Origin of the sequence: Vagococcus lutrae (genome assembly GCF_003987555.1) — a bacterium.
Lineage (GTDB): Bacteria > Bacillota > Bacilli > Lactobacillales > Vagococcaceae > Vagococcus_A > Vagococcus_A lutrae.
Genome location: NZ_NGJW01000004.1, coordinates 1 through 115,343, shown reverse-complemented (window position 1 = coordinate 115,343; position 115,343 = coordinate 1). Strand labels below are relative to the sequence as shown.

The 115,343-nt window shown below is 38.5% G+C and carries 115 protein-coding genes, 1 tRNA gene and 1 other annotated feature (1 of these 117 running past the window's edge); of the genes, 93 read left to right on the top strand and 23 right to left on the bottom strand.

What is annotated here, in order from left to right:
• The 3 genes from CBF33_RS04275 to CBF33_RS04265 form a co-directional block, all read right to left on the bottom strand.
• A protein-coding gene (locus tag CBF33_RS04275) for an SdpI family protein (RefSeq protein ID WP_126761918.1) crosses the window boundary here: on the bottom strand, positions 1–18 show its beginning. It extends 600 nt beyond the left edge of the window; only the first 18 of its 618 coding nucleotides appear in the window; it begins with the start codon at positions 16–18; its stop codon lies off the left edge, out of view.
• Between the two features lie 11 nt (positions 19–29).
• Positions 30–290, bottom strand: coding sequence for an autorepressor SdpR family transcription factor (locus CBF33_RS04270; RefSeq protein WP_023605462.1), 261 nt, complete (start codon positions 288–290; stop codon positions 30–32).
• Between the two features lie 90 nt (positions 291–380).
• The gene (locus tag CBF33_RS04265; RefSeq protein WP_023605461.1) at positions 381–833 is read right to left on the bottom strand and encodes a hypothetical protein; all 453 of its coding nucleotides are present in this window, start codon (positions 831–833) and stop codon (positions 381–383) included.
• A gap of 416 nt (positions 834–1,249) precedes the next feature.
• Between CBF33_RS04265 and apf the strand changes: the two genes are divergently transcribed.
• The 8 genes from apf to CBF33_RS04225 all read left to right on the top strand — a co-directional run bounded on the left by apf (position 1,250) and on the right by CBF33_RS04225 (position 9,624).
• A complete protein-coding gene (gene apf, locus CBF33_RS04260) occupies positions 1,250–1,837 on the top strand; it encodes an aggregation-promoting factor (RefSeq protein WP_023605460.1) in 588 nt (195 codons plus the stop codon).
• A gap of 112 nt (positions 1,838–1,949) precedes the next feature.
• Positions 1,950–3,110: an exonuclease SbcCD subunit D gene (locus tag CBF33_RS04255; protein ID WP_126761916.1), complete on the top strand. Its 1,161-nt coding sequence runs from the start codon at positions 1,950–1,952 to the stop codon at positions 3,108–3,110.
• Complete coding sequence (locus tag CBF33_RS04250; protein ID WP_126761914.1) at positions 3,107–6,289, top strand: AAA family ATPase; 3,183 nt, start codon at positions 3,107–3,109, stop codon at positions 6,287–6,289. The genes CBF33_RS04255 and CBF33_RS04250 overlap by 4 nt, the downstream gene beginning before the upstream one ends.
• Before the next feature lie 14 nt (positions 6,290–6,303).
• On the top strand, positions 6,304–6,714 hold the full coding sequence (locus CBF33_RS04245; RefSeq protein WP_126761912.1) for a hypothetical protein: 411 nt from the start codon (positions 6,304–6,306) through the stop codon (positions 6,712–6,714).
• A gap of 90 nt (positions 6,715–6,804) precedes the next feature.
• The gene (locus tag CBF33_RS04240; RefSeq protein WP_371871934.1) at positions 6,805–7,227 is read left to right on the top strand and encodes a MarR family winged helix-turn-helix transcriptional regulator; all 423 of its coding nucleotides are present in this window, start codon (positions 6,805–6,807) and stop codon (positions 7,225–7,227) included.
• Between the two features lie 52 nt (positions 7,228–7,279).
• On the top strand, positions 7,280–8,245 hold the full coding sequence (locus CBF33_RS04235) for a ring-cleaving dioxygenase (RefSeq protein WP_425330196.1): 966 nt from the start codon (positions 7,280–7,282) through the stop codon (positions 8,243–8,245).
• 129 nt (positions 8,246–8,374) lie between these two features.
• Positions 8,375–8,971, top strand: a complete 597-nt coding sequence (locus tag CBF33_RS04230) for a nitroreductase family protein (RefSeq protein WP_126761908.1) — start codon at positions 8,375–8,377, stop codon at positions 8,969–8,971.
• A gap of 98 nt (positions 8,972–9,069) precedes the next feature.
• A complete protein-coding gene (locus CBF33_RS04225) occupies positions 9,070–9,624 on the top strand; it encodes an NADPH-dependent FMN reductase (protein WP_222317383.1) in 555 nt (184 codons plus the stop codon).
• A gap of 53 nt (positions 9,625–9,677) precedes the next feature.
• On the opposite strand, the gene CBF33_RS04220 is transcribed toward CBF33_RS04225, so the two are convergent.
• Positions 9,678–10,235 carry a VanZ family protein gene (locus tag CBF33_RS04220; RefSeq protein WP_126761904.1) on the bottom strand — a complete coding sequence of 186 codons (558 nt, stop codon included), beginning with the start codon at positions 10,233–10,235 and terminating at the stop codon, positions 9,678–9,680.
• A gap of 137 nt (positions 10,236–10,372) precedes the next feature.
• On the opposite strand from CBF33_RS04220, the gene CBF33_RS04215 reads away from it, so the two are divergent.
• Positions 10,373–11,785 carry a cryptochrome/photolyase family protein gene (locus CBF33_RS04215; RefSeq protein ID WP_126761902.1) on the top strand — a complete coding sequence of 471 codons (1,413 nt, stop codon included), beginning with the start codon at positions 10,373–10,375 and terminating at the stop codon, positions 11,783–11,785.
• 37 nt (positions 11,786–11,822) lie between these two features.
• Here the strand turns inward: CBF33_RS04215 and CBF33_RS04210 are convergent, their stop codons facing one another.
• Positions 11,823–12,446: a PepSY domain-containing protein gene (locus tag CBF33_RS04210; protein WP_126761900.1), complete on the bottom strand. Its 624-nt coding sequence runs from the start codon at positions 12,444–12,446 to the stop codon at positions 11,823–11,825.
• An 88-nt stretch (positions 12,447–12,534) separates the two neighbouring features.
• Between CBF33_RS04210 and CBF33_RS04205 the strand changes: the two genes are divergently transcribed.
• The 10 genes from CBF33_RS04205 (at position 12,535) to CBF33_RS04160 (ending at position 18,889) form a co-directional block, all read left to right on the top strand.
• Positions 12,535–13,500, top strand: a complete 966-nt coding sequence (locus tag CBF33_RS04205) for an alpha/beta hydrolase (protein ID WP_126761898.1) — start codon at positions 12,535–12,537, stop codon at positions 13,498–13,500.
• A gap of 44 nt (positions 13,501–13,544) precedes the next feature.
• Positions 13,545–14,132 carry a ribosome biogenesis GTP-binding protein YihA/YsxC gene (gene yihA / locus CBF33_RS04200; protein WP_126761896.1) on the top strand — a complete coding sequence of 196 codons (588 nt, stop codon included), beginning with the start codon at positions 13,545–13,547 and terminating at the stop codon, positions 14,130–14,132.
• Positions 14,133–14,150: 18 nt separating this feature from the next.
• Positions 14,151–14,447 carry a nucleoside triphosphate pyrophosphohydrolase family protein gene (locus CBF33_RS04195; RefSeq protein WP_126761894.1) on the top strand — a complete coding sequence of 99 codons (297 nt, stop codon included), beginning with the start codon at positions 14,151–14,153 and terminating at the stop codon, positions 14,445–14,447.
• 119 nt (positions 14,448–14,566) lie between these two features.
• Positions 14,567–15,094, top strand: a complete 528-nt coding sequence (locus CBF33_RS04190; RefSeq protein ID WP_126761892.1) for a YqeG family HAD IIIA-type phosphatase — start codon at positions 14,567–14,569, stop codon at positions 15,092–15,094.
• Positions 15,091–16,200, top strand: coding sequence for a ribosome biogenesis GTPase YqeH (yqeH, locus tag CBF33_RS04185; RefSeq protein ID WP_023605445.1), 1,110 nt, complete (start codon positions 15,091–15,093; stop codon positions 16,198–16,200). The genes CBF33_RS04190 and yqeH overlap by 4 nt, the downstream gene beginning before the upstream one ends.
• A gap of 14 nt (positions 16,201–16,214) precedes the next feature.
• The gene (yhbY, locus tag CBF33_RS04180) at positions 16,215–16,529 is read left to right on the top strand and encodes a ribosome assembly RNA-binding protein YhbY (protein WP_126761890.1); all 315 of its coding nucleotides are present in this window, start codon (positions 16,215–16,217) and stop codon (positions 16,527–16,529) included.
• Between the two features lie 42 nt (positions 16,530–16,571).
• Positions 16,572–17,225, top strand: coding sequence for a nicotinate-nucleotide adenylyltransferase (locus CBF33_RS04175; protein WP_244919689.1), 654 nt, complete (start codon positions 16,572–16,574; stop codon positions 17,223–17,225).
• A complete protein-coding gene (yqeK, locus tag CBF33_RS04170) occupies positions 17,188–17,784 on the top strand; it encodes a bis(5'-nucleosyl)-tetraphosphatase (symmetrical) YqeK (protein WP_023605442.1) in 597 nt (198 codons plus the stop codon). The genes CBF33_RS04175 and yqeK overlap by 38 nt, the downstream gene beginning before the upstream one ends.
• Before the next feature lie 15 nt (positions 17,785–17,799).
• Entirely contained in the window at positions 17,800–18,153 is a 354-nt protein-coding gene (gene rsfS, locus CBF33_RS04165; RefSeq protein WP_126761886.1) for a ribosome silencing factor, read from the top strand.
• Position 18,154: 1 nt separating this feature from the next.
• Positions 18,155–18,889 (top strand): class I SAM-dependent DNA methyltransferase, encoded by a 735-nt coding sequence (locus CBF33_RS04160; protein WP_126761884.1) that lies wholly within the window; start codon positions 18,155–18,157, stop codon positions 18,887–18,889.
• Between the two features lie 40 nt (positions 18,890–18,929).
• Here the strand turns inward: CBF33_RS04160 and CBF33_RS04155 are convergent, their stop codons facing one another.
• Positions 18,930–19,133 carry a hypothetical protein gene (locus CBF33_RS04155; protein WP_023605439.1) on the bottom strand — a complete coding sequence of 68 codons (204 nt, stop codon included), beginning with the start codon at positions 19,131–19,133 and terminating at the stop codon, positions 18,930–18,932.
• 276 nt (positions 19,134–19,409) lie between these two features.
• Between CBF33_RS04155 and guaC the strand changes: the two genes are divergently transcribed.
• On the top strand, positions 19,410–20,387 hold the full coding sequence (guaC, locus tag CBF33_RS04150; RefSeq protein WP_126761882.1) for a GMP reductase: 978 nt from the start codon (positions 19,410–19,412) through the stop codon (positions 20,385–20,387).
• A gap of 37 nt (positions 20,388–20,424) precedes the next feature.
• Here guaC and CBF33_RS04145 read toward each other — a convergent pair whose 3' ends face one another.
• Positions 20,425–20,979, bottom strand: coding sequence for an ECF transporter S component (locus CBF33_RS04145; protein WP_126761879.1), 555 nt, complete (start codon positions 20,977–20,979; stop codon positions 20,425–20,427).
• Positions 20,972–21,817 carry a bifunctional hydroxymethylpyrimidine kinase/phosphomethylpyrimidine kinase gene (gene thiD / locus CBF33_RS04140; protein WP_211329524.1) on the bottom strand — a complete coding sequence of 282 codons (846 nt, stop codon included), beginning with the start codon at positions 21,815–21,817 and terminating at the stop codon, positions 20,972–20,974. Before thiD ends, CBF33_RS04145 begins: the two co-directional genes overlap by 8 nt.
• Positions 21,818–21,947: 130 nt before the next feature.
• Between thiD and CBF33_RS04135 the strand changes: the two genes are divergently transcribed.
• From CBF33_RS04135 to CBF33_RS04075, 13 genes are all read left to right on the top strand, one after another.
• A complete protein-coding gene (locus tag CBF33_RS04135; RefSeq protein ID WP_170167746.1) occupies positions 21,948–23,387 on the top strand; it encodes an aminotransferase-like domain-containing protein in 1,440 nt (479 codons plus the stop codon).
• 157 nt (positions 23,388–23,544) lie between these two features.
• Positions 23,545–23,985, top strand: coding sequence for a fatty acid biosynthesis transcriptional regulator FabT (gene fabT, locus CBF33_RS04130; protein WP_023605434.1), 441 nt, complete (start codon positions 23,545–23,547; stop codon positions 23,983–23,985).
• An 18-nt stretch (positions 23,986–24,003) separates the two neighbouring features.
• Positions 24,004–24,978, top strand: coding sequence for a beta-ketoacyl-ACP synthase III (locus CBF33_RS04125; protein ID WP_126761873.1), 975 nt, complete (start codon positions 24,004–24,006; stop codon positions 24,976–24,978).
• Between the two features lie 50 nt (positions 24,979–25,028).
• Positions 25,029–25,262 carry an acyl carrier protein gene (locus CBF33_RS04120; RefSeq protein ID WP_023605432.1) on the top strand — a complete coding sequence of 78 codons (234 nt, stop codon included), beginning with the start codon at positions 25,029–25,031 and terminating at the stop codon, positions 25,260–25,262.
• Positions 25,263–25,346: 84 nt separating this feature from the next.
• Complete coding sequence (gene fabK / locus CBF33_RS04115) at positions 25,347–26,309, top strand: enoyl-[acyl-carrier-protein] reductase FabK (protein WP_126761871.1); 963 nt, start codon at positions 25,347–25,349, stop codon at positions 26,307–26,309.
• 14 nt (positions 26,310–26,323) lie between these two features.
• Positions 26,324–27,265 (top strand): ACP S-malonyltransferase, encoded by a 942-nt coding sequence (gene fabD / locus CBF33_RS04110; protein ID WP_126761868.1) that lies wholly within the window; start codon positions 26,324–26,326, stop codon positions 27,263–27,265.
• A gap of 1 nt (position 27,266) precedes the next feature.
• Positions 27,267–27,998, top strand: a complete 732-nt coding sequence (gene fabG / locus CBF33_RS04105) for a 3-oxoacyl-[acyl-carrier-protein] reductase (RefSeq protein WP_126761865.1) — start codon at positions 27,267–27,269, stop codon at positions 27,996–27,998.
• A gap of 11 nt (positions 27,999–28,009) precedes the next feature.
• Positions 28,010–29,248, top strand: coding sequence for a beta-ketoacyl-ACP synthase II (fabF, locus tag CBF33_RS04100; RefSeq protein WP_126761863.1), 1,239 nt, complete (start codon positions 28,010–28,012; stop codon positions 29,246–29,248).
• 1 nt (position 29,249) lies between these two features.
• The gene (gene accB / locus CBF33_RS04095; protein ID WP_244919684.1) at positions 29,250–29,720 is read left to right on the top strand and encodes an acetyl-CoA carboxylase biotin carboxyl carrier protein; all 471 of its coding nucleotides are present in this window, start codon (positions 29,250–29,252) and stop codon (positions 29,718–29,720) included.
• 11 nt (positions 29,721–29,731) lie between these two features.
• Positions 29,732–30,163 (top strand): 3-hydroxyacyl-ACP dehydratase FabZ, encoded by a 432-nt coding sequence (gene fabZ, locus CBF33_RS04090; protein WP_023605426.1) that lies wholly within the window; start codon positions 29,732–29,734, stop codon positions 30,161–30,163.
• A 1-nt stretch (position 30,164) separates the two neighbouring features.
• Positions 30,165–31,535 (top strand): acetyl-CoA carboxylase biotin carboxylase subunit, encoded by a 1,371-nt coding sequence (locus CBF33_RS04085; RefSeq protein ID WP_126761858.1) that lies wholly within the window; start codon positions 30,165–30,167, stop codon positions 31,533–31,535.
• Positions 31,536–31,549: 14 nt separating this feature from the next.
• Positions 31,550–32,425, top strand: coding sequence for an acetyl-CoA carboxylase, carboxyltransferase subunit beta (accD, locus tag CBF33_RS04080; protein ID WP_023605424.1), 876 nt, complete (start codon positions 31,550–31,552; stop codon positions 32,423–32,425).
• Positions 32,415–33,209 (top strand): acetyl-CoA carboxylase carboxyltransferase subunit alpha, encoded by a 795-nt coding sequence (locus CBF33_RS04075; RefSeq protein WP_126761856.1) that lies wholly within the window; start codon positions 32,415–32,417, stop codon positions 33,207–33,209. The genes accD and CBF33_RS04075 overlap by 11 nt, the downstream gene beginning before the upstream one ends.
• A gap of 65 nt (positions 33,210–33,274) precedes the next feature.
• Here the strand turns inward: CBF33_RS04075 and CBF33_RS04070 are convergent, their stop codons facing one another.
• A complete protein-coding gene (locus CBF33_RS04070; RefSeq protein WP_126761854.1) occupies positions 33,275–34,180 on the bottom strand; it encodes a LysR family transcriptional regulator in 906 nt (301 codons plus the stop codon).
• 264 nt (positions 34,181–34,444) lie between these two features.
• Here CBF33_RS04070 and CBF33_RS04065 point away from each other — a divergent pair, with 264 nt between their 5' ends.
• Genes CBF33_RS04065 through buk form a run of 6 tightly spaced genes read left to right on the top strand, consistent with a single transcriptional unit; the run spans position 34,445 to position 40,884 of the window.
• Positions 34,445–35,452: a PTS sugar transporter subunit IIC gene (locus CBF33_RS04065; RefSeq protein ID WP_126762042.1), complete on the top strand. Its 1,008-nt coding sequence runs from the start codon at positions 34,445–34,447 to the stop codon at positions 35,450–35,452.
• Positions 35,453–35,473: 21 nt separating this feature from the next.
• Complete coding sequence (gene pdhA / locus CBF33_RS04060; RefSeq protein WP_211329523.1) at positions 35,474–36,580, top strand: pyruvate dehydrogenase (acetyl-transferring) E1 component subunit alpha; 1,107 nt, start codon at positions 35,474–35,476, stop codon at positions 36,578–36,580.
• A gap of 1 nt (position 36,581) precedes the next feature.
• Complete coding sequence (locus CBF33_RS04055; protein WP_023605419.1) at positions 36,582–37,559, top strand: alpha-ketoacid dehydrogenase subunit beta; 978 nt, start codon at positions 36,582–36,584, stop codon at positions 37,557–37,559.
• A gap of 24 nt (positions 37,560–37,583) precedes the next feature.
• A complete protein-coding gene (locus tag CBF33_RS04050) occupies positions 37,584–38,867 on the top strand; it encodes a dihydrolipoamide acetyltransferase family protein (protein WP_126761850.1) in 1,284 nt (427 codons plus the stop codon).
• A 19-nt stretch (positions 38,868–38,886) separates the two neighbouring features.
• Positions 38,887–39,789, top strand: coding sequence for a phosphate acyltransferase (locus tag CBF33_RS04045; protein ID WP_126761848.1), 903 nt, complete (start codon positions 38,887–38,889; stop codon positions 39,787–39,789).
• Positions 39,790–39,804: 15 nt separating this feature from the next.
• Positions 39,805–40,884 (top strand): butyrate kinase, encoded by a 1,080-nt coding sequence (gene buk / locus CBF33_RS04040; RefSeq protein ID WP_126761845.1) that lies wholly within the window; start codon positions 39,805–39,807, stop codon positions 40,882–40,884.
• An 87-nt stretch (positions 40,885–40,971) separates the two neighbouring features.
• Here buk and CBF33_RS04035 read toward each other — a convergent pair whose 3' ends face one another.
• Together CBF33_RS04035 and CBF33_RS04030 are read right to left on the bottom strand one after the other, a co-directional pair.
• Entirely contained in the window at positions 40,972–41,697 is a 726-nt protein-coding gene (locus CBF33_RS04035) for an amino acid ABC transporter ATP-binding protein (RefSeq protein ID WP_126761843.1), read from the bottom strand.
• The gene (locus CBF33_RS04030; protein WP_126761841.1) at positions 41,690–43,150 is read right to left on the bottom strand and encodes an ABC transporter substrate-binding protein/permease; all 1,461 of its coding nucleotides are present in this window, start codon (positions 43,148–43,150) and stop codon (positions 41,690–41,692) included. The genes CBF33_RS04035 and CBF33_RS04030 overlap by 8 nt, the downstream gene beginning before the upstream one ends.
• Before the next feature lie 192 nt (positions 43,151–43,342).
• On the opposite strand from CBF33_RS04030, the gene CBF33_RS04025 reads away from it, so the two are divergent.
• Together CBF33_RS04025 and CBF33_RS04020 are read left to right on the top strand one after the other, a co-directional pair.
• Positions 43,343–44,101: a threonine/serine exporter family protein gene (locus CBF33_RS04025; RefSeq protein ID WP_126761839.1), complete on the top strand. Its 759-nt coding sequence runs from the start codon at positions 43,343–43,345 to the stop codon at positions 44,099–44,101.
• Between the two features lie 10 nt (positions 44,102–44,111).
• The gene (locus CBF33_RS04020) at positions 44,112–44,561 is read left to right on the top strand and encodes a threonine/serine exporter family protein (protein ID WP_126761836.1); all 450 of its coding nucleotides are present in this window, start codon (positions 44,112–44,114) and stop codon (positions 44,559–44,561) included.
• Positions 44,562–44,697: 136 nt separating this feature from the next.
• Here the strand turns inward: CBF33_RS04020 and CBF33_RS04015 are convergent, their stop codons facing one another.
• Positions 44,698–44,883: a hypothetical protein gene (locus CBF33_RS04015; RefSeq protein ID WP_126761834.1), complete on the bottom strand. Its 186-nt coding sequence runs from the start codon at positions 44,881–44,883 to the stop codon at positions 44,698–44,700.
• Between the two features lie 78 nt (positions 44,884–44,961).
• Between CBF33_RS04015 and CBF33_RS04010 the strand changes: the two genes are divergently transcribed.
• A complete protein-coding gene (locus tag CBF33_RS04010; protein ID WP_126761831.1) occupies positions 44,962–46,386 on the top strand; it encodes a PDDEXK family nuclease in 1,425 nt (474 codons plus the stop codon).
• Here CBF33_RS04010 and CBF33_RS04005 read toward each other — a convergent pair whose 3' ends face one another.
• Together CBF33_RS04005 and CBF33_RS04000 are read right to left on the bottom strand one after the other, a co-directional pair.
• Positions 46,387–47,517 carry an NAD(P)/FAD-dependent oxidoreductase gene (locus tag CBF33_RS04005; RefSeq protein ID WP_126761829.1) on the bottom strand — a complete coding sequence of 377 codons (1,131 nt, stop codon included), beginning with the start codon at positions 47,515–47,517 and terminating at the stop codon, positions 46,387–46,389.
• A gap of 5 nt (positions 47,518–47,522) precedes the next feature.
• Positions 47,523–48,416: a cation diffusion facilitator family transporter gene (locus tag CBF33_RS04000; protein WP_126761826.1), complete on the bottom strand. Its 894-nt coding sequence runs from the start codon at positions 48,414–48,416 to the stop codon at positions 47,523–47,525.
• Between the two features lie 267 nt (positions 48,417–48,683).
• On the opposite strand from CBF33_RS04000, the gene glnA reads away from it, so the two are divergent.
• Entirely contained in the window at positions 48,684–50,024 is a 1,341-nt protein-coding gene (gene glnA / locus CBF33_RS03995; protein ID WP_126761824.1) for a type I glutamate--ammonia ligase, read from the top strand.
• A gap of 94 nt (positions 50,025–50,118) precedes the next feature.
• Here glnA and recQ read toward each other — a convergent pair whose 3' ends face one another.
• On the bottom strand, positions 50,119–51,936 hold the full coding sequence (recQ, locus tag CBF33_RS03990) for a DNA helicase RecQ (RefSeq protein ID WP_126761821.1): 1,818 nt from the start codon (positions 51,934–51,936) through the stop codon (positions 50,119–50,121).
• A 136-nt stretch (positions 51,937–52,072) separates the two neighbouring features.
• Between recQ and CBF33_RS03985 the strand changes: the two genes are divergently transcribed.
• Positions 52,073–53,959 (top strand): heavy metal translocating P-type ATPase, encoded by a 1,887-nt coding sequence (locus CBF33_RS03985; RefSeq protein WP_244919683.1) that lies wholly within the window; start codon positions 52,073–52,075, stop codon positions 53,957–53,959.
• A 37-nt stretch (positions 53,960–53,996) separates the two neighbouring features.
• Here CBF33_RS03985 and CBF33_RS03980 read toward each other — a convergent pair whose 3' ends face one another.
• The gene (locus tag CBF33_RS03980; RefSeq protein ID WP_126761817.1) at positions 53,997–54,755 is read right to left on the bottom strand and encodes an alpha/beta fold hydrolase; all 759 of its coding nucleotides are present in this window, start codon (positions 54,753–54,755) and stop codon (positions 53,997–53,999) included.
• Between the two features lie 730 nt (positions 54,756–55,485).
• On the opposite strand from CBF33_RS03980, the gene CBF33_RS03975 reads away from it, so the two are divergent.
• The 46 genes from CBF33_RS03975 (at position 55,486) to CBF33_RS03750 (ending at position 106,222) form a co-directional block, all read left to right on the top strand.
• Positions 55,486–56,538 (top strand): methionine ABC transporter ATP-binding protein, encoded by a 1,053-nt coding sequence (locus tag CBF33_RS03975; RefSeq protein ID WP_126761815.1) that lies wholly within the window; start codon positions 55,486–55,488, stop codon positions 56,536–56,538.
• Positions 56,538–57,221, top strand: a complete 684-nt coding sequence (locus CBF33_RS03970) for a methionine ABC transporter permease (protein WP_126761812.1) — start codon at positions 56,538–56,540, stop codon at positions 57,219–57,221. Before CBF33_RS03975 ends, CBF33_RS03970 begins: the two co-directional genes overlap by 1 nt.
• Before the next feature lie 11 nt (positions 57,222–57,232).
• The gene (locus tag CBF33_RS03965) at positions 57,233–58,036 is read left to right on the top strand and encodes a MetQ/NlpA family ABC transporter substrate-binding protein (RefSeq protein WP_126761810.1); all 804 of its coding nucleotides are present in this window, start codon (positions 57,233–57,235) and stop codon (positions 58,034–58,036) included.
• A 1-nt stretch (position 58,037) separates the two neighbouring features.
• Positions 58,038–59,246 (top strand): amidohydrolase, encoded by a 1,209-nt coding sequence (locus CBF33_RS03960; protein WP_126762041.1) that lies wholly within the window; start codon positions 58,038–58,040, stop codon positions 59,244–59,246.
• Positions 59,247–59,362: 116 nt separating this feature from the next.
• Positions 59,363–60,325, top strand: coding sequence for an AEC family transporter (locus CBF33_RS03955; protein WP_126761808.1), 963 nt, complete (start codon positions 59,363–59,365; stop codon positions 60,323–60,325).
• Between the two features lie 64 nt (positions 60,326–60,389).
• Positions 60,390–61,748 (top strand): DEAD/DEAH box helicase, encoded by a 1,359-nt coding sequence (locus CBF33_RS03950; RefSeq protein ID WP_023605398.1) that lies wholly within the window; start codon positions 60,390–60,392, stop codon positions 61,746–61,748.
• Between the two features lie 62 nt (positions 61,749–61,810).
• A complete protein-coding gene (locus tag CBF33_RS03945) occupies positions 61,811–63,505 on the top strand; it encodes a LytS/YhcK type 5TM receptor domain-containing protein (RefSeq protein WP_126761806.1) in 1,695 nt (564 codons plus the stop codon).
• On the top strand, positions 63,505–64,245 hold the full coding sequence (locus CBF33_RS03940; RefSeq protein ID WP_126761804.1) for a LytTR family transcriptional regulator DNA-binding domain-containing protein: 741 nt from the start codon (positions 63,505–63,507) through the stop codon (positions 64,243–64,245). The genes CBF33_RS03945 and CBF33_RS03940 overlap by 1 nt, the downstream gene beginning before the upstream one ends.
• 206 nt (positions 64,246–64,451) lie before the next feature.
• Positions 64,452–65,927, top strand: a complete 1,476-nt coding sequence (locus CBF33_RS03935) for a carbon starvation CstA family protein (protein WP_126761802.1) — start codon at positions 64,452–64,454, stop codon at positions 65,925–65,927.
• A gap of 617 nt (positions 65,928–66,544) precedes the next feature.
• Positions 66,545–66,871, top strand: a complete 327-nt coding sequence (locus tag CBF33_RS03930) for a hypothetical protein (RefSeq protein ID WP_126761800.1) — start codon at positions 66,545–66,547, stop codon at positions 66,869–66,871.
• The gene (locus tag CBF33_RS03925; protein ID WP_126761798.1) at positions 66,858–68,804 is read left to right on the top strand and encodes a V-type ATP synthase subunit I; all 1,947 of its coding nucleotides are present in this window, start codon (positions 66,858–66,860) and stop codon (positions 68,802–68,804) included. Before CBF33_RS03930 ends, CBF33_RS03925 begins: the two co-directional genes overlap by 14 nt.
• A 23-nt stretch (positions 68,805–68,827) precedes the next feature.
• Positions 68,828–69,292: a V-type ATP synthase subunit K gene (locus CBF33_RS03920; protein ID WP_023605392.1), complete on the top strand. Its 465-nt coding sequence runs from the start codon at positions 68,828–68,830 to the stop codon at positions 69,290–69,292.
• 29 nt (positions 69,293–69,321) lie between these two features.
• Positions 69,322–69,909 carry a V-type ATP synthase subunit E gene (locus tag CBF33_RS03915; RefSeq protein WP_023605391.1) on the top strand — a complete coding sequence of 196 codons (588 nt, stop codon included), beginning with the start codon at positions 69,322–69,324 and terminating at the stop codon, positions 69,907–69,909.
• An 11-nt stretch (positions 69,910–69,920) separates the two neighbouring features.
• Positions 69,921–70,907, top strand: coding sequence for a V-type ATPase subunit (locus CBF33_RS03910; RefSeq protein WP_126761796.1), 987 nt, complete (start codon positions 69,921–69,923; stop codon positions 70,905–70,907).
• Complete coding sequence (locus CBF33_RS03905) at positions 70,897–71,214, top strand: V-type ATP synthase subunit F (RefSeq protein ID WP_023605389.1); 318 nt, start codon at positions 70,897–70,899, stop codon at positions 71,212–71,214. The genes CBF33_RS03910 and CBF33_RS03905 overlap by 11 nt, the downstream gene beginning before the upstream one ends.
• Before the next feature lie 30 nt (positions 71,215–71,244).
• Positions 71,245–73,029, top strand: a complete 1,785-nt coding sequence (locus CBF33_RS03900) for a V-type ATP synthase subunit A (protein ID WP_023605388.1) — start codon at positions 71,245–71,247, stop codon at positions 73,027–73,029.
• Complete coding sequence (locus CBF33_RS03895; RefSeq protein ID WP_126761793.1) at positions 73,022–74,392, top strand: V-type ATP synthase subunit B; 1,371 nt, start codon at positions 73,022–73,024, stop codon at positions 74,390–74,392. The genes CBF33_RS03900 and CBF33_RS03895 overlap by 8 nt, the downstream gene beginning before the upstream one ends.
• Before the next feature lies 1 nt (position 74,393).
• Entirely contained in the window at positions 74,394–75,032 is a 639-nt protein-coding gene (locus CBF33_RS03890) for a V-type ATP synthase subunit D (protein WP_023605386.1), read from the top strand.
• Between the two features lie 207 nt (positions 75,033–75,239).
• Positions 75,240–76,742, top strand: a complete 1,503-nt coding sequence (gene yjeM, locus CBF33_RS03885; protein ID WP_126761791.1) for a glutamate/gamma-aminobutyrate family transporter YjeM — start codon at positions 75,240–75,242, stop codon at positions 76,740–76,742.
• Between the two features lie 327 nt (positions 76,743–77,069).
• The gene (gene glmS / locus CBF33_RS03880; protein ID WP_126762040.1) at positions 77,070–78,893 is read left to right on the top strand and encodes a glutamine--fructose-6-phosphate transaminase (isomerizing); all 1,824 of its coding nucleotides are present in this window, start codon (positions 77,070–77,072) and stop codon (positions 78,891–78,893) included.
• Positions 78,894–78,985: 92 nt separating this feature from the next.
• Complete coding sequence (locus CBF33_RS03875; protein ID WP_126761789.1) at positions 78,986–79,393, top strand: GNAT family N-acetyltransferase; 408 nt, start codon at positions 78,986–78,988, stop codon at positions 79,391–79,393.
• A 91-nt stretch (positions 79,394–79,484) separates the two neighbouring features.
• Positions 79,485–80,201, top strand: coding sequence for a glucosamine-6-phosphate deaminase (locus CBF33_RS03870; protein ID WP_126761787.1), 717 nt, complete (start codon positions 79,485–79,487; stop codon positions 80,199–80,201).
• A 130-nt stretch (positions 80,202–80,331) separates the two neighbouring features.
• Positions 80,332–81,498 (top strand): galactokinase, encoded by a 1,167-nt coding sequence (locus CBF33_RS03865; protein WP_126761785.1) that lies wholly within the window; start codon positions 80,332–80,334, stop codon positions 81,496–81,498.
• Between the two features lie 16 nt (positions 81,499–81,514).
• Positions 81,515–82,504: a UDP-glucose 4-epimerase GalE gene (gene galE / locus CBF33_RS03860; protein ID WP_126761783.1), complete on the top strand. Its 990-nt coding sequence runs from the start codon at positions 81,515–81,517 to the stop codon at positions 82,502–82,504.
• 2 nt (positions 82,505–82,506) lie between these two features.
• On the top strand, positions 82,507–83,991 hold the full coding sequence (galT, locus tag CBF33_RS03855; RefSeq protein ID WP_126761780.1) for a UDP-glucose--hexose-1-phosphate uridylyltransferase: 1,485 nt from the start codon (positions 82,507–82,509) through the stop codon (positions 83,989–83,991).
• A gap of 14 nt (positions 83,992–84,005) precedes the next feature.
• Positions 84,006–85,004, top strand: a complete 999-nt coding sequence (locus CBF33_RS03850; RefSeq protein WP_126761778.1) for a LacI family DNA-binding transcriptional regulator — start codon at positions 84,006–84,008, stop codon at positions 85,002–85,004.
• Between the two features lie 152 nt (positions 85,005–85,156).
• A complete protein-coding gene (gene tsaB, locus CBF33_RS03845) occupies positions 85,157–85,885 on the top strand; it encodes a tRNA (adenosine(37)-N6)-threonylcarbamoyltransferase complex dimerization subunit type 1 TsaB (RefSeq protein WP_244919682.1) in 729 nt (242 codons plus the stop codon).
• Positions 85,869–86,411, top strand: coding sequence for a ribosomal protein S18-alanine N-acetyltransferase (rimI, locus tag CBF33_RS03840; protein ID WP_244919687.1), 543 nt, complete (start codon positions 85,869–85,871; stop codon positions 86,409–86,411). Before tsaB ends, rimI (CBF33_RS03840) begins: the two co-directional genes overlap by 17 nt.
• Positions 86,411–86,884: a ribosomal protein S18-alanine N-acetyltransferase gene (gene rimI, locus CBF33_RS03835; RefSeq protein ID WP_170167744.1), complete on the top strand. Its 474-nt coding sequence runs from the start codon at positions 86,411–86,413 to the stop codon at positions 86,882–86,884. Before rimI (CBF33_RS03840) ends, rimI (CBF33_RS03835) begins: the two co-directional genes overlap by 1 nt.
• Complete coding sequence (gene tsaD, locus CBF33_RS03830; protein WP_244919681.1) at positions 86,881–87,921, top strand: tRNA (adenosine(37)-N6)-threonylcarbamoyltransferase complex transferase subunit TsaD; 1,041 nt, start codon at positions 86,881–86,883, stop codon at positions 87,919–87,921. Before rimI (CBF33_RS03835) ends, tsaD begins: the two co-directional genes overlap by 4 nt.
• 267 nt (positions 87,922–88,188) lie before the next feature.
• Complete coding sequence (rpoB, locus tag CBF33_RS03825) at positions 88,189–91,734, top strand: DNA-directed RNA polymerase subunit beta (RefSeq protein ID WP_168413984.1); 3,546 nt, start codon at positions 88,189–88,191, stop codon at positions 91,732–91,734.
• Between the two features lie 52 nt (positions 91,735–91,786).
• Complete coding sequence (gene rpoC, locus CBF33_RS03820; protein ID WP_126761770.1) at positions 91,787–95,440, top strand: DNA-directed RNA polymerase subunit beta'; 3,654 nt, start codon at positions 91,787–91,789, stop codon at positions 95,438–95,440.
• 114 nt (positions 95,441–95,554) lie between these two features.
• Positions 95,555–95,627: transfer RNA gene (locus CBF33_RS03815), tRNA-Thr, on the top strand.
• A gap of 109 nt (positions 95,628–95,736) precedes the next feature.
• Positions 95,737–96,423 carry a 2,3-diphosphoglycerate-dependent phosphoglycerate mutase gene (gene gpmA, locus CBF33_RS03810; RefSeq protein ID WP_126761768.1) on the top strand — a complete coding sequence of 229 codons (687 nt, stop codon included), beginning with the start codon at positions 95,737–95,739 and terminating at the stop codon, positions 96,421–96,423.
• Between the two features lie 155 nt (positions 96,424–96,578).
• Positions 96,579–97,268 (top strand): response regulator transcription factor, encoded by a 690-nt coding sequence (locus CBF33_RS03805; protein WP_126761766.1) that lies wholly within the window; start codon positions 96,579–96,581, stop codon positions 97,266–97,268.
• Position 97,269: 1 nt separating this feature from the next.
• A complete protein-coding gene (locus CBF33_RS03800) occupies positions 97,270–98,283 on the top strand; it encodes a sensor histidine kinase (protein ID WP_126761764.1) in 1,014 nt (337 codons plus the stop codon).
• A gap of 27 nt (positions 98,284–98,310) precedes the next feature.
• Positions 98,311–98,560 (top strand) — a binding site (T-box leader).
• A gap of 48 nt (positions 98,561–98,608) precedes the next feature.
• A complete protein-coding gene (locus tag CBF33_RS03795) occupies positions 98,609–99,253 on the top strand; it encodes an amino acid ABC transporter permease (protein WP_126761762.1) in 645 nt (214 codons plus the stop codon).
• A gap of 10 nt (positions 99,254–99,263) precedes the next feature.
• On the top strand, positions 99,264–99,875 hold the full coding sequence (locus CBF33_RS03790) for an amino acid ABC transporter ATP-binding protein (RefSeq protein WP_202584905.1): 612 nt from the start codon (positions 99,264–99,266) through the stop codon (positions 99,873–99,875).
• 18 nt (positions 99,876–99,893) lie between these two features.
• Positions 99,894–100,715 (top strand): amino acid ABC transporter substrate-binding protein, encoded by an 822-nt coding sequence (locus tag CBF33_RS03785; RefSeq protein ID WP_126761760.1) that lies wholly within the window; start codon positions 99,894–99,896, stop codon positions 100,713–100,715.
• 120 nt (positions 100,716–100,835) lie between these two features.
• Entirely contained in the window at positions 100,836–101,942 is a 1,107-nt protein-coding gene (gene mltG, locus CBF33_RS03780) for an endolytic transglycosylase MltG (RefSeq protein WP_244919680.1), read from the top strand.
• Positions 101,943–102,094: 152 nt separating this feature from the next.
• On the top strand, positions 102,095–102,568 hold the full coding sequence (gene greA / locus CBF33_RS03775; protein ID WP_126761755.1) for a transcription elongation factor GreA: 474 nt from the start codon (positions 102,095–102,097) through the stop codon (positions 102,566–102,568).
• Between the two features lie 138 nt (positions 102,569–102,706).
• Positions 102,707–103,450 carry a cell wall-active antibiotics response protein LiaF gene (gene liaF, locus CBF33_RS03770; RefSeq protein ID WP_126761753.1) on the top strand — a complete coding sequence of 248 codons (744 nt, stop codon included), beginning with the start codon at positions 102,707–102,709 and terminating at the stop codon, positions 103,448–103,450.
• Complete coding sequence (locus CBF33_RS03765; RefSeq protein WP_126761751.1) at positions 103,447–104,511, top strand: sensor histidine kinase; 1,065 nt, start codon at positions 103,447–103,449, stop codon at positions 104,509–104,511. Before liaF ends, CBF33_RS03765 begins: the two co-directional genes overlap by 4 nt.
• Before the next feature lie 4 nt (positions 104,512–104,515).
• Positions 104,516–105,148: a response regulator transcription factor gene (locus CBF33_RS03760; protein WP_126761749.1), complete on the top strand. Its 633-nt coding sequence runs from the start codon at positions 104,516–104,518 to the stop codon at positions 105,146–105,148.
• A 37-nt stretch (positions 105,149–105,185) separates the two neighbouring features.
• Positions 105,186–105,848 (top strand): potassium channel family protein, encoded by a 663-nt coding sequence (locus tag CBF33_RS03755; RefSeq protein ID WP_126761747.1) that lies wholly within the window; start codon positions 105,186–105,188, stop codon positions 105,846–105,848.
• Positions 105,849–105,928: 80 nt separating this feature from the next.
• Positions 105,929–106,222, top strand: coding sequence for a HesB/YadR/YfhF family protein (locus CBF33_RS03750; RefSeq protein ID WP_126761746.1), 294 nt, complete (start codon positions 105,929–105,931; stop codon positions 106,220–106,222).
• A 34-nt stretch (positions 106,223–106,256) separates the two neighbouring features.
• On the opposite strand, the gene CBF33_RS03745 is transcribed toward CBF33_RS03750, so the two are convergent.
• Positions 106,257–107,210, bottom strand: a complete 954-nt coding sequence (locus CBF33_RS03745; RefSeq protein WP_126761745.1) for an NAD(P)-dependent oxidoreductase — start codon at positions 107,208–107,210, stop codon at positions 106,257–106,259.
• 19 nt (positions 107,211–107,229) lie between these two features.
• Positions 107,230–108,042 carry a DUF1189 domain-containing protein gene (locus tag CBF33_RS03740; RefSeq protein WP_126761743.1) on the bottom strand — a complete coding sequence of 271 codons (813 nt, stop codon included), beginning with the start codon at positions 108,040–108,042 and terminating at the stop codon, positions 107,230–107,232.
• A 167-nt stretch (positions 108,043–108,209) separates the two neighbouring features.
• Here CBF33_RS03740 and CBF33_RS03735 point away from each other — a divergent pair, with 167 nt between their 5' ends.
• Both CBF33_RS03735 and CBF33_RS03730 read left to right on the top strand, forming a co-directional pair.
• Positions 108,210–108,818, top strand: coding sequence for a superoxide dismutase (locus CBF33_RS03735; RefSeq protein ID WP_023606406.1), 609 nt, complete (start codon positions 108,210–108,212; stop codon positions 108,816–108,818).
• Positions 108,819–108,943: 125 nt separating this feature from the next.
• The gene (locus CBF33_RS03730) at positions 108,944–109,816 is read left to right on the top strand and encodes a diaminopimelate epimerase (protein ID WP_126761741.1); all 873 of its coding nucleotides are present in this window, start codon (positions 108,944–108,946) and stop codon (positions 109,814–109,816) included.
• Positions 109,817–109,854: 38 nt separating this feature from the next.
• Here CBF33_RS03730 and CBF33_RS03725 read toward each other — a convergent pair whose 3' ends face one another.
• From CBF33_RS03725 to CBF33_RS03705, 5 genes are read right to left on the bottom strand one after another with little or no spacing between them, the layout of a single operon-like run.
• Positions 109,855–110,628 (bottom strand): class I SAM-dependent methyltransferase, encoded by a 774-nt coding sequence (locus tag CBF33_RS03725; protein WP_126761739.1) that lies wholly within the window; start codon positions 110,626–110,628, stop codon positions 109,855–109,857.
• Positions 110,625–111,539 (bottom strand): Gfo/Idh/MocA family protein, encoded by a 915-nt coding sequence (locus CBF33_RS03720; RefSeq protein WP_126761737.1) that lies wholly within the window; start codon positions 111,537–111,539, stop codon positions 110,625–110,627. The genes CBF33_RS03725 and CBF33_RS03720 overlap by 4 nt, the downstream gene beginning before the upstream one ends.
• Before the next feature lie 20 nt (positions 111,540–111,559).
• Positions 111,560–113,014, bottom strand: coding sequence for an ABC transporter ATP-binding protein (locus CBF33_RS03715; protein WP_126761735.1), 1,455 nt, complete (start codon positions 113,012–113,014; stop codon positions 111,560–111,562).
• Positions 112,999–113,694: an energy-coupling factor transporter transmembrane component T gene (locus tag CBF33_RS03710; protein ID WP_170167743.1), complete on the bottom strand. Its 696-nt coding sequence runs from the start codon at positions 113,692–113,694 to the stop codon at positions 112,999–113,001. Before CBF33_RS03710 ends, CBF33_RS03715 begins: the two co-directional genes overlap by 16 nt.
• Before the next feature lie 20 nt (positions 113,695–113,714).
• Complete coding sequence (locus CBF33_RS03705) at positions 113,715–114,302, bottom strand: MptD family putative ECF transporter S component (RefSeq protein ID WP_126761731.1); 588 nt, start codon at positions 114,300–114,302, stop codon at positions 113,715–113,717.
• 242 nt (positions 114,303–114,544) lie between these two features.
• Between CBF33_RS03705 and CBF33_RS03700 the strand changes: the two genes are divergently transcribed.
• On the top strand, positions 114,545–115,198 hold the full coding sequence (locus CBF33_RS03700) for a deoxynucleoside kinase (protein ID WP_202585376.1): 654 nt from the start codon (positions 114,545–114,547) through the stop codon (positions 115,196–115,198).
• The last annotated feature ends 145 nt before the right edge of the window (positions 115,199–115,343 follow it).

Below are 115,343 nucleotides of genomic sequence, written 5' to 3'. Positions count from 1 at the left end.
TTTTATTAATTTTTCCATGTGACACACTCCTACATGAATGATTGAAACCAAATCATAGCTTCTTGAATGACGCTAAGATTTAATTCATAGATAATATAATTCTTGTCTTTTCGTTCGCGTATCATTTTAGCTTCTTTAAGTTGCTTCAAATGATGGCTGATAGTGGCTGGCGACTGAGAGAAATGACTGCTAATATCTCCTGCTGTCATTGGCCCTTTTTTTAGCAATACAATAATGTCATATCGAATGGGGTGTCCGATAGCCTTGAATAGCTCGAGAGATGACGACATAGTAAACCTCCTATTTTGATTTTTTTCTAAATAGAGCATACCATCTAATTTGAATTTTATCAAATTAGATGGTTTTTTTATTATAAAAAGTTATTCCGGTTTCTTGTGTTCCCACAAATGAGATTTAAACACAAAAGAAAAAATAGCAAAGAATGAAATCATACTTGTGATAGTTGTAAATGACGCTGCATTTAATGAGCCAGCTAATAGGAGGGTAGGGAATAGTGCTACGATTAATTTTTCGAAAAAGAGAATCATCCGTTCCGTCTCGCTTTTTGGTATTGAAGTAAAGCGAGCGATTAAGTTCATGATAATCACGAAAATGATAAATAAGCCAAATAATAAGACCATTAAGAAAAGGCCAACGGATGCTAATTCACGAAAGTCAATTTGCAAAATTTCTAATAAGACGGATTCATTAGAAATTCTGAAAATAAAGACATCAATGACTTTTTTTAAGATAAATAAAAAAAGGGCAATTAAAACAAGGGTAAAGAGCATATGGACGAGCGAGCGTTTTATCCGACGGCTATTGAGCTTCATTTTTATTATCCCCCCTTTCTTTACTTTTAGTATACGATATCTCGTGTAAAATAGCTTATTTATAGATAAAGACCCTTTTAAAAGACGAAACAATTGAAACAATTTTGTTACAATAGGCTTGAAATAATGAAGAAAAGATAAAAAAAATATTTTTAAATAAAAAAATGAAAAAGAATGAGTGTTCGCATATCAAGGTTAATTAAATTGTGATGGGCGAGATAGTTCCTAATAATAAAGGGTTTTTACTGTTTGTTTGCCTATATTAAATAATCAACTGTGACGATTCGTAACAGAGTATAGCAAGTTGTTACGGTTTTTCAATTGTTTTGTAACATAGATATGTTTTAATAGTATCCGTAGCAAAAATAAACCATCTACTCGAAACACATGTAGATGACAAAGGAGAAATTTTCAACATGAAGTTAACAAAGTCGATTTTAGGATTAGGTCTTATGAGTGCAGCACTTTTCACAGCAGGTATGAAAGCAGACGCAGCAGAAGTAAAACATACTGTTCAATCAGGTGATACATTGTCAGCAATTTCACTACGCTATTTTGGTGACGCATCTCAATACAAAGTGATTGCAGATAAAAATGAAATCAAAGATGCAAACTTAATTATGCCTGGTCAAGTATTAGTTTTAGACACAGATAAACAAGTTGTTTACACAGAGCCTACTGAGGCAGAAGTTGCAGCAGCTGAAGAAGTTGTAGAAGTAGCGCCAGTTCAAGAAGTGGCACCTGTTCAAGAAGCAGCTCCTGCACAATCAAGCTATGTAGCAAACAGCTCATCTGCTAAAGAGTGGATTGCAATGAAAGAATCTACGAATAACTACAATGCGACAAATGGTCGTTATATTGGTAAATATCAATTAGATGCTTCTTATTTAAATGGTGACTACTCACCAGAAAACCAAGAACGTGTTGCGGATCAATACGTAGCAGGTCGTTATGGTTCTTGGGAAAATGCTCAAGCATTTTGGTTAGCAAACGGCTGGTACTAAGTCGAATAAATGAAATGAAAACCGTCTTTCTTAGGAAAGGCGGTTTTTTGTCGTCTAATAGAGGAAATATGCTAAACTTACAAGTAGAGAGTATATGGTAAAGGAGAACGTTATGAAACTTTTGCATACGGCCGATTGGCATATTGGTAAGCAATTAAATGGCTTTGATTTATTAGAAGAACAGTGGCATGCTTTTACACAGATGAGAGAGATTGCGAAAATGGAAAAGGTTGACGGGATTATTATTGCGGGGGATTTATTTGACCGCGCGATACCGTCAGTCAGTGCGGTTAAAGCGCTCAATGAGATGTTTTACCTACTAAATATGGAGGATGGCTTTCCGATTTATGCGGTAAGCGGTAATCATGATAGCGCTCAGCGGTTGCAATTTGGTGGCGAGTGGTTTGAGCGACAACACTTGCACTTGGCGACCACAATAGCGGACGCTTTGAAGCCGATTGAAACGGACACAACCCAAGTGTTTTTACTCCCATTTTTTGATCCGATAGATGCTCGAATTTATTTTGAAAAAGAACCGGATGAGATTAGAACGATAAACGATGCCATGCCGTTAGTGATAAACGAGATGACGACACAGTTTCATCCAGAAAAGCATCAACTGTTAGTGACCCATTTTCATGTGCAAGGAGAAGCCAATGAAGCTTACGAATTAACAAGCGAAACGACGTCGACGGTTGGCGGATTGAGCGCGGTTGCTGCGAGTCATTTTCAAGCGTTTGATTATGTGGCGCTAGGACATTTGCATTTATATCAAGCAAGTCCTAATCATAAAATGCGTTACAGTGGGTCGCCAGTTAAATTTAATACAAAGGAAGCGAAGAATCAAAAAGGAGTCTATATTGTTGAATTAGACGGGGAACTTACGACACGTTTTATACCGATTCAGCCGAAAAAAGATTTAATTGTATTAAAAGGCACGTATGAAGAACTATGCTCGTCTGAATTTTACACGCAGCAACCAGCTAAAGGAAGTGCCTTTTTTAGTATTAAATTAACCAATCGTCCATTAGACCAAAATCCACGTCAGCGATTGAGTGAGATTTATGGGGATATCGTAGAATTGCATTATTTATTAGAAAAAACAAGTGGCGATATGGAAATTCAACATATGAGAAAGCGCACGTCGTTGAATGAGGAAGAAATGATTGCTGCCTTTTATGAAGAGATGACGGGTCAACCGCTGAGTGACAGGCAGCAAGAGTGGACGGAAGAAATGTTGATTTCGCTTAGAAAGGAAGGAGGGCAATCATGAAACCATTACGTTTAACGATGAATTATTTTGGGCCACATCGTCAGGCTGATATTGATTTTACAGAGTTTGTGTCGGAGGATTCCGCCTTGTTTTTAATTAGCGGTGATACGGGGTCAGGCAAGACGACGATTTTTGATGCGATGACGTATGCTTTATTTGGTGAAGGAACGAGTAGTCGCGAACCTAAAGAAATGCGTAGTGATTTTGCAACTGGTGCCGATGAGACGAGTGTGCGTTTTATTTTTGAACATCATGACCGTTACTATCAGGTCGTTCGTTACCCAGAGCAATGGCTAGATGCTAAAAATGAAAAACGACTGGTAAAAAAACCAACTCGCCAAACGTTTGTCGAACTGACAGATTTTGATGGCGAAGAAACAGGGACGGCATTTACGAAGAAAAATGAAGTCGATGCACGAGTGAGCGAATTATTAGGATTGACGGCTGACCAATTTCGTCAGATTATTTTATTACCGCAGAATGATTTTCGTCAGTTCCTCTCAGCAAAAAGTGATGAAAAAGGAACGATTTTAAGGCAATTGTTTGGTACGGAAATCTATGACCGTTTTACAGAAAATATGAAAGAAAAACGGGCAACGATAGCTAAAAAGATGAATCATTTAAAAACACAGTGGCAGACACTCTTCGAGCAGATTGAATGGGATGAAGAGGAACAAGCTCTGATTGATATGTTTCGGACGGATGATGAACGATTATTTAGTGTAAAAGAAAAACTGGCAACCATGTTAAAACATAATGAACAGTTGGAGCAACAGTATCATAAGGTGAAAGAACAGCAAGATAAACAACGACAAGTCGTGGAAGAAGCGAAGACGCTTTTACAAAAATTTACTGAGTTAAACAATGATGAAGCACGTTTAGAAGCCTTACTTGCTGAAAAAGCATCAAAAGCACAGCAAAGACAAGAAATCGAGCACTTAACGTATTTGGAGCAATATCGCCCGCTCTATCTCGAGCGAACACAAGTGACACGTGATTTAGCAGAGCATCAAAAGATTAAGGAAACGCTAAGCGAAGAGTTAGCGTCACTTGAAAAGGATAGGGAAGATCTTGAAGTTAACTGGCAGGAACTTGAGAAATGTCAAGAAGAGCGTAGACAGTGGGAGGAAGAGAAACATTCAATCGTGTTACAAAAGTTACCACTGGCTGAGGAACACTTTGAAAAGAAACGTGAACAAAAACTATTAGAGAAAAAAATAAACGAAATAACTCAAGTCATAGAGAAATACGATGTAAACCAAAGACGTTTAAAAGAAGAAAAAGAAGTCATTCAAACACAATTAGCTGAGTTAATCCATTTCGAACAGCACGTAGTCATCCTAGAATCATTGGAGTGGCAACTGGATACATTAAAAAAGAGCGAGCAGCATTGGTATGACTTGACACAACAACAAAAAGCACAGAAACACGACTATGACACATTGATATTACAACAAACAGATTTAATGGAACAATTAGAGGTAGCACGTGAGACGTATGACAGACAGAAAAGTCGACGTCAAGACTTGATGATTCGCCAACTACGACTGGAATTACAAGATGGTGAAGCTTGCTTAGTTTGTGGTAGTAAGGAACATCCTTATCGTGAACATGAGGCAGAAGAGATGTCTGAAGAGGCGTTAAAAGAAGCATTTAAAGAATTAGAAGAGGCAGAAAAAGTATGTCAGTTGTTAGAAAAACGATTATCCTCTTTAGCTGCTAAATGTGAACTTGCTGAAAAAGATGTCGCGCGACTTATAGAAGAGGTGTCAACTAGCGAACAAGCTTATCACACCGCCTATGATGCGCTCGTTTCAAAAGGAAGCGCTGTGTTTGAAGCAGAGTGGTCTGATAAAATACGCAGTACAGAGTATCTAGCGACTGTGTTATCTGATATAGCTAAGAAATTGAGTGAACAAAAAACACAGTATCAGGAGTTAACGGAAAAAGTATCGTCACTAGATGAAGAGTATGATGATTTATTAGTGAAGAAACAAGAGGCTGAAGCTGTTAAACAAAACGCCTTAGCTGATATGAGTGCTATTCAAACACGTTTGAAAAGTATCGCAGACTCAGAACCTACCTTAGAGTCGTCTGATGTCTTAAAAGAAAAAGTAGCACAATTAACTGAGAAGATTGAGAGCTTTGACCAAACACAATTAAAACTAAAAGAGCAAAAAGAGGCACAGCAAACACGTACGGTTAAAGTTGAAAGTCGCTTAGCTGAAGAAAAGAAATATGTTCGCCAATTATCTGAACAAGCCGAGCACCTTGAAGTAAAACTAAATGATGCGTTTAAAGGACAGATGAAGACGAAGGATTGGGATGAGTTTATCGAACAATTAGCTTTATTCTCTTCGGAAGTCCTTACGAATTTAGTTGCAGAAGTGGCACGTTTTGATACGCTGTTAACGACGACAAAAGAAAAGGTAGCAGTGTTGAAAAAAGAGATTGGGGACCAATCACGTCCAGATTTAACTCTTTTAGAAGCAACACTCTCAGATTTAGAAGAAGAAACGATTAAAGCAGACCGATACTGGCAAGCAAGTGTTAAAGACTCTCTTCAACTCACACAAATCAAAGAGCAGCTAGAAGCGTTGCAAGAAAAGCTAGGCAATGATGAAGCGATGGCTCGTGAACTTGAGGAATTGGTTCAAGTATTAACTGGTAAGAGCGAGCATCGCTTAACTTTAGAACGGTTTGTCTTGCAATCGTATTTAATAGAAGTATTAGAGTATGCCAATGCTCATTATTTTTCTGAATTGACGAATGGACGGTATCAATTTGTATTAAATCAGGATGTAGGCAGTTACGCGACTCAAACTGGATTAGAAATAGATGTCTTTGACTTTGATACGAATGAACGTCGTTCTACTGAAACGCTATCCGGAGGAGAAAGTTTTATTGCCGCTCTGTCTATTGCGCTATCACTGGCTGAGGTCGTACAAGCTCATTCTGGTGGCGTGCAAATTGAAGCGTTGTTTGTTGATGAAGGATTTGGTTCTTTAGACCAGGAAACGCTTGAAAAATCAATGATGGCATTGGAAAAAATTGGAGAAAGTGGTCGGATGGTAGGTGTTATTTCGCACGTGACGGAGATGAAAGCTAGAATTTCGCCACAATTAGTGATACAAAAACTTGGCAATGGCCGTAGTCGAATTGAAAAGAAATTACTTTAACGAGGAGCTGTCACATGAGTGAAGAATGGGTCAATATTGGTGGTTGGATGATAGGGTCCAATGAAGCAGCAGAGTATGAGCGTGATCGGGAAGCTTTAGCTAGTCTATTAATCGAACGCTTGTCAGAAAAATGTACAGACGTTTATCGAGGTGGACAAGGCTCAGAAGATGGAGATTATATATCAGCACAGCATCCCAAAGGGTTTAGCGTCTTTGTGCATCTTGATCCTAGTGAGGTTGAGCGGTACCGTTCTTTTGAAGACAAGGAAGCGTATCTGGAGGATTTGCTCTTTGTCAGCGAACAAGAACATCGTTATTATCAACAACCTGGCAAAATAGAAATGTCTTTAGAAGAAGGGGTTGCTGATTGGCAAGCTTTTCTTAAAATGGCTTATGAAGAAGCGGGAAAGAAGCCTCCTTTATAAAAGGGAGGCTTCTTTTGAGCTTCATGCTAGACATCTTACAAAAGGTAAGATATAATTAGTTCGAAATCGAGATAAATGGAGGTGTTCCAATTGAAAAAACATGAGTTACCTTTAAACTTATTGATTGGTACAATGCGAACGAGTCGGTATTTAGAACAACAAGTTAAACAAGACGTAAAACAATATGGGTTAAATATGACGGAGTTCGCCGTCCTCGAGTTCTTATATCATAAAGGACGTCAACCTATTCAACAGATTTCAGAGAAGATATTAATCGCGAGCAGTAGTACAACCTATGTTATTGATCAATTAGGGAAAAAAGGGCTAGTCAATCGCACACTCTGTCAAAAAGACAAGCGCGTGACGTATGCCGAGTTAACGGAAAAAGGGACGACACTTATGGCAACTGTTTTTCCTAAACATGCCGAAAAGATTATGGAACTTTTCTCCGTGTTAACGGAATCTGAACAAGAGACACTATTAGAAGCGTTAAAAAAAATAAGTCGTTATTAGATTTATTTTTTTGGAAAAATACTTCGAAATCGAGATAAAAGGGGCGAGAATTATGAAAGACATGGAAGATATGACGTTATTAGGATTGCACCATGTGACAGCTATGACTCATGATGTACATCAAAACTATCGTTTTTTTACTGAGGTGCTAGGAATGAGATTGGTTAAAAAAACAGTTAATCAAGATGATATTCATACGTACCATACATTTTATGCAGATGATGTGGGGACTCCAGGGACGGATGTGACGTTTTTTGACTTTCCGCAAAGTGTAGCAGGACGAGCGGGAACCGATAGTTTATATCGGACAAGTTTTCGTGTTCCTAGTGATGCGTCGCTTCTTTATTGGCAAGAGCGTCTGGCTTCTTTCGGTGTTAAAACATCGGAGATAGAAACACGTTTTGGTTCGAAGGTGCTTTTATTTGAGGAGGAAGATGGACAGCGTTATCAGCTGATTTCTGACGAAGATAACAAAGGCGTTGCTGGAGGTATCCCGTGGCAAGCAGGACCTGTTCCTAAAGAACATGCCATTTACGGGTTAGGTCCGATTGAAATTCATCTGCGACATAAACAAGTGTTTCAAGAGTGGTTAGAAAAGCTTTTTGGTTTTCGTGTGATTGCTAAAGAAAATGAACGAACGTTATTAGAGATCGGTGAAGGTGGACATGGTGGTCAAATACATTTGGTTGAAAATCAGACGGACACGACGAGCCGTCAGGGTGATGGAGAGATTCATCACGTCGCCTTGCGTGTGAAAAATCGTGAAGCGCTCAATCAGTGGCAACAACGATTAGAAGCAAGTGGTTTACGTCACTCAGGCTATGTAAATCGCTTTTATTTTGAATCGTTATATGTGCGTGTCGGTCCAATCCTGATCGAACTAGCAACAGATGAGCCAGGATTTATGGGAGATGAGCCTTATGAAACATTAGGTGAGTCGCTATCATTACCACCATTTTTAGAAGCCAAGCGCGACTATATCGAATCGGTTATTAAACCGTTCGATACTCAACGCTAAACTGTGCTAGGAGTGAGAGTCTTTTAGCACATTAATCATAAAGGAGAGATGACCGCAAAATTACCAAAATAGGATTTAATACATAAAGAATAAACTAAAAAACAAACGATTAAAAGGGAGCTAATATATATGTCAACATTTATCGAAACATTAAAAAACCGTCGTTCTATCTATCAAATCGGGAAAAACGTGACGTTAACTAACGAGGAAATTGAAACACTAATTAAAGAAGCTGTAAAAGAAAGTCCTTCTGCCTTTAACTCACAATCTTCTCGTGCAGTTATTTTGTTTGGCGAATCAAGTCAAAAAGTATGGGATATCGTTTTAGGTGAATTAGAGCCATTAACACCGCCAGATGCCTTTGAAGCAACTAAAGAAAAAATTGCCTCATTTGCAGCCGGTCATGGTACGATTTTGTTTTATGAAGATCAAGCGGTTGTTCAACATTTACAAGAGCAATTTGCTTTATATAAAGATAATTTCCCAATCTGGTCTGAACAGTCAACAGGAATTGCTCAACATTCAGTATGGGTAGCCTTATCAGAAGCCGGAATGGGAGCAACGATTCAACATTACAATCCCCTAATAGATGAAAAAGTAGCAGAGTTGTTTGAAATTACTGAAACATGGAAACTTACTGGTCAAATGCCATTTGGTTCAAAAGAAGCGGAAGCAGCGCCGAAAGAATATATGGCTGATACAGATCGTTTTAAAACTTTTGCTTAATCAGTCAAAGTTTTAGCATTTTTGATTGAAAAGCGTTATACTATAATCACTTACTAAAGGTAAGGTGTAAAGAACAGATAGCAGAAAGGAGTGCATCATTGATGAAGAAAATTGGTGTAATCGTAGGAAGTTTAAGAAAAGAGTCGTTTAATCGAAAGGTTGCCAAGAATGTACTAGGCATGTTTCCTGAAGGTTATGAGGCAGAGATAATTGAAATCGGAGAGTTAGTTCACTACAATGAAGATTTAGACCAAGAAGGAATGGTTCCGCAAGCTTGGCAAGATTTTAGAGAAAAAATCGCGCCATTAAGTGCTGTTGTTTTTGTTACACCGGAATATAATCGTGGTTTACCTTCCGTGATAAAAAATGCGTTAGATGTTGGGTCACGTCCTTATGGAGCAAGTGTCTGGGACGGTAAGCCTGCGTTAGTTATCAGTGCTTCGACAGGTGGCCCTGGCGGATTTGGAGCCAATCATCAATTGAGACAATCCTTAGTGTTCTTAAATATGACACCTTTACAACAACCAGAAGCTTATTTAGGTAACGTGCAAGATTTTCTTGATGAAGAAGGGTTAATCGTTAATCAAGGAACGTATGACTATATTCAGTCGATTGTTGATGCCTTTGTCAGCTTGATTGAAAAATTAAGTTAATAATGAGTAAAAAAAACGCCTTTTTCCGAATACGGAGAGGCGTTTTTTAATTTTTAAGAAAAGAAAAAACTTATAGTAAACGCTAAAAAAGCGCATATAAAAGGTTCTAAGATGTGACTTTTTGGTAAAGGGGAGGTCACTGTTTTTTTTCGTTGATAATAGCTAAAAAGTAAAATACCTAGACAGCCACCTAACGTATTAATGACGAGGTCAGTTATATCGGTCACACGGTAAAGCGTAAAAAGTTGTCCGATTTCAATGACGAGTGAAATAAGAAAAACTAGTAACATCTGTCCGAACTTAGAAAAAGAATAATGCCAAAGTATCGCAATGAGAAATCCTATTGGGAGAAACATTAATAAGTTAGTAAGTTCACCAAAATGAAGACCATCAGCGAATAGCTGTAAATTGATATTAGGATGCCAAACGGAGAGATTCAGTCGTTGAATACGATAAACTTCTTTTAAACTGGGGAATCCGACGATAGATTGGCAAATGAAAACCAAATAATTATTAAAAAGTAGCAAAAAAACTAATCCTTTTTTATCGGCTTCCGTATATCGAATAAAAAAATAAAAAGTAGTTATAATAGAAATAACAGCATAACTCATAATAATTCCCCCTGTAAATGAACTACTCTAAGCATAACAAAGATTGTCTATAACGTCATCCGACTTTAGTTGGAAATAAATGGTTCGTCAATTTAGTGAGCATGTTATGATAGAGAGGTTAAGGAGATGATATTAAGATGAAACAGGTTGTTTGGTTGAGGGAAGAATTTCGATTAATGGATAATCAAGCCATATTAGAAGCATTTAAGCATAAAGCAGAAGATGAGAAAATTTTGTTGTTTTTCAATTTAAATCCTGCTCAGTTTTTAGAAGGAACTTATAATCATGATTATTTTTTTCAAGCGTTATTAAAGTTTATTGAATACTTAAAAACAGAAGGAATTCGGATGCATCTGATTGTTGGAACACCGCTAGAAGCGTGGCAGCAACTTATAGTAACTTATCCGACGATTGAAACTGTCTTTTTAAATGAAGCGACTGCAGGAAACGGAGTCAAAAGAGATTTAGAAGTCACAGCAATGTTAGAAAAACTTGGAATTAAGGTGAAAGCATGTCAAGACCGACATTTATGCGGTCCTCATGCTGTGTTAAAAAAAGACGGCACCCCTTATCGTGTTTTTACGCCGTATTATCGACAGTGGCAAGCACAGGTTAAGCGTCCTTATGCGCAAAATCATTCCGTTAAAGGAGAAAAGCACTGGGAAGATAATCAAACGTTAAGCGAAAAAGGTGACAAGCTTTTAAAACGATTAGTGGATGAGAAAAAATATGATATGTCGCATTTAGTCGGCTATGAGCGCGCAGCTGATTTATTAGAACGTTTTGTTCACAAAGTGATGCCTCAGTATCAAGAAACGCGTGATATACCAGCGCTATTTGGTACGAGCGGCCTATCTCCCTATATCAAAACAGGCGAGATTTCCATCCGTCAGATTTGGCAAGTAGCGAACGATGCACCTGACTCGCTCGGGAAAGAGACGTTTCTGAAAGAACTCGCATGGCGAGATTTTTATCATATGATTGACACTTGGTTTCCAAAACAACGACAGGTAGAATTAAAAGAAGAGTATCAAACGCTTGCATGGCGTCACGACGAAAAAGCGTTCAAACAATGGCAAGAAGGTATGACAGGTTATCCAATTATAGATGCTGGCATGCGACAACTAGCAACCACGGGTTGGATGCATAATCGTTTGAGAATGTTGACTGCTTCTTTTTTAACAAAAGATTTATTAATAAACTGGCGATGGGGAGCCCGCCATTTTGAATCGTATTTACTTGATTATGACCCGGCAAGCAATACAGGTGGCTGGCAATGGGCAGCCTCTACTGGGACGGATGCGGTTCCTTATTTTAGAATTTTCAATCCGACGACACAGAGTGAACGTTATGATGCTAAAGGCACGTACATTCGTCGCTATGTTCCTGAGTTACGTCACGTACCTGATGCTTATATTCATGAACCGGCTAAAATGTCACGAGCTGAACAGCAACGTTACCAATGTATCATTGGAGAAGATTACCCCGCTCCCATGGTTGATCATAAAGAAGCAAGGGAAAGAGCGCTAGATTTTTTCAAACAGAGCTAGAAAAAGCAGTCACTTTCATAGTAACTGCTTTTTTTACTTAATCATCATCTTCTACTTTTAAAATAGATAAATCCTGTGCATTTATTTTTACTTCTTTTTCCTTATGTGCTTGTTTTAAGTTGACTTTCCAATAAGTCACACCAAGTTCTTGTTTTAATTCCCACTCGACAGGGGTATAATCTACCGCTTCTTTTTTAGCTGTTTCGGTCACATCGTTTAATGAAGCTAAGTTTGTTAAGTCTATTGCTTTATTTTTCAGTTTGACGCCATTTCGTTCGTCACGATCAAGTGATTCATTTTTTTGTTTCTTAATTTCTTTTGTGGTCGCGTCGACTTTTAACTCATATTCTTCTTGTTCATCTACGCCTTCCAGTTTGTAAATATACTGATTTCGTTCTGGCTCAAGCTCAATGGACGTCAAATGAGTATCGGGATAGGTTTCTTGATAGAGTGCGATGACGTCATCAAGTGACACAGTTATTTCTTGTCCCAAATCGAGGTTTTCACTTGTCGTTTCTCGTGAAGTTTCAGTCTCGGATATCTTCGTTTGGTTCGTTACACTTGTTTCAGTACTAGTAGGCGCTTGTTTGGTTTGACAACCTGAAAGGACAGCCACTAGAGTCACAACTAAGCCGCTCGTTAAAATTCGTTTTATTTTCATAAAAAAACCTCCTTATTTATATTATAATAGAATAGATTAAAAAGAAAAAGTAATGTGCAATCAAAATTAATCGATAAGGCGTGATAAGATGTATAAAAAAATAATCATTTTGATGATAGTAGGGGGAGTGATGTGGGCTTTTTTCTCTCCACGTCCCATATCTTGGGTAATCAAACAACTATTTAAAGGAGGAGTTGCTACATCAAGTCCAAATGAAGCACAAGTTTTTGCTAAAGTTCAAACGATTAACAATCAGTCTTATGGAAAAGGTCAGGCAAAACAATACTATGATGTTGTTATGCCTATTAAAACGAGTCAGTCCATGCCTTGTATTGTATGGGTGCATGGTGGTGCTTATGTCGGTGGAGATAAAGAGGATGTGACAGCTTATGCTAAACACCTTGCCTCTTTTGGTTACATGGTTATCTCAATGAATTATAGCTTAGCGCCAAAAGCCCAATACCCGACGCCACTTTTTGAACTGGATGACTTACTGACTGAACTAAAAGAAAATCGACGTGATTTACCTATAGATTTTAACCAGCTCATTTTAGCGGGGGATTCAGCAGGGGCTCAGATTGTCAGCGAATATATGCGATATGTTATCTCTGATAATCTTTTCGGACAAACGCCGAGTATTACGACACAACAAATAAAGAATTTGTTGTTATTTTGTGGACCATATGACATAGAACCGTTCGTAACGACTTCAACAGGCGTATTTCGGTGGCTCGTTCAGCGTCTAATGGCGGCTTATTTTGCTCCTGCTCGCTCTGTTAACGAGACTGTCTATCAGGATGTTTCGCTTTTACAACAGGACGTGTCTGAGTTTCCACCTTGTTTTGTCACAGATGGCAATGACCAGTCTTTTGAAGACCAGGCGAAAAGGTTAGTCACTCGTTTAGAACAAGTGAAAGTCCCTGTGACAGGTGTTTTTTATCCACGTACGACGGCAATTTTACCCCATGAGTATCAATTTATGTTAGATAAGCCAGAAGCACGTCAAACTTTGGAGGAATTGCAGGCTTTTTTAAACGACCATACATTGCGATAAGATTTGTGGTAAAATAAGAAAGAATTCGTAGAGGAGTGAATAAGATGCAAGTCCACCAAGCAGAAATAGTAATCAGTGCGGTTCGTCCAGAACAATATCCAGCCACTCAAATCCCTGAAATAGCACTAGCAGGTCGCTCAAATGTTGGTAAATCTTCATTTATTAATACTTTAATTAATCGCAAAAATTTAGCACGCACGTCAAGTAAACCTGGTAAAACGCAAACGTTAAATTTTTATTTGATAGAACAGGCTTTTCATTTTGTAGATGTACCAGGGTATGGTTATGCCAAAGTTTCAAAGACTGAAAAAGCTAAATGGGGTCAAATGATTGAAACTTATTTAACAGAGCGCGAACAACTACAAGCTGTTATCAGTGTCGTTGACGCGCGTCATGAACCGTCAAAAGATGACATTCAAATGTATCAGTTTTTAAAGTATTACGATATTCCAACTATTGTCGTTGCGACAAAGATTGATAAAATTCCAAGAGGGAAATGGAATAAGCACGAAAGTATGATCAAAAAAGCTTTAGATTTTCAATCAGAGGATGACTTTATTTTATTTTCTGCGGAAACGAAACATGGAAAAGAAGCAGCTTGGGCTGCGATAGAACCGTTTATTATGGAATAATAGAAAAGGATGAATCAAATGAATTTTAATGAATATCAAAAATTAGCCAATCGCTCACTAAATGGAGATGAGCAAGTTTTAACGAATTGCGCTCTAGGTTTAGCCAAGGAAACGGGTGAAATGCTTGAATTAATTCAGGATTATACATTTAAAAATCGTCCAATGCCGTCTGATAAAGTAGCCAAAGAATTGGGCGACGTTTTATGGTATCTGTCGCAAATTGCTGAGTGGTCAGGTATTAGCTTAGAATCTGTCGCTGAAAGTAATATCGAGCACTTAAAAAAGAGATACCCAGATTGTTTTAAAGAAGATTAAAAACAGCGACCAATAAAGAATTTGGTCGGAAAAGATGAAATGTGTCAACTTTTTTGATATAATGTTATAAATGGAGGGGTACTATTTAAGTACTCCTGTTTTTTATGAAAGGAGCCTTTATGATCGATTCGTATAAACCGACATGGCTTTTGGAAGCAATTTATCATGTCACACCTGAACAGTTAAAAAAACATCACATTAAAGGGATTTTAACCGATTTAGATAATACTTTAATCGCATGGGACAATCCACATGGTACTGAGGAACTTTTAAATTGGTTACTAGCCATGCAAGATGCGGGTATCCCAGTGGTGGTGGTTTCAAATAACAATGAACAACGTGTGGCAAAAGCACTTGAAAAATTTGATTTAGATTTTGTAGCGCGCGCTTTAAAACCTTTTTCAAAAGGAATAAAAGAAGGTGCAAAAAAATTAAATTTACATCCGAGCGAATTAGTGATGGTTGGCGACCAACTCATGACAGATATTAAAGCAGCCAATGCAGCCGGCATGCGTTCAATACTAGTTAAACCAGTTGTGCCAACAGATTCTTGGAAGACAAAATTTAATCGCTGGGTTGAGAAAAAAGTAATGCGTAAATTAAAAGAAAAATATCCAGATATGAAGTGGAGACGTGAGCTAACATGAACGAAGAATTAAGATGTATTGGTTGTGGTGTTGTCATTCAAACAACTGATAAAGAAGCGATTGGCTATACCCCTCCTTCAGCTTTAGAAAAAGGATTAGAGTCAGGCGAGCTATATTGTCAACGTTGTTTTAGATTGCGTCATTATAACGATATTCAAGACGTTTCCTTAACGGATGATGATTTTCTAAGACTATTAAATACGATTGGCACGGAAGACGCGTTAATCGTCAACGTTATTGATATTGTTGACTTTAATGGTAGCTTAATTCCTGGTTTACATCGTTTTGTTGGTAATAATCCCGTCTTATTAGTTGGTAATAAAGTAGATATTTTACCAAAATCTTTAAAACGAGGAAAGCTGACTCAGTGGATGCGCGAGCGTGCACATGAAGCAGGATTACGACCGGAAGAGGTAGTACTCGTCAGTGCAAAAAAACAAGCAGATATGTTAGATTTACTTGAAATCATTGAAAAGCATCGTCGCGGTAAAGATGTCTATGTAGTAGGAGTCACGAATGTAGGGAAATCGACGTTAATCAATGGTATCATTAAAGCAACGGCTAACGTACAAGATGTTATCACGACCTCACAATTTCCAGGGACGACACTCGATAAGATTGAAATTCCGTTGGAAGACGGTCACTTTTTAATCGACACACCGGGAATTATTCATCATCATCAAATGGCGCATTATTTAGCTAAAGATGAATTAAAGATTATCAGTCCTAAAAAAGAAATGAAACCGAAAACTTATCAATTAAATGCCGGACAGACGTTGTTCTTGGGGGCTTTGGCTCGAGTGGATTATGTGAAAGGAGAACGCAATGCGTTTACGGCTTATGTGTCGAATGAACTGGATATTCATCGCACGAAGTTAGAAAAAGCGGATGAATTTTATTCAAAACATGCTGGGACGTTACTTCAGCCGCCGCATGCTTCTCACTTAGCAGATTTTCCAGAACTAGTCGCTCACGAGATTAAAGCCACACCGCAAACTGACTTAGTTATTTCTGGTTTAGGTTGGCTGTCAGTGAAAGAAGCAGGTATTATTGTTGTACATGCACCTAAAGGGGTAGAAGTGATACGACGCAAAAGCTTGATATAAAAGGAGACCATAATATGGCATTAAGAGGAAAGCAAAAACGTTTTTTAAGAAGTGAAGCCCATCATTTAACACCAATTTTTCAAATTGGTAAAGGTGGTTTAAATGAAGCGATGACGATTCAAATCGCCGAAGCTCTAGAAAAAAGAGAGTTGATAAAGGTTTCTTTACTGCAAAATACAGATGAAGAAGCGTCAGATGTCGCAGTTAGATTAGCCGAAGCTATTGATTGCGAAGTGGTACAAATTATCGGACGGGTGATTGTATTATACAAAGCATCGTCACGTGAAAAGTATCAGCAACTATCTCCGCTTGTAAAAAAGATGGGTTAAAGGAGTCAGGTAGGAATGAAACGAATGTCTAAGAGTGTCACGATGGAAACGAGTAAGATTGAAACACAGTTAGAACCGACCGCACCCGTTCACCGTCGACAAGTTGGCATTTTAGGTGGAAGTTTTAATCCCGTCCATGTAGCACATTTGACGATTGCTGATCAAGTTCGACACCAATTAGGTTTGGATGAAGTCAGATTGATGCCGAGCTATCTTTCACCGCATGTCGATGAGAAGAAAACGATTGACAGTTCATGGCGTTTAAAAATGCTAGAATTGGCGATAGTTGATAATCCTGAGTTAACGATTGAGCGATGTGAAATCGAACGACAAGGAAAAAGTTATACGATTGATACTATGAGAGAGTTAACGAGTCGTCATCCAGAGATAGATTTTTATTTTATCATTGGAGGGGACATGGTTGATTATCTATCCACTTGGCAAGAAATCGATGAGTTATTGACACTGGTTAAATTTGTCGGTGTTAAAAGACCAGGATATCCAGAAGAATCAGCTTATCCGATTATTTGGGTGGATGTGCCTCAGATGTCAATTAGTTCATCAGAGATTCGTCGTAAAGTTGCTCAAGGTTGCACCATTCGTTATTTAGTGCCAGAATTAGTAAGAGAGTATATCATGAAAGAAGGTTTATACTTAGATGACAACGCATTACCAAGAGGGCGTCGTCCCTTATAGCCGAGAAGAGTTACTAGAACAAGTTGCGAGTCAAATGAGTGAAAAGCGTTTCAATCATGTCAAACGTGTTGAAAAAATGGCAATAAAGTTAGCTGAAATATATGGTGAATCTATTGAAAAAGCCAGTATTGCAGCATTGACACATGATTATGGAAAAGAACGTTCCGATGAAGAATATCGTCGCAAAATCATGACGGAAGGACACGACGCGTCACTTTTAGCTTATGGAAATGAAATATGGCATGGGTTACTAGGTGCTGATTTTGTCCGAGATGAGCTAGGAATTAATGACGATGATATTTTAGAAGCCATACGCACGCATACTACCGGTGCGGCGGATATGTCACTTTTGGGCAAAATTATTTATGTTGCCGATTATGTAGAAGAAGGACGAACATTTCCCGGTGTAGAAGATTGTCGGACGTTAGCATTTAAAGATTTAGATCAGGCAGTAGCGTATGAGACGAAGCATACCTTATTATATTTAATAGAAAATGAAAAAATGATCTACCCGAAGACTCTTGAAACGTATAATCGTTGGGTCGTTCAATCATTATAAGAGGAGGAGATTATCATAGATAGTCAGAATTTATTAGAATTAGTCGTTAAAGCAGCTGATGACAAGCGTGCCGAAGATATTGTAGCATTAGACGTTCAAAACGTGTCCTTGTTAGCTGATTACTTTGTTATTTGTCATGGTAATAGTGAAAAACAAGTAGCCGCAATTATTGACGGTATATCAGAAAAAGTCCACGAAGCAGGAGCAGAGGTCGGGCGTATTGAAGGAAAAGATGGTGGTAAATGGGTGCTTGCCGATTTAGGCGATGTGATTGTACACGTCTTTCACCATGAAGAACGCTCATTTTATAATTTAGAAAAATTATGGTCAGACGCGCCTCTAGTGAATTTAAACGAGTGGGTATCTTAATATGTCCTATGAAACATTTGCGTTTGTCTATGATGAAGTCATGGATGCGAGCCTCTATCAAGACTGGCTCGCTTTTTCACGCCGTCACCTACCAGCTGAAACTAAGCGAATTTTAGAATTAGCTTGCGGTACGGGCGCCTTGGCGTGTGAATTTGCACGTGAAGGATATGATGTTACCGCGCTTGATTTATCAGAAGAGATGTTAATGATGGCAAGTGAGCGTGCCGAAGAAGAGGATGTCCATATTCAGTTAGTAAAAGGAGATATGCGTGATTTATCAGAAGTAGGCACGTATGAAGCTATTACTTGTTTTTCTGATTCGCTATGTTATATGCCTGACCGCCAAGCCGTTCAACAAGTTTTTGATACAGTTTACAATGCGCTTGAACCTAATGGTTGTTTTATTTTCGATGTTCATTCAACCTTTCAAGTAGCGAGTGTTTTTCCAGAATATAGCTACCATTATCAAACAGAAGAGTTTGCTTTTTTATGGGATAGTTATCCAGGAGAAACGGAGTTTTCGATTGAACACTTTCTTACTTTTTTTGTGAAAAAAGAAGGAACTGAAGTATTTGAACGTTATGATGAACTTCATCAAGAACGTACTTATGCTTTGGAGAACTATCACATGATGTTAGAAAATGCGAATTTTTCTAAAATTAAAATTATGGCGGACTTCTCTGACGAAGCACCTCATGAGATGAGTCGTCGCTGGTTTTTTGTATGTCAAAAATAAAAAAACTATTCCAATCTTTTTGGAATAGTTTTTTTTGCATTTAACTTGGATTTACTGAGTAAAAAGGTACCACAAGGCGTCCGTTTAGATCGTCAACTTTTTTTGCATCCGTATCTTCAAATTCATGAACATCCACTAATACGGAAAGATCATAAATTTTTTCTACTGTTCCTTTAAATGATTTTTTTAGTAAAGGACTTTCGCACGTGTATGTTTGTCCCACTTCGATTTTATCCGCTTCCATACCATCACCTTCGCTTCAACGTAGTAATAAGGAACAAAAATTCTGTTCACTTTTTTAGATAATACCATGTTACTATAGCTTTGTAAAACAATATAAAAAACGACTGAGAAACGTTGTCCGAAAAAAGAAAGTATAAATAACGAAAAAATAAAAAAACGAATCATTTCGCTTGATATTCTCTGATAAATAGTGTAAATTAGTCAAGGATGATAACGAACAACCGGTTTTAATCACGAATGTTCGTTTTTTCCTACTACTATTAAAGGAGGTATCAAGATGAAGATTTTCGATTATGAAGATATTCAATTGATTCCAAACAAATGTATTGTAAACAGCCGCTCCGAGTGTGATACTAGTGTGACATTAGGTAAGCACACATTTAAAATGCCAGTCGTGCCAGCAAATATGCAAACAATCGTCGATGAAACGATTGCAGAATGGTTAGCGGAGAATGGTTACTTCTATATTATGCACCGTTTTGAAGAAGAAAAACGCGTTCCATTTATAAAAAGAATGCATGAAAAAGGATTAATTTCATCTATCAGCGTTGGTGTAAAAGCAGATGAGTATGCGTTTGTCGAATCACTACGCGAGCAAGATTTAAAGCCTGACTTTGTAACGATTGATATCGCACATGGACATGCTAACTCTGTGATTAATATGATTCAACACTTAAAGAAACATTTACCAGAAACGTTTGTCATCGCAGGTAACGTGGGAACACCCGAAGCTGTTCGTGAATTAGAAAATGCAGGGGCAGATGCGACAAAAGTTGGGATTGGGCCAGGAAAAGTATGTATTACCAAACTAAAAACAGGTTTTGGAACAGGTGGTTGGCAATTAGCTGCGGTACGTCGTTGTAGTAAAGCAGCACGCAAACCGATTATCGCTGACGGAGGTATCCGTACGCACGGAGATATTGCGAAATCTATCCGTTTCGGTGCGAGCATGGTGATGATTGGATCATTATTTGCTGGACATGAAGAGTCACCGGGAGAAACAAAAGAAGAAGATGGCGTGATTTACAAAGAGTACTTTGGCAGTGCGTCTGAGTTCCAAAAAGGTGAAAAGAAAAATGTTGAAGGTAAGAAAATCTGGGTAACACATAAAGGTTCACTAGCAGATACGCTAGTTGAAATGCAACAAGATTTACAATCTTCTATCTCTTATGCAGGTGGCAATGATTTAGAAGCCATTCGTAAAGTTGATTACGTGATTGTTAAAAACTCTATTTTTAATGGTGACACAATTTAATCAAAAAAGCAGAACGTTTAAACGTTCTGCTTTTTTTCTATTTGTATAACATTTTCTTCGTCAAGTGTGAGACAGGACGATAGAGAAGCGTCACGATGATAATGGCAGCTAATGCATTGATGACGGTAATATAAAGCGTGCTGAAGCTAGCGACAGCAGCGATAGAAGCAGAACTTCCCAGAGCTAATTGGATGACAAAATTCTTTAAGAACGTCATCATAATTTTAGCCAATGCTGCAATAAACATTACTAACGGGATAAACCATGCCTTTTGTTCATATCGCTTTAGGCGTAAAAAAGCATAACTTAATACTGCTCCGACAACAAAGCTTTCCAGTATAAAATAAGGGGCTTCGACGGCAAAGCCATTTAAGACATCAAAAATAGCAAACCCGATACCGCCTGCTAGTGACCCTTTAAAAAAGCCAAGAGTTAAAACAGCTAATGAAAGTATTGGGAGGCCAAAATGGAAAAAAGGATTACCGACAAGAGCGGGCAATGGGACACGGATACTTGTTCCCACAACGGTTAGCGCTGCAAACAGTCCCATTAAGACCACTTCAGATGTTTTCCAACGATTCGTATTATTCATGGGGCATCTCCTGTTCATTTAATCGTTCATTTAAGCGTGTGTCTGTTTGAAAATAAGCGCCGTGCCAAACATAGCCAGTGAAGTCATTTAAATATAAGCCATGGTCAATCGCTTCTCGCACATAGTTTTTTGCTAAACCGACTGCTTTGTTTAATGGAATATCGCGAGCTAAAGAAGCCGTGATAGCTGCAGCAAAAGAACAACCAGCTCCATGATTAGTATCAGTCGCAAGTTTTGCTTGTTCATAAAAATGATAGGCAGTCCCGTCATAAAATAAATCAGTCGCTATTTCACCCGGGAAACGAGCGCCTCCTTTGATAACAACCGATTTGGCGCCTAATTGATGAATCTTTTGTGCAGCTTTTTTCATATCTGTTTTCGTTTCGATATGAGAAATACCAGACAAAATTTGTGCTTCTACTAAATTAGGTGTTATCACATCTGCCAAAGGAATCAACGCGTCAATCATCGCAGATACCAGTTCAGGCTGAAGAACGTCATTATTGCCCTTAACTGCCATAACAGGGTCTAAAACGACTTTCGTTTGCCTGTTAGTTGTTAAATAAGATTCGATGAGAGTAACCACGTCGCTACTTCCTAACAACCCTATTTTGACTGCGGCTAAAGCACCGCCAGAAAAGGCCGTGGCTAATTGTTTTTCTACTACTTCAAGTGGAATCGGATGAATACTTGGAATAGGTGCTGCTGGGTCGACCGTTAAAATACTTGTCAGACTACTTAATCCAAAAGTTCCAAACTCTTGAAAGGTTTTTAAATCAGCTTGAATACCAGCACCTCCGCCGGCGTCCGATCCTGCAATCGTTAAAACTTTCTTTATCAAAATAAACGCCTCCTAGTTGATGATGTTAATAAGTTTATCACGTTGTAATTTAATGAGTACTACCAATTCACAAAAATTGGACCCATCCACTTTTTGAATTATGATATACTACCTAAGAGGTGATTCTATGTTAGAACTTGATAAAAGCAGTAACGTACCATTATATCGTCAAGTCATGCATCAAATGATAGAAAAGATAAATCAAGGAACATATGCTCCAGCCACACGGTTGCCTTCTGAGCGTCAACTGGCACGCGAGCTTGGTGTCAATCGGAGTACGGTTGTGCGAGCTTATGATGAATTGTACGCCCTAGCTTTTGTCGAAAGACGAGAAGGTAGTGGGACGTATGTTCGACTGCCCGAAAACTTAAAAAATTTATATGCACAAAGGCAACCTGACCAACTCTTGTCAACGATAAATCAGCAAAATAGCGACTATACAACATACGATGATATTAAGCTCTATCTACAGTCCCACGATGAAGTGATTGATACGTTTACCGGTGAGTTGCCTTCAACGTTAGTCCCTAATTTGACGCTCCCGCCTTTTCACTGGCAAGATTTTTTACAGCAGCCAGTTGAGTCATTTGGTTCGGAAAGTTTACGAGAAGGCATTTCTTCTTTAATGAAAAAAGCCTATGGTTATCGACCAGATGTTAAGGAGTTACTTTTAACGGCAGGTGGTCAGCAAAGTCTGTATCTTCTGTTACAGACATTATTAAAACCAGGCGATGTTGTTGCGATTGAATCACCATCATTTTTTAGAGGGCTGTCGATTTTAAAGGCAATGTCATTAAAAGTTATTGAAATACCAGTCGACGATGAAGGAATGGTCGTAGAAAAACTAGCAGAAGAGTGGCAGCATCATTCGATTCGTTTAGTGATTACTAATCCTAATTTTCAAAATCCTACGGGAACAACATTGACTAAAAAAAGACGTCTTACTTTACTCAAACTGTGTCAAAAATATCGTGTTCCTTTGATTGAAGATGATGTTTTTGGCTTGTTATCATTTGATACCGCTCAGCAAGTGCCAGTCTTAAAGCAAATGGCGCCTGAAATGGTCATCTATCTAGGCTCACTGTCTAAGATACTGGGACAGCGCGTGCAACTAGGTTGGATAGATGCTCCGGTCGGACTTCTAGAGCAAGTCGTCAGGCTGAGAGACTCTGCCGAAAGTCAGTTGAGTATTTTTCCGCAGGTACTTGCAAGTCACGCCTTAAATCAACCCAGTTTTTATAATCAACTATTAATGACGAAACAGCAATTACAGAAACAATGCGCTCTTTTAGAAGAAGCCTTTGAAGAAATAGGTGAAGATTGGAAGGTTTTTTGGCCAAGAGGGGGTTACTACGTATGGTTGACATATCAAGGTCGCGTTTTAACTAAAGAAGACTGGGATGTTTTATTGTCATTTGGTGTTGCTGTATTGCCTAGCTATTTGATTGAGACATCTACCCAAAGTTGTCGCATGAACTTTGCGCGTATTCAAGTAGAGGAATTACCTACACTGATTAAAGCATTTCGGGACACAACACGATTGTGGCGAAAAGAAAAAACACGTTAGTAGACGTGTTTTTTTGTTATGTAAATGTTGATATGATCACGTTTTAACGCTTCATCTAAAATAAATGTATAAAAAAACTTGCAAAATAAAAACAAACCCTATATACTTTGACTATCAAATGATTTGATTATCAAAGTAAATGAAGTGAGGTTAATCCATGGATGCCAATTTAGAAAAAGTCAATAAATATTTAGTGACCGTTTTTAATGATATTTTGACCATTGAGGAATCAGAATTACAGAAAAGTCAATTTGATGACCTTTCGATTAAAGAAATGCATACAATCGAAGCGATTGGTTTACACAACGAACGAACATCGAGTGAAGTCGCCAAACGCTTGTCTATCACAGTAGGCACGTTGACTGTTGCGATTAATAATTTAGAAAAAAAAGGCTATGTTGAACGGGTGCGTAGTGAAAAAGACCGACGTATCGTGCGTTTAAAATTAACAAATCGTGGTCGTCTATTTTACCGTGTGCACCAACATTTTCATAAAAAAATGGTCGAAGCAGCCTTGAAAGATATGGATGAAAGCGAGCAACAAGCACTGATTAAAGGCTTAGCAAACTTACATCAGTTTTTAAAAGGTCATTATTAAAAGAAAGCAGGGAAGAACATGTATGCGAAAATTACGCAAACAGCACAGTCATTACCTGCCCATTACTTGAGTAATGACGATTTATCGAAAATAATGCCGACAAATGATGAGTGGATTACCACTCGGACGGGGATAAAACAACGTCGTGTTGTGACTGAGCAATCGACAACTGATTTATGTGTAGACGTGGCGTTAAAGCTTATTCGGAAACGTTCTTTTGCTGCGGAGACACTTGATTTTATCATCGTGGCAACGATGACCCCTGATTTTCAAACTCCGTCTGTTGCATCATGTGTGCAAGGGGCAATTGGAGCGACGAACGCGTTGGCGTTCGATTTAAATGCTGCGTGTAGCGGTTTTGTCTACGCATTAAGTATGGCAGAGAAATTAATTCGGACTGGTTCTAAGTGTGGGTTAGTCATTGGTGGTGAAACAATGTCTAAATTAGTCGATTGGCAAGATCGTCGAACTGCCGTCTTATTTGGAGACGGTGCAGCCGGAGTTTTAATTGAAAATACTGCCACCGAGCCACTTTTTATCAAAGAAATACTAGCGTCTGATGGGACGAAAAGTACAGCTTTGCAAGCGCCAAGTCTGGCAAATAACAGTCCATTTTTCAAGGGAGTAAATTCTACTCGTCCTTTTATCGAAATGAATGGTCGGGCAATTTTTGATTTTGCTACTCGCAATGTATCAAAAACAATGCTGGAACTGCTTGAGGTGACACAGACGGATGTAGAAGCAATTAATTGGGTAATTGCTCATCAAGCAAATGCACGTTTATTAAGTGCTATGGCGAAGAAAACTGGTATTCGCCAAGAAAAGTTTTTGAGTAATATAGCCAACGTCGGTAACACATCAAGTGCTTCGATACCGCTAGTATTAGATGACTATGTATCGAACGGGACGATTCCCTTGGATGGCACTCACTTAACACTATTAACTGGTTTTGGCGGCGGTTTGACGTGGGGAAGTATGCTCGTCCGACTCTAAGACAAAACAAGCTAATATAAAAAATAAAATACTATTTGGAGGAACAACACATGGCAACTTTTAATAAAATTCAAGAAATTATCGTAGATCAATTAGGAAAAGAAGAAGAGGAAGTATTATTAACAACAAACTTTAGAGAAGAACTTGAAGCAGACAGCCTAGATTTATTCCAAATTATCAATGATATTGAAGACGAATTTGACATCAAAATCGAAACAGACGAAGGCTTAAACACCGTTGAGGATTTAGTTAAATTTGTAGATAACGAATTAGCTAAGAAATAACACCAACCGTTAAGTAGTTTAGAAGGGACTGCCTTCTAAGCTATTTTTTATATGAAAATTATGAAGAAAAGAGAAGGTGACATCATGAAAGCATCACCCATTTGTCAAATGTTAGATATTGACTACCCGATATTTCAAGGCGCTATGGCTTGGGTAGCTGAAGCAACTTTAGCGAGTGCCGTTTCCAATGCTGGCGGTTTAGGAATTATCGCATCCGGTCATGCCCCACGAGAAGTGGTTAAGGAACAAATCGACCGCGCAAAATCTTTAACGGATAAACCATTCGGAGTGAACATCATGTTGATGTCACCGCATGTGGAAGCGATTGTTGATTTAGTTTGCGAAGAAAAAATTAAAGTGATTACTACCGGAGCCGGCTCTCCTGGTAAATATATGAAAAAGTTTAAAGAAGCCGGAATTATCGTTATACCGGTTGTTGCATCTGTAGGCTTAGCACGTCGCATGGAGAGTGAAGGAGCCGATGCAGTCGTAGTAGAAGGAATGGAAGGCGGCGGACATATTGGTAAAAGTACGACGATGGCGCTCGTCCCACAAGTAGTCGATGCTGTATCGATTCCCGTGATTGCAGCGGGTGGAATTGGAGACGGTCGTGGTATGGCAGCCGCCTTGATACTCGGAGCAGATGCTGTTCAGTTAGGGACGCGCTTTTTAGTTTCTAAAGAATCGACAATTCATCCGAATTTTAAACATGCAGTTATTAAAGCCAATGATTTAAGTACGGCAGTCACAGGATTGACGACCGGTCATCCGGTTCGCGGTCTGCGTAATAAATTAACCCGCGAGTACGAGAAACTCGAGCGGATTGAAGCGGGTAAAGCAGAACCAAACTGGGATTTGCTAGAAGATTTAGGAAAAGGTGCGTTAAAGCGTGCTGTTGTCGATGGCGATACAAAAACTGGTTCGATGATGTCTGGACAAATAGCTGGGTTAGTTAAGTCAGAAGGGGATCCTTGCGAAAAAATAGTCCATGATTTAATGGAAGACTGTGTATCAGTCATGAGACAACGTTATGAGCGTTGGACGTAAAAGGAGTGAGTCAAGTGAAATATGCGTTTCTATTTAGTGGACAAGGGGCACAATATCCTGGCATGGGTCAGGAGTTATATGCTTCAAAACCTTTATACCGCGCAACGGTCGACGAAGCGTCAAACATTTTAGGTTATGACATGTCTGAAATCATGTTTTCAGATGATGGTCGTTTAAACCAAACCGCTTATACGCAGCCAGCTATGTTAACGATGAGTTGGGGGTTAACACGGTTAATGCAAGAAGAAGGATTTAATAATCCAACAGCAGTAGCAGGTCTTAGCTTAGGTGAATATACAGCGTTATTAGCTAGTGAGACTCTTTCATTTTCGGAAGTTTTACCTTTAATTGAAAAACGTGGTCAGTTCATGTCAGAAGCGGTACCTGATGGAAAGGGTGCAATGGCAGCGGTTATGAACATAGCAGTGTCTAAGATTGAAGAAGTTTGTCAGCATTTACAGAAAGACAGGCAAGAGGTCTTCATTGCTAATTATAATATGCCGTTACAAACAGTGATTACTGGTGAATATCATGCTGTTGTTAAAGCGAAAGAGCTTTTAGAAAAAGAGCCACGTAGTAAAGTCGTGATGCTTAATGTGAGTGGTCCATTTCATTCCCCTCTCATGCAACCTGCTGCTCAAAAACTAGAAAGAACACTTGCAACGCTCGTCTTTGCACCGATGACGTGTCCAATTTATAGCAATGTGACGGGGCGACCAATGACTGAAAGCGAGTTGAAAGCATTATTAGTTAAGCAAGTCATGTCCCCCGTACATTGGCAACAAACGATTGAAAACATGATAGCAGATGATATTAATGTCTTCATCGAGCTAGGTCCTGGAAAAATATTGACAAAGTTTGTAAAAAAAATTAATCGTCACGTTCAAGTAATGCATGTAGAAGATGAGCAGACATTAGAAGAAACATGTCTGAAGCTACGAGATTTAGGAGGATAAGATGAAAGAGAAAGTCGTAATTGTAACGGGTAGTACAAGAGGAATAGGCTATGAAATAGGCTTGAGCTTCTTAAAGCAAGGAGCATTTGTTGTTTTTAATGGTCGTAAACCTCTAAATGATGAATGGTATGCAACGTTAGCACCGTATCACACGCAGATGATGTACGTGGAAGGTGCTGTTCAAGAAGCTGAAGATGCGAAACGAATAGTTGAAGAAACAATTGCGACATACGGTCGTGTCGATATTTTAATTAATAATGCGGGAATCACACGCGATGGCTTACTTATGCGCATGGATTCGACAGATTTTACCGAAGTAATTAACGTCAATTTAGTCGGAACCTTTCAAATGACTCAAGCCGTTACTAAAACGATGTTAAAACAACGGTCGGGTGCGATTATAAATATTGCGAGTGTAGTTGGTTTAATCGGGAATGCTGGGCAAACGAATTATGCAGCGAGTAAAGCAGGAGTAGTCGGTTTTACTAAGTCGGTGGCACGAGAATTAGCAAGTCGTGGTATTACCTGTAATGCGATTGCCCCAGGCTTTATTGAATCAGATATGACAGCGGTTTTATCAGAAAAAGTTAAGGAACAAGCATTGAAACAAATTCCACTTGGATGTTTTGGACAAGCTGAAGACGTCGCACGAGCTGCTTTGTTTATAGCTAAACAGTCGTATATGACAGGGCAAGTCTTGAACGTTGACGGTGGAATGGTCATGAATGGATAGGAGGAATGGATATGAAACGAGTTGTCATTACCGGACAAGGTGCGATTAGTCCTTTAGGAAATACCGCCGACGCTTTATGGGAGGGCTTAAAAACAGGAAAAAATGGTATCGATGTTATCACAAAATTTGATGCTAGTGAAACAGGAATTCATGTTGCAGCCGAAGTTAAAGATTTTGATCCGACCGACTATATGGAGAAAAAAGCAACAAAACGCATGGATAATTTTTCCATTTATGGTGTGGCGGCAGCAAAACAAGCACTTGCAAGTAGCGGCATAGATATGACAGCTATTAACCCTTATCGAATGGGAGTGATGGTGAGTTCTGGAATTGGTGGTATGACAACCATTCAAGAACAAGTCATTAAAATGCACGACAGAGGACCTAAGCGTGTTGCTCCCTTCTTTGTTCCGATGGCTATTGGCAACATGGCGGCCGGTAATATTGCTATCGCAATCGGCGCAAAAGGAATATGTAGCTCAGTTGTCACAGCATGTGCGTCGGCAACGAATGCTATAGGGGATGCTTTTCGTCATATTAAACACGGTTATGCCGATATAATGTTGGCGGGGGGAGCAGAGGCGACGATTTGTGAAATTGGTATTTCTGGTTTCGCTGCGCTAACGGCTTTGACGCCTGCAGAAAATCCTGAGCAAGCCTCCATTCCGTTTGACAAAAAAAGAAGTGGCTTTGTTATGGGAGAAGGTAGTGGCGTGTTAGTGTTGGAAGAACTTGAACATGCTCAAAAAAGAGGCGCAACGATTTTAGCTGAAGTAGTCGGATATGGTGCAACTTGTGACGCCTATCATATGACGAGTCCTAATCCAGACGGTTCAGGAGCAGGAGAATGTATGATACAAGCCATGACAGAAGCCGGTATAACACCTGAGCAAGTTGATTATATCAATGCGCATGGAACCAGTACGCCTACTAATGATGGGGCTGAAACAACGGCAATTAAATATGCAATGAAAGAAGCAGCACATACCGTGGCAATTTCAAGTACGAAAAGTATGACGGGACATTTATTAGGTGCCGCAGGAGCTATTGAAGCGATGGCGTGTATTGGTGCTTTAAATGATAGTATCATTCCTCCCACAATCGGCTTAACTGAACCAGATGAGCTTTGTGATTTGAATTATACGGCGCAAAAGCCTGTGTCACGTGCTGTTCAATACGCTTTAAGTAATTCTCTCGGCTTTGGTGGACATAATGCCGTCCTTTGTTTTAAAAAATGGGGAGGTGCATAATTTGGAATTTTCAGATTTAAAAGAGTTGTTAACTTTTTTCCAAGAGTCTGACATTCGCGTGTTGGAATTAAAAAATACAGAGTTAAGTTTGTATTTAAATAAGGATAAGGACACACGAGGATTATCATCTCATGATAATCAAACGGTCGCTCCTGTAATACAAAGCCAAGAGAAACCTATTTCTACCAATGAAATATCACCTTCATCAGCAGAAGTCGAACCAGCCGCCGAAGTGAAAGGGCATATGATTACTTCACCACTAGTAGGATTGGCTTATTTACAAGCTTCTCCAGATGCGCCACCATTTAAAAAAGTGGGCGATGCGGTAGCAGAAGGTGAAGTAGTTTGTATTATTGAAGCGATGAAAATAATGAATGAAATTACAAGCGACCGTTCAGGAACGGTGAAAGCAATCCATGTAGACAATGAAGAAGTCGTGGAATTTGGACAACCGTTAATAGAAATCATTTAGGAGGAAATAAGATGAAATTAAATGCACAAGAAATTATGGAGATTATTCCCAATCGTTATCCGATTATGATGGTCGACCGTGTTTTAGAATTGGAGCCCGGGAAACGTGTAGTGGCTATTAAAAATGTGACGTATAATGAGCCGTTTTTCCCAGGACATTTTCCGGGGGAACCCGTTATGCCTGGTGTTTTAATACTAGAAGCTCTGGCTCAAACTGGCTCGATTCCCTTATTAAAAAGTCCAGAATTTGAAGGGATGACAGGTTATTTAGGTGGGATTGATAAAGTGAAATTCCGCCAAAAAGTTGTACCGGGTGATGTGTTACGTATGGAAATGGACATTATTAAGCGTAAAGGAAATATCGGAGTAGGGAAGGCAGCCGCTTACGTGGAAGATAAAAAAGTGTGTTCGGCTCTTATGACCTTTATCATTGGAGCAGAGTAACATGTTTACGAAAGTTTTAGTTGCCAATCGTGGAGAAATTGCGGTTAGAATTATTCGCGCTTGTCGTGAGTTAGGAATACAAACGGTTGCCGTATATTCTGAAGCCGATCGTTATGCCATGCATACTGAGATGGCGGATGAAGCGATTTGTATCGGACCGGCACGAGCAAGTGACTCCTATTTAAATATGGAGCAGATTTTAAGTGCGGCTATTTTAACAGGCGCTCAAGCTATTCATCCAGGCTTTGGTTTTTTAGCTGAGAATAGTTTGTTTGCGGAAATGTGTCGCGATTGTCAAATTAAGTTTATTGGTCCATCTGCCGATTTAATTGACGCAATGGGAAATAAGATTAATGCAAGAGCTTTAATGATTGCTGCTGACGTGCCCGTTATTCCTGGTAGTCAAGGAGTAGTTGCCACAGTCGAAGAGGCCGAAAAAATTGCAAGAGAAATCGGTTTTCCTATTATGTTAAAAGCGGCTGCAGGTGGCGGCGGTAAAGGAATTCGTAAAGTCATGGCGCCATCAGAACTTTCAAGTCAATTTCACAATGCACAATCTGAAGCTCGTGCTGCATTTGGTAATGATGCGATGTATATCGAAAAAATCATCTATCCCGCGCGGCATATCGAAGTTCAAATTTTAGGTGATCAGTATGGTCATGTGATTCATCTTGGAGAACGAGATTGTTCATTACAACGAAATAATCAAAAAGTCTTAGAAGAAGCGCCGTCATATTCCTTGTCAGATGCGTTGCGTTCTGAAATGGGCGAAGCTGCTTTAAAAGCAGCGCGTTCAATTGACTATGAGGGAGCGGGGACGATTGAGTTCTTAGTCGACGAACAGGATGATTTTTACTTTATGGAGATGAATACCCGTATTCAAGTGGAGCATCCTGTGACAGAAATGATAACAGGTGTCGATATTGTGAAAGAACAATTGCGAATAGCAGCTGGCGAGGCTTTAACTTTAAAGCAAGAAGAAGTCGTTTTTGCAGGTCATGCGATTGAATGTCGTATCAATGCAGAAAGTCCCGCGCGTGATTTTGCTCCTTCGCCTGGGACGATTAATCATTTAATCTTACCTGCAGGGGGGTTAGGATTACGAGTCGATAGCGCCATGTATAATGGTTATCAAATTCCACCTTTTTATGATTCGATGATAGCGAAAATTATTGTTCATGGTCATACACGTGAAGAAGCTATTCAAAAAATGCAACGCGCACTTTTAGAGCTTGTCACAGACGGTGTGGAAACCAATCAGGAATTTCAGCTTGATTTACTCGCTGATGAAGGTGTTCTGACAGGAGATTATTCTACTGCCTATTTACAAGAAGAATTTTTACCAAAGTGGTTAGGAACGAGTGGTAACTAGAGAGGAGTGACGTTGTGGGACTTTTTAAAAAACGTGCTTATATACCTTTGCGTCCGCAGCGCGATAGACAGACGCCCCAAAAACCGAAAGTACCAGACAACACATGGGTGAAGTGTCCGAGTTGTCAAAAAACGCTGTATCATCAAACGATTGGCGAATTAAAAGTATGTCCGCACTGTCAATATGGTTTTCGTTTAACAACACAGGAGAGAATGTCCCTTATTTTAGACGCGAATAGTTTTCACGAGTGGGAAATCCCAGACTGTGAAGAAAATCCCCTTGCTTTTCCAGGTTACGAAGATAAATTAACACAAGCTCGCAGTAGAACAGGTTTAAGTGAAGCGGTCATGATAGGATGTGGACGAATTCAAGACCATGATGTTGCTTTTGGTGTTATGGATAGTCATTTTATGATGGGAAGTATGGGGACTGAAGTGGGGGAGCGGTTAACAGTGCTATTTGAACGCGCACGTACAGAACGTTTACCAGTCGTGCTTTTTACTGCATCTGGAGGAGCGAGAATGCAAGAGGGGATATTATCGCTCATGCAGATGGCTAAGATATCTGCCGCAGTAAAACGTCACTCAAAAGCAGGCTTATTGTATATTCCTGTTTTAACTGATCCGACAACAGGTGGTGTGACGGCGAGTTTTGCGATGCAAGGGGATATCATTCTCGCTGAACCCGGTATTACGATAGGGTTTGCCGGTAGACGTGTGATTGAACAAACGATTCGTCAAACATTACCCGAAACATTTCAGACGTCCGAATTTTTATTGGAAAAGGGATTTTTAGATAAAATAGTTAAACGTAACGAGTTAGTTAAAGTATTAGCCTATCTATTAAAAGTGCATCAAGTGAAGGATGTGAAAAACTTCCATGAAAGCTAAAACAGCTAGTGAAATTGTAGCGTTAGCCCGTCATCCTCAACGTGTTACGCCATTAGATTATATTCATCGACTATTTGATGAGTTTATTGAATTGCATGGTGATCGCCACTATGCTGACGATAAAGCGATTGTAGGTGGAATCGCGACATTAAACGGGCTTGCATGTACGGTAGTGGCGATTCAAAAAGGACGTGACTTAGCAGAAAATGTAGCGCGTCACTTTGGTTCCCCACATCCAGAAGGGTATCGTAAAGCCTTGCGACTGATGAAACAAGCAGAAAAGTTTGGCCGTCCTATTATTACGTTTATAAATACTCCTGGTGCTTTTTGTGGTATCGAAGCAGAAGAACGTGGTGAAGGAGAGGCTATCGCGCGTAATCTCTATGAGATGAGTGATTTAGCTGTACCTATCATCGCGATTTTTACTGGCGAAGGCGGTAGCGGTGGTGCGATAGCTTTAGGAGTCGCCGACCATATCATGATGTTAGAACATAGTATTTACTCGATATTATCGCCAGAAGGATTTGCGTCTATTTTATGGAAAGATGCTAAACGGGCAGAAGAGGCGGCTGAATTAATGAAGCTCACAGCCTATGACTTAAAAGAGCTAGGTGTGATTGATGAGATTGTGTTAGAAACACAGGGAGCAAGTGGACTTCCTTTAGAACAAGCGTTAATCGAGCGCGACTTAAAACAGAAAATCATCGCTCAATTGACAAACTTACAAGCCATAGAAATAAACGAATTATTAGAAAGACGTTATGATAGATTTCGTCAATTTTAAAAACACTCGAACATTAATTAACAGTTCCCCTTAGTCTTAAGGGAACTGTTAACATGAGTCGAGTGTTATTTTTTTATTTTATGACTGGTTACAAATTCTAAAAACTGGGCGGCAATAGGTGAAAGTGTGCGATTTTTTTCATGAATCACAACGATATCGAACTTCTTAACCTTATTATCTAGTTTAACCCAAGTTAAGTTTTCATTGCGATACTCGTCTTGCAATTGAATCGGCATAAGGGCAACGGTTTGATCTGCTTGACTATTGAGTATCGTTTGTAAGACGACTTCATGGTTGTTACTGATGAAACGAACATTAGGACGAAAACCAGATTCTTCAGCTAAGTCTTGCAGCACATGATAGAGAACAAAGTCTTTCGACATGGAAACAAAGGCTTGTTCTTTGAGTTCGCTAAATTTCAATGATTTTTTCTTAGCTAAAGAGTGGTCGCTACGCATGACCACATAGGCGTCATAATGGAATGAATGGAACATGTTTTTTTCAACACTTAAATTAGGAAAATTAATCGGGTATGACACAATACCAATTTCAAGGTCTCCTTCTGAGACCTTTTTTTGTGTTTTAATTGAGCCTTCTTCGACAATATGTAAGGAAATATGCGGGTATTCAGTCATAAATTGCTCGATAAGAGGCATGAAAAAGGGTGAAATAACAGCATTAGAACCAATGACTAACTCTTCATCTTCTCGATAAGCTTGATTTAACAGAGTGGCTTCGAGTTGATCAAAGTCTTGAACAATCGAAGAGCCTTTTTCATATAATAATTCGCCTGCCGAAGTAGGAAGTACTTTATTTCCAACTTGATATAACAGTTTGGTGCCCAAGTCATTTTGAAGTTTCGTCATATTCCATGATAACGTCGGTTGCGTGACAAACAGGTTTTTAGCGGCAAGGGAATAACTCTGTGAATTAATGATTTCAATAAAGTATTTTACTTGTCTAATATCCATAGTAAGTCCTTTCCAGATAAGGGTTTTGTTGTCTTTATAGAGTGTATCTATAGGGGTATAAAAAGAATTGAGTTCACAAATTTTTTGTACATGCTACACTAGAGATAACAAAAGGAAACGTTTTCTTATAACACCTTCAAGTTTGATTTTACTTGAAGCCGCTAGTTTTAGCAATCATAAAATAGGTTTTAAAGTTACAAAAAAATAAAGAATATCAAAGGAGGAAAAGATGTGAATATTGGAGTAAAACCTAAGGATTTTGCGATGAACGTACTGAATGGGGTTGCCATCGGGGTTGTCGTATCCTTAATACCAGGTGCTTTACTGAGTGAACTTTCAAAAGCAATTGGTTGGCAGTTTGGATTAACCGCAACGGGGATCGCCCAAACGTTAATGCCGATTGTTGTGGGGGTGGCAGTAGCACTTAATTTTAAATTCACACCTATTCAAATCGGAGCTTTAGGAATGGCAAGTGTCGTTGGATCGGGTGTTGCAACATTAAATCCTGAAGGTGGATTTATTTTCCAAGGGACAGGAGATGTTATTAACACGGGTTTAACAGCTGCAATCGGAGCACTTATTATCTTATTAATTGGTGAAAAGATGAAAGCCTTTACGATTTTAGTTATTCCAACGATTTTAGTTATTGTAGGAGGTGGTATCGGACAACTACTACTACCATTCGTTAAACAAATTACGATGATGTTAGGTAACTTCGTTAATATGTTAACCGAATTACAACCTGTGCCAATGGCAATCGCTTTAGCTGTTATCTTCTCAATGATGATTGTTTCGCCGATTGCGACAGTTGGAATTGCTACAGCTATTTCATTAGGCGGTGTCGGTTCAGCAGCTGCTAATATTGGAATCTGTGCAGCAGGTTTTGGTTTATGTGTAGCTGGTTGGAAAGCAAACAGTGTGCCAACATCACTTGCTCACTTTATTGGTTCACCAAAAATGCAAATGGCAAACGTTATTAAAAAGCCAAAAATCATTTTACCAGTTATTTGTAACGCAGCAATCTCAGGTGCTTTTGCAGCATTTATGGGATTAGAAGGCACACCATTTAGTGCTGGATTTGGATTCAGTGGTTTAATTGGTCCAATTAATGCGATGACATTAGCACCAGGTGGTTGGACAGTAGGGAATATGATTAAAGTCACACTAGCATTCTTAGTTATCCCTCTAACATTAGGTTTTGTGTTCAACTACTTATTTAGTAAAGTCTGGTCTATTACAAAACCAGAAGATTACCAATTAGATTTCAACTAATAAAAAAACATTTTTGAAAGGATGAACAAAATGGCAAAAACAATTAATTTTGATCAGATCGTTAAAGAGAATACTGAAAACGTAAAATTCGTTCAGATTCTTAATGAAAAAGGAGAGCTAGTCAACAACGGCTTGAAATCTTCACTTAAAGATGAAGAGATGGTGGCATTGATGAAAGACCTAGTTTGGGGACGTACAGTCAACAAACGTTTAGTATTAGCAGGTCGTCAAGGTCGTATCGGGAACCTACCTCCATCAGAAGGTATGGAAGCATCTCAATTAGCAACATTGTTTGCAATTGATAAACAAGACTTCTTACTACCAACTTACCGTGACGTTATTCCTTTGGTTAAACATGGTATGCCTTTATCAAACGCAGTTCTTTGGTACCGTGGACACGTAGCAGGTAACCATTTCCCAGAAGATTTACAAGGTTTACCAGCACAAACAATCATTGGTTCTCAAATGTTACAAGCTGCAGGTATTGGAATGGCTTATAACTTAGATGGCGAGAAAAAAGTAGCGATGACATACATCGGAGACGGTGGTACATCTCAAGGTGACTTCTACGAAGGTATTAACTTTGCTGGGGCATTTGATTCACCAGTTGTCTTCATTGTACAAAATAACCAATACGGTATTTCAGTTCCTCGTGATAAACAAACAAAAGCTAAAACACTTGCTCAAAAAGCAGTTGCAGCTGGAATTCCAGGAATCCAAGTAGACGGAATGGATGCACTTGCTCTATATGAAGCAACGAAAATGGCAAAAGACTACGCATTAGCTGGAAACGGCCCTGTGTTAATCGAAACATTAACTTACCGTTACGGACCACATACATTATCAGATGATCCAACACGTTACCGTCCAGAAGGCGAAGTTGAAGAATGGCAAGCAAAAGATTGCTTAATCCGTATGCGTAAATATTTAGGCGACAAAGGTTTATGGAATGAAGAAATGGAACAAGAAGTTATCGATGCGACAACTCAAGAAGTTAACGAAGCATTAGATACTGCTGATAAAGCACCTAAGATGAAAGTTTCTGAAATGTTAGAAAGTGTCTACGAAGTACCGACACCACGTATTGCAAAAGAAATTGCGTTCTATAAAGAGAAGGAGGCTAACTAACATGGCACAAAAAAATATGGTTCAAGCGGTAAATGAAGCTTTAGATCAAATTATGGAATCAGATGAAAAAACACTTTTATTCGGTGAAGACGTTGGGATTAACGGAGGGGTTTTCCGTGCCACTGACGGCTTACACGCAAAATATGGCGACAAACGTATCTTTGATACACCATTAGCAGAATCAGGTATTTTAGGAATTTCTTTAGGATTAGCAATCGGTGGCTACCGTCCAATCCCAGAATTACAATTCTCTGGTTTTACAATGGAAGCGATTGACGGATTAGCAGGACAAATGGCGCGTCACCGTTACCGTATGGGCGGAAAAGCATCAGCACCTATCACAATTCGTTCAACATTTGGTGGTGGCGTTGGAACACCAGAATTACACTCAGATAACTTAGAAGGTTTATTTGCTCAAACACCTGGATTACGTATTGTTATTCCAAGCGGCCCATATGATGCAAAAGGCTTGTTAATTTCATCAGTGAAAAATAATGACCCAGTCTTCTTCTTAGAACACTTGAAATTATACCGTTCTATTAAAGAAGAGGTTCCTGAGGAAATGTATGAAATTCCTTTAGATAAAGCGAATGTGGTTCGCGAAGGAACAGACGTTACAATCGTAACTTATGGTTCAATGGTTCATGAATCAACAAAAGCAGCAAAAGAGTTAGAAAAAGAAGGTATTTCAGTTGAAGTTATCGACTTACGTACAGTAGCACCATTTGACATTGATACTATTTTAGAATCTGTTAAGAAAACTGGCTATGCAGTTGTGGTTCAAGAAGCACAACGTTTAACAGGATTGGCAAACCACATTATGGCAGAAATTGCTGAAAATGCGATGTACGATTTAGAAGCACCTATCGGCCGTGTTGCAGCGCCAGACAGTCACTTCCCATTCGGTTCAGCTGAGTCAGTTTGGTTACCAAATGCGAAAGATATTGAAGCTGAAGTTAAACGCGTTATCAACGGATAAGATTACTGGAAAGGAAGAGATATTATGGCATATAAATTTAAATTACCAGACGTAGGTGAAGGTCTGGTTGAAGCAGAAATTTTAAGTTGGTTAGTAAAAGAAGGACAAGAAGTTAAAGTAGATGATCCTTTAGTAGAAATTCAAAACGATAAGTCAACTATGGAAATTACAACACCTGTATCAGGAACAGTTGAAAAAATCTTAGTTCCTGAAGGGATGGCACAAGTTGATGAAATCATCTTAACAATTTTAACAGAAGATGATTCAGCTCCTTCAGAAGAAGGCGGTGCTTCAACTGAAGCAGCACCTAAAGCAACAGAAGAAAAAGTAGCAGAAGAACCGGCAGCAGCACCAGCAGCTAAAAAAGGCCTAGTGCGTGCAGTTCCTTCAGTTAGAAAATATGCACGTGAAAAAGGTGTGGATATCAACGAAGTAACACCAGCAGACGGTAATCGTCTAACGCGTACAGATATCGATAACTTCTTAAGTGGTGGCGGAGCAGCAGAAGTTGCACCAGCAGCTTCTACAACACCGGAAGTAGCTTCAATACCGGCTGCTTCAACACCAAAACCAGCTCCAGTTCCACAACCTCAAGGTGAAGACTGGCGCGAACCAATGACACCTGTGCGTAAAGCAATCGCAAACGGTATGGTTCAAAGTCGTACACAAATTCCACACGTTACTGTTTTTGACAAAGTGGACGCAACAAAACTTATCGCACATCGTAACGAATATAAAGGTGTAGCGAAAGAAGAAGGTATCGGCTTAACATTCTTACCATATGTTGTAAAAGCAATGGTAGCAATGTTGAAAGCACATCCTTCAATGAATGCGTACGTTGACATGGAAAAATCAGAAATTGTCCACCGTGGCAATATCAATATCGGAATTGCAACAAACACTGATCATGGTTTATACGTGCCAGTTATTAAAAATGCAGATAAGAAGAGCATTTTTGAAATCGCCCAAGAAATTTCAGACTTAGGTGAAAAAGCATTAGCTGGTAAGTTAACACGTGACGACATGACAGGTAGTTCTGTGACCATCACAAACATTGGTGGTGTTCCAGATACAGAAGGTATTTGGTCAACGCCAATCATTAACTACCCTGAGTCATGTATTATGGGAATCGCACGTATCGGTGATGAAGTCGTACCAAACGAAGACCGTGAAATCGTTGTGAAACCTATCTTACGCACATCATTTGCTTTTGACCACCGTCTAGTTGATGGTGTTGAAGCACAGAAAGCATTTAACGTCTTTAAGAATGCTTTACGTGACCCAGCATTGATGTTACTAAGAGCTTAATAAAAAGGAGTGCTTACACGTGGCAATCAAATCATTTGATGATTTAAAGTCACGATTGAAAGCGGATAGTCATGAACAGCGTACAGTAGCCGTTGCTAACGCAGCTGATGAGCATACGTTACAAGCGGTACTGTCGTTGTATCATGAAGACTATATCCGTCCCTTACTTGTAGGGGATAAAGACGCGATTAGTCAGTTGTTAGCTGACTTAAATGAAGATGTTTCATTGTTTGATATTTACCATGAAACGACCCCAGAAAGCATTGCAGCTAAAGCAGTTTCTTTAGTTAAAGAAGGTGCTGCGCAAGTCTTGCTAAAAGGTGGTATTCAAACGCGTGATTTATTGAAAGCAGTCGTGAATAAAGAAACGGGTATTCGTAAACCAGGTGTTTTATCACACGTGGCGATTAACGAAGTCCCAACGTATCATAAATTATTATTAGTTTCTGATGGCGGAATGGTATTAACACCTGACGTTAAGATGAAACAAGCGATTCTTGACAATGCCCTATCTGTCTATCGTGGTCTTGGTTATGACCAAATAAACGTAGGGATTTTAGACGCAAGTGAGAACGTTAATCCGAAATTACAAGCGTCACAAGATGCAGTGGAACTTAAGGAGTTAGCAGGAACAGCTGGTTATGAAGATGTCAAAATCGAAGGACCGATTTCACTTGACCTTTCAATTAGCAAAGAAATTGCTGAGGCTAAAGGCTATGATAGTGAAATTGCCGGCGATATGGACGTTTTACTAGTTCCTGATATTGTCACAGGTAATGTATTAGGAAAGTCATTGACAACCTTAGCAGGCGGTAAAATGGCTGGTTTAATTATTGGCGCAGAGGCACCGATTGTCTTAACCTCTCGTGGCTCTTCAATGGAAGAAAAATTAAACTCATTACTTTTAGCAATTTCATTATAGAGAGGAATTATTAGCATGGAACAATATCGTATTGTGGTAATCAACCCAGGATCAACATCAACAAAAGTATCTTATTATGAAAATGATAAGGAAGTAGTTAATGAAAATCTATTTCATCCTACTGAATCTTTAGAAAAATATGCCCGAGTGAGTGATCAGTATGATTACCGTTTGGCTATTATTTTAGACTTTTTAAAAGCACATGACATAGATGTGACAAAATTAGATGCAGTGGTCGGACGTGGTGGTATGTTACCTCCCGTTGATGCAGGAGCTTACTTTGTAAATGATGAAATGATCGAGTGGCTGACAAACCGCGCTGATATTGATCATGCGTCTAATTTGGGAGCAGTACTGGCGAATGGTATTCGTAATCAAGCTAAAGCAGATTGCATTGCGATGATTTATGACCCGATTACTGTCGACCAATTTTGGGATTTATCCCGCGTATCCGGACTGAAAGGCGTTAAACGTCGTAGTATTGGACACATGTTAAACATGCGTTCTGTGGCGTTACAAACGGCTGAACAAATGAACAAACCATATGAAGATTTAAACTTGATTGTTGTACATCTTGGAAGTGGCTCTTCTATCAGTGCACATTATCAAGGACGTATGGTGGATTTAATTTTAGATGATGAAGGACCTTTCTCAGTTGAGAGAAGTGGTGGTTTATCACTCAAAGAATTAATTCCAATGTGTTATGAAATGTCTGAAGAAGATATTACAGTATTAACACGTAAAAAAGGCGGTATGATTTCTTACTTAAATACCAATAGCGGGATTGAAGTAGAAGAACGTATCCAAAATGGAGACGAAGAAGCAGCTTATATTCTGGAAGCAATGGCCTACCAAGTAGCGAAAGGAATAGGGTCTGCGGCTACGGTTCTAAGTGGTAAAGTAGATGGAATTGTGATAACTGGAGGATTGGCTTACTCGGAGCGATTAACTGACTGGGTTAAAGAACGTGTTTCATTCATCGGCAATGTCATTGTTTCCCCAGGTGAAAATGAAATGTACGCTTTAGCAATGGGAGCAAATCGTATCTTAACAGGAGATGAAGTCGGTCACACATTTTCTCTACCTGAAGCATAACAACAACGTGATTTGGCTGTCGCGTTGATTGTCAAGAAATAGAAAGAGTGAGGAAACCTATTCAGGTTGGTTTCCTCACTCTTTTTTTTAAGATAAAACTTTACTTAGAAAGCTCTGTGTACGGCTATTCTGCGGTGTTTCAAAAATAGCTTGTGGGGTTCCTTGTTCTTGGATAACACCTTCATCCATAAAGATGACTCGGTCAGCTACTTCTTTAGCGAAGCCCATTTCGTGGGTAACAATCGCCATCGTCATTCCTGATTTAGCTAAGCTTTTCATCACGTTTAGAACTTCTCCAACCATCTCTGGATCCAAGGCAGATGTTGGTTCATCAAATAGCATGACTTCTGGTTCCATAGCTAAAGCTCGTGCAATTGCCACCCGTTGTTTTTGTCCACCAGAAAGACTATTGGGATAGCTGTCTGCTTTATCAGCCAATCCAACAAGCGTCAATAATTCTAGGGCTTGTTGTTTAGCCACTTCTGGTTCAACCTGTTTGACTTCTATCGGACTTAACGTGATGTTTTCCATGACAGTCTTATGTGGGAATAGATTAAAGTTTTGAAAAACCATTCCGATTTTTTGTCGTACTTGGTTGATATCTGTTTGTTTATCCGTTAAATCTTGATTTTTAAATAAAATTTGACCTTTTGTTGGGGTTTCTAACAGATTTAAACAACGTAGAAAGGTACTTTTACCGCTACCAGACGGCCCTATGATAACGACAACTTCTCCAGACTCTATCGTGGCATCTATTCCTTTTAGCACCTCATTATCCCCAAAATACTTATGCAGATTTTTAATATTAATCACTAGTACTCATTCTCCTTTCAGCTACACCTATTACGCGAGAAAGTGTAAATGTTAAAATAAAGTAAACGATTGACACTAAGACAATCGGTAAAAATGGTTTAAAACTTGCGCCTTGAACGACACCGGCTTGGAACATTAATTCTGAAACACCGATGACTGAAACGACGGAAGATTCCTTAATGACGGTTACAAATTCATTCCCAAGTGCCGGTAAAATATTTTTAATTGCTTGTGGCAAAATGATCTTTTTCATGCTTTGTTGCTGAGTCATTCCTAATGAACGTGCAGCTTCTAACTGTCCTTTATCAACTGCTTGAATACCCGCACGGATGATTTCAGCGACATAAGCACCACTATTTAAGAATAACGCAATACAGCCGGCTGTTAAAGCGTTTAGCTCAAGATTTAAAGCGGCGCTACCAAAGTATACTAGAAAGATTTGAACTAAAAGTGGCGTACCACGAACATATTCAATATAAATGGCAGCAATCCAGCGAAAAACTTTTGTTTCGGATAATTTCATTAAGGCCAACAATGTACCAAGTAAGGCTCCAAAAAGAACTCCAACAAAAGCTAAGAAAATGGTATAGCCAGCACCTTTTACGTAATTCATACCATATTTTTCAAGGAAGCTACTGTCATCATGGAACATATACTGAGCTGCTTCTTGTTTGTAGGTTTCCATTAAGTTTTGGTCGTTGATTTCTTTGACAGTTTCATTGACTTTAGCTAGTAAGGCAGGAGCATCTTTGGAAACAGCAATTGCCATATCTGATTCTCCGTCTGCAAAGGTAATATCAGATACCATAAGCTGTGGGTTTTGAAGCGCGTACGCTTCAGCAACGGGTCCTTCAATAACAGCGCCGTCTACTTTGTTGTTTTGTAAGTTTAAGACGACATCGGTTACTTTTTGCAGAGAAACAACCGTTGAACCAACGAGTTCATTTTGAGCTAATGCTTCTTGTGTTGTTTGCTTCTGAGCTGCCACTTTTTTGCCATTAAAATCGGTTACGTTTTTAAATTTCTCTGCATCTGCTTTTCGTATCAAGACTTTTTGTTGAATACGAATATAGGGGTCAGTAAAATTTACTTCTTTTTGTCTTTCAGGTGTAGGGGACATACCAGAGATGATGAGGTCGACTTTACCTGTTTTCATTGAACCAAGTAACGCGTCAAACCCTAGTTCTTCCACGACGAGCTCTACTCCTAAGTCTTTGGCTATTTTTTCTCCCATTGAAACATCGGCTCCGACGACTTTATCTTTTCCGTCGACAGTCGCGTGAAACTCGTAAGGAGGGTAGTCAGCGGACAAGCCAATTGTCAATTTACCCTTTTTTTGAATATTTTCTAAAACAGCGTCGGTTTCTGCCGCTTTAGTTTGCGTAAAAAATGGTGTCATAAATGAGATGCCTACTAGAATGGCAACGACTTTTTTTAGTGTTTTATTTTTCATATAATAGCGCTCCTTCTTTGATGATAAATTGTATTATACACACAAGAGAATAATTATGCAAGTTTATTTTTATAAATGAATAAAAATACAATTTGAATGGAAAGATTCATGCCGATTCTAATTATTTTATGAGAAAGTTTGAAACTATTGATAAAAAAACATACAATAGGGAAAGTGAAGGAGGGCGTTCGGATGGATTTACATGAAAAAGGGTTGTTACTGGAAACATGTGTGTTAGCCGGGAAAATTATGATTGAAAATGGTGCAGAAATGGCCCGTGTTGAAGATACTATGAACCGTCTAGCAGGGGCGCACCATCATGAAAGAGGGATTAGTTTTGTTACATCTGGCATCGTCCTTATGGGGCTTGAGAGTACAAAATCTGTTCAGATGATGGATGTTACGAAACGAACCACTAATTTAGAAAAAGTAGCGAAAGTAAATGAATATTCTCGTTATTTTGTAGAAGATAGAATAACGCTTATACAGTTAAATAAAATGTTACAAATATTGGATTACAAAAAAAATGACCGTCCGATGTCTTTAAAAGTGTTAAGTGCTGGGATTTTAAGTGCGTGTTTAATGATGATTGTTGGACAAGGGTCTTGGTGGGATTTTGTCCCAACTTTTTTGGTTGGGGCGATAAGTTACACGGTTTATTTAATCAGTCAAAAGTATTTGAAAACGAAGTATCTGGATGAATTCGTAGCGTCGTTTATGATTGGTTTACTTGCTTTGACATTTGAAAAATGGGGCTTTGGTCTGTCCGCAGATAATATGATTATTGGTAGTATTATGCCACTCGTGCCAGGAATTGCGATAACTAACGCGATTCGCGATATTCAGCAAGATGATATTTTATCAGGCATGTCGCGTGCTGTGGAATCATTGATGATTGCTGTTTTAATCGGGGCGGGCATTGCGGCTGCGTTTTCCTTTTTAAAAATGTAGAGGTGAGAAGATGATAGTAGAATTATTTAAACAAGCTCTTTTAAGTTTTATTAGTACAGTAGGCTTTGCTTATATTTTGCTCGTACCTAAAAGCAAGCTACTTTATAGTGGGTTAAGTGGCATGGCGGGATGGTCTGTTTATTGGATAGCGGTCACATTAGGCTTTAGTACGGTAACGGGTAGTTTCTTCGGCGCCTTAATGTTGGCAGCCTTGAGTTATCGTTTTGCCGTTAAGTTAAAAACACCTGCGACGCTTTATAACATTCCTGGTATCGTTGCACTTGTACCTGGAGCAGTCTCATATCAAATGACGTATGCCTTTATTCGTGGAGAGTATGATCAAGCTATCTTTTATGGGATTAAAGTCTCCGCTTTGGCGGGTGCCATAGCAGCAGGTCTAATCGGTTTTGATTTAATCAGAAAAATAATACTAAGAATAAAAGCAACCTATAAGAAGTAAATTCTTAAGGTTGCTTTTTTACATCGAATTGAGTTATGAGTGTGGAGGAATGTTCGAGCTCACTAAATTTGTTTCTCAAGTGAATCAAAGGTGACTCTATCTATAAATCAACATAGAAAAGTATGTTTAATACAACTTAATTCGTTTTTTCATTTTTTTCTTTTTTACTTATCTGTTCTTGCTCTAATGTGATAAATCGTTCGGCTTCTTTCTCAGCAATGTCAGTGCGACGTTTAATTTCATCTTCATCAAGTCCGACATCGTCAATGTATTGAGAAAGTAATTTGTCAAGTTCATCAGTCTTTGTGTATTTTATTCCCATCGTTATCCTTCTTTCTAATTATGTTTGATTATACTATATCATTTTGATAAGGTATAATGAAAGTAGGAGGCTATCAAAATGAAAACGACGCAACCCCTTTTTTTAATCCAACTACAACATCGATTATCTTCTGAAAAAGCAGCATTGACGGAACAACTCGCTCAATGGCTCGTTTTAGGAAAAATCATAGATTCTAATGGCCGCCTCGAAAAAGTCGAGGGGGAGCGTATGGAACAAGTAGATTTAGAAACATTTAAAGATGAGTTAAACCAAACAAACTGGCAAGAGGCTTTGCCGGTGACATATTTTTACCATGCGGAAAAAGTCGAAGCGAGCTTGACATGTGTGGACAATCGTTTTACCCAACGATTTTTATTAAAGAAAGTAGACTTTTATAAAGATGCTTTTTTAATTGAAGATTATCTTCAAAAGCAGTTAGCTAATAATGGGATTCAAGCTTTTATTCGTCCCTATGAAGAATATTTGTCGTCCAATATTGCGGATTTATCATTACGAGACTCTTTTGATTTGAGTCATCAATCATTAAGGCTGATGAGAAATGACGAGCAAGAAAAAATCGTGGACTGTAGTTTACTACCTGGCTATGACGTTGTAACACCCCAGCGTCTCTATACGTCATGTTGGAAAATGTGGTATACCACTGAATACTTTCAAGACATTCCAAAACAAGCTTTTCTAGATGTCCAAGCTGTTCATAATGTAACGGCTTGTGACGATGGCACGTTAATAATCACGCTCTACAAAGATCCATTGAGTTGGTCACATCCTTATAACATCAAAAGCCAACAGCTATTTCGTTTCCAACTTGGATTTGATCAATTTATGAATAATAACGGAGTAGGTTTGCTACGCGATCCGTACACTGAATTTATGCAATTTAAAAATCAGCGTCAGATGTTACAATATCAAAATAGATATTTGCAGCCCTGTCCCAAAAAGGATGCTAAACATTTCACCTTACGAATTTTTGATTCGGCGCGTGGTTTTTATCAAGAGGCGCGTCATTTTGGTCAATTAAATGTCTATGCTTTTTTCCCTTTTTTAGAAGCAAAACAAGAACGAGCGGTAGCGTATCATCAAATTGTACCTGACTTTACTTTAGACGAAGCACTGTCGGTTTATAACTATTACATCCAATACTATTTAGAAGTTTATGATATTCTTGAAACAAAACCGACGCAAGAATTAGTGTTGATTTTTTATATTCCTGAAGCTAATCAGCTCACTTTGCCGATTGAAGCTTTGCAGCGACAGTTAGCTAAAAAAGACTTACGCTGGGTGCGTGAATTAGCGCCATATGAATATACTGTCATAAGCCATCAGAAGCAGCTGAAAGTTCATTTTCGACCGAGCCATCAATTTGAAACCGATCAATTATTATGGACCTTGCCGACTGAAAAAACCTCTAAAGAACCAGAAATAAAGAAAAATTGGCTGGAACGACTATCGGAAGCTTTAAATAATAACAAAAAAAGAAGCTGATTAATCAGCTTCTTTTTTGATATAAGGAACAGGTGAGTAATGGCTCGGGTCGATATTCGTTGGAATATTTAAGAGCATTTGAGCTAATGTTTTTCCAATAACAGGACCTGTCGTCAAACCAGATGAACCGAGGCCGCTTGCGACAAAAAGATTTTCTTGTCCAGGCACGCATCCAAAGAAAGGAAGAAAGTCAGACGTATAAGCACGTGTGCCAATACGAACTGTTTTAATCGGTGTTCCTTTAAGTTGAGGAACGAGTCGTATGAGATTATCAATAAGTGGTTGGGTTGTCTCGGTATCGACGGTTAAATCAAATCCGCCTTCATTCTCATGAGTAGCGCCAATAAGAATTTCACCATGACGCAATGGAATAATATCGCCTTCTCCCTGAGGCATGATAACCGGCCAGTCTTTAGAAGGAAAGTCTGTATCTAAAACAAGCAATTGCCCTTTTTGAGGACGTACGTCGACCTCATATCCTAAAGGTGTTAATAAATGGGGCAACCACGCGCCAGTAGCCAATACGACTTGTTCAAATGTTTCCTTGCGGTTTTCAAGGTGAACAGTCCACTGTTTCTTATCACTGTACGATAAGTTTAAAACAGCTGTGTCTTCAAATGTTACCGTCTGTTTCGTTAGTTCTCGTCGTATTGCCGTCATTAAACGTTGTCCGTCCAGTCTAGCGCCACCTGAGATAAAAAGAGCCGATTGAGACGTTTCGATTAAAGGTATTTTTTCTTTGATTTCTTCCGGTGTGAGCCGAGCTATATCGCCGATTTCTGGCGCTTCTTTTCTTCTTTCTAGCGCAAGATGATAGAGTTTATCTAACAATGCTTCATTTTTTTTAAAGAGTAGCGTACCAACTTGTTGATAAATCGTTTTGTCGTCGCTAAGGTTCATTTCTGCTAGCCATTCTGGGTAGAGCCTAGCGCCTTCTTTAGCCAAGGCATACCAGTCTTTATTACGCCGTTGGGATAGCCAAGGGGAAATAATACCCGCTGACGCTTTAGTCGCTTGCCCTTTTCTATCATCAAAAATAGTAATCTCTATTGGTTCAGGCGATAACGATTGTAAGAAGTGAGCACAACTCATTCCTACAATCCCTCCCCCTATAATAGCAACCTGCTTCATATGATTTATACGTCCTTTCGTGTGTGTGACGTAAATGGTTCGACATGAACATCCGTATCAAACACATTAAATTTTTCATAGAGTAACGTTTCGATTGCTTCAGTAATATCATGACTTTCCGCCACTGTCAAATTAGGGTCCATATAGACGACAATATCAATGAAAATATTCGCACCGTATGTTCGTCCTCGAATATCTTTAATCGATTTCACGCCAGGTATCATTAAAACATTGGCAGCGTATTGCTGTAACTTGGTTTCGGAAAAACCGTCTGATAAAGAAAACGCACTTTCGCTAAAAATATCCCAAGCTGTTTTTAAAATGATGATACCAATAATCACTGCCGTCGCACGGTCTAACCATACCAAGTGAAAGGAGGAGGCAAAAATCGCAATCGCTGTTCCTAAACTGGTTAAAGCATCTGATAAATTATCTTTAGCGGCAGCATCAAGTGCATGACTGCTAACTTTTTTTGCCAGGCGATGATTATAACTATACACACCAAACATAATAATTGCCGAAGCGATGCCCGTGTAAGCTGCGATTGGATTTGGGGCAGGAAGTTTGTCATTAAATAAATTTTTAATCGCTGAAACGAGAACTTCTATCCCAATAAAAAACATTAAAAAAGAAGTAATTAAACTAGCGACTGTTTCCACTTTCCAATGGCCATAGCGATGATCATCATCCGCTGGTTGACGAGCTAAGCGTAAGCCAATAAAAACGGCCATCGAAGCGATGACGTCGGATAAGTTATTAAAACCGTCTGCTTGAAGCGCAGCGGAATGGTAGAGTTTTGCCATGATTATTTTAGCAGCTGCTAGTAAGATGTAGCTGACAATACTAATAAGCGCGCCTCTTTCAGCGAGCTTGAGTTGTTCATATCGTTTTTGTTGCACCAAAAAACTTCCTTTCTACACTGTTTATTAGGTACTGAATGAAATTATAACAGACAGCTAGAGACGTGACTAGTGTTAAGGGAGACCAAAAAAGAGACTTAGGAACATGAAAAATAAATGCAAGGGTTTTCATATGATTGACAACCTTTTTTTACAATGGTATTCTTTTAATAATCATACAACTATGATGTCGTGACCGTTTATATTATAAATGGTATAGGTGTTATTTTTTAAAAGTATGAAATAAAAAGCAAAGAGGGAGTCTGTGTGAAAGATAGAAAAACGCAAATCGCTACCATAAAAAAACAAGTCGAAGAAGAAAATGTACATTTTTTAAGACTGATGTTTACAGATGTTTTGGGAACTATTAAGAACGTTGAGGTTCCAATTAGTCAATTGGATAAGGTGCTAGATAATAAGATGATGTTTGACGGTTCTTCTATTGAAGGGTTTGTTAGAATAGAAGAAAGTGATATGTATTTATATCCTGACCTAGACACTTGGTTGATTTTTCCTTGGGAAGCAACAGGCGGTAAAGTCGCTCGTTTGATTTGTGACATCTACACACATACTGGCGAACCGTTTACCGGTGACCCTCGTGGCAATTTAAAACGTGTTGTGAAAGATATGCAAGATTTAGGATTTACGTCATTTAATTTAGGGCCAGAACCAGAGTTTTTCCTTTTTAAACTAGATGAATTTGGACGTCCTACACTTGATTTAAATGATAGCGGTGGTTATTTCGATTTATCTCCTACTGATTTAGGGGAAAACTGTCGTCGTGATATTGTATTAGAGTTAGAAAATTTAGGGTTTGAAGTAGAAGCTTCTCATCACGAATGTGCACCTGGTCAACATGAAGTGGATTTTAAATATGAAGAAGTAGTCAAAGCGTGTGACAATATTCAAACTTTTAAGCTTGTTGTACGAACCATTGCACGTAAACATGGTTTACATGCGACATTCATGCCAAAACCTCTACACGGGATTGCGGGATCAGGGATGCATTGCAATATGTCCTTATTTAAAGGGGATGAAAATGCTTTTTACGACGAGAAGGGCGAGCGTGAGTTAAGTGAAACAGCTTATCAGTTTATGGCAGGTTTAATCGAACATGCTCGTGGTTATACAGCAGTATGCAATCCGATTGTCAATTCGTATAAACGTTTAGTGCCAGGTTTTGAAGCACCCGTCTATGTCGCATGGAGTGGACGTAACCGTTCGCCGTTAATCCGTGTACCTGAGTCACGAGGTCTTTCAACACGTGTAGAATTACGTTCGGTCGACCCTGCTGCCAATCCTTATTTAACTATGGCAGTATTGCTAGCGTCAGGATTAGATGGAGTCCGTCGAGGATTGACGCCACCAGCTGAAGTGAATCAAAACATTTATGATATGACTGAGGAAGAGCGCGAAGCAGCACAAATTTCAGACCTTCCGTCTACGCTTCATAATGCGGTCAAAGCTCTTCGGAAAGATAGTGTCGTCCAAGAAGCTCTGGGTGAACATATATACGGAAACTTTGTCGAAGCTAAACAACAAGAATGGTCGGCATATCGTCAACATGTTTCGGAATGGGAACGTGATATGTATATTGAACGCTATTAATCGTCATAAAAATAGCAAGCTAGTAGCTGTATTTTAATAACCAAAAAAGAAGCGAAAAAACATGGTATCTGTTTCATGTTTTTTGCTTCTTTTTTTATGAATCTAAATAAGTTTGAATTGTTTCTAAAAACTGAGAGCCATATTTGGCTAATTTTACTTCACCAATACCCGTTATTTTAAGTAAGTCTGCGTCTGTTTCAGGAAGAGACTGACACATTTCTTTTAATGTGACATCATTAAAAATCACATACGCAGGAACTCTTTGTTCATCAGCTAATTCTCTTCTTAACATTTGTAATCGGGCGTAAAGTGCTGGATTTGGTACGTCTTGTTCTGAAGCATGTTCTTTTTTGATAACTGGTTTTGTTTCTTTAAAGGCAATCATTTGGATAGGCTCCTTTCCAAACAGGCCTTCTGAAGCACGCTCACCAAGTGTCAGAACAGGGTAGTCATCATTTGATTGGGCTAAATATCCTTCCGCCAACATAAAATCAATTAAATGACGAAGTTGTTTTTCAGACGTATCACTCATAATACCGTAAGTAGATAAATGATCTAAACGTAATTGTTTAAGTCGCTGCTTGGTACTTCCTCTCAAAACATCTACTACCATGGTAATCCCATAATTTTCGCGCAGACGCTTGACGCAAGAAAGAACCTTTTTTATCGAAGTACTGACATCGATTTTTTCCGATTGATTTAAACAGTTAGAGCAATTTCCACAATAATAAGGCGCTTTTTCACCAAAATAATGCAACATATATTGCCTTAAACAGTTTTGCGTGAAACAATAATAAGACATTTTCTTCAATCGTTTTTGTTCTAGATTTTTAAACCATTCGGCTTCTTCTGTTGGTAACAGACTATTCTCCGCTTGTTTTTGGATTAAAAATTGATTAGTCACGACATCTTTCCCACTGTAAAGTAGGAGACAGTCGGCAGCTTCGCCATCTCGTCCAGCTCGACCGGCTTCTTGATAATAGTTTTCCATATTTTTAGGCATATTGTAATGAACGACAAAGCGTACGTCAGCTTTATCAATTCCCATGCCAAAAGCATTCGTCGCTACCATGATTTGGGCGACATCTCTAACAAATGCTTCTTGATTTCGATTGCGCTCTTCATGTGAAAGACCGGCATGATAATAAGTAGCCTCATAGTCATGTTCAATCAGTAAATCTTTTATTTCTTCTACTAATTGTCGCGTTTGACAGTAGATGATACCTGACTGTTGAGAATGTTCAGCAATAAATTGGAGTAAACTCTCCTTTTTATGCTTGCCTTTTTTTACAGCAAAAGACAGATTAGGTCGGTCAAAGCCAGTGGTCACTTGGAATGGATTTTCTAACGCTAAAATTTTAATAATATCTTCTTTTACCAAAGGCGTAGCAGTGGCTGTGAAAGCACTCATAACTGGACGCTTGGGCAGTGTGGTCACAAATTCCATAATATCAAGGTAATGAGGGCGAAAGTCTTGACCCCATTGAGAAACGCAATGCGCTTCGTCAATACTTACCATGTCAATTTGAACGGTTGAACTAAACGCTAAAAAACGTTCAGTTAAAAGTTGTTCAGGGGCAACATATAGTAGTTTTATTTGGCGTTCCTGACAGGCACGTAAGACAGCATATTGTTCTTGATAGGTCTGTGAGCTATTTAGATAACCAGCAGGTAATCCATTTTGTTGTAGAGCCATGACTTGATCTTTCATCAATGAGATGAGTGGCGAAATGACTAATGTCAGATTGGGCATGATGAGTGCGGGAATCTGATAGCAAATTGACTTTCCAGCACCAGTCGGCATAATGCTCATCACATCTTGCTTCGCTAAAATAGCGTCAATAATAGCTAATTGTCCTTCCCTAAATGTATCGTATCCATAGTAATGCCGTAAAATATCATGTGGTGACATAACTTAAAGACTCCTCTCTAAACATTCCCTTATTATAGCATATTTGATTAAAGCGTTTATACTTGCGAAAAAATGAACAATATTCTATAATATAATATATGAATGGTTATTCATTTGAATGAAAGAAGGGATTTATATGACAGAAAAACACCACCATGACCACGATCATGGAAAACTACCAGTGATATTGTATATCGTGGGCCTTATTGTGTTTATTGTAGCGTTGTTTTTACCAGAAAAAAGTTTGCAACAAAATGTGACCTTTGTTATCGCCATGTTGTTGACGGGTTATCATGTGATTGAAGAGGGGATTTTAGATACGATTCATTCAACGGTTGACGCAAAAAAATTCACCCCAAACATTCATATTTTAATGACAATTGCCGCAGTTGGCGCTTCATTTATTGGAGATTTTTTAGAGGGGTCTCTTTTAATTTTAATTTTTGCTACAGCGCATTTTCTTGAAGATTATGCAGAAGGAAAGAGTAAACGTGAAATTACGAACTTGATGAAGATGAATCCCACAGAAGCTCGGCTTATCCAACCAGATGGTAGCACGAAAATCGTCAGTGTTAAGGAGCTTAAAGTTGGGGACCAATTACATGTTTTAAATGGTGACCAAGTACCAACGGATGGGGTCATTATCTCTGGTGCAACGAGTATTGATGAATCCGCAATTAATGGTGAAAGTATTCCTCAAGAAAAACAAGTAGGCGATACTGTATTTGGGAGTACGATTAATGGAAATCATACGTTTACTATGGAAGTAACCAAAAATGCGGATGAAACGTTATTTGCCAAAATTTTACAGTTAGTTAATGAATCGCAAGCCAGTATGCCTAAAGCAGCGACGAAGATACAAAAAATAGAACCTATCTATGTTAAAGCAGTCTTAGCGATAGTCCCCATTTTTATCTTAATCGGGCCATTTGTATTCGGCTGGTCTTGGTATGAGAGTTTTTACCGCGGCATGGTGTTTCTAACTGTTGCCTCTCCGTGTGCTTTAGCGGCAAGTGCTGTCCCAGCTACATTATCTGCTATTTCTAACTTAGCGAAAAGAGGCGTTCTTTTTAAAGGTGGCGCTTATCTTGCTAATATCGCTCAACTGAAAGCTGTTGCCTTTGATAAAACGGGCACGTTGACTAAGGGTGAACCGTCAGTTACAGATTATTATTTTATTGATAATCAAGACCAAGTACATATTGATGTGATTGTCGCTATGGAAAAACAAGCGAATCATCCGTTAGCTGAAGCAATTACGCGTTACTTTGAAATAGAAGAAACGATTGAGTTAGAGATGGAAAATGAAATCGGCCGTGGATTGGTCGCGCATCACGAAGGCGATGAATACCGTATTGGCAAACCGAGTTTGTTTGAGAAGGTACCCGCTCAAATTAAAGAACATGAGATTCAATATGCGAATGAAGGAAAGACAGTCGTGTATTATGCGGTTAATCAAGAAGTTAAAGGGCTAATTGCCATGATGGATTTACCGAATGAAGAAGCAAAAGAAGTTATCTCTTACTTAAATAGTGAGGGAATACATACGGTGATGATTACGGGAGATGCTACTTTGACTGGTGAAGCTGTCGCACGACAAATTGGTATGGACGAAGTGGTCGGCAATGTACTGCCTGAAAATAAATCAGAAATTATCAAACAAAAACAAGCAGAGTACGGTTCGGTTGCGATGTTGGGTGATGGTGTAAACGATGCACCGGCTTTAGTACAAGCAAATATCGGTATTGCCATGGGGGATGGAACTGACGTTGCCATGGAAGTGGCAGATGCTGTATTGATGAAAAATGACCTGTCTAATTTAAGCTATGCGCATCGCGTATCTAAAAAACTAGATAAAATCATTTGGCAAAATATTTATTTCTCATTAGCCGTGATTATTTTATTAGTCATCTTAAATATATTAGGGAAAATGAACTTGTCAATTGGTGTAATTGCACATGAAGGAAGTACTTTAGTCGTGATATTTAATGGTTTGAGAATGTTATTACCGCCTAAAAAATAAAAATGACTCGTCTACATTATGATGTAGACGAGTTTTTTTATAAATGTTCCACAAAGAATGTAGTAATCTCATCCATAAGAGGAATGGTCACTAAGTGTCCTTCATTTTTCCCTGTTAAAAAGACCGTTTGTTCACCGTAAGACTTTGTTTTAATGGTTTCATAAAAATCAAAAGCTTGTTCATAAGGAATACGGTCATCATCCGTTCCATGCCAGATTAAAAGCGGTCGATTCGCCAGTTTTTCAGGCTGTAAACTCAAATCGTAATGTGGAATCCATGAAAGCAGGTGGTCCATTTCCGGTGGATAGCCGTATGGTACGCGTGCGTTGATGTGATCTTTCATATAACGATAATAGCGATAAGGTTGTGGCGTCCCCATGATACTAGTGCCGACTTTTATAGAAGCATGTTGACTCATTAAAGCGGCCGTGGTAATTCCTCCCATAGAGTAGCCTCCTACACCAATTCGCTCATCTAAAATCAATTCGCGTTCTTCATAATAACGAACTAGCACATGATACTCAGCTAAGTTATATTGGATACTTGACCAAAAAGTAAAGGTCGGGATGGATGAAATCTCTGTTACACGTCGCTCACCATGGTGCATGGCGTCTGGTAAAACAACGCGGAAGCCTTCACGAGCTAAACGGCGTGCTTGAGTTAATACTAATTCTTTATTATTGCGCCAACCGTGATAGTAAAGAATTAGAGGTAAGGGCTCATTTAAAAGAGTTTCGGCAACGACCTCTAAAATGGGAATTTCAGCAATATGACGTTCTTTTATACTTAGTTTCATTAGAAAACTCCTTTGTTTTCAATCATTTGTTAATCTTAGTATAAGAGTGTTTTAATAAAAACTCAAAAATAATGTTTGATTTACTCTTGACATTTTTAAAAGAACTCAGTATAGTTAATTTTAATCAATATAGACTCAAGTGAAGAGAAAAGTAAATGGTCGCTTAAAGCCAAGAGAGATTCTGGTAGGTGTGAAGAATCGTGCGAGTGATGATTGAAAATGGTCTCGGATGAGTTGAAAGGTGAGCGCGGATGCGTAAGCCATTCACGGATAGGACACACGATATCGTGTCGCAGTTTACCTAATAGGTGTACTGGTCGAGGTTTATTTTGAGAAAAATAAACAAATCAAGGTGGTAACACGAATCTACATTCGTCCTTGCAACTTCTATTTGAAGTGCGAGGACGAATTTTTTTATTTTTAATAATAAGATACAAGGAAGAGATAAGTAAAAGATGTCGCAGCGTAACAGAGAGTCTGGTAAGGTGAGAGCAGACACGATAGGCGGTCTTTGAAAATGGTCTTGGAGTATCACATACCGAGTGACAGACGTCGTAAGGCTATGTTGGGTGCACCCATTATCGTGCTAGAGTATAACTTTTTTAAGCGTACTCGAAGAGTATTTATCAGTGATGATAAGTAAAATAAAGGTGGTAACACGCAAGCGCGTCCTTTCTAAACAGTTAGTCTGTTTAGAGGGGCGCTTTTTTTATTATAAGGAGGAAATGAAATGATTGAATTAAAAAATATCGATGTCACTTTTGAATCCAATAAAAAAACGATTCACGCGGTTCAAAATGTGTCGCTTGCTATTAATAAAGGAGAGGTATACGGCATTGTAGGATATAGTGGGGCTGGTAAAAGCACATTGGTAAGAGTGATGAATCTATTGCAACGCCCAACGTCGGGGGAAGTGTGGGTCAATCAACAAGCCTTAACAGAACTTTCTGATAAAGGGTTGAGACAGGCTCGTAAGAAAATTGGTATGATTTTCCAGCATTTTAATTTATTACCATCGCGAACGGTCTTAGAAAATGTTTTGTATCCTTTAAAAAATAGTTCTCTTTCGCGTAGTGAAAAGATAAAAAAGGCTCAAGAGTTACTGGCATTGGTTGGGTTACAAGATCATTTGACGCAATATCCGAGCCAGCTTTCTGGCGGACAGAAGCAACGGGTGGCAATCGCACGTGCCTTGGCTAATGAACCTGATGTGCTGTTATGTGATGAGGCGACGAGTGCTTTAGACCCGAAAACAACGCAAGATATATTAGCTTTGCTGAAAAAATTAAATGAAGAACTAGAGTTAACAATCGTTTTAATCACCCACGAAATGCAAGTAGTAAAAGATATTTGTGATCGCGTAGCTGTCATGCAAGATGGACGTGTGATTGAACAAGGGCCTATCTTACAAATCTTTACCCAACCTCAAGAAGCACTAACGGTTGATTTTGTCCAAACGGCGAATCACTTTGCAAAGCAGATTGAAACCATTGATGAACATCCAAGCATGGTAAACGTCCAATCTCCTGACCAGCTTGTTCATTTGTCTTATGTTGGCAGTCAAACCAATCAGCCTTTAATTGCGAGTCTTTATGAAAGGTTTCATGTTAAAGCGAATATTTTATACGGCGATATCGATGTGATTCAAAAAACACTGGTCGGGAATTTATTAGTCGTCTTAACAGGAGAACCGGATGCGATTGAAAAGAGTAAGACGTATTTAACTGAAGAGGGTGTATTTGTGACACGTATTGACTATCAAACAAAGGGAGGTAAAAAATAATGGAAGCAAAATTAGCAGCGTGGTTACCGAATGTGGTGACTTTAAAAAACGAGTTTATTCAAAGCACACTTGAAACACTTTACATGGTAGGCGTGACGGCTTTGATTGCCGGAATATTAGGTATTATTTTAGGGGTCTTACTTTTAGTCACGGCACCTCAAGGGATTTTAGCAAAGCCGGCTGTTTATCATCTCTTAGATAAGGGAGTGAATATTTGTCGGTCAATTCCGTTTGTTATTATGATAGCGATTATTGCCCCTGTTACAAAGTGGATTGTTGGGACGCGAATTGGGACGACAGCTTCAATTGTTCCTTTAGTCATTGGTACTGTTCCTTTTTTCTCACGTCAAATTCAAAATGCTCTTTTGGAAGTAGATGACGGTTTAGTTGAAGCAGCGGAATCAATGGGAATGAGTCCAGTTGAGATTATTTTTACAGTTTATTTGAAAGAAGGATTGCCAGCAATTATTCGCTCATCCGCTCTGACCATTATCAATCTGATTGGGCTGACGGCGATGGCAGGAGCTATTGGTGGCGGTGGATTAGGAAATTTAGCGATTGCTCGAGGCTATAATCGTTTTCAAAATGATGTGACGTGGGTTGCTACGTTAATTTTATTAATTTTAGTGTTTATTAGCCAATTAGTTGGTAATTATTTTATAAAGAAAACAACACATGAATAGGAGAATGGAAGATGAAGAAAATTTTAGGTAGTATTATCACGGTTGTTTTAGCAGTAGTTTTGGTAGGATGTGCAGGCGGAAAAAATAAGCAAGATGCTATTAAAATAGGAGTGGTTGGCGAAAATAATGAAGTATGGGAGCACGTTCAAAAAGAACTGGAGAAGCAAGATATTACACTCGATATTGTTAGTTTTTCTGATTACAATCAACCAAATGCAGCTTTAGCTGATGGAGAGTTAGATTTAAACTCGTTTCAACATCAAATCTTTTTAGATAATTATAATGCTGAGCATCAAACGGACTTAGTGAGTATCGGCAAAACGGTCATCGCACCTTTAGGTATTTACTCCACTCAGTTAACATCACTAGATGAGTTAAAAGAAGGGGATGAGGTCACGATTCCTAATGATGTCACTAATGGTGGTAGGGCATTAATTTTATTACAAACGGCAGGTTTAATAAAACTATCTAAAGATAGCACTCAGACTCCTACGGTGAAAGATGTGACTGAAAATCGCTTGAATTTAAAAATAACTGAATTAGACGCTGCACAGGTAGCTCGAACACTGGAAGATGCTAAAATCGCCATTATTAATAGTGGATTAGCGGTAGATGCAGGCTTTATACCGACAGAAGATGCTGTTTTCTTGGAGCCAGTAGACGAGAAATCTGATCCTTATATTAATATTATTGTAGCTCGTAAAGAAGACAAAGCGAATGAAACGTATCAAAAAATAGTGAAAGCCTATCAACAAGAAAGTACAAAAAAAGTAATTGCTAAAACATCAAAAGGAAGTTCAATTCCAGCTTGGTAAAATGAAAGGGGAAACTATTATGACTATCCAACATACAACATTAATGACAGCACTTGAAGAATTAGAGCCACAAATCATTGAATGGCGTCGCTACTTACACCAGCATCCAGAGCCAAGTTTAAAAGAGTACCAAACGAAAGAGTGGATTCAACAAAAACTCACGCAACAAGACATTCCATTTGTTTCAGTGGGAGAAACGGGGACGTTAGCGACGATTAAAGGTGCCCAAGATAATGGCAAGACGATTTTATTACGTGCGGATATAGATGCATTAGAGTTGCCGGATGAAACAGGAACGTCGTATGCTTCGCAACATGAAGGGTTAAATCATGCGTGTGGACACGACGGTCATACGGCGTCACTTTTAGCAACGGCATTTGTTTTAAATGACTATCGTGAGGCTTTTTCTGGGACGGTATTAATCGCGTTTCAACAAGCTGAGGAAATTGGAGCAGGTGCGCGTCAATTTGTTGAAAGTGGCTTATTAGGAGAGGTGGATGAGGTTTTTGGGATTCACTTGGACTCTAGCGTACCTGTTGGTAAACTTTTAGCCGTGCCAGGCCCTACCAATGCTTCATGCGATATTTTCAAGATTAAAGTGAAAGGTGTTTCAGGTCATGCTGCACGTCCTGATTTAGGACGCGACGCATTGCTTTCAGCAGCAAGTATCGTTGTAGAGCTACAAAAAATCGTTGCTCGTGAAATTAATCCATTAGAATCAGTCGTAGTCGCTGTAGGTGTGTTGGATGCCGGTACGCGTTATAATATCGTTGCTAATACCGCGGTGATAGAGGGGACTGTGAGAGCCTTTAGTCACGAAAACCGCCAGCATGCAGTTGAAGCAGTCGAACGGATTGCACGTCAAGTAGCGTCAGCTCATCGAACAGAAATTGAATTTGAAGTTTACGATGCGGCAGCACCACTCATTAATGATGCAGTCTCTGCAGAAAGAGCAGCGAAGGTAGCAAGTGACATTGTGGGAGCGGAAAATGTGATAACCAATCAGTTGCCGAGTTTAGGAGCGGATGACTTTGCTGATTTTCTCGCGATTGCTCCTGGAGTATATGGACGTGTGGGGACACGTCATGCTGAAAATGAAAAGACGCACTATGCTCATCATCATGAAAAATTTGATATTGATGAACGTAGCTTGCTTTTAGCAAGTCAGTATCACTTACGATATGCTTTAACTTATTTGAAAGAAGAGTAACAATTGCATACTTTATAGTAGAAACAAAGGAATCTGATTAGAATTCCTTTGTTTTTTTTGTCTATTTTTTTTGACGTGCTACAATAGGAGAGAAAGAAAGAGAAAAGAGGGCAAGTATGTTAGCTTCATATTTTAATATATTAGTTGTGTTTGCTTTAGTTTTAGTCGGATATCGGTTAAGTCGGAAGGGATGGTTTGATGAAACGACGACGGGGTTGTTTTCCAAGTTAGTGCTAAATATTGCATTACCTTTCAGTATGTTTCTCAATATTACCAAGCAGTTTACTCGCGACCAGTTTATGTCGCTTGTATCAGGTATGTTAGTGCCGATATTATCAATCGCCATTACCTTCATCATAAGTACGATATGGGTAAAAGTGGCACGTGTACCGGCTACGCGACAAGGTGTGTTTCGCACGATGTTTACTGCTTCTAACACCATTTTTATGGGGCTTCCCATTAATCTTGCGATTTTTGGTGAAAAAGCAGTTCCTTATGTGTTACTCTACTATATCTGTAATACGACATTTTTTTGGACGTTGGGAATTTATTTAATTGCCCAAGATAATCTTGAACAACAAGGTCGTGTGCAATTAAACTTTGCAGGGGTGACGAAAATGCTAATGTCACCAGCTATGTTAGGGTTTATTTTAGGACTTGTTTGGATGATGTTAGCATTACCAACACCTGCTACGTCAGATAGTATGTTTATTACCGCTTTTTATCAATTTTCTCAGTATTTAGCTCAGTTGACGACCCCATTATCCATGTTTGTCATAGGCATGATTATTTATCGAACGGGGTTTAAGTCATTGCAGATGAATCGCGAAACATTTGGTGTCTTAGTTGGTCGGTATCTTGTGTCACCAATTGTTGTTTGGTTGCTTGCCTTAGCTATCCCAATTCCGTCCTTAATGTTAAAGGTGTTTATTGTTCAGTCAGCGATGCCTGCTCAAAATTCTATGCCAATTTTAGCTCAACAGTATGGTGCTGATGTCAAATTCACGACGACGACGCAAGCATACACATTCTTAATCTACCTAGTTGTGATTCCTATTTTAATCTTTTTAGTGAAATAAGTTAGTAAAAATCATTTTTTGTGCTATAATGCTACGAGAATAACGTTACAAGAAAGAGGTGGAAATGTTGTCCACATTTACCGATTATCAATTAGCGCCATTTCTAATGGCAGCTATCGAGAAGAAACAATTTAAACAACCGACAGAAGTACAACAACGCTTAATTCCTTTAATTCAAAAAGGGCGCAGTGTGGTGGGACAGTCACAGACTGGTTCAGGAAAAACGCATACCTTCTTATTACCGCTAGTGAATAAAATAGATGCTACTCGTGATGAGGTTCAATTAGTCGTCACAGCACCGAGTCGGGAACTAGCCAATCAGATTTATCAAGAAGCAATCGAGTTAGTGGCAGATGCACCAGAAACGATACGTGTTAGTTTGTATGTTGGTGGAACCGATAAACAGCGTCAGTTAGCTAAACTTGAAAATCAACAGCCACATATCGTAATCGGAACGCCAGGCCGTATTCTAGATATGATGAATGAGCAAGCGTTAAAAGTCCATACGGCTGAGAGTTTTGTCGTGGATGAAGCGGATATGACACTAGACATGGGATTTCTAGCAGATGTCGATCAAATTGCTGGTCGCTTGCCTGAAAAATTGCAAATGCTTGTCTTTTCTGCCACGATACCTGAGAGTCTTAAACCATTCTTGAAAAAATACATGGAAAATCCCCATATCGAAGTGGTGGAATCGAAAACAGTTATTTCGGATACGATTGATAACTGGTTGATTTCAACCAAAGGGAAAGATGCTAACTGGCTGATTTATGATGTTCTAAAGCAAGGTCATCCATACTTAGCGATTGTCTTTGCTAACACTAAAACTCGGGTTGATGAGATTACTGAGTTTTTAAGAGAACAAGGATTAAAAGTTGCGAAAATCCATGGAGACATTACTCCTCGTGAACGAAAACGAGTGATGCGTCAAGTTCAAAACTTGGACTATCAATATGTGGTGGCAACAGACTTAGCGGCACGTGGGATTGATATTGAAGGGGTTTCACATGTTATTAATGCAGAAGTACCAAAAGAACTAGACTTCTTCATTCATCGTGTGGGTCGAACAGGCCGTAATGGTTTGGAAGGAACGGCTGTTACGCTTTATGAGCCGGGCGATGAACGCGCGATTATTGAATTAGAAAAACTTGGGATTAAGTTTCAACCAAAAGAAATTAAACGCGGTGAAATCGTCGATACTTATGATCGTAATCGTCGTAAGAAGCGCGAGAAACAAGCGAAAGAGCTTGACCCGCAAATTATGGGACTGGTGAAGAAAAAGAAGAAAAAAATTAAACCGGGCTATAAGAAAAAAATTCAGCGTGCTATTTCTGAAAAAGAAAAACAAGAGCGTCGTGTAGCTCAACGTCAACAGACTCGAGCGAAAAAGAAAGCGACGAAAGAACGCTATCAGTCTAAATAACGTTGGAAAATGCTCATGACGCGTCATGAGCATTTTTTTCAGTGAAGTTAGGAGAAAACAAGATGCTAAATTTAGCGATATTAATGCTAGAACGTGGTGGCTTAATTATTATTCTAGCTTATTTACTCATGAATATTTCTTACTTTAGAGAACAAATGAAACAACGACAGCGTTGGCAAACGCAAGTGATGTTGATGATTGTATTTGGTATTTTTGCTGTGATTAGTAATTATCGCGGTATTGAAATCATGAATAATGTGCCAGTTTTTAGCAATCCAAGTCTCACGCTTTCCTCCAAATCTGCTTTAGCTAACACGCGTGTTTTGACGATTAGCATTGCAGGGTTAGTAGGAGGTCCCATTGTTAGCATGGTAGTCGCCATTATTGCAGCGATTGTGCGTTACTTTCAAGGGGGCAATCAAGCATTTATCTACGTACTTTCTTCCTTACTAATTGGTGCGAGTGCTGGTTGGTTTGGGAAGCCGTCTTTAAAAGAAAATGAGTTTCCGAAAGTAACGTATGCGATGCTAGTAGGTATGTTAATGGAATGTGTTCAAATGGCGTGCATTTTAACCTTTAGCCGTCCATTTGAACATGGTATTGATTTAGTAAAGTTCATTAGTATTCCAATGATTTTAGTCAATACAGTTGGAACAGGCATATTTTTGTCTATTATTCGCTCATCGTTACAACTAGAAGAACACGCTAAGGCAGCTCAAACAAGTGATGTTTTAGGATTGGCAAATGCGACCCTTCCTTATTTTAGGAGTGGGTTTAATCGTGATTCTTGTGAGTCAGTTGCCAAAGTTTTTATTGAAAAAATGGACGTGGCTGGTGTTCAGCTTGACAATGGCGAGTGCGTGTTGGCGTTCGAAGGAAACGAACATATCCTTGCACGTTACGCCGAGTCATCTAAAGATTGTACGCGAATCGTGGACGATGCTTGGCAAGCTGAAGAAGCATTGTTACAAGTCGTTTTAAAATCTGAAGAGCAATCGATTGGGCATCTCACATTGTTTTTTGAACAGGCATCGGACATTACTTCCGCAGATAAACGTTTGATAGAAGGTTTAGGCACGATTTTTTCAACGCAAATAACGTTAGGGCAACTGGAAGCTCAACATAAGTTGTTACAAGATGCGGAAATTAAATCCTTACAAGCGCAAGTCAATCCTCATTTCTTCTTCAATGCTTTAAATACGGTTTCAGCTTTAATACGTGTTGACAGTGAAGAAGCGCGACGATTACTATTAGAATTGAGTCATTTTTTCCGCTCGAATTTGCAAGGAACGCGCGATGTCTTAATACCTTTGAAACAAGAGTTGCGACAAGTACAAGCCTATATTAATTTAGAACAAGCGCGATTTCCTAATCGTTATGTCGTTGACTTTCAAATAGAGGATGGGTTAGCCGAAACGCTATTACCACCTTTTGTTATTCAAATTTTGGTTGAAAATGCCTTCAAGCATGCTTTTGGTACGCGTAAAGAAAACAATCGTATTGAAGTGAGTTTATCGCATGATACACAGCATTTATTATTATCGGTTTCCGATAACGGATTAGGTATCGAAGACACGCGTCTAAAAACACTTGGAAGACAACCGGTCAGCTCAGATTTAGGAACAGGCTCGGCTTTAGAAAACTTAAACCGGCGATTAGTTGGACTATTTGGTGAAGTTGCTCAATTAAAATTTGAGACATCCTCACTCGGCACGACAGTATCTTGCCGAATACCGATTCAGAAGGGAGATATGTGATGAATATTTTATTAGTCGATGATGAACCGCTAGCACGAAATGAACTGAGTTATTTACTTTCAAATATTGTGAGTGTTGACCATATTACTGAAGCTGATAGTATCGTAGAAGCGATGAATGTGCTAAAACAATCAGACTTTGACGTGGCATTTTTAGATATTCAATTGACGCAAGAAAGTGGTCTAACTTTAGCAAGACAAGTAAAGGAACTTGCGGACCCACCCTTGATAGTTTTTGCTACAGCACATGATGAATATGCGGTAAAAGCGTTTGAATTAGAAGCATTTGATTATATTTTGAAACCCTTTGAGCAAAGTCGTGTTTTAGAAGTTATGACGCGAATTGAACGACATTTTCATGACCAACGTCGAAATGTTGTGGAAAATATTGAAGAGCGAGAAAAGCCCTCAGCAAAATTGCCCATTAAGGTGGATGAATCTATTTACTTGTTAGCCAAAGATGATATTATCATGATTACTGTCGTAAATGGTCAAACAATCATTACCACAGCCCAGAAAGAATATCCTGTAAGTAAAACATTAAAAGGGTTGATGAAAAAGTTGGAAACTCCTCCTTTTTTACAAGTTCATCGTGCATTTGTGATTAATTTGGAAAAAGTATATGAAATTCAACCTTGGTTTAATCAGACCTATCAAGTGACGATGAGCAACGGTCAAAAAGTGCCAGTAAGTCGTTCTTATTTAAAAACATTTAGAGAAATATTAGGCCTAGACGTCTAATTAAAACAGTACTTAAAAAAGAAAATTTTTTAAGTACTGTTTTTTATTGTGATTTTATGAACATTGATATGTAACTCATCCGTGTTAAAAAGTAACTCAACGACAATTAATGTTATTTCATCTTAAAAACCGTCTATTTACCAGTTATTTTAGTACACTTATTATATAAGTAAACGTTTACAAAAGAAAAACAAGGAGGAAATATCATGTTAACTTTACTAGGGGGAATTGCGTTACTAATAACGGGTTATCTGATTTATGGACGTTACATTGAAAAAAACTTTCAAATTGATCCTAATCGTGTCACACCAGCAGAAGCCTTACGTGACGGTTTTGACTTTGTCCCAATGTCAAAAGGAAAGAATGCTATTATTCAATTATTAAATATTGCTGGGACAGGTCCTATTTTTGGGCCTATTATGGGGGCACTTTATGGTCCAGTAGCTTACATTTGGATTGTCATTGGGTGTATATTCGCTGGGGCTGTCCATGATTATATGTTAGGGATGATTTCTCTTCGAAACAACGGAGCGCATTTACCAGAATTAGCAAGTAAGTATTTAGGAAAACCTGTCAAACATGTGGTAAATATCTTTGCTATGTTGTTACTCATCTTGGTCGCGACAGTGTTTGTCACGTCACCTGCCAACTTAATCGATAACTTAACACCTGATTGGTTAGTTTTAAATGTCATTATTGGGTTGATTTTTGTTTACTATCTCATTTCAACTATTCTACCTATCGATAAAGCATTAGGAAAAGTTTATCCATGGTTTGGCGCTATTTTAATCATTAGTACGATAGCGATTGGGATTAGTTTATTAGTAGGACATGGTGGTTCGATTCCGAACTTGACGCCTTCTGCTTTATCTAATTGGCATCCAAAAGGCACGCCAATCTTCCCAATCTTATTCTTCACGATTTCTTGTGGTGCACTTTCTGGTTTCCATGCGACACAATCACCGATGGTTTCACGTACCGTGACAAACGAAAGAGAAGGGCGCTTTACTTTTTACGGCATGATGATTGCCGAAGGAGTTATCGCAATGATTTGGGCAGCAGCTTCTATGACATTATTTGATGGTCAAACATTAAGCAGTATGATTGATGCTGGTACACCTTCTATGGTCGTGAATAAAGTATCTTATATGTTACTAGGTAGTTTCTTTGGTACATTAGCGATTGTCGGAGTCATTGTGTTGCCATTATCTTCAGGATTGTCAGCATTTAGAAGTTTAAGAACGATTGTAGCAGACTACTTAAATATTAAACAAGATACAATGAAAAAAATCTTAATGGTAACCATTCCTTTATACTTAATCTCTATTGCTTTAACACAAGTTGATTTTAACTTATTATGGCGTTACTTTAACTGGGCGAACCAAGTAACAGCAGTCATTGCGTTGTTAGTTTCTACTCGCTACCTATTCTTAAAGGGCCGAAATTACTTTGTGACATTTATTCCAGGTATTTTCATGTTGTACGCCTGTGTCGTGTATATTTTAGCTGAACCGATTGGCTTCCGCTTAGGTTTAGGAACATTGACTTATGTACTAGCAACAGTCTTAACTGCTGCGATGGTTGTTTTATTCTGGAAAACAGGGAAAACACAAAAAGCAAACTTGACACCAGATAGTCCTTTATTAAATGATCATTTACCCATTGTAGTAGAAGGTAAATAGTTTTAGATACAGTCAGTTAGAGGCGACTCTTTCTGACTGTCTTATTTTGAGAGGTTAACTTCGTAAAACCTAACCAAATTATTCAATCGTATTCTCATTTATTTTTAATTTTTTGAAAGAGGGTTGCTTAAAAAAAGACCCTGTTTCTTCCTATATATAAGAGAATGAAAAAGTAAAAAAAACTTTTGATTTATTAAATGAGACGTGCTCGATAAAGCACGCCATTATTGCCAATATGTTTGTAATTAGTGAAATTATATGTTAATTTTAAAAGAGTAATATAAGAAAAAGATGAAGTGAAATTAGATGCGACTGCGACTTATTTTCTAAAATATTTCTGAAATAATGAGTCGTTTTCTGCTTTATAAGTGAGATGCCTCTCACTGAAAAAACCTAAAGTTACCAACAACATACACTTCATATGTGGTATTTACTTTAAGAGTTAACCAAGATATAATCAAAGTATCACATAGAAGAAGGAGTGTTATGAAACGGTAAGGTGCAGTGAGTGATAAGATGAAGGTTGAACTCATCTTAGGGAATAGGCGATTCACTTAAGCAGATAGATGGAACTTGTCTGTCTTGTATCTGAATCGGATGTAAAAGGAGGGAGTCATTTGGCTAAGGAAGTGTTTGATAAAGTTTATCAAGCGGAAGCAGAAGCAAAACGCATAATAGTAGATGCGAAAGAAGAAGCAGATTTTATTCAACAGCGTGTTAAAGAACAGCTCAAAAATATTAAAGAAAATTATCAACAACAATTGACAGATTACGAAGAAACATTGCAACGTGATTTGCGCTCAGATATTGCTGAGAAAGAAGAAGCAGTTATCGGGCATATAGAAACAGAGAAAGTTCATTTAAAAGAAGCATTTGAAAAAAATCGCGAAGAAATGACAGATTACATTGTACAGGTGGTGTTAGCACGATATGGCCGTAGCTAAAATGAAGCAAGTGTCGTTAGTCGTGTTGAAACAAGATCGTGCTGAGATGATGGCAGCTATTCAAGCGTTTCAGGGCGTCGAGTTACGTCCGCTTGAAGAAAATGCGACTATATTTGAAACAGATCGTACTCAACTAGCAGAAACGACACGAAAACTACAACAATTACATAGTGCACAGATGGTCATAAAACCTTTTAAACCAAAGAAGACGATGAGTGAAACGCGTCAAGGTCGTTCCGAATTTACAATGGAAGAACTGACTGCGTTAACACGTGAGAACAAGTTCGAGCAAGTGACTGACGATATTTTGGCACTCGACCAAAAGCGTAGTCAGCTGCAAGGGTTGCGTAAGAAAAATCAAGAAAAACAAACCGAATTGCAACCGTGGTTAAAACTTGACGTGCCGCTCGATGAAATCCCTCAACTTAAGCAAACGCAAGCTGAAATTGGGACGGTTTCGAGTGTTATTAAATCAGATTTTATGCAAGCGGTGGAAAAAGAGAAGCGACCTATTTATATAGAAGAGTTATCTGATATAGAAGGAGTTACCTCTTACTTCTTGTTGTATCACCAGCAAGATGCGGAAACAGTGGATGGATTGAAGTATCAGTATGCTTTTCAAACAGAGGCATTACCCAAAGGTGGTTTACCTTATGAAACGTTGCAAGATTTAAAAAAAGAAGAACGTGAATTGGTTGAACGTGAAAAGGAAACCATGTCACGATTAAAAGAATTAGCGAAAGAGTATCAGATTCTTGATTTAGCGGAAGAATATTTTGAAACGCTTCAAATTCGTCATCAAGAAAGTGAGAAATTAAGTCAGACGGAGGCGACAGTAGTTTTAACAGGGTGGTTAATTGCGGAGGAAGAAGAAGCATTTAAATCCTTTTTAAGTCGTAAGTTTCCGTCAGGACATTACTATTTGACGATTGAAAACATTACAGAAGAAGTAGCAGAAGAAGAGATTCCAGTTGCTTTAACTAATAATAAACTGGTCGAACCATTCGAGATGTTTACTGAGATGTATAGTTATCCAAAATATCGTCAGATAGATCCAACGCCATTTTTAACACCGTTTCAACTTGTCTTTTTTGGCATGATGTTAGCGGATGTGGGATATGGTGCTTTACTGTGGATAGGAACATTTATCTTAAACCGATTCTTTAATCTCGACCGTGGTTTAGCTCGTAGCATTCGTTTCTTTCACTTATTATCTTATGCAACCATTGTTTGGGGAATTATCTATGGGTCAGCATTTGGTGTAGAGTTACCGTTTCATGTCTTATCGCCAACCGAAGATGTTATCCAAATACTGATACTTTCTGTTGTGTTTGGTATCATTCAAATTTTAACAGGGTTAGCAATTGGTGCATATGGTTCGTTAAGACAAAATGATATGAGTGGGGCATTGTCGGGTAGTATTTCTTGGTTCTTAGCTTTAACAGGTGTGTCATTATTAGCACTTGGGAAGTTTGCCTTTGAAATGCCAGCTTTAGTCACAGTAGGATTGGCGTTAATTGTGGTAGGAGTCTTTTTAATAGTTTTCATGCCCGTATTTACAACGAAGAAATCACGTATTGGTGGATTTTTTGCAGGGTTATGGGAATTATATGGAGCAACCAGTTATATCGGAGACATTGTCAGTTATACACGTTTAATGGCATTGGGATTAGCAGGTGGTAGTATCGCCTCTGCGTTTAATACCATTTTAGCGTTCTTGCCGACTTGGGCTCAGTTTACAATTGGGATCTTTTTAGCATTAGCAATGCACGCGCTTAACTTTTTCTTATCAACTTTAAGTGCGTATGTTCACTCAATGCGTTTGCAGTACGTTGAGTTTTTCGGCAAGTTTTATGAAGGTGGCGGTCGAAAATTCGCGCCTTTTAAAGCAGCAGAGAAACACATTTATTTAAAACAAGAAAAAACGAAATAATTTAAAATTCGGAGGAATGAACAATGAGTCTTTTACAAGAAAACATGGGATACTTTTTTACAATGATTGCGATTGGATTAGCAGTAGGCTTACCAGGAGTTGGATCAGCTTATGGTGTCGGAACAGCTGGGGAAGCGGCAGCCGCTTTAATCTCAGAACAACCTGAAAAATTTGCTCAGTCACTTATCTTACAATTACTACCAGGTACACAAGGATTGTATGGCTTTATTATTGGATTCTTTATTTTCAACCAAATTGGCGAACCAACTGATATCGTACATGGTTTACATTTAATGGGTGCGGCTTTACCAGTTGCTATCACAGGCTTATGGTCAGGTATGCGTCAAGGTCGCGTGTCAGCTGCGGGTATGCAAATTTTAGCTAAAAAACCTGAAGAAACAACGAAAGGTATCCTTTACTCAGCGATGGTTGAGACCTATGCTATTTTAGGATTTGTTATTTCTATTTTCTTAGTATTAGGAGCTTAATCAATAATAGAAGTTGGGAGTAAATAAATATGGAAAACATCGAAACAATTACAGGTTTGATTTTACAAGAAGCAAAATCAAAATCTGCAACCATTTTAGATGAAGCAAAATCAAAAGCAGAAACGTTTTTAAATGAGCAGTCTGCTATTTTAGAACAAGACTTCCAAAAAAGTAAAGAAACAATCAAAAGTAATCTGAATCACCAACATGAAAATGCGATGAATCATGAAGATATGAAAGAGCGAAAACAGTTAGCAAGTTTTCGTCAAGAGTTATTTATTTCTTTGTTTGACGAAGCAGAGCAGCGGATGAATGATTTTACAAAAGAAGAATTGTTTCAGTTTTTTGAAGCCGCAGTAAAAAAATCACTGTTGACTGGCGATTGTGAAGTCGTCTTAGGCGAACGTAATAATGCGAAACTAACACAGGCTGATTTAGATCAAGTTGCGAGTAAATACGAAGACTTACACTTAACATTGTCGGAAGAAACGATTCCTTATCAAGGTGGTTTTGTTTTAGTTCAAGACATTATTGAATATGACTTTTTATATCGCTCATTGTTAAATGAAATTAACAAAGATATTGGTGGCGAAATTTTAGCGAAGTTATTTGAATAGGAGGGGTTGAGATGGCAAAGGACACACTAATTCAAACGAATGTCCAAGTATCAGTGCGCGAGTCTCAACTTTTATCTGAAGAGACAGTGGATCGTTTGATTCAAGCAAATAGTTATGAAGAAGCAATCCAAGTCATGTTAGACTCTTCTTATGCACGATATTTTCGTGATAATCAAGCAGCGTCGCTTTCAGATATCTTTGCTCGTATTAGAGTGGATTTGTTAGATTGGGCATATGAAATTAATCAACATCAACTTTATTTAGCGGATATCTTCGCGGCGAGCGAGTTGTTTCATAACGTAAAATGTGTGTTGAAAGAAAAAATTACAGGTCAATCATTGCGTGAGTTGCGTTTAGAGGGGTCACGATATACGATTCAAGAAATAGAATCACTCGTTCAAACCTCTAAGCAAGGACGCCTACCAGACGAAGTTAGAGAGGCTGTTTATCAAGCGATATCATCGTTTGGCGAGTGGCGTTCGCTTCAACGCGTCGAATTGATTGTCGACCAATTTTACTTTGAGTATATTCGGCGTTTAACTAATCAAGCAAATAGTTCAAACGTTACTAGTTTTGTGCAAATATGGATTGACTTACATAACATCGCAGTGTTATTGCAACTTCCTAGAGAACAACAAGATATTGCGCAATTAGCCTTTATAGAAGGTGGCAATATTAGCGAGTCTAGTTGGATGATGTTATATCAAGAGCCAGTTGAAGCAGCCGGTCAATTTTTTGCTACGACGGATTATCATGGACTTTGGCAACAGGCAGTTGAGCCGGGTGGATTAGATCAATTTGATAAAGCGGTTGATAATTGGTTAATGAAACGCTTGTCGGGTGCGATGATTTCACCATTTGGCGTGGAAAAGTACTTAGGATATATGGTAGCGAAGCAAATGGAAATAAAAAATTTGAGATTGATATTATTTGCTAAACGTTCAGGATTAGCAGAGGATCAGATAGAAAAGAGGGTGAGACGTCGATATGAATTATAAGATTGGAGTAGTGGGTAGTGAGGATGCTGTTTTCCCATTTTCAACACTGGGGTTTGCTACTTTTTCTCCTAAGGAAACATCAGAAATTCGTCGTCAAATTCAACTATTAGCTAAAGAAGGTTACGGTATTATCTATATATCAGAAGATTATTTAGCCAAAGTACCCGAGGTTCTTTCACAATATGACCAAGATATTGTGCCGGTCATCTTACCTATTCCCGCCGTTGCGGATACAGGTCGCCAAAGTTTCGGCAAAGAACGTATTCAAAAAATGGTCGAGCAAGCAGTCGGTACAAATATTTTATAGACACGAATGAATGATAGAGAAGGTGTAGAAATGAAAGCAGGTACAATTATTAAAGTTTCTGGTCCTTTAGTTATGGCTAAAGGAATGGAAGAAGCAAAGATTCAAGACGTATGTTTAGTTGGTGAAAATCAACTGATTGGTGAGTTAATTGAAATGCGTGGCGATATTGCCTCTGTTCAAGTATACGAGGAAACATCTGGAATTGGGCCGGGTGAACCGGTTGTCAGTTTAGGTGAAGGACTATCGATTGAGTTAGCACCTGGTATTTTAACGCAAATGTTTGACGGTATTCAACGTCCACTTGATAAATTTATGGAAGTGACAAATAGTGACTACATGGTGCGTGGGACACAGGTTAAATCACTTGATCATGACAAGAAATGGGCATTTGAAGCTAAAGCACAGGTTGGCGACAAAGTCGCAACAGGTGATATTTTAGGAACGGTTCAAGAAACCCCAGTCATTGAGCATCGCGTTATGGTGCCGCACGGGATCGAAGGAGAAATTGTTTCAATTTCTTCTGGTGAGTTTACTATTGTCGAGCCTGTCTGTGTGATTAAGACAGCAAATGGAGAAAAAGAAGTACCAATGCTACAAAAATGGGAAGTTCGTCGAGGACGCCCGGTAGCAGAAAAGAAAGTCCCTAAAGAGCCGATGATTACTGGACAACGTGTCATTGATACATTATTCCCAGTGTTAAAAGGTGGGGTAGCGGCAGTTCCTGGACCATTTGGAGCAGGTAAAACAGTCGTTCAGCACCAAATCGCGAAATGGTCAGACGTTGACATCGTAGTCTATGTTGGCTGTGGTGAACGTGGAAATGAAATGACCGACGTTATCAATGAGTTCCCAGAATTGATTGACCCGAATACGGGTGGGTCGATTATGGAGCGAACAGTCTTGATTGCGAATACGTCGAACATGCCAGTAGCAGCTCGTGAAGCATCTATCTATACAGGAATTACAATTGCCGAGTATTTCCGTGATATGGGTTATGACGTGGCAATCATGGCGGATTCAACATCACGTTGGGCGGAAGCGTTGCGTGAAATGTCAGGACGTCTTGAAGAAATGCCTGGTGATGAAGGATATCCAGCTTACTTAGGTAGTCGTATTGCTGATTACTATGAACGAGCAGGTAAAGCGACTGTCTTAGGTTCTGATGAACGTGAAGGTAGTATTACAGCGATTGGTGCAGTTTCTCCTCCAGGTGGAGATATTGCTGAACCAGTTACACAAAATACCTTGCGTGTTGTAAAAGTCTTCTGGAGTTTAGATGCTACATTAGCACGCAGCCGTCATTTCCCAGCGATTGATTGGTTGACGTCTTATTCGTTATATTCAAACCCAGGTAGATTATACATTGATCAGCATGTTGCGGATGACTGGAGTCAAATGGTTCAATGGGCAACAGAAGTTTTAAGTGAAGAAAATCGTTTAGAAGAAATCGTTCAGTTAATCGGGATTGATTCATTATCAGGTCAAGACCGTCTAACATTAGAATATGCGAAATCATTGCGTGAAGACTATCTACAACAAAACGCATTTGATGATACGGATACTTATACATCCTTACATAAACAACATACGATGTTAAAAATGATTTACACATTGGCTCAAAAAGCAAATGAAACTCTAGAAAACGGCTTCTACTTTGATGAAATTATGGAACAAACAGCCAAAGTAAGAGAAAAGATTGCACGTAGCAAATACTTGCCAGAAGAAGATGAGGCAGCCTACAAACAAATCTTCGTTGACTTAGAGGACGTGTTTGAAGCAATCAATAAGAAACAGGCAGGTGACTTAGATGATTAAATCATATCGTAGTATCGGTGAAGTAGTCGGTCCGTTAATGGCAGTTGAAAATGTTTCAGGTGTTAAATATGATGAATTAGTTGAAATTGAAATGCAAGATGGCACGATTCGTCGTGGACAAGTTTTAGAAGTCAGTGATGACCGAGCACTTGTCCAAGTTTTTGAAGGAGCAGCTGGGGTTAATTTAGAAGGGTCGAAAGCTCGTTTTATGGGACATCCTTTTATGCTCTCTGTTTCAGAAGATATGATTGGACGTGTGTTTGATGGGTTGGGTGAGCCTAAAGATGGTGGCGAACCGTTAATTCCTGAAAAACGTTTAGATATTAATGGGGAACCTATCAATCCGATGGCACGCGACTATCCTGATGAATTTATTCAAACAGGTGTGTCAGCTATTGACCACTTGAACACACTTGTTCGTGGACAAAAGCTTCCTATTTTCTCAGCAGCTGGTTTACCTCACCAAGAGTTAGCGGCACAGATTGCGCGTCAAGCGAAAGTGTTAAATAGTGATGAGAACTTTGCGGTTGTGTTTGCGGCCATTGGAATTACCTTTGAGGAAGCCAATTTCTTTATCGATGACTTTAGAGAAACTGGAGCGTTAGAACACTCAGTTATGTTCTTAAACTTAGCGAGTGACCCTGCGATGGAACGTATCTCCACACCCAAAATGGCATTGACTGCAGCAGAATACTTAGCCTTTGAAAAAGGGATGCACGTATTGGTTATTATGACTGACTTGACAAACTATTGTGAAGCGTTACGTGAAATTTCAGCAGCACGTCGTGAAGTGCCTGGACGTCGTGGTTATCCAGGATACATGTATACCAACTTAGCTACTGCAGGTCGTATTCGTGGAAAGAAAGGGTCTGTAACTCAGATTCCAATTTTAACGATGCCAGAAGGGGATATTACGCATCCAATTCCGGATTTAACTGGTTATATTACAGAAGGACAAATTATTTTAGACCGTTCTCTGCAAGAAGCGGGGGTTAACCCACCGATTGATGCTTTAACGTCATTATCTCGTTTGAAAGATAAAGGGACAGGTGAAGGAAAAACGCGTGATGACCACGCAGCAACGATGAACCAACTATATGCAGCGTACTCACGTGGAAAAGAAGCGAAAGAGTTAGCGGCAATTCTTGGGGAAACAGCCCTTTCAAAAGCAGATCAAATTCACGCTCGTTTTGCGGAACGCTTTGAAAAAGAATACATTAACCAAGGCTTTACAACGAATCGTACGATTGAAGAAACGTTAGACTTAGGTTGGGAATTGTTGTCGATGATTCCACGCGACGAGTTGAAACGAATTAAAGATGACATGTTAGATAAGCATTTAACAAAAGAGGGGCTGATTTAAGGTGAAACGCCTAAATGTACAGCCGACACGGATGGCGTTGACGAAGTTAAAAGAGCGTTTAAAAGCGTCACAACGTGGGCATAAGCTTTTAAAAGACAAACAAGATGAATTGATGCGCCGTTTTATCTCGATGGTACGGGAAGCCAATGAATTGCGTGATGACGTTGAAAAACGTTTGCGTTCTGTTTATGATAATACAACTTTTGCCAAATCGGTGTTTCCTGAAGAAATGATGCGCAATACCTTTTTTCTAGAAAAACCGTTAGCATCCGTTGATATTGAAGAGCAAAATTTGATGGGGCTTTCTGTTCCGAATATGACCTTTAAAAAAGAAGAAGCAGAAGGGACGGCTTTTCTCGTCAATAACCTTGCGTTGAAACAAGCGTCTGAAGAAATGGCTGACTTGTTGCCAGATCTTTTACGTTTGACTGAATTAGAACAGCGATGTGTATTACTAGCTGATGAGATTCAAAAGGTAAGACGTCGTGTTAACGCGTTAGAGCATTTGACGATACCGCGTCTACAAGTTACGATTCGTTATATTCAGATGAAATTAGAAGAAGGCGAACGTGATAATGTCACACGACTAATTAAAATTAAAGAGCTTGAAGGGCAAAAAATTGCGCCAATCAAGAAATAAAAAGATACTCTCATTTTTGAGAGTATCTTTTTTTATGTGATATATCTGATGAAGTCGTTAAGTCTCAATGAAAGATTGTTCATTTTAGATGGGATACTATGAGACTTTGTTCATAACACGAGTAAAGATTTGAAAACGTTATTTTTAAAGGTTAGGCTATTAATGGATATGTCTAACAAAAAATAACTAAAAAGAAAGGTGTTAAGAATGAGTAATACAAAAAAACTGACATTAATCGGACTTATTTTGATGATTTTTACATCCGTATTTGGTTTTGCCAATGCGCCCATCGCTTTTTATCGTATGGGTTATGCTGCGATTCCCTGGTATATATTCGCAGCGATTGTCTTTTTTATTCCGTTTGCGTTGATGATGGCGGAATACGGTGCTTCATTTAAAAATGAGGCGGGAGGTATTTATAGTTGGATGGAGAAGTCGGTGAACCCTTTATATGCCTTTATTGGCACGTTCATGTGGTTTACTTCATACATTATTTGGATGGTTGGTATTTCATCCAAAGTCTGGATTCCATTTACGACGTTGATTTTTGGGGCAGATAAGACACAAGATTTTGCTTTCTTTGGTTTAAATGCTACACAAAGTTTAGGATTACTTGCGATTTTTTGGATGTTACTTGTAACGTTTTTTGCGTCAAAAGGGTTAAATAAAATAACTAAAATTACTTCTTTGGGTGGTATTGCTGTAACATTATTAAATGTCGTTTTATTAGTGGTAAGTGTTATTATTTTAATTTTAAACGGCGGACAATTTGCTCAACCGATAGAAGGGGTACAGAGCTTTATACAATCGCCCAATGCGGATTTTAGTAATGCTTTTTCTATTCTAGGGTTTGTTATCTTTGCTATCTTTGCTTACGGTGGACTAGAGGCAGTAGGAAGTCTTGTTGACCAAACGGAGAAAGCAGAAAAGAACTTTCCTAAAGGAGTCATGATTAGTGCTTTAATTATTGCAGTAGGTTATGCGGTGAGTTTGCTAATGTGGGGTGTGAGCACGAACTGGGATATGGTCCTATCAGGTGACCGAGTTAACATGGGGAATATCACATATATATTAATGCATAATCTTGGAGCAGAGCTAGGTCATGCTTTAGGGACAACTGCTGAGACAGCTGCGAATATTGGGCGTCTATTTGCTCGTGTAACGGGTCTATCTATGTTTTTAGCTTATACAGGTGGTTTCTTTACTTTAATTTATTCACCATTAAAAACGTTAATTCAAGGGACGCCAAAGGAAATCTGGCCGGAAAAATTAACGAGAGTTAATGAAAATGGCATGCCTGCATATGCGATGTGGGTACAAGCGGCTTTAGTGATCTTTATTATTGGTTTAATCTCATTTGGGGGAAAAGGTGCACAAGAATTTTATAATGTCCTAACATTAATGACTAACGTTGCTATGACGTTACCTTATCTTTTCTTAGCCGGGGCTTTTCCATATTTTAAAAAGCGAACGGAACTAGACCATTCTTTTGCGATTTTTAAAACAGAACGGACAACAAAATTTGTGACGTGGGTGGTCATGATTACAGTTGGTTTTGCAAATATTTTTACGATTATTGAGCCAATGTTGCGAACACCTCATGCTGCGCCAATGGAAACAGTGTGGATGATTAGTGGTCCTATCATCTTTGCTAGCTTTGCTTTTTGGTTGTATCGTCGTTATGAGAAAAAAATGCAGAAACATCAATAGAAATCTTCACAAAGTCTATCTGAACATTCAGATAGACTTTTTTTATACAAGTTTTTAACTATACCATTTTAAAATAATGCTTGACTTATATTTCATAAAGCGTTAATATTCAATATGTTTCCAAAAAGATTTACGTTGTATTGGTGTATACCAATTAAGCGCCAGCTCTGTGCAAACAGAAGACGAGGAGAGAGTTAATCGATATGTCGGCGGGTGGCTCTCAGGGTACGCGCTCTTTAGTATTTTAAGAAACCTGATCGTGAGATGAGACTAAACTTAAAATACATGCGTTTGGAAACACATTAAATAAAGAAAGTTGGAATGTTAATGTGTGGAATTGTTGGAGTAGTAAGTCAGAAAAATGTGAAGGATATGATTCTTCGAGGGTTAGAAAATTTAGAGTATCGCGGCTATGATTCGGCAGGCATCTATCTGAACAATCATAAAGAACAAGCAGATGTCCTTGTCAAACGTACAGGCCGTGTTGAAAATTTAAAAGAGGCGGTTGAGCAACAACCTATACAATCAGGTGAGAGTGGAATCGGTCATACACGGTGGGCGACTCATGGTAAACCAGAGGAAGTCAACGCCCATCCGCATACATCTCATGATGGTCGTTTTGTGCTAGTTCATAACGGTGTGATTGAAAATTATTTGGCAATCAGAGAAAAGTATGTCGATGATATTCCGTTAAAAGGCGAAACCGATACTGAAATCATGGTCAATTGGTTAGCAAAATTAGTTGCGCTAGACTGTCTAAGTCCAAAACAAGCATTAGCTAAAATGATGGCTAATATTGAAGGGTCATATGCATTCGCCATAATCGACCGAGAAAATCCAAGTGAATTGCTTGTTGCGAAACATAAGAGCCCGTTGTTAGTGGCGGTGGGTCAAGGTTTTAATGGTGTCAGTAGCGATGCACTGGCTTTGCTAGATTATACAACAGACTTTTATGAAATTATGGATGAAGAGATTGTCACTGTGACAAAAGACGCAGTTGTAATTGAAAATCTAGAAGGAACAAAAATGATACGTGAGATGATTCATTATGAGCCGTCAGAAGTGACACATGACTTAGGGACGTATTCTTACTACATGCAAAAAGAAATAGAAGAACAACCACTTGTTATGCGTCAATTGATAGCTCATTATCGTGATGAAAATGGACAGATAGCAATTGATCAAGCAATAGTTGAACAATTATCAAACGCTGATCGGATTTTTATTGTCGCATGTGGGACGAGCTATCACGCTGGATTGGTTGGGAAAGTGTTAATCGAAAAACTCGCGAAAGTTCCGGTCGAAGTTCACGTGGCAAGTGAATTTGGCTATCATACCCCATTGCTTCCAAAACGTCCTGCGTTTATCTTTTTGAGTCAAAGTGGTGAAACGGCAGATAGCCGTCAAGTGTTAGTAAAAGCGATGAACGAAGGGCATTACTGTTTGACGATTACTAACGTCAAAGGGTCAACATTGTCGCGTGAAGCGAGGCACACGTTGTTGCTTCATGCAGGACCTGAAATTGCTGTGGCATCAACGAAAGCCTATACAGCCCAAGTCGCGTTGTTAGCTATTTTAGGTGAAGCAATGGGTAAACAAGCGGCGTACGAAGAAGCGCTAATGTTTGACGTCTTTCACGAATTGTCTATTGTAGCACAGGCTATGGAGAGTTTTTTAGAAAGTCAAGCCGTCATTGCTGAATTAGTAGACGAGATGTTGACAGATAAGGCTCATGCTTTTTATATAGGTCGTGGCACTGACTATGGGGTGGCGTTAGAAGCCGCGCTGAAATTAAAAGAAATCTCATACATCCACTGTGAAGGTTTTGCTTCAGGGGAATTAAAACATGGTACGATTGCGTTAATTGAAGAAGGGACACCTGTAATGGCGATTATTTCAGAAAAAGTCACAGAAAAACAAGTGAGAAGTAATCTTAAAGAGGTAGAAAGCCGTGGTGCCCGTACTGCCACTATAGTAATGGATGAATTAGCTCAATCTAACGATGACATTGTATTGCCAACTGTTCATCCGTTATTAACGCCACTCATCAGTGTTTTACCAACGCAACTTATTGCGTATTATGCTACTTTAGCAAGAGGGTTTGATGTTGATAAACCAAGAAATCTAGCAAAAAGTGTCACAGTTGAATAAGGAAAAAAGGAACTTCGCATGGTCGAGGTTCCTTTTTTTAGAGCTGTCTTACCGCGATAGTGTTAAAATAGAGAAAAAGTGTGGAGGAAAAAATGATGCTTAAAGCTACGAAGGTGCTTGAAGAAAAAGAGTTACAGGAATTATATGAAGCAGTGGGTTGGTCGGCTTATACAAGAGATATGCCAACTTTGCAACGGGCAATAAGTCATTCGTTACACGTTGTGACGGCTTGGCAAGATGACCGTCTAGTAGGATTAATACGTGTCGTAGGAGATGGGTTAACGATCGTGTATATCCAAGATTTATTAGTGCACCCAGATTTTCAAAAGCAAGGGATTGGCACGGAATTAATGAAAGCTATTTTATCGCGTTATTCTGATGTGCGTCAATTAGTTTTGTTAACAGAGGAAGCCCCTGATGTCAGGAATTTCTATGAGGCATGTGGGTTTACTTCGTGCGATCAAGGTCAATCGGTTGCGTTTGGTTTGTTTAGAAGTTAATTTCTTTTGGTAAAAAATCAGAGATATCTTGTCAAATGTTTAAAAGTAATTTATAATTGGACTATACCAAAAAAGACAGGAGATAAGCTAAATGAAATTAATTCATGTAGAAAATCAAGTTGAAGGTGGTAAAAAAGCGTTTGAATTAATCCGAGAGGGTATGGAAGAACGTGATGTTAAAGTTTTAGGGTTAGCAACAGGTAGTACACCTATTACGATGTATGAAGCAATGGTGAACAGTGATGTTGACTTTTCTGATATGATTGGTGTTAACTTAGATGAATATGTAGGGTTAGATGGAGAAGATGAGCAAAGCTATCGTTATTTTATGAATGAACATTTATATAACGCTAAGCCATTTAAAGAAACGTATGTGCCTAACGGTGTAGCAGAAGACGCCGACGCTGAATGTGCACGTTACAATCAAATTTTAGCGGATAATCCAATCGACATCCAAGTCTTAGGGATTGGTACAAATGGTCATATTGGCTTTAACGAACCAGGAACGCCTTTTGATAGTGAAACACGTAAGGTCGACTTAGTGGAGTCTACAATTGAGTCGAACAAACGCTTCTTTGCTTCAGCAGAAGATGTACCAACCCAAGCCTACTCTATGGGAATTGGTTCTATTTTAAAAGCGAAAGAAATTATTTTAATTGCCTATGGTGAAGCGAAAGCAGACGCTATTAAAGGAATGATTGAAGGCGAAATAACAGAAGACTGCCCAGCAAGTGCCTTACAAAAACATGATAACGTGACAGTTATCCTAGATGATGCAGCAGCTGAGAAGTTATCTGAAATTGAATAAGCACGTCTTTTAGAAGGAGCATGGCTCCTTCTTTTTTTATTGTTTATGAAATCGTTTTATAAACACTTGATATCAAAGTGATAATCTATTATAATAAATTTACTAAATATTTACTAGGAGGTTTACTAAAATGGAAAATCACATCAAGCAACAGTTTCAAAAAGTTTTTCAACAAGAACCTGAAGGCGTCTTTTTTTCACCTGGGCGAATTAATTTAATTGGTGAACACACGGATTATAATGGCGGGAATGTTTTTCCTGCTTCTTTGACTATGGGAACTTATGGCGTGGCGCGTCGACGAGACGACCAAGAAATTCATGTTTATTCTGAAAATATACCAGAAACCGGTGTGTTAACTTTTTCTTTAGATGATTTAGATTATAAAGCCGATGATAATTGGGCCAATTATCCAAAGGGAATGATTCGTTATATTATAGAAAAAAATTATCGCATACCTGTAGGAATGGACATCTATTTTTACGGGAATATCCCTAATGGCGCTGGGTTAAGTTCGTCGGCATCTATTGAATTGCTGACAGGTGTTATCGTCCGCGATTTGTTTGACTTATCCATTGAGATGTTAGACCTCGTTTTACTTGGTAAAAAAGTGGAGAACGAGTTTATCGGTGTTAACTCTGGTATCATGGATCAATTTGCGATTGGTATGGGGGAGAAAGATCATGCCTTATTACTTGATTGCCAAACACTAGAGTATGAAAAAGTACCTGTTCATCTAGATGGCTATGTTATCGCGATTATGAATACTAATAAACGTCGTGAATTAGCGGATTCAAAATATAATGAGCGTCGCGGTGAGTGTGAAGCGGCACTTGCTATTTTACAAAAGGAAAAAGCTGTTGACAGTTTAGGCGCATTGGATAATGAAGCCTTTCATCAATTAGCTCCTCTGTTACAAGAACAGCCTAACTTACTTAAACGAGCTCGTCACGCTGTTAGTGAAAATCAACGTACCTTAGAGGCAACGGCTGCTCTCAAAGAAAACGATCTATTAACATTTGGACGATTACTGAATGATTCTCATCGTTCTTTAAAAGAGGATTATGAAGTAACCGGAAAAGAGCTAGACACGATAGTCGCTGCAGCTCAAGCGCAACCAGGGGTAATCGGTGCCAGGATGACGGGAGCAGGATTTGGTGGCTGTGCCATTGCGATTGTGCCAGAAAACACTTATAATCAGTTTGTAGAAAACGTTGGTCGCCAGTATCAAAAAGAGATAGGCTATGAAGCAAGTTTTTATCAAGCTAAAATTGGTGATGGAGCGAAACGACTAAGTTAAAAATGGAGGAAAGACAATGACTATTTTAGTACTAGGAGGAGCCGGTTATATCGGATCCCACGCTGTCGATTTATTGATTGGACAAGGATACGACGTGGCTGTTGTTGACAATTTGTTAACAGGTCATCGCCAAGCTGTTCATCCACAAGCAAGATTTTATCAAGGAGATATTCGTGATAAGGTATTTTTAACTTCTGTATTTGAAAAGGAAAGTATTAAAGGTGTGATTCATTTTGCAGCAAGTTCAATTGTGCCAGAATCAATGAAAGACCCACTAATGTATTTTAATAATAATGTTCAAGGTACACAGGTTTTATTAGAAGTGATGAATGAGTTTGATGTTAAAAATATCGTCTTTTCATCAACAGCTGCGACCTATGGTAAAACTAAAGAATCTCCTATCAAAGAAACAACACCAACCAACCCAGAAAGTCCATATGGTGAGAGTAAGTTGATGATGGAGAAGATGTTGAAGTGGTGTGACGAGGCGTATGGAATTAAATATGTCGCTTTGCGTTATTTCAATGTTGCCGGAGCAAAACTAGATGGCACTATTGGTGAAGATCACACACCTGAAACGCATTTAGTTCCGATTATTTTACAAACCGCTCTTGGTCAACGCGAAAAATTAATGATATATGGGGATGACTATGACACGCCTGATGGTACTAATATTAGAGATTACGTTCACGTTGTCGATTTATGTCAGGCTCACATTTTAGCTATTAATTATTTATTTGACGGAGGTCAAAGTGATGTCTTTAATCTAGGGAGCAGTCAAGGGTTTTCGGTTAAAGAAATGGTGGAAGCAGCACGTGCAGTTACGGGTGAAGTTATTCCAGCTGAAGTCGGTCCAAGACGTGCAGGCGACCCAGATAGTTTGATTGCATCACCGGAAAAAGCGCAAAAAATATTAGGATGGGAAGCGCCGCATACAAATGTTGAAACGATTTTTTCATCTGCTTGGCAATGGCATCAAGGGCATCCTAAAGGGTATGAGGCATAAGTATGAAAACCAGTCAATTAATCTATGAATTTGTATCTTATGCGATTAAGTATGGTGGTTGGATGGAAATGGACCGTGTTTATTTAACTAACCGTACTATGGCACTTGTTGGAGTGAAAGAGCTGGAAGAAAATAGCGGTGAGACGACTGTCAATGCGGATATCGATACGCTCGTTTCTCAATTAGTTGAAGTAGCGTTAGAACAGCAAACAATTAATGATATTGCGTATGAGCGGGAGATGTTGGAGGGGCGATTAGGTGATTTATTAACACCACCGCCCTCTGTACTAAACGCCTTGTTTGCACAGCAGTATAATGATGATCCTAAAGTGGCGACTGATTATTTTTATGAGCTAAGTCAGGTAAATCAATATATTAAAACTAAAGCCATTCAAAAAAACATTGTTTTTGATTATCCTAGCGGCTACGGGACTTTAGAAATTACGATTAATCTGTCTAAACCTGAAAAAAATGCGAAGTCGATTGTCGCGGAACAACGTCAAGCGAAACGCGCCTACCCGACGTGTATGTTGTGTATGGAAAATGAAGGATACGAAGGAGATGTTGATTATCCGGCACGTACAAATCATCGTATTTTACGTTTGAATTTAGACGGTGAGAGCTGGGGAATGCAGTATTCTCCTTATGCTTATTATAATGAACATTGTATTTTCTTGTCAGAAGAACACCGTCCGATGACGATTTCAGAGAAAACGGTGGCACGACTATTGAAAATTGTCGAAGTTTTCCCTCATTATTTTGTCGGCTCAAATGCTGACTTGCCTATTGTAGGTGGCTCGATTTTGGCGCACGATCATTACCAAGGCGGACGTCATACATTTCCAATGGCTAAAGCTGAAAATGCTTGGACGTTCCCATTAATCCTATTCCCTAAAGTGAGCGCTGCAGTAGTGAATTGGCCGATGTCTGTTATTCGCTTACAAAGCGCAAGTCAAACAGATTTGGTTAAAGCAGCTACCTACATTATGAAACAATGGGAAAATCATGATGATTTAGATTTAGGAATTCGCGCTTTTTCAGAAGACGGTACGCGTCATCATACGGTCACCCCGATTGCAAGAATGCGTGATAATCAGTATGAACTTGATTTAGTTTTACGTGACAACAATACGTCGGAAGAGCATCCAGAAGGGATTTTTCACCCGCACCGTGATGTACAACATATTAAGCAAGAGAATATAGGGTTGATTGAAGTTATGGGCTTAGCTATCTTACCTCCGCGTTTAAAACAAGAATTAAGTGAGGTAGAGGCATATCTACTTGGCGAAACAACTGACGTTGCAGAGATTCATCGAGATTGGGCGCGTGAAATGAAAGGAACTTATAATGTAACGAAAGAAAACGTTACGGAAATTATCCAAAAAGAAGTAGGCAAAAAGTTTGAACGCGTTCTTGAAGATGCTGGTGTCTATAAACAAACAGCAGAAGGACAAGCTGGATTCAAGCGATTTATTGATAAATTGTAGAAAGTGGTGGGAAGATGGCGACTATTAAAGATATAGCAAAGCAAGCGCAAGTCTCGCCAGCTACAGTTTCACGTGTGTTAAATTATGATAAGACGCTATCAGTCAGTGATGAAACGAAGCAACGTATTTTTGAAGTGGCAGAGGAACTCAATTACACTAAACATCAAAAAAAGACGCTTAAAAAAATGCCCGAAATTTTATTAATACAGTGGTACAATCAGCAAGAAGAGCTGGAAGATCTCTACTATCTCTCGATTCGAATGGGGATTGAAAGAAAAGCGAAAATGCTTGGGGTTCAATTGTCCGTGTGTCAACTATCGGATTTTCCTATTGAGAATATGACGGCTGACGGTATAATCGCTCTAGGCAAGTTTTCAAAACGGGAGATGGCGATTATTCAACGCATCGCCTTGCCAAAGCTTTTTGTTGATTTTGATAGCATGTCCTATCAAGAACATTCGTTGGTCGTTGATTTTGAATTCGGGGTAATACAAGCACTTGATTATTTAGTTGCGAATGGGCATTACTCAATTGGGATTTTATCTGGTCAGGAAAAAACGAAAGATAATCAAGAAATCATCGCGGATAGCCGGTTGCAAGCTTTTCATCGTTGGCAAAGTCAACAAGAACACGCGATTGATGTGGTTGAGTTAGTCGCAGATTTTACGGTTGATGGTGGCTATCAAGTCATCAAAGAATGGTTAAAACAAACAACTAGCAAACCGAGCGCACTATTTATAACAAGCGATGCTATGGCGATAGGGACGTTAAAAGCACTCGAAGAAGCTAATATTTCGGTACCGATGGACATGAGCATCATAGGGTTTAATGATATTAGTGTGGCTAAGTATCTTTCGCCTGCTTTAACTACCATTCAAGTACCGACTGAATGGATGGGGGAGCAAAGTGTGGAAGAGTTACTCGCACTGATGACTCAAGAAAAAACCATCACCAAAAAAACAATGTTTGCTCCAAAACTTATGATACGTGAATCAGTGAGGACCTTACTTTAAAAATTGAAATTTTTGTAAAAAGAGAGTGGCTTGCATGCAGTGACACCTAGAAAGTCAGACTTTTAGGTAGCATGGCATAAGGCCCCTCTCTTTTTAGTTTCATTAAAGTATGCTACAATATAGCAGAATTATGCACGGAGAATGGGGAGTAAATGATGAAAACTTTAGCGATTGACACTGCCAATCAATCTTTTTCAGTAGCAATTCTAGAAGAGGCTAAACTGTTAGCTGAATATCGTTCCACTATTAAGAAAACACATAGCGCACGTTTAATGCCTGCTGTGGAATGGTTGATGAAAGAAATAGGCATGAAACCTCATGAAATTGAGCGGATTGTAGTGTCTAAAGGGCCAGGTTCCTATACAGGTTTAAGAATAGGAGTGACGACGGCTAAAACATTAGCGTGGACACTAAACTGTGAGCTAATTGCGGTATCAAGTTTAAAAGCGATAGCAGCTAATACCATGCCTAAGTCTGATAGTTTAATCGTTCCATTAATCAACGCGCGACGTGAAAACGTTTATAGTGGTGCGTACCGTTGGGTTGGTGGTGAGTTAACAACGGTTTTAGAAGATAGACATGTTGGGCTGTCGAGCTGGTTGGAAGAACTATTAGCGTGTGAGACACCGATTATCTTTATAGGCGAGGACGTTAGCTTATTTGCCGATACCATTAGAAACGCTTATCAAAATGACGACGTTACATATGAATTTTCTGATAATGTTCTTTCAGCTGCGAGTATGGCGCGAGTTGCTATCAATGAGTCTAAAGTTGAGGATGTTCATCAGTTTGTACCGACCTATTTAAAGCGTGTCGAAGCAGAAGAAAAATGGCTAGAAACACATGAGGAACAGATTGATAATTATGTTAAGAAAATTTAAACATATGACACGTATATTGGCAAAGAAGGATTATCAAATAGCAGCACAACAGTTACAGTTTACTCAACTCAAAGGACTGGAAATAAAAGACGTAACCTATACCGATATAAAGCATTTGATAAAGATTCAAAAAGCGGTATATGAAGGTGTAGCTCCATGGGGTAGAACAGTATTTTTATCCGAGTTAAATGGAATTCACCCGACTTACTATCAATTATTCCGTTTCCAAGAGACACCTATTGGTTTTTTTGGCGTTCGTTTTGAAGAGAAAAATGGGCATGTTACGAATGTGGCGATTTTGCCTGATTTTCAAAATATTGGAATCGGCTCGCTCATGCTATCCATGATAATAAAAAAAGCGATAGAGTATCAGTGTGACACAATTACTTTAGAAGTGCGTAAAAGCAACCTTAACGCTAAACGACTGTACCGTCGCTTTGGTTTTGAATCCCGTTCCATTAAAAATCGTTATTATGTAGACGGTGAAGACGCGGTATTTATGGAAAAAAGATTGGAAGAATTATGATGATGTACCAAAAAATAGATTTAAAAGTTACTTCGCATCCACTATTAAGTGAAAAACTCTTAGAACTGAGTGAGCAAGCATATCCGCATGGCTCGCCTTGGAATGTTTCCCAGTTTGAACAAGAATGGTCGCTCCCATACAGTCATTTATGGCTTGCTTACGATCAACAACAAGTGATAGGTTTTTTGAATATACATGTGCTAGCAGATGAAGCAGAAGTAATGAACATTGCAGTTCTTCCTAGTTATCGGGGGCAGAAAGTGGCACAAACTTTATTTAAATATAGCTTGGACTTTTGTCAAAGTGTTGAGGTCAGTCGCATGTTTTTAGAGGTACGTGTTACGAACTGGTCAGCCAAACACTTGTATCAAAAAGTTGGTTTTAATGTTATTGGTACACGAAAACAATACTATGCTCATCCGACTGAAGATGGTGAGATAATGGAAATTAAATTGAATAAGGTGAAAACATGAAACAAGAATCAAAAGAAGAAGTGAATCCACGCATGTTGATATTATCAGTAGAAAGTAGCTGTGATGAGACAAGTGTCGCGGTGATTGCTAATGGAAATGAAATATTATCCAACATTGTGGCATCACAAGTGTTAAGCCATCAGCGCTTTGGCGGCGTCGTTCCTGAAGTCGCTAGCCGTCATCACGTGGAACAAATTACATTATGTTTAGAAGAAGCTCTTGAAACAGCACAGGTTACACCAAAAGACTTAACAGCGGTGGCGGTAACAGAAGGTCCGGGATTGGTTGGAGCATTGTTAATCGGTGTGAGTGCAGCGAAAGCCTTTGCGTTCGCTCATGAGTTACCGCTCATACCTGTCAACCATATGGCTGGGCACATCTATGCGGCTCGCTTTGTCCAACCGCTTGAGTTTCCACTTGTTGCGTTATTAGTTAGTGGTGGACATACTGAACTCGTGCTCATGCCTGAAGATGGTGTGTTTGAGTTGATAGGAGAAACACGGGATGACGCCGCGGGTGAAGCTTATGATAAGGTAGGACGTGTGATGGGCTTAAACTATCCAAGTGGAAAAGAAATAGATGGTTTAGCGCAAGAAGGGGAAGATGTTTTTAACTTTCCGCGTGCTATGATACATGAAGAACACTATGATTTTAGCTTTAGTGGATTAAAGAGTTCATTTATCAATCTCTATCACAACGCTCAGCAGCGTGAAGAAGTATTGAATCATGCTGACTTAGCTGCAAGTTTTCAGCAAAGTGTGATCGATGTTTTAGTCGATAAAACTGTTCGGGCATGTGGTGATTATCAAGCCAAACAATTAATTGTAGCCGGAGGCGTTGCAGCCAATCGAGGATTGCGAGCTGCTATGACCGAAAAAATGGCTCAGGAATATCCAGAAGTCCCGGTTATTTTTCCACCATTAAGATTATGTGGCGATAATGCTGCGATGATTGGTGCAGCAGGATATATTGCATGGAAAAAGCAACAATTGGGGACGCTAGACTTAAATGCCAAACCTGGTTTGTCATTATCTTAAAAAAGGCTTGACATTCGTATAAAAAAAGATTAGAATTAATAGTTGCAAAACCGAGCTTATAAACAGATAAAACCTGAGTGAAATATTGTCCATTCGGCGTTTTTAAATAGAAAGCAAAAATAGAAACTCAAAATTTAAGAGAAAATTCTATTTTTGTCTTTTTTTTGCCTTAAAAACTAGGCACTGTGCAAATGTTAACTGAACTTAATATTTGTAACATAAACGTAATATAAAGCACGGGTAGAAAATTTTAGAGGAGTGAAGAGCTTGGCTGGACATATTGTCAAATACGGAAAACATCGCGAAAGAAGAAGTTTCGCACGTATCAGTGAAGTGTTAGAGTTACCGAACTTAATTGAAATTCAAACAAACTCTTATAAGTGGTTCTTAGAAGAGGGATTAAGAGAGATGTTTGAAGACATTTTACCTATTAAAGATTTTAACGATAAACTGTCGTTAGAATTTGTAGGGTACGAATTGAAAGAACCAAAGTATACTGTGGAAGAAGCACGTGCACATGATGCAAACTACTCAGCTCCTATACATGTCACTCTAAGATTAGATAATAAAGTTACAGGTGAGATTAAATCACAAGATGTTTTCTTCGGTGATTTTCCCCTAATGACAGAAATGGGAACGTTCATCATCAACGGAGCGGAACGTGTTATCGTTTCTCAGTTGGTTCGTTCACCAGGTGTTTATTACAATAGTAAGATTGATAAAAATGGTCGTGAGAGTTTTGGAACAACTGTCATCCCTAACAGAGGTGCTTGGTTAGAATTAGAAACAGACGCAAAGGATATTTCTTACGTGCGTATCGACCGTACGAGAAAAATTCCATTCACTGTTTTAGTGCGTGCGTTAGGATTTGGCTCAGATGACACGATTATAGAGATGTTAGGTGAAAATGAAAGTTTACGTCTAACATTAGAAAAAGATATTCATAAAAATGCTTCTGACTCTCGAACAGAAGAAGGCTTGAAGGATATTTATGAACGTCTACGTCCAGGAGAACCTAAAACTGCAGACAGTTCAAGAAGCTTGTTATACACACGTTTCTTCGATCCAAAACGTTATGATTTAGCGGCAGTTGGTCGTTATAAAGTAAACAAAAAATTACATTTAAAAACACGCTTGTTAAATCAAATTTTAGGTGAAACATTAGTAGATCCTGAAACAGGTGAAATTTTAGTCGAAAAGGGAACTGAAATGACACATGATGTGTTAAATGAGTTAATGCCTCATTTAGAAAATGGTTTAAACAACGTGACTTACTATCCATCAGAAGATGGTGCTATTACAGATCCAATGACGATTCAAGTCATTAAAGTTGTATCACCTAAAGATCCGGATCGTATCGTCAATGTTATCGGAAATGGACAAATTACAGATGATGTAAAAACTATTACACCGGCTGATATTATTTCTTCTATTAGTTACTTCTTAAACTTACAAGAAGGGATTGGCTATACAGATGATATCGACCACTTAGGAAACCGTCGTATTCGTTCTGTAGGTGAATTATTACAAAATCAATTCCGTATCGGCTTAGCTCGTATGGAAAGAGTTGTACGTGAAAGAATGTCGATTCAAGATACAGACACGTTGACACCACAACAATTGATTAATATTCGTCCAGTCGTTGCATCTATTAAAGAATTCTTCGGTTCTTCTCAGCTATCACAATTCATGGACCAAACAAACCCATTAGGTGAGTTGACGCATAAACGTCGTCTTTCTGCCTTAGGGCCTGGTGGTTTAACACGAGACCGAGCAGGGTATGAAGTACGTGACGTTCACTATTCTCACTATGGACGTATGTGTCCGATTGAAACGCCTGAGGGACCAAACATTGGGTTAATCAACAGCTTATCAAGTTATGCGAAGATTAATAAATATGGCTTTATCGAAACCCCTTATCGTCGTGTTGACCGTAAGACTGGCCGTGTTACAGAACATATCGACTATTTAACAGCTGATGAAGAAGACCACTACATGGTAGCGCAAGCGAACTCACTATTAAATGAAGACGGTACGTTTGTTAACGATGTTGTAATGGCACGTATCCAAAGTGATAACTTGGAAGTTTCAACTGAAAAAGTCGATTACATGGACGTCTCACCTAAACAGGTAGTAGCGGTTGCGACAGCTTGTATTCCTTTCTTAGAAAACGATGACTCCAACCGTGCGTTAATGGGAGCGAACATGCAGCGTCAAGCTGTGCCACTTGTTCAACCTCGTTCACCTTTAGTTGGAACAGGTATGGAATATAAAGCCGCACATGACTCAGGTTCTGCTTTAATTTGTAAACATGACGGTGTGGTTGAATACGTGGATGCAAATGAAATCCGTGTACGTCGTTCAAATGGTACGCTTGATAAATATAACGTAGCGAAATTCCAACGTTCAAATGCTGGTATGAGCTATAACCAACGTCCGATTGTCACATTAGGTGAAAAAGTAGAAGCAAGCGATGTCTTAGCTGATGGACCATCTATGGAACAAGGAGAAATGGCGTTAGGTCAAAACGTGTTAGTCGCGTTCATGACATGGGAAGGTTATAACTATGAAGATGCGATTATTATGAGTCGTCGTCTAGTTAAAGATGATGTATATACTTCTATCCATATTGAAGAGTACGAATCAGAAGCCCGTGACACGAAACTAGGACCTGAAGAAATTACACGCGAAATTCCAAACGTTGGGGAAGATGCGTTGAAAAACCTAGACGAAATGGGAATTATCCGCATTGGTGCTGAAGTACGTGATGGTGACATTTTAGTGGGTAAAGTGACACCAAAAGGGGTAACAGAGTTATCCGCTGAAGAACGTTTATTACATGCGATTTTCGGTGAAAAAGCACGTGAAGTACGTGATACATCATTACGTGTGCCACATGGTGGCGGCGGTATCGTTCATGACGTGAAAATCTTTACACGTGAAGCTGGCGATGAATTATCACCAGGTGTGAACATGTTAGTACGTGTGTACATTGTACAAAAACGTAAGATTCACGAAGGAGATAAAATGGCGGGACGTCACGGTAACAAAGGGGTCGTTTCTCGCATTATGCCTGAGGAAGACATGCCGTTCTTACCAGATGGAACGCCCGTTGATATCATGTTAAACCCATTAGGGGTGCCGTCTCGTATGAATATCGGGCAAGTACTTGAGTTACACTTAGGTATGGCTGCTCGTCAATTAGGTATTCACGTTGCTACACCAGTTTTCGATGGTGCGACGGAAGAAGATGTTTGGGAAACAGTTAAAGAAGCAGGTATGGCGTCAGATGCGAAAACCATTCTTTATGACGGTAGAACGGGTGAACCGTTTGATAACCGTATTTCAGTTGGTGTGATGTACATGTTGAAATTAGCGCACATGGTTGATGACAAACTTCACGCACGTTCAACTGGACCATACTCATTGGTTACACAACAGCCATTAGGTGGTAAAGCACAATTCGGTGGACAACGTTTTGGTGAGATGGAAGTTTGGGCATTAGAAGCATATGGTGCAGCATACACCTTGCAAGAAATCTTAACGTACAAATCTGATGACGTCGTGGGACGTGTAAGAACGTACGAAGCGATTGTAAAAGGGGAACCAATTCCAAAACCAGGTGTTCCAGAATCTTTCCGTGTATTAGTAAAAGAGTTACAATCATTAGGATTAGACATGCGCGTTTTAGATGCGGATGAACAAGAGATTGAGTTACGTGACATGGATGACGAAGATGATCTGATTAGCGTAGATGCCCTAACAAAATATGCACAAGAGCAAGCTGCCAAACAAGCAGAGAAAAAAGACTAGTTACCTATCAGTCACAACCTGTTGTTAAAGAATGAAATGGAGGGAACACCTTTTGATCGATGTAAATAAATTCGAAAGTATGCAAATTGGTTTAGCTTCTCCAGAAAAAATTAGAAGCTGGTCTTACGGTGAAGTAAAAAAACCTGAAACAATTAACTATAGAACATTAAAACCAGAACGTGATGGTTTATTCTGTGAGCGCATTTTCGGTCCTAGCAAGGACTGGGAATGTGCCTGCGGAAAATACAAACGAATTCGTTATAAAGGAATCGTTTGTGACCGTTGTGGTGTTGAAGTAACCCGTTCAAAAGTGCGTCGTGAGAGAATGGCACATATTGAATTAGCAGCACCTGTTTCACATATCTGGTATTTCAAAGGAATTCCAAGTCGTATGGGCTTAATCCTAGATATGAGCCCTCGTGCGTTAGAAGAAGTTATTTATTTTGCTTCTTACGTTGTCACTGATCCTGGTGATACTGCTTTGGAGAAAAAGCAATTATTGACTGAGCGTGAATATCGTGAAAAACGTGAACATTACGGACAATCTTTCCAAGCTGGCATGGGAGCCGAAGCTATCAAACGTCTTTTAGATGACGTTGATTTAGATAAAGAAGTGGCCGAGTTAAAAGAAGAATTAAAAACAGCTTCTGGTCAAAAACGAACACGTGCTATTCGCCGTTTAGATATTTTGGAAGCTTTCCGTACATCTGGTAATAAACCAGCGTGGATGGTCATGGATGTTATTCCTGTCATCCCACCTGATTTACGTCCAATGGTTCAATTAGAAGGTGGTCGTTTCGCGGCAAGTGACTTGAACGATTTATATCGTCGTGTGATTAACCGTAATAATCGTTTAAAACGTTTATTAGATTTAATGGCGCCAAATATCATCGTTCAAAATGAAAAACGTATGCTCCAAGAAGCGGTTGACGCGTTAATCGATAATGGTCGTCGTGGTCGTCCTGTTACAGGACCAGGTAACCGTCCATTAAAATCTCTTTCACATATGCTAAAAGGGAAACAAGGTCGTTTCCGTCAAAACTTACTTGGTAAACGTGTTGACTACTCAGGTCGTTCCGTTATTGTTGTTGGACCAAACTTGAAAATGTATCAATGTGGTTTACCTAAAGAAATGGCAATTGAATTATTCAAGCCATTCGTGATGCGTGAATTAGTTCAACGTGAATTAGCAAGCAATATTAAAAATGCGAAACGCAAAATCGAACGCCAAGAAGACGACGTATGGGATGTTTTAGAAGACATTATTCGTGAACATCCAGTTCTTCTTAACCGCGCCCCTACTCTTCATAGATTAGGTATTCAAGCCTTTGAACCTGTATTAGTTGAGGGTCGTGCGATTCGTCTACATCCACTTGTATGTGAAGCTTATAATGCTGACTTTGACGGGGACCAAATGGCGGTTCACGTTCCTTTAAATGAGGAAGCACAAGCCGAAGCACGTCTATTAATGTTAGCGGCTCAAAATATCTTGAACCCTAAAGATGGAAAACCTGTTGTAACACCTTCCCAAGATATGGTTTTAGGTAACTATTACTTAACCATGGAAGAAGAAGGACAAGAAGGAGAAGGAATGGTCTTCCGTGACTTGAATGAAGCAGTTCTAGCTTGGAAAAATGGCTACGTTCATCTTCATACACGCATTGGATTACAAACATCTTCTATGCCGGAAAAACCATTTACAGAGTGGCAAAAAGAGCGTATTTTATTAACAACCGTTGGTAAAGTCATGTTTAATGAAATTATGCCACCAGAATTCCCTTACTTAAATGAACCGACTGACTACAACTTAGTGGTAGAAACACCTAACAAGTATTTTGTAGAACCAGGAACAGATATTAAGGCTGCGATTGAAGCGCAAGAATTAGTCTTACCATTCAAGAAAAAACATTTAGGTAATATTATTGCAGAAGTCTTCAAGCGTTTTAAAATTACTGAGACATCTCGTATGCTTGACCGTATGAAAGACTTAGGTTATCGTCATTCAACACTTGCTGGTATTACTGTTGGAGCTGCGGATATCAGTGTCTTGCATGAAAAACAAGCGATGCTTGAAGAAGCACATCAACAAGTAGATAATATTACTAAGCAATTCCGTCGTGGTTTAATTACCGATGACGAACGTTATGAGCGCGTTATTGGAGTTTGGAATAAAGTAAAAGACGAAATCCAAGTGAAGCTAATGGAAACATTAGATGCGAAGAACCCTATCTTTATGATGAGTGATTCAGGAGCTCGTGGTAACATTTCCAACTTTACTCAGTTAGCTGGTATGCGTGGATTGATGGCAGCGCCAAGCGGACGTATCATGGAGTTACCGATTACCTCTAACTTCCGTGAAGGTTTAACTGTCTTAGAAATGTTTATCTCAACGCATGGTGCTCGTAAAGGGATGACCGATACGGCCTTGAAAACAGCGGACTCAGGTTACTTAACACGTCGTTTAGTTGATGTTGCGCAAGATGTCATCATCCGTGAAATCGACTGTGGTACAGATCGTGGGTTAGAAATTTCTGCAATTCGTGAAGGTAATGAAATTATTGAAACATTAGAAGAACGTCTTTTAGGTCGTTATGCTCATAAATCAGTCATTCATCCTGAAACAGGAGAAATTATTGCTAAAAAAGGCGATATGCTAGATGAAGATAAGACGAAAGCGATTATCGAAGCTGGTATTGAAACAGTAACGATTCGCTCGGTCTTCACATGTAACACTAAACATGGTGTATGTAAAACATGTTATGGCCGTAATATGGCCACTGGTTCAGAAGTTGAAGTTGGAGAAGCAGTTGGAACGATTGCGGCTCAATCTATCGGAGAACCTGGTACACAGTTAACAATGCGTACGTTCCATACGGGGGGGGTAGCCGGAGATGATATCACACAAGGTCTACCGCGTATTCAAGAGATCTTTGAAGCACGTAATCCTAAAGGTCAAGCTGTCGTAACAGAAGTGACAGGGATTGTTTCAGAAATTAGTGAAGATGCTTCTACACGTACACGAGAAATTACGATTCAAGGTAAGACGGATACACGTACATACACAGTTCCGTATACAGCCCGTCTAAAAGTCTCTGAAGGAGATACCATTAAACGTGGTGAACCATTGATGGAAGGGTCAATTGAACCAAAAGAATTATTACAAATTCGTGATGTGTTATCTGTTGGTAACTACTTGCTACGTGAAGTGCAAAAAGTTTACCGTATGCAAGGGGTAGAAATCAGTGACAAACACGTTGAAGTAATGGTCCGTCAAATGTTGCGTAAAGTTCGTGTCATGGATCCAGGTGATACCGATGTGTTACCAGGTACATTAGTTGACATTTCTGATTTCAAAGATCAAAACTATGAAACATTAATCGCAGGTGGCATACCTGCAACAGCTCGTCCGGTCTTACTAGGAATTACAAAAGCATCATTAGAAACAAATAGTTTCTTATCTGCTGCGTCATTCCAAGAAACGACACGTGTCTTAACAGATGCAGCGATTCGTGGAAAACAAGACCACTTATTAGGCTTGAAAGAAAATGTTATTATCGGTAAGATTATTCCAGCCGGTACAGGTATGTCTAAATACCGTAATATGGAGCCAAAAGAAGTGGGCGTTGCTAGTGAAAATGTTTATAGTATTAGTGATATTGAAGCGAAAATGGCAGCAGAAGATGCTTTGTTAAATAACGAAGAGTAGCTTTAATTAAAGAGAGAGTACCTTTGTAAAGGTACCTCTCTTTTTAATATGATGATAAATGACTCTTGACTTTATCAACTATTTTAGGTATGCTATTATTTGTATTGATAATTTGCCGCCTTAGCTCAGCTGGTAGAGCACTACCATGGTAAGGTAGGGGTCGTCGGTTCAAGTCCGACAGGTGGCTTATATAAAGAGAATCTCACGAATGAGATTCTCTTTTCTTTTTATTCGCATTTTTTTTAAATTGCCGTTAAACTAGAGTAAGAAATGAATTTAGAAAAGGTGGAATAAACATGAAAAAAGTAGTTTTTATTCGACACGGCCAAAGTGAATGGAATCTAGCTAATCGTTTTACAGGCTGGGAAGATGTGGATTTAAGTAAACAAGGCGTCAAAGAGGCGCAAGAAGCCGGAAGAAAGATTAAAGAAGCGGGTATCCACTTTGATGTGCTTTATACTTCCGTGTTAAAACGAGCCATTAAGACAGCCCATATTGTTTTAGAAGAAACAGACCAATTATTTGTCCCCGAGTATAAATCATGGCGTTTGAATGAACGTCATTATGGCGCTTTACAAGGATTAAATAAAGCAGAAACGGCTGAAAAGTATGGAGATGAACAAGTTCATATATGGCGTCGTTCTTACGATGTTTTACCGCCACTTTTAGAAGGGGCAGATTATGATAAATTAAAAGAAGATCCACGTTATGCAAGTGTTGACCAACGTCAATTACCACAAGCAGAAAGTTTAGAAGTAACGCTTAAGCGGACACTACCTTTTTGGGACGATGCGATAGCGCCTGCTTTATTGGACGATAAAACAGTTTTAGTTGCAGCGCATGGTAATTCGTTACGTTCTTTAGTGAAATACTTAGACAATTTAAGTAAAGAAGAAGTGTTGAACTTAGAGATTCCAACGGGCTCACCTTTAGTTTATGAATTAAATGATGACTTAACTGTCTCTAAGAAATATTACCTCTAAATAGATAAAATATCAGTGCCAGAATTCATTCTCTTGAATAAATCGTTAATGATGATTCAACTTATTGATGATAAGGGATGATTTTTCTGGCTTTTCTTTTATTTTGAGATGATTTGGCGTATGATGATAGAAAAGAGTTTGAAGGATGAGAAAAGATGAAAATAATGCTAGTGGAAGATGACCAAAAATTAGTCAACTTAGTTGAAGACCATTTAACACGATATGGTTATGAGGTCGTTGTGCCTTCAGATTTGCAAAATGTGATGGTTTTTTTTGAACAGGAACAACCAGAGTTAATTTTAATGGACGTTAATTTACCTTTTTTTGACGGGTATTATTGGACGAGAAAAATAAGACAACAATCAAAATGTCCGATTATATTTTTATCTGCACGTGAGAGTCATATGGACCAAGTCATGGCATTAGAATATGGAGCAGATGATTATATTACCAAGCCTTTCTCCTATGATTTATTGTTAGCCAAAATAAAAAGCCATATTAGACGTGTCTATGGTGAATATGCACCAGGACAAGATGAGCGAGTAATTCAACGAGGTGAGCTTGTTTATTATCCTGAGCGTTTGGAGTTAATGTTTCATGACCAAAAGGAATTACTCACTAAAAAAGAAGGCGAACTCGTTGAATTATTGTTATCTAATTATCCGCACATTGCTTCTCGGGAAGCGATACTGACTAAATTATGGGATAGCGAGTATTTTGTTGATGACAATACGTTGTCAGTGAATATCACACGATTGAGAAAAAAATTTGATGATATCGGTCTACCCAATTCGATTATAACCGTTCGTGGAAAAGGCTACAGACTTGATTTAGGGGATATATAAAATGAAACTTTTTTTTAAACATCAGATTGGTTATATATTATTGTTTCTTTGCTATGCTTTCTTGTTCGCTTTGATTGTTTGGCTAGATGGTTTTCATCGTCTATCGGTCTTTATATATGCAGCTATTTTAGGTTTGTTTTTATTAATCATTTTTTTAGTGTGGCAATATTTTTCTCAAAAACATTTGTATCAAATGTTTCAGAAGAAGCGTGTTTTTGGCCTTAAAAATGACCGAACATCGGATAGTAGTGACCTTTCCCAAGAAGTGGTAGAGTTGTTAAATCATCAGTTTGATCATTATTATCGTGAAGTGACCACGATGCGCAATGCAAGAGAGGAACATCTAACCTTTATAAATCAATGGGTTCATCAGATGAAGACTCCGATTGCGGTGTTAAAACTGATGTTAGAAGAAACACCAGTTGAAAGAGAGAGTATGTTAGAAGAAATTGATAAGTTACAAGAGGGATTACAAATGGCGCTAAATGTTGCGCGAATGGAATCATTTGAACAGGACTTCATCATTGAGCAAGTTTCAGTGAGAGAGATGATTTTAGCGACTATTGATGACCATAAGCAAAATTTTATTCGACATCGCGTCTATCCTAAAATACTCTTTAAAGACGACGCGTTAATCGAAACAGATGCCAAATGGTTTCGTTTTATTTTATATCAAATCATAGGCAATAGTATTAAATATGCGGCTGGCACTGGGACTGATATTACGTTTAGTTTGATGCGTAGAGGTCAGGCGCTACAATTAAAAATCACTGATTCTGGAAGCGGTATTCGCAAAGAAGATTTACCACGTGTCTTTCGTCCGTTCTTCACAGGATATCAAGGTCGGTCTCATAAGGAAGCAACGGGAATGGGCTTGTATATGGTCGCGCAGCTTTGTGAAAAATTAAATCATCAAGTGTCAATTCACTCGATTTTAGATGAAGGGACAGAGGTCACTTTAACGATAAATGAATTTGAACATATAAAAAGTGTTGACAATCTAAAAAACGCATGATATTATTTCTATAAATTAAAAACACATGAGAAAGCTTTGACTAGAACGAGTAGATTATTAGTTTATTATCAGAGAGTCCTTGGTTGGTGAGAAAGGATATAAACGGTAGTTGAACACATCTAGGAGCTATCTTCCTGAACTATTTTTTAAACAGTAAAGTAAGGAAGTTCGTCAGTTGCACGTTATCGCAAACGGTCTTGTTGGAGACTTGCTAAGGTTATCACTGTGAAGTGGTAACGTGTTTGAGGTGGAACCGCGTCTATTTGTCGCCCTCTTAGTTCATATGAACTAAGGGGGCTTTTTTTATTGATTAGGAGGAATGTAAATGGAATTATTATGGCGAGTATTACCAAGTTTAATCAAAGGAAGTCAGATGACACTACTTGTTTTTGTCGTGACGTTAGTGGTGTCGTTACCATTAGGATTATTGTTAGGACATATTGCTTATACGGGTCCGAAATGGTTACAACGTCTATTAGCTTTCTTAGTATGGGTTATTCGTGGAACACCGTTAATGTTACAATTAATGATTGTTTTTTTCGGATTACCGCTTGCGTTTCCAGGTGTTATTGTAAATCGCTTGCCAGCAGCTCTCATAGCATTTGCGATTAACTATACAGCTTACTTTATTGAAATATTTAGAGGAGGATTTGCAGATGTGCCGGTTGGGCAAGGAGAAGTGGCTTTTGTATTAGGATTTAACAAATGGGAAACACTCTTGTATGTAACGATTCCACAAGTTTTTAAAAAGACCTTATCAGCGATAGGGAATGAAGTGATGACGCTTATTAAAGATACGTCACTTGTCTATGTGATTGGTTTGGCTGATATTATGAAAGTCGGTAAAGCGGCTGTCATGCGTGAAGTTAGCATGCTTCCTTTTGTCGGTGTGAGTCTTTTCTATTTGTGCATGACATTTATTTTTACGCTACTATTTCGATATATTGAAGGGAAGATGACTTATGAGTAATCAGGAAGTGATTTTAGAAGTAAAAGGGGCATCGAAACTTTTCGGTGAGAAAATGATTTTTAATCAAATCGATTTTCTTGCAAAGAGAGGCGAAATTCACGGAATTGTGGGGCCATCAGGTAGTGGCAAAACAACCTTTTTAAGGTGTCTATGTGGCTTAGAGACTTTTGATAGTGGGACGATGTCGGTAAACGGGAATCAGTCTGAAACGGCTCAGCGGATAGGATTAGTTTTTCAAGATTTTCAGCTTTTCCCTCATTTAACAGTCATTGAAAACCTAATGCTCGTACCAGTCAAGAAAAAGCAAATGACTCGCGAACAAGCAGCAGTTAAGGCGCAAGAGTGGCTCGAGATGCTAGGGATTGAAGGCCAAACCTCTCAGTATCCTGCTTCTTTATCGGGTGGACAAAAACAACGTGTGGCTATTGCTCGTGCGTTAATGCTATCACCAGAAGTATTATGCTATGACGAGCCGACGAGTGCGTTAGATGTTGAAAGTCGTAATCAGGTAGGGCAGATTATGCAGTTGATTCAGCAACAAGGAATGACGCAAATAATAGTGACGCATGATGTTGCCTTTGCTAATGAATATTGTCATCAAATTTTTGATTTTAATAAATAATACTAAGGAGGAAAAATGATGAAAAAGAGATTAATGAAAACAGCGATGGTGAGTTTTGTTGTATTGACAGGAGTGGTATTAACAGCGTGTGGCAGTCAGAAAGAAGAAAGTAAAACAACGAAAAAAGAGACATTAGTAGTAGGAGTCGATGATACGTTTGTTCCGATGGGATTCCGTGATGAAAACGATGAGATTGTAGGATTTGATATTGATTTAGCGAAAGAAGTCGGGAAAGAGTTAGGGATGAAGACAAAAATTCAACCCGTAGATTGGAGCATGAAAGAAACCGAGCTGTTAACAAATAAAATAGATGTGATTTGGAACGGTTATACAGTGACGCCTGAACGGGAGAAAAAAGTCGCTTTTACGATGCCGTACTTAAAAAATGAACAAGTCATTGTTGTTTTAAAAGATAGTGGCATTAAGACTTACGCTGATTTTAAAAATAAAAAAGTCGGGGCTCAAGAAGGATCAAGCGGAGAAGCGGCATTGTTAGCAGAACCTGAAAAATTATTATCCTACACGACTTCTGGAGAGCCTATAGGATACCCGACATTTACTGAAGCTTTTTTAGATTTAAAAAACAAACAAGTTGATGGGTTTATTATTGATAGTGTCTACGCAGAATACTACATTAGTAAAAGTGATGATGGAAATTTATATGACATATTACCAAGTGAATTTGAAGAAGAAGATTATGCCGTTGGCGTGAATCCAAAAAACAAAGGGTTAGTGGAAGATATTAATAATGCTTTTGTGAGTTTGAAAGAAAAAGGCAAAGTGCAAGAGATTAGTAAAAAATGGTTTGGTGATGACCGTACGCTTATTGAAACAAAATAAGAAAGAATATTATAGAAAAGATTTTCGTTTTGCTTTATTTCATGTATAATAGGGAAAGCTATGACATTAAATATAACTAATGTTAAATTATATAGAGAAAATGAAAGCGAGCGATCCATAATGCGCAGAGAACAAGCTCGAGAAAAAGAGAATCGACTAGTAAGGAAGATTGTGACGGTGGTTATTTTATCCTTAGTCTTAATCGTAACCGTATTGGGAATATATATTTATAAATATTGGCAATCAGGGCTAAAACCTTTAAATCCTAAAGATGACCATTTGGTGCAAGTGAATATTCCAATAGGTACTAGTAATAAAGGAATTGGAAATATTCTCGAAGAACAGAAAATTATAAAAAGCGGTTTAGTTTTTACTTACTATGTGAAAACTGAAAATATTACAGACTTTAAAGGTGGTTATTATCAAATGGCCCCTAACATGACACTTGATGAGATTTCAGAGATGCTGCAACAAGGTGGTAGTGAAGAGCCAGAAGCATTAGCAGATGCTCGTATCACGATACCTGAGGGTTACAGCGTTGATCAAATCGCAAAAGAAGTCGCAAGTAAGACAGGACTTAAAGAAGACGAAATCTTAAATGTGATTACTGATGAAGCGTTCTTTAAAGAACTTTTAGCGAGTTACCCTCAATTATTACAAAGTGCGTCTGAAGCACAAGATGTTCGTTTCAAACTAGAGGGATACTTGTTCCCAGCAACGTATAACTACTATAAAGATAAGGGCGTTAAACCACTTATTCAAGCGATGGTCGAACAAATGAATCAAGTGTATATTGAACGAGAAGAGATGTTTAATCAAAGTGATTTAACAGTTCAACAAGTTCTGACGTTGGCTTCGCTAGTGGAAAAAGAAGGGGTCGAAAATGAAGACCGTCGAAATATTGCGGGTGTCTTTTTAAATCGTATAGCTGCTGACATGCCGTTACAATCGGATATTTCTATTTTGTATGCGATGGATAAACATAAAGTGCATTTATCTAATAAAGATACTGAAATAGATTCTCCATATAACTTGTATATTAATAAAGGGTTTGGTCCGGGACCGTTTAATAACCCAAGTACCGATGCCATTGATGCGGTGTTAAATCCTTTAGAAAATGATTATTATTATTTCTTAGCAGATATTACGACCCATAAAGTTTATTTTGCTGAGACATATGAGAAACATTTAGAGTTAAAAGAACAATATATTGATAATTTACAATAAAATTCATTTTTAGATAGCTTAGCTATTTACAAACGCTAGGTAACATGGTAATCTGTGTGGTGTAAAGAAGTAGCTTTTCTGGACGACGTGTTCAGAAAAGCTCTTCGCTTTTTATTTATTAAGACAAGTTAAAAAGGAGCTAACTGGACATTATGGTAGAAAAAGTATATCCAATGACTTTAGAAGGTAAGGCAAAGCTAGAACAAGAATTAGAAGAATTAAAAACAGTAAAACGTAAAGAAATCGTTGAACGCATAAAAATCGCGAGAAGTTTTGGAGATTTATCAGAGAACTCTGAATATGAATCAGCTAAAGATGAGCAAGCTTTTGTTGAAGGACGTATTACAACACTAGAAAATATGATTCGTTTTGCAGAGATTATTGATAATAATGGTGCTGACGAAAATGAAGTAACCATTGGTCGAACGATTACCTTTATCGAATTACCAGACGGAGAAGAAGAAGTTTATACGATTGTTGGAAGTGCAGAAGCAGATCCAATGGCTGGAAAAATTTCAAATGATTCTCCTATTGCGAAAGCACTGATTGGAAGAAAGTTAAACGAAGAAGTCACGATTGATACACCTGGTGGCGACATGCATGTCAAAATCACAAAAATTGATTAATTCATCTGGCGAAACAGTATGACTGTTTCGCTTTTTTTATCTTTCTCAGACTTAAGACGGAGAGTAATGTCCATCTTAAGTGAACTTGGTAGTCAGAATAGAAAAAGGTATAATAGAATAAATGAAGGAGGAATGCTTGTGAGCAGCTCTTGGAAACTATTTTTTATAGTGGAAAGTCTTTTAGCCTTATTAGGTCTTTATCAATTAATTCAAAATCCACCGCAATTACTATTTTTAATCTTTGGTCTTATCAATATATCGATAGCATCCAAAAAAATGCCACGTAATAGTTTTCATCGTTTTCAATTACTCATCGGGTTATTGATGACAATGTTAGCACTGCTAACAATCGGTCCGGCAATTTGGTTGATGATGATTTTTGCGATTGTTTTCATTGGATTAAAAGGAGTCGAAGTGACCGGTTTATCCATGCAAAATGCCTTTGACCGTTCTCCGTGGCAACGAAAAGAAATGAAAATTGTTAAAACTGTCGAACCAGAGGATAAAAATGGTCGTCGCTTTAAACGCCCTTGGATTGGTAATCAACGAATTGGTACGGAAATCTATGAATGGGATGATATTAACATTACCCTGTTTTCTGGAGATACCATTATCGACTTAGGTAATACGTTGCTACCTAAAGCTGATAATGTTGTCATGATACGTAAAGCATTAGGAAGAACTCGTGTTTTAGTACCGATTGAAATTGGGCTAATGATTGAACATTCCACGCTCTATGGCAATGTAATTTTTGATGAGCAAACGTATACGTTAAAAAATGAATCACTCAAACTATTTAGTGATGATTATGACCATAGTACTCGACGTTTAAAAATTGTCACGAGTACTTTAGTTGGAGATATCGAGGTGATTCGCATATGATGACACGGATGAATCGCTGGTGGTTATTCTTTTATACATTTGTTTTAACAGAAATTATTTTACTTTTAACTCTCTATTCTTATTTTTACTCACAAAGTAAAAAAGGTTGGCTAAAGGAACTTTTTACGGCTAAAATCAGTCATATCCCTTTATTTATTTATATTTTGGTGATTGCGTTAGTTGTAAGTTTAATGGTCACACTTGTTGTTTACTTTTTTAGACGTTCACAGTATGGTAATCTAGAAGAGAAATTAGCATTATTAGCGCGAAATCATTATGATAGTCCTTTGTTTTTAAAAAGAACTCAAACGCTAGCTCAAACAGACGGCATGGAAGAAATTGACAGTTATATCGATGATATTCGCAAGAAGATGGCGACGATGTCAAAAGATTTACAAGTTATTTCCAGTCAGCCCCAAATGGTTGATGGTGAATCAAAAGAACTCATATTACAAGCTGAACGGCATCGTATTGCTCGTGAACTGCATGATTCGGTGAGCCAGCAACTTTTTGCTGCCTCTATGATGATGGCAACCTTGCTGGAAGAAGCTAAACGGGAAGAAACGACGGATAGTTTGCAAAAACAGGTTGAAATGGTTGGAGATATCATCAATCATTCTCAATCGGAGATGCGTGCGCTATTACTCCATTTACGTCCTATTTCCTTAGAAGGAAAGACGTTAAAGAAAGGAATCCAGCAGTTATTAATCGAGCTACAAACAAAAGTCAATATCGAATTAACGTGGGAAGTCGAAGATATTTCCCTAGAAAGCGGCATGGAAGATCATCTGTTTCGTATTGTACAAGAACTGCTATCAAATACGTTACGACACGCCAAGGCGACGTCACTGGATGTCTATTTAAAACGTCGCGACCACGTGTTATTGTTGCGAGTAATTGATGACGGCGTTGGCTTTGATACGACAGACAGTCATGTGGGGAGTTATGGCTTGTCAAATATTCGTGAACGAGTGAACGGTATGGGTGGAACATGTAAAATTATTAGTTTTAAAGGGAAAGGAACAAGTATCGATATACGTGTTCCAATAGTAGAGGAGTGACAAAATGATAAAAGTGTTGTTGGTAGATGATCACGAGATGGTTAGGTTGGGAGTGTCATCGTACTTAGGGATTCAATCCGATATTGAAGTGATTGGCGAAGCGGAAAATGGTTTAATCGGATATGAAAAAGCTCTCGAATTAAAGCCGGATATTATTTTAATGGACTTAGTAATGGATGTCATGGATGGCATCGAGGCAACGAAAAAAATATTACAAGATTGGCCTGAAGCCAAAATTTTAATTGTCACGAGCTTTATTGACGACGAAAAAGTCTATCCAGCGATTGAAGCAGGTGCTGCCGGCTATTTATTAAAAACATCCACAGCCAGTCAAATAGCCCAAGCAATTCGTGCAACGTATAATGGCGAAACAGTTTTAGAGCCTGAGGTTACGGGTAAAATGATGGCCAAAATGGCGAAAGCTCAAATACCTGAACCACATGAAGAATTAACGAATCGTGAAAATGAGATTCTCTTGTTAATATCAGAAGGAAAAAGTAATCAGGAAATTGCCGATGAACTTTTCATTACATTAAAAACCGTTAAGACCCATGTGTCTAATATTTTATCAAAATTAAATGTAGAAGATCGAACACAAGCAGCCATTTATGCGTTCAAGCATGGTATAGTAAAGTAATTGAAGTTATTAATAGAAAAGAAAGTAGGATAAAAAGATGAAGCAAAGTTTTGCAGTTATTGGACTGGGAAGATTTGGTTCAAGCGTCTGTAATAGTTTAATCGAGTCTAAACAAGAAGTATTAGCTATCGACCGCGATGAAGATCGCGTGAATGAATACATGGATATTGCGACCCATGCTGTTGTGGCAAATGCGCAAGATGAGGCAACGTTAAGACAGTTAGGTTTAAACAATTTCGACCATGTGATTGTTGCAATAGGAGAGGATATTCAAGCTAGTATTCTTGTCACGCTAATGGCGAAAGAAATGGGCGTCAGTCGTATTACCGCAAAAGCGCAAGACCAGTATCACGCAAAAGTATTAGAAAAAGTAGGGGCTGACCGTGTTGTTCACCCAGAACGTGATATGGGAGAGCGTGTTGCACATCAATTAATATCAAAAAACATTTTAGACTTTTTAGAACTTTCAGATGAGTACAGTATCGCGGAAGTAAAAGTGACGAACCACGCCTACTTAGAGAAAACACTTATTGATTTAAATCTACGTCAAAAATACGGATTAAACGTGGTGGCTATTCGACGTGAAGGACGTGGCTTAATTGTCTCGCCAGCTGCAACTGAAATTGTGAAATTTAATGATACATTATTTGTAGTTGGAGCGACAGAAGATGTGGAAGAATTTGATGATAAAATGAATTAACAAGTCAAGCATGAAAAACGCGATAAGCCTTATTTTATGTTATGATAGGAGTAATTCAAAAAGAAAGTGATGGATTTGAGATGAAATTAACAGTATCAGATAAAGCACATCAATGGTTTAAAAGTGAACTAGGATTAGCTGAAGGAGATTACTTACACTTTTTTGGTAAATACGGTGGTGCAACAAATGTTCATGCTGGTTTTTCAACGGCAATGCGACCTGAATCGCCAGAAGAGACACCAATGGCAACCGTGACAAAAGAAGGTATCACATACTATACGGCAGAAAATGATGATTGGTTTTTCAGTGATTACGACTTATCCGTTGATTACGATGAAAAAAGGGATGAACCAACTTACTTTTATACGGAATAGAAAAAAGGACGTACATTTTTGTACGTCCTTTTTTTTAGTATCCTTCTGTTAGATTGACAACACTTTCGCAAACAGTCCCGTCTTTCATATAAGAGTGATAGTTTCGTGTGAATAAAGCGATAAGTCGGTCTGCATAATAGTTTGAATTTCCAGCAATATGCGGTGTTATCAAAACGTTAGGTTCCGACCAAATCGGATGATGTTGGTCTAAAGGTTCTTCTTCTAAAACATCTAAACCTGCAAAGGCTAGCTCTTGATGACGTAATGCTTCAAGTAAGTCATTCGTGTTAACAGATGCGCCACGGCCGACGTTAATGAACCAAGCGTCATTTTTCATTTGTTTGAAGAATTTAGCGTCGAATAGATGATGTGTCTCGTCAGTTAATGGAAGAATATTGACGACAATATCCATATCCCCTACAACGTTTAATAAGTCTTCTTGCGGATAATTCTTGATAAAGTGTGGTAGGTCGTATCCGCTCCGGTTAATTCCGTAAACGTCTAATTCAAATACTTCTGCTACTTTAGCTAAGTGTCGCCCAATTTTACCTGTCCCTACAATGAGTAATTTTTTATGTGCCAACTCAATAATATCATTTGGGTCTTGCCAAATACGCGCAGTTTGTTGTAGAACGGATTGTTGAATACCACGACTTTTGGCTAGTAACATTCCCATAACCGTTTCGGTAATTTGAGAACCGTGTATGCCACTTGCTGATGTTAATTGGATATTTTGTCGTGCAATTTCTGCTAAATCAAAATAATCAACACCAGCAGAAAAAGATTGAATCCATTTTAATGAGTTGTTTGGCATGTAAAGAACACGTTCGCCAATGTCTTTTTTCCAACCAATAATGATTTCAACAGCTTGTAAATCTTGATCAGTTAGATCGTCAGTATCAGTGACAACTTTATAATCAGTCGCAACCTCTTGTAATTGTGATACTAACTTTTCTGATAATGGATAAAGTACTAAGATTGTTTTCATGAACAAACCCCTTTAAGAATTATTTTTTTAAATGATCTTTGAATCGCTGTTGCATGATGATTTGACGATATAGTACATAAGAGACTAAAATAATAACAAAGTTTGAGCTAACAGATTGAAAGGCAAAATCAATCGCCGCAGTAATAAAAACAGGCATGGTCGAAGCAAATACGACTAATTTAAAACTTTCACCAAAAGTAAGGTTCATAAGACGAGCTCCCGTAAAGAAATGACTAATCATTGTAACAATTAATAGTGAAAAGACAAAGTTTGCCAAGACAGGAATTAAAAGCACAAGGAACGTTACACCCGACACATAGCGTGTTGAACGATTGGATGTGGCAAGATTTTCAAAGTAGCCTTTGTTAAGTTGTTGACTATCAAAACGATCGTAGGTCAAAATCATTGGGTTTACTTGCAATTGCGAAGCAATAATGTTTTCATCTGCAATCGCAAATACTACTTCATTTTTAAGTAAACCAACACCTATCACATTACCAGATAAATCTTTTCGGATATCTTCAGGCGTTCGTTTGTTCTGAGGGTCGAACGAGAATACCATGTAATCAGTTTGATAGATAAAGCCGTCTTCTTCTTTTTCGGTCGTCAATTGATTGTTTTCTATCTTAAATTCCGGCATTTCTTTTGCAATTTTTTGCATGTCGTCTTGAACAAGATTAAAAACATGAACCACTTGTCGAATGACCGGAAGTGCTAGAATCAAGCTTAATATTAGTAAATATAGAAAAACTTTTCCACCAGATTTTTTGCGCCCTTCATACAAATCAGCTGGTTTTTTAAACGCGGTAACAAATAATTGGACTAAGGTCATATAGTCCCTCCTTTAATTCTTTTCTGTTTTAATTGTAAACGTTTTGGGATGAATACTCAAGTAAGGCGGACTCCATGTGAAAAGCAATAACTTTGTGATTTTCTAAAAAAAATGCTATTCTATTAGTAGAGGTTATTTATAAAAATTATTATTTGGAGGGTTATGACATGAGTTATTCATTACCAAAATTACCATACGCATATGATGCATTAGAGCCACACATTGATGAGTTAACAATGCATTTGCACCACGAAAAGCATCACAATACTTACGTAACCAATTTAAATGCGGCTATTGAGAAGCATCCTGAATTAGGCGAAAAAGATATTGACACATTAGTAGCAGAGTTAGATGCTGTTCCTGAAGATATTCGTACGGCTGTACGTAACAATGGTGGCGGACATGCTAACCATACATTCTTCTGGGAAATTATGGCACCAAATGCTGGTGGCGAACCAACAGGTGAAATTAAAGAAGCTATTGACAAAACATTCGGTAGTTTTGACCAATTTAAAACAGATTTTGCTGCAGCTGCAACAGGACGTTTCGGTTCTGGTTGGGCATGGTTAGTGGTTAATGACGGAAAATTAGAAATTATGTCAACGCCAAACCAAGATTCACCTTTAACAGAAGGAAAAACCCCTGTATTAGGTTTAGATGTTTGGGAACACGCATACTATAAAAAATATAGTAACGTTCGTCCTGACTACATTAAAGCTTTTTGGAATGTTGTCAACTGGGATGAAGTCAACAAACGCTATAACGCTGCAAAATAGTCTTGCTGGACTGATAAAAGCGTTGTTATAGATATAAGCTAAGTAGGAAACTACTTAGCTTTTTTTGTTAATTATCCTAGAATTTGGTACGATAAAGATAAGAGAATAGGGGGAGGCGTCAAGTTTTGATAACACTACATCATATCAAAGCATCAGGAAATCATTATTTAATGCTAGACAATCGTCAAGAGAAGAGAGCGACAGACGAGTTTTCAAGACTGGCACAAAAAATTGCACAAGATTTTCCAAACATGAAAAGTTTTATAGTATTGGAAGACTCAACAGAAGAAGTGACGGTAAAAATGACGACGTTTCATCGTGATGGTACAGAATGTTTACTGTGTGGAAATGGAATTAGAGGAGTCGCACATTTTTTGTTTGATGAAAATCCAGAAAAGAACGTGCACCAATTAATTGAGACACGTCATGCGACATTGCACGTCCAAAAAATAGTGGATGATATTAGCGACCATCTTTATCGTGTTGAAATTTCTCCCATGAGTTTATTAATGGAAACATTAAATCGAGAAGTTGAGAGTGGGACAACCTTTATTGAGAAACGCTTAAAAGACATTACCCGTAAGTTAAGATTTACAGCCATTGCCACGCCAACGCCTCATTTAGTTACGTTTGTCAAAGAAACGGATGGGTTGTCGATAGCAGAGAGACAACTTATTGCAGAAAAACTGACACAAGGTAATCGTTATTTTCCAAATGGAATTAACGTAAGTTTTGTAAAAGTTGATAAAGATAGATTATATGTTGATACATTTGAAACAGTGGCAGGGCATACTTTTTCCTGTGGAACGGCTATGGCAGCAAGTGGCTTACTTTATTCATTACTCTACTTACGAGAGTTTGGAGAATTAATTGAAGTGAAAAGTGCTGGAGGGACAGTGTTTGTAAGACCAAGACAAACACCTGAAGGTCAATATTGGGTTGAGTTGCAAGGGGAAGCAACGTTGATCGAGCATATCGTTTATGATGAATCAGATTAAAAAAAGGAGCAGATTTCTGCTCCTTTTTGTGTTTAATATTAGGCTTTGGTTGCTTCTATTGTAATCGTTTGATTACTGTCAGAAGGTGCTAACTCATACTCATAGTCAGCTGAGATAACAATATTTTTGAAACCAGCTTGTTCTAAAAGTAATGTAATCTCTGTTAAACCGTACCACTTAATGTTTAGTTGTTGGTGTTGAGTATCAACTAAACGTTGGTTTTGCCACAGTTGATAAGTATAGAGATGATGTATTTCTTGTGTTAGCCAATCAATCTTGGTTATTTCATGTTCAACCGAAATGGATTTTTGAGAATCCCATTCATATTGTGAACGTTGACGTTCTCCAAGTTCTGGATAAAAGGGTAAATCAATATCAAAAATTATTCTGCCACCTTGTTTTAAATCCGACACGCATTTTTCTAAGAAAAGTTGGATACCTTTATGAGCCGTAATAAGATTAAACGTTGCGACAGGAATAATAAGTGTGTCAAAAGAGTGTGGGAATTGACGCGTCATATAATCGCCTTGATATAAAGAAGTTGTTAGTTGACGGCGAGCGAGTTCATCACGACAAAGTGAAAGCATTTCATCTGAATACTCTATCCCTTCGATATTCACTCCTTCCTCTAAAAGAGGAATCAGTGCCCTACCCGTACCACTACCAATTTCTAACACTCGTTGATTTTTTGATGAGTTAGCTTGGATACGTTCCAAGTAATAATCAATATCGCCATTAAGAGCTGTACCGATTGGTTTTGATAGCTGATAAACAATCGTGGCTAATTCGCCATAGTAGTCCTTCATCATCATTCATTTCCTTTCTTCACGATTGCTTCAATCCATTTGTGAGAATGATAAGCAAGCGAATCGTCATAATAGGTTGCATCTTGTTCCACTAACGTTAAAAATTCTTTTATTGTTGTTTCAAACCCACGTTTTTCAAGTGTTGGTGTCCAATCAGGAAATGTCTGATGAATCGTTCCATCGGGCGTTGTATGATTTAGTTGAGCAAGGTTATGGACATGATACGTACCGCTTGGACTTTGCACTTCAATACTTTCCGTACGAGCGCCACTATTGAGATTGGTAATACAAATGACCGTATTTTGTTGATTTGAAAGATGCAAGCATACTCGCTCTAAGCTTTGATTAGCTTCATTGATTTGTAAATCAATATAGTGCTGCTGAACGGCTCCTTCCATTAAAAACAAGCCCGTATCGACAACATGGATAAATAAATCGTACAAAATTTCCTTTAACGATTTAGATGTTCCCATAATATTTTTTTGAACGATAATCATATTTTTATCGGGAACCTCTTTAAGTTGTTGAACCATAGGAGCACGGCGCCGGTTAAATCCTGTAAATAGAAGACATTGCTGTTGTTTGGCAAGCGCCAGAAGTTCTTTGACTTCATCTAAATTTTCGCTAATCGGTTTATCAACATAAACATGTACCCCTTTTTCTAAAAACATTTTAATAAAAGTATAATGGGTAGAGGTTGATGTATGAATAAAGCATGCATCTAAGTCTGCTTCGTAGAACGTCTGAAAATCGTCATAGACGAATTGCCATTGATATTGATTAGCTAAGCGTTCTCTCGTTTCTTTGTTTCGAGTGAAATAATGCCACTCGACATTCGTTTGTAATTGATTCATAATCGGCAAGTATGCTTTTTGTGCAATCGTGCCTAAACCCATTACACCAATTTTTAACACCATATTGATTCACCGTTTCCTTTCTATTTTTTCATCCATATTTCTAACGTTTGTCGGTCAATTACGGAATTACTTGAAAAACTACCTTGTTTGGTTAACACAAGTAATTCATTCATTGTTTGTTCAATAAATTCGATATCATGAGTGATAATAAAGATAAAGAGATTATGTTTTTTCATCAAATTCAACGCATTTTTCAACTGCATCATATGTTGATAATCCATACCGCTAGTTGGTTCATCTAAAATGACCACTTTTTTTCCAGATAGTAAAGCTGAAGCAATCGCTACACGTTGTTTTTCGCCACCAGAAAGCGTCATTGGATGTCTTTTTAGCAAGTGCCCTAAGTTCAGGCTCTGAATGATTTCATCGCGTAATTCTAATCGTGTCGCTTTTAAAGTTAATTCTCGTTCGACTGTTTCTGTAAAGAGCTGATAGTTGACATCTTGCATGACAAGATAACTCTGCCGTAATCGTTCTTTATCTGAAAGAAAATTACCATTCCAACTTATTTTATCAGCGTCACACGGTAAAATTCCTGCTAATTGTTTAGAAAATGTCGATTTTCCTACCCCATTTGGACCAATAATCCCTATGATAGTTCCGGCTTTAAATTCATGTGTCTGTGTTGTTAACAAAGGTTGTGATTTAGCGTGCCATCTTACAGGGATTTGTTTGATACTAAGTGTTTCGACATCATCGTTGCACGCAATCATCGACGGTGACAGGGTGATTTTTTCAGGAAGTTGCTTTGTTCTTAAGCCAAGTGTTTGTCGTTCATCACTAGTTAGATCTTCCCAAGAAGGCTTATCATATAAAGTCCAATCACGAGCAGGCGTTTGATATAGATAGTAGTCTGCGAGAGATTCCAAATAATAAAGACGATGTTCTGAGATAATAAGAGTACAACCGACATTCTTTAAGCGGTGCAAGATATCGGTAAGGCGTTCAATCGTTTGTAAATCAAGATTACTGGATGGTTCGTCGAGTACGAGATATTCTGGATGAAGCATGTAGGCAGACGCGAGTGCAACCAGTTGTTTTTCGCCACCTGACAATGAGAACATCTCACGGTTTAAAAGGTCGTGGATATTAAAAAGAGTCGCGACGTCTTCAATTCGAGATTGAATCTTGTCAGGCGACATTCCAATATTTTCACATGGAAAAGCTAATTCACTTAAAACCTCTAACGTGAAAAACTGCGTTTTAGGATTTTGAAAAACAGAACCAATACGTTCAGGAAGCTGATAAAAAGATAAATCGTTATAGGACATGTCATTTAAGTACCTTTCGCCTTCCAAAGTCCCTTCATATAATTCATTGATTAAGCCGTTGATGATTCGTGTAATGGTTGTTTTACCACAGCCACTTGCCCCACATAACACGATACAGTCCCCTTGTTGAATATCTAGAGATAAGTCGCTAATGATCGTTTCGTTTTGATAGGTAAAAGAGACATGATTTAAAGAAATTCCCATAGACTTAAGCCTCCAATTAAAAATATGATAAGTATGGTTATAATCAGCCAATCAAAAAAAGTCATTTTTTTCTGATAAATAGAAGTCGATATTGCTGGATGATTAATACCACGTGTTAGAGCTGCACTGCTAAGATCAAGAGCCGTCACAGAGGCGTTCATTAGTAGCGGAATTAAAATATATTCTAGTGTCTGTAAAGGGTGGCGCGCCATTTCCCAATTTGTTACCGCAATGCCTCTAAATTTCATCGCCGAACGAATTTGTTGATAGTCCTTTCTCAGTGTAGGAAAAAAACGGAATAAAACACTGAGTGGGATGATAATAAATTCTGGTATTTTCCATTTTCGTAAAGTGTAGATGAGTGAAGATACTGGCGTTGATTTTATCAAAAAGCCCGCCATCATGGTCAAAGGAAACAGTCGTCGTACGGTTAAGGTATAAAATCCGATGATTGATCCAATAATGGGCAGCTGTGATAAAAAGTTAGGCCTAGATAATAAGAGAATACTCAAATAAATGCTGATATAAATAAAGATTCTGCGCCATTCTTTTTGACTGGCTAGAATAAGTAATAAGAGAATCAAATAACTGCTTTCAATAACAATGGGTAGATGAAAAAAAACCATAATATTAGTAAAAAGGACGAGAGCGATTTTAGTTTGTGTATTAAGCGAAGGCATTGTAACAACCAGTCCTTTCATTATGAGAGTGCTGCGAAATGTTTTTGAATCATTTTATCTCCGATAATTGCTCCAATAATGCTGCAGATGATTAGAAAGCCTAAACTGATAAAGAGAGTTTGCTGATTAATAAAAGTAAAGGTATCGGCTATATATGCTGCATCTTTCCCACGCGCTACTAAGTTGTTAACATAAGCTTTTTTAAAGAACCACAACGGTAAGATAGGTCCCATCATATTAAAGGAGAATATAACAAAGCTAATTTGATTTATCCGTTTGTTTTTATAATGTCCCATACGTGCGACCCAATCTGCTAAAAATCCCGCAACAAAGTGTGGCACAAAGGTGAGTGAAAAATGTCCGACAAGCAAGAAAAAGAGCCCCATGACAATGCCCATGATTGAAACGGCACCAAATTTTGGAACTTTTTGAATGAGCAAGAAATATACGGCTCCTGTAATGAATGCTACAAATCCAGGTAATAAAATAATTGAAAAACCAGGAATTAGAATCGAACTTAAAAAGGTCGCAACCCCTGTTAGTAAAAAGTATATTGCGGTATATACGCCTATGGTAATCATATCATTAATCTTAAGTTTATTTTGCATTATTTATCCTCCACTAAGTAATATGCGTTATTTTTCACATATTAAATTAAAATTTAAAATCAGTTGTTAGTATAACATAAGTGAGAAAGATTATCAGTGTTTTTTAGAATGATTATTAATGGATTGTTTTATTTTGAAGAGAATAAATGTAGGCGATAAGATTGACAATCACTAGATAAAGTAGGTATGATAACAGTCGAATATTAATAACACAAGATGTAGTATAAGGAAGTAGGAGGAAAATGAGTGTGATTGTTTTAGCGGGAACAATAGGAGCTGGTAAGTCCAGTTTGTCAGAAATGATTGCCAATGAATTAGGCAGTGAGGTTTTTTATGAAGAAGTAGATAATAACGAGATATTACCTTTATTTTACGCAGACCCTAATAAATATGCATTTTTACTACAAATCTACTTTTTGAACAAGCGTTTTGCAAGTATTAAACAGGCGCTTGCTCATGATAACAATGTCTTAGATCGTTCCATTTATGAAGATTCGCTATTGTTTCATTTGAATGCGGATTTAGGACGTGCGAATGACACGGAAGTAAAAGTTTACGATGAGTTATTAAAAAATATGATGGAAGAGCTTCCATATGCTGCTCATAAAAAACACCCTGATTTGTTGGTTCATATCAAAGTGTCGTTTGAAACTATGTTAGCACGTATTGAAAAACGTGGAAGAGAATTCGAACAATTAAGTTATGACCCATCACTTTATGATTACTATAAAGAACTCAATAAGCGTTATGAAGCTTGGTATCAAAATTATGATGAAAGCCCGAAAATGGAAATTGACGGCGATGCTTTAAACTTTGTTGAAGATGAAGAGGCAGCCAAAGTTGTAATTCAGATGGTTAAAGATAAATTAGAAGAAGTTAGAGGAGAAAAGCTCTAAAAGAAAACACCGCTTGTAGGAACTGACCCACTTACGTGGGACACAATAAAAAAGCACTTCTTGTTGAATTCAAGTAAAATGAATTTAACAGGAGGTGCTTTTTAGCATGGGAACAAGAGTATCGTATCCATTAGAAGTAAAGCAA

Bases quoted from the DNA above. Each gene is read 5' to 3' on its own strand.
- yihA (WP_126761896.1), top strand. From the start codon at position 13,545: ATGCAAGTCCACCAAGCAGAAATAGTAATCAGTGCGGTTCGTCCAGAA.
- CBF33_RS03760 (WP_126761749.1), top strand. From the start codon at position 104,516: ATGATAAAAGTGTTGTTGGTAGATGATCACGAGATGGTTAGGTTGGGA.
- galE (WP_126761783.1), top strand. From the start codon at position 81,515: ATGACTATTTTAGTACTAGGAGGAGCCGGTTATATCGGATCCCACGCT.
- CBF33_RS03965 (WP_126761810.1), top strand. From the start codon at position 57,233: ATGAAGAAAATTTTAGGTAGTATTATCACGGTTGTTTTAGCAGTAGTT.
- CBF33_RS04015 (WP_126761834.1), bottom strand. From the start codon at position 44,883: ATGGGAATAAAATACACAAAGACTGATGAACTTGACAAATTACTTTCT.
- yjeM (WP_126761791.1), top strand. From the start codon at position 75,240: ATGAGTAATACAAAAAAACTGACATTAATCGGACTTATTTTGATGATT.
- fabG (WP_126761865.1), top strand. From the start codon at position 27,267: ATGAAAGAGAAAGTCGTAATTGTAACGGGTAGTACAAGAGGAATAGGC.
- CBF33_RS04010 (WP_126761831.1), top strand. From the start codon at position 44,962: ATGAAAACGACGCAACCCCTTTTTTTAATCCAACTACAACATCGATTA.
- yqeH (WP_023605445.1), top strand. From the start codon at position 15,091: ATGAACGAAGAATTAAGATGTATTGGTTGTGGTGTTGTCATTCAAACA.
- guaC (WP_126761882.1), top strand. From the start codon at position 19,410: ATGAAGATTTTCGATTATGAAGATATTCAATTGATTCCAAACAAATGT.
- fabT (WP_023605434.1), top strand. From the start codon at position 23,545: ATGGATGCCAATTTAGAAAAAGTCAATAAATATTTAGTGACCGTTTTT.
- CBF33_RS03970 (WP_126761812.1), top strand. From the start codon at position 56,538: ATGGAAGCAAAATTAGCAGCGTGGTTACCGAATGTGGTGACTTTAAAA.
- galT (WP_126761780.1), top strand. From the start codon at position 82,507: ATGAAAACCAGTCAATTAATCTATGAATTTGTATCTTATGCGATTAAG.
- CBF33_RS03875 (WP_126761789.1), top strand. From the start codon at position 78,986: ATGATGCTTAAAGCTACGAAGGTGCTTGAAGAAAAAGAGTTACAGGAA.
- tsaD (WP_244919681.1), top strand. From the start codon at position 86,881: ATGAAACAAGAATCAAAAGAAGAAGTGAATCCACGCATGTTGATATTA.
- glmS (WP_126762040.1), top strand. From the start codon at position 77,070: ATGTGTGGAATTGTTGGAGTAGTAAGTCAGAAAAATGTGAAGGATATG.
- CBF33_RS03755 (WP_126761747.1), top strand. From the start codon at position 105,186: ATGAAGCAAAGTTTTGCAGTTATTGGACTGGGAAGATTTGGTTCAAGC.
- CBF33_RS03710 (WP_170167743.1), bottom strand. From the start codon at position 113,694: ATGCCTTCGCTTAATACACAAACTAAAATCGCTCTCGTCCTTTTTACT.
- CBF33_RS03805 (WP_126761766.1), top strand. From the start codon at position 96,579: ATGAAAATAATGCTAGTGGAAGATGACCAAAAATTAGTCAACTTAGTT.
- CBF33_RS03900 (WP_023605388.1), top strand. From the start codon at position 71,245: ATGAAAGCAGGTACAATTATTAAAGTTTCTGGTCCTTTAGTTATGGCT.
- CBF33_RS04235 (WP_425330196.1), top strand. From the start codon at position 7,280: ATGAAAGACATGGAAGATATGACGTTATTAGGATTGCACCATGTGACA.
- CBF33_RS04135 (WP_170167746.1), top strand. From the start codon at position 21,948: ATGTTAGAACTTGATAAAAGCAGTAACGTACCATTATATCGTCAAGTC.
- CBF33_RS03910 (WP_126761796.1), top strand. From the start codon at position 69,921: ATGGCAAAGGACACACTAATTCAAACGAATGTCCAAGTATCAGTGCGC.
- rimI (WP_170167744.1), top strand. From the start codon at position 86,411: ATGATGTACCAAAAAATAGATTTAAAAGTTACTTCGCATCCACTATTA.
- greA (WP_126761755.1), top strand. From the start codon at position 102,095: ATGGTAGAAAAAGTATATCCAATGACTTTAGAAGGTAAGGCAAAGCTA.
- apf (WP_023605460.1), top strand. From the start codon at position 1,250: ATGAAGTTAACAAAGTCGATTTTAGGATTAGGTCTTATGAGTGCAGCA.
- mltG (WP_244919680.1), top strand. From the start codon at position 100,836: ATGCGCAGAGAACAAGCTCGAGAAAAAGAGAATCGACTAGTAAGGAAG.
- CBF33_RS03800 (WP_126761764.1), top strand. From the start codon at position 97,270: ATGAAACTTTTTTTTAAACATCAGATTGGTTATATATTATTGTTTCTT.
- CBF33_RS03985 (WP_244919683.1), top strand. From the start codon at position 52,073: ATGACAGAAAAACACCACCATGACCACGATCATGGAAAACTACCAGTG.
- CBF33_RS04005 (WP_126761829.1), bottom strand. From the start codon at position 47,517: ATGAAGCAGGTTGCTATTATAGGGGGAGGGATTGTAGGAATGAGTTGT.
- fabF (WP_126761863.1), top strand. From the start codon at position 28,010: ATGAAACGAGTTGTCATTACCGGACAAGGTGCGATTAGTCCTTTAGGA.
- CBF33_RS04220 (WP_126761904.1), bottom strand. From the start codon at position 10,235: ATGAGTTATGCTGTTATTTCTATTATAACTACTTTTTATTTTTTTATT.
- fabZ (WP_023605426.1), top strand. From the start codon at position 29,732: ATGAAATTAAATGCACAAGAAATTATGGAGATTATTCCCAATCGTTAT.
- CBF33_RS03920 (WP_023605392.1), top strand. From the start codon at position 68,828: ATGAGTCTTTTACAAGAAAACATGGGATACTTTTTTACAATGATTGCG.
- CBF33_RS03975 (WP_126761815.1), top strand. From the start codon at position 55,486: ATGATTGAATTAAAAAATATCGATGTCACTTTTGAATCCAATAAAAAA.
- CBF33_RS04190 (WP_126761892.1), top strand. From the start codon at position 14,567: ATGATCGATTCGTATAAACCGACATGGCTTTTGGAAGCAATTTATCAT.
- CBF33_RS04055 (WP_023605419.1), top strand. From the start codon at position 36,582: ATGGCACAAAAAAATATGGTTCAAGCGGTAAATGAAGCTTTAGATCAA.
- CBF33_RS04020 (WP_126761836.1), top strand. From the start codon at position 44,112: ATGATAGTAGAATTATTTAAACAAGCTCTTTTAAGTTTTATTAGTACA.
- CBF33_RS04175 (WP_244919689.1), top strand. From the start codon at position 16,572: ATGGAAACGAGTAAGATTGAAACACAGTTAGAACCGACCGCACCCGTT.
- CBF33_RS03740 (WP_126761743.1), bottom strand. From the start codon at position 108,042: ATGACCTTAGTCCAATTATTTGTTACCGCGTTTAAAAAACCAGCTGAT.
- CBF33_RS03785 (WP_126761760.1), top strand. From the start codon at position 99,894: ATGAAAAAGAGATTAATGAAAACAGCGATGGTGAGTTTTGTTGTATTG.
- CBF33_RS03895 (WP_126761793.1), top strand. From the start codon at position 73,022: ATGATTAAATCATATCGTAGTATCGGTGAAGTAGTCGGTCCGTTAATG.
- CBF33_RS04255 (WP_126761916.1), top strand. From the start codon at position 1,950: ATGAAACTTTTGCATACGGCCGATTGGCATATTGGTAAGCAATTAAAT.
- yqeK (WP_023605442.1), top strand. From the start codon at position 17,188: ATGACAACGCATTACCAAGAGGGCGTCGTCCCTTATAGCCGAGAAGAG.
- CBF33_RS03750 (WP_126761746.1), top strand. From the start codon at position 105,929: ATGAAATTAACAGTATCAGATAAAGCACATCAATGGTTTAAAAGTGAA.
- CBF33_RS04070 (WP_126761854.1), bottom strand. From the start codon at position 34,180: ATGGATATTAGACAAGTAAAATACTTTATTGAAATCATTAATTCACAG.
- CBF33_RS04065 (WP_126762042.1), top strand. From the start codon at position 34,445: ATGAACGTACTGAATGGGGTTGCCATCGGGGTTGTCGTATCCTTAATA.
- CBF33_RS04230 (WP_126761908.1), top strand. From the start codon at position 8,375: ATGTCAACATTTATCGAAACATTAAAAAACCGTCGTTCTATCTATCAA.
- tsaB (WP_244919682.1), top strand. From the start codon at position 85,157: ATGATGAAAACTTTAGCGATTGACACTGCCAATCAATCTTTTTCAGTA.
- CBF33_RS04025 (WP_126761839.1), top strand. From the start codon at position 43,343: ATGGATTTACATGAAAAAGGGTTGTTACTGGAAACATGTGTGTTAGCC.
- CBF33_RS04215 (WP_126761902.1), top strand. From the start codon at position 10,373: ATGAAACAGGTTGTTTGGTTGAGGGAAGAATTTCGATTAATGGATAAT.
- CBF33_RS03795 (WP_126761762.1), top strand. From the start codon at position 98,609: ATGGAATTATTATGGCGAGTATTACCAAGTTTAATCAAAGGAAGTCAG.
- pdhA (WP_211329523.1), top strand. From the start codon at position 35,474: ATGAACAAAATGGCAAAAACAATTAATTTTGATCAGATCGTTAAAGAG.
- gpmA (WP_126761768.1), top strand. From the start codon at position 95,737: ATGAAAAAAGTAGTTTTTATTCGACACGGCCAAAGTGAATGGAATCTA.
- CBF33_RS04250 (WP_126761914.1), top strand. From the start codon at position 3,107: ATGAAACCATTACGTTTAACGATGAATTATTTTGGGCCACATCGTCAG.
- CBF33_RS04085 (WP_126761858.1), top strand. From the start codon at position 30,165: ATGTTTACGAAAGTTTTAGTTGCCAATCGTGGAGAAATTGCGGTTAGA.
- CBF33_RS04155 (WP_023605439.1), bottom strand. From the start codon at position 19,133: ATGGAAGCGGATAAAATCGAAGTGGGACAAACATACACGTGCGAAAGT.
- CBF33_RS03945 (WP_126761806.1), top strand. From the start codon at position 61,811: ATGCTAAATTTAGCGATATTAATGCTAGAACGTGGTGGCTTAATTATT.
- CBF33_RS03940 (WP_126761804.1), top strand. From the start codon at position 63,505: ATGAATATTTTATTAGTCGATGATGAACCGCTAGCACGAAATGAACTG.
- CBF33_RS03935 (WP_126761802.1), top strand. From the start codon at position 64,452: ATGTTAACTTTACTAGGGGGAATTGCGTTACTAATAACGGGTTATCTG.
- CBF33_RS03905 (WP_023605389.1), top strand. From the start codon at position 70,897: ATGAATTATAAGATTGGAGTAGTGGGTAGTGAGGATGCTGTTTTCCCA.
- CBF33_RS03915 (WP_023605391.1), top strand. From the start codon at position 69,322: ATGGAAAACATCGAAACAATTACAGGTTTGATTTTACAAGAAGCAAAA.
- CBF33_RS04075 (WP_126761856.1), top strand. From the start codon at position 32,415: ATGAAAGCTAAAACAGCTAGTGAAATTGTAGCGTTAGCCCGTCATCCT.
- CBF33_RS03725 (WP_126761739.1), bottom strand. From the start codon at position 110,628: ATGATGATGAAGGACTACTATGGCGAATTAGCCACGATTGTTTATCAG.
- CBF33_RS03850 (WP_126761778.1), top strand. From the start codon at position 84,006: ATGGCGACTATTAAAGATATAGCAAAGCAAGCGCAAGTCTCGCCAGCT.
- CBF33_RS03960 (WP_126762041.1), top strand. From the start codon at position 58,038: ATGAAAGGGGAAACTATTATGACTATCCAACATACAACATTAATGACA.
- CBF33_RS04245 (WP_126761912.1), top strand. From the start codon at position 6,304: ATGAGTGAAGAATGGGTCAATATTGGTGGTTGGATGATAGGGTCCAAT.
- CBF33_RS03870 (WP_126761787.1), top strand. From the start codon at position 79,485: ATGAAATTAATTCATGTAGAAAATCAAGTTGAAGGTGGTAAAAAAGCG.
- yhbY (WP_126761890.1), top strand. From the start codon at position 16,215: ATGGCATTAAGAGGAAAGCAAAAACGTTTTTTAAGAAGTGAAGCCCAT.
- fabK (WP_126761871.1), top strand. From the start codon at position 25,347: ATGAAAGCATCACCCATTTGTCAAATGTTAGATATTGACTACCCGATA.
- CBF33_RS04120 (WP_023605432.1), top strand. From the start codon at position 25,029: ATGGCAACTTTTAATAAAATTCAAGAAATTATCGTAGATCAATTAGGA.
- CBF33_RS03955 (WP_126761808.1), top strand. From the start codon at position 59,363: ATGTTAGCTTCATATTTTAATATATTAGTTGTGTTTGCTTTAGTTTTA.
- CBF33_RS04160 (WP_126761884.1), top strand. From the start codon at position 18,155: ATGTCCTATGAAACATTTGCGTTTGTCTATGATGAAGTCATGGATGCG.
- CBF33_RS03950 (WP_023605398.1), top strand. From the start codon at position 60,390: ATGTTGTCCACATTTACCGATTATCAATTAGCGCCATTTCTAATGGCA.
- CBF33_RS04195 (WP_126761894.1), top strand. From the start codon at position 14,151: ATGAATTTTAATGAATATCAAAAATTAGCCAATCGCTCACTAAATGGA.
- CBF33_RS04125 (WP_126761873.1), top strand. From the start codon at position 24,004: ATGTATGCGAAAATTACGCAAACAGCACAGTCATTACCTGCCCATTAC.
- CBF33_RS03980 (WP_126761817.1), bottom strand. From the start codon at position 54,755: ATGAAACTAAGTATAAAAGAACGTCATATTGCTGAAATTCCCATTTTA.
- CBF33_RS03745 (WP_126761745.1), bottom strand. From the start codon at position 107,210: ATGAAAACAATCTTAGTACTTTATCCATTATCAGAAAAGTTAGTATCA.
- CBF33_RS04210 (WP_126761900.1), bottom strand. From the start codon at position 12,446: ATGAAAATAAAACGAATTTTAACGAGCGGCTTAGTTGTGACTCTAGTG.
- CBF33_RS04050 (WP_126761850.1), top strand. From the start codon at position 37,584: ATGGCATATAAATTTAAATTACCAGACGTAGGTGAAGGTCTGGTTGAA.
- CBF33_RS03865 (WP_126761785.1), top strand. From the start codon at position 80,332: ATGGAAAATCACATCAAGCAACAGTTTCAAAAAGTTTTTCAACAAGAA.
- CBF33_RS03925 (WP_126761798.1), top strand. From the start codon at position 66,858: ATGGCCGTAGCTAAAATGAAGCAAGTGTCGTTAGTCGTGTTGAAACAA.
- buk (WP_126761845.1), top strand. From the start codon at position 39,805: ATGGAACAATATCGTATTGTGGTAATCAACCCAGGATCAACATCAACA.
- CBF33_RS03700 (WP_202585376.1), top strand. From the start codon at position 114,545: ATGAGTGTGATTGTTTTAGCGGGAACAATAGGAGCTGGTAAGTCCAGT.
- CBF33_RS03720 (WP_126761737.1), bottom strand. From the start codon at position 111,539: ATGGTGTTAAAAATTGGTGTAATGGGTTTAGGCACGATTGCACAAAAA.
- CBF33_RS04145 (WP_126761879.1), bottom strand. From the start codon at position 20,979: ATGAATAATACGAATCGTTGGAAAACATCTGAAGTGGTCTTAATGGGA.
- CBF33_RS03735 (WP_023606406.1), top strand. From the start codon at position 108,210: ATGAGTTATTCATTACCAAAATTACCATACGCATATGATGCATTAGAG.
- CBF33_RS03715 (WP_126761735.1), bottom strand. From the start codon at position 113,014: ATGGGAATTTCTTTAAATCATGTCTCTTTTACCTATCAAAACGAAACG.
- recQ (WP_126761821.1), bottom strand. From the start codon at position 51,936: ATGTCACCACATGATATTTTACGGCATTACTATGGATACGATACATTT.
- CBF33_RS04265 (WP_023605461.1), bottom strand. From the start codon at position 833: ATGAAGCTCAATAGCCGTCGGATAAAACGCTCGCTCGTCCATATGCTC.
- rimI (WP_244919687.1), top strand. From the start codon at position 85,869: ATGTTAAGAAAATTTAAACATATGACACGTATATTGGCAAAGAAGGAT.
- CBF33_RS03705 (WP_126761731.1), bottom strand. From the start codon at position 114,302: ATGCAAAATAAACTTAAGATTAATGATATGATTACCATAGGCGTATAT.
- CBF33_RS04270 (WP_023605462.1), bottom strand. From the start codon at position 290: ATGTCGTCATCTCTCGAGCTATTCAAGGCTATCGGACACCCCATTCGA.
- CBF33_RS03765 (WP_126761751.1), top strand. From the start codon at position 103,447: ATGATGACACGGATGAATCGCTGGTGGTTATTCTTTTATACATTTGTT.
- CBF33_RS04205 (WP_126761898.1), top strand. From the start codon at position 12,535: ATGTATAAAAAAATAATCATTTTGATGATAGTAGGGGGAGTGATGTGG.
- CBF33_RS04030 (WP_126761841.1), bottom strand. From the start codon at position 43,150: ATGAAAAATAAAACACTAAAAAAAGTCGTTGCCATTCTAGTAGGCATC.